100 protein-coding genes and 1 pseudogene (2 of these 101 only partly in view) are annotated in these 115,343 nt (G+C 71.4%); 31 read left to right on the plus strand and 70 right to left on the minus strand.

All coding sequences use genetic code 11. The features are described from left to right. Both AB0877_RS01875 and tmk read right to left on the minus strand, forming a co-directional pair. Positions 1-418, minus strand: the 5' portion of a protein-coding gene (locus AB0877_RS01875) for a DNA polymerase III subunit delta' (RefSeq protein ID WP_366605755.1). It extends 842 nt beyond the left edge of the window; 418 of the gene's 1,260 nt are visible here — the first part of the coding sequence; it begins with the start codon at positions 416-418; its stop codon lies beyond the left edge, outside the window. Next, positions 418-2,517 carry a dTMP kinase gene (gene tmk / locus AB0877_RS01880; RefSeq protein ID WP_366606167.1) on the minus strand — a complete coding sequence of 700 codons (2,100 nt, stop codon included), beginning with the start codon at positions 2,515-2,517 and terminating at the stop codon, positions 418-420. The genes AB0877_RS01875 and tmk overlap by 1 nt, the downstream gene beginning before the upstream one ends. Before the next feature lie 307 nt (positions 2,518-2,824). Between tmk and AB0877_RS01885 the strand changes: the two genes are divergently transcribed. Continuing rightward, on the plus strand, positions 2,825-4,030 hold the full coding sequence (locus AB0877_RS01885) for an amino acid deaminase/aldolase (protein ID WP_366605757.1): 1,206 nt from the start codon (positions 2,825-2,827) through the stop codon (positions 4,028-4,030). 53 nt (positions 4,031-4,083) lie between these two features. Here AB0877_RS01885 and AB0877_RS01890 read toward each other — a convergent pair whose 3' ends face one another. Further along, on the minus strand, positions 4,084-4,689 hold the full coding sequence (locus tag AB0877_RS01890) for a TetR family transcriptional regulator (protein ID WP_366605759.1): 606 nt from the start codon (positions 4,687-4,689) through the stop codon (positions 4,084-4,086). 226 nt (positions 4,690-4,915) lie between these two features. On the opposite strand from AB0877_RS01890, the gene AB0877_RS01895 reads away from it, so the two are divergent. Next, complete coding sequence (locus AB0877_RS01895; RefSeq protein ID WP_366605761.1) at positions 4,916-6,232, plus strand: D-arabinono-1,4-lactone oxidase; 1,317 nt, start codon at positions 4,916-4,918, stop codon at positions 6,230-6,232. Positions 6,233-6,269: 37 nt separating this feature from the next. Here AB0877_RS01895 and AB0877_RS01900 read toward each other — a convergent pair whose 3' ends face one another. The 9 genes from AB0877_RS01900 to AB0877_RS01940 all read right to left on the minus strand — a co-directional run bounded on the left by AB0877_RS01900 (position 6,270) and on the right by AB0877_RS01940 (position 16,556). Next, positions 6,270-7,370 (minus strand): SGNH/GDSL hydrolase family protein, encoded by a 1,101-nt coding sequence (locus tag AB0877_RS01900; RefSeq protein ID WP_366605762.1) that lies wholly within the window; start codon positions 7,368-7,370, stop codon positions 6,270-6,272. Then, the gene (locus tag AB0877_RS01905; RefSeq protein ID WP_366605763.1) at positions 7,367-7,666 is read right to left on the minus strand and encodes an antibiotic biosynthesis monooxygenase; all 300 of its coding nucleotides are present in this window, start codon (positions 7,664-7,666) and stop codon (positions 7,367-7,369) included. The genes AB0877_RS01900 and AB0877_RS01905 overlap by 4 nt, the downstream gene beginning before the upstream one ends. Beyond that, entirely contained in the window at positions 7,663-8,289 is a 627-nt protein-coding gene (locus AB0877_RS01910; RefSeq protein ID WP_366605765.1) for a TetR/AcrR family transcriptional regulator, read from the minus strand. The genes AB0877_RS01905 and AB0877_RS01910 overlap by 4 nt, the downstream gene beginning before the upstream one ends. A gap of 159 nt (positions 8,290-8,448) precedes the next feature. Continuing rightward, positions 8,449-11,289 carry a type I DNA topoisomerase gene (gene topA / locus AB0877_RS01915; protein WP_366605766.1) on the minus strand — a complete coding sequence of 947 codons (2,841 nt, stop codon included), beginning with the start codon at positions 11,287-11,289 and terminating at the stop codon, positions 8,449-8,451. A gap of 426 nt (positions 11,290-11,715) precedes the next feature. Next, positions 11,716-12,456: a hypothetical protein gene (locus AB0877_RS01920; RefSeq protein ID WP_366605768.1), complete on the minus strand. Its 741-nt coding sequence runs from the start codon at positions 12,454-12,456 to the stop codon at positions 11,716-11,718. After that, positions 12,447-12,986 carry a hypothetical protein gene (locus AB0877_RS01925; protein WP_366605770.1) on the minus strand — a complete coding sequence of 180 codons (540 nt, stop codon included), beginning with the start codon at positions 12,984-12,986 and terminating at the stop codon, positions 12,447-12,449. Before AB0877_RS01925 ends, AB0877_RS01920 begins: the two co-directional genes overlap by 10 nt. Positions 12,987-13,088: 102 nt before the next feature. Then, positions 13,089-15,449, minus strand: coding sequence for a sodium-translocating pyrophosphatase (locus AB0877_RS01930; protein WP_366605772.1), 2,361 nt, complete (start codon positions 15,447-15,449; stop codon positions 13,089-13,091). Positions 15,450-15,765: 316 nt separating this feature from the next. Then, on the minus strand, positions 15,766-16,203 hold the full coding sequence (locus AB0877_RS01935) for an ATP-binding protein (RefSeq protein ID WP_030334228.1): 438 nt from the start codon (positions 16,201-16,203) through the stop codon (positions 15,766-15,768). Further along, positions 16,200-16,556, minus strand: coding sequence for an STAS domain-containing protein (locus AB0877_RS01940; protein ID WP_030334225.1), 357 nt, complete (start codon positions 16,554-16,556; stop codon positions 16,200-16,202). Before AB0877_RS01940 ends, AB0877_RS01935 begins: the two co-directional genes overlap by 4 nt. Before the next feature lie 140 nt (positions 16,557-16,696). Between AB0877_RS01940 and AB0877_RS01945 the strand changes: the two genes are divergently transcribed. From AB0877_RS01945 to AB0877_RS01955, 3 genes are all read left to right on the plus strand, one after another. Beyond that, on the plus strand, positions 16,697-19,117 hold the full coding sequence (locus tag AB0877_RS01945) for a DEAD/DEAH box helicase (RefSeq protein WP_366605775.1): 2,421 nt from the start codon (positions 16,697-16,699) through the stop codon (positions 19,115-19,117). Between the two features lie 98 nt (positions 19,118-19,215). Next, the gene (locus AB0877_RS01950) at positions 19,216-19,425 is read left to right on the plus strand and encodes a hypothetical protein (RefSeq protein WP_357223754.1); all 210 of its coding nucleotides are present in this window, start codon (positions 19,216-19,218) and stop codon (positions 19,423-19,425) included. Positions 19,426-19,590: 165 nt separating this feature from the next. Further along, positions 19,591-20,169 carry a hypothetical protein gene (locus AB0877_RS01955; RefSeq protein WP_366605776.1) on the plus strand — a complete coding sequence of 193 codons (579 nt, stop codon included), beginning with the start codon at positions 19,591-19,593 and terminating at the stop codon, positions 20,167-20,169. Between the two features lie 476 nt (positions 20,170-20,645). Here the strand turns inward: AB0877_RS01955 and AB0877_RS01960 are convergent, their stop codons facing one another. The 8 genes from AB0877_RS01960 to AB0877_RS01995 form a co-directional block, all read right to left on the minus strand. Next, positions 20,646-21,065 (minus strand): Rv3654c family TadE-like protein, encoded by a 420-nt coding sequence (locus tag AB0877_RS01960; protein ID WP_366605777.1) that lies wholly within the window; start codon positions 21,063-21,065, stop codon positions 20,646-20,648. After that, on the minus strand, positions 21,059-21,454 hold the full coding sequence (locus AB0877_RS01965) for a TadE family type IV pilus minor pilin (protein WP_366606168.1): 396 nt from the start codon (positions 21,452-21,454) through the stop codon (positions 21,059-21,061). Before AB0877_RS01965 ends, AB0877_RS01960 begins: the two co-directional genes overlap by 7 nt. A 47-nt stretch (positions 21,455-21,501) precedes the next feature. After that, complete coding sequence (locus tag AB0877_RS01970) at positions 21,502-21,669, minus strand: DUF4244 domain-containing protein (protein ID WP_081883916.1); 168 nt, start codon at positions 21,667-21,669, stop codon at positions 21,502-21,504. A 23-nt stretch (positions 21,670-21,692) separates the two neighbouring features. After that, the gene (locus AB0877_RS01975) at positions 21,693-22,313 is read right to left on the minus strand and encodes a type II secretion system F family protein (RefSeq protein ID WP_366605779.1); all 621 of its coding nucleotides are present in this window, start codon (positions 22,311-22,313) and stop codon (positions 21,693-21,695) included. Then, positions 22,310-23,173 (minus strand): hypothetical protein, encoded by an 864-nt coding sequence (locus tag AB0877_RS01980; RefSeq protein WP_366605781.1) that lies wholly within the window; start codon positions 23,171-23,173, stop codon positions 22,310-22,312. The genes AB0877_RS01975 and AB0877_RS01980 overlap by 4 nt, the downstream gene beginning before the upstream one ends. A gap of 416 nt (positions 23,174-23,589) precedes the next feature. Next, entirely contained in the window at positions 23,590-24,801 is a 1,212-nt protein-coding gene (locus AB0877_RS01985) for a TadA family conjugal transfer-associated ATPase (protein ID WP_366605783.1), read from the minus strand. Continuing rightward, positions 24,798-25,901: a septum site-determining protein Ssd gene (gene ssd / locus AB0877_RS01990; protein ID WP_366605784.1), complete on the minus strand. Its 1,104-nt coding sequence runs from the start codon at positions 25,899-25,901 to the stop codon at positions 24,798-24,800. The genes AB0877_RS01985 and ssd overlap by 4 nt, the downstream gene beginning before the upstream one ends. Before the next feature lie 265 nt (positions 25,902-26,166). After that, a complete protein-coding gene (locus AB0877_RS01995) occupies positions 26,167-27,357 on the minus strand; it encodes a serine hydrolase domain-containing protein (RefSeq protein ID WP_366605786.1) in 1,191 nt (396 codons plus the stop codon). A 469-nt stretch (positions 27,358-27,826) separates the two neighbouring features. Here AB0877_RS01995 and AB0877_RS02000 point away from each other — a divergent pair, with 469 nt between their 5' ends. Then, entirely contained in the window at positions 27,827-28,630 is an 804-nt protein-coding gene (locus AB0877_RS02000; protein WP_355004872.1) for an HAD-IB family hydrolase, read from the plus strand. 18 nt (positions 28,631-28,648) lie between these two features. On the opposite strand, the gene AB0877_RS02005 is transcribed toward AB0877_RS02000, so the two are convergent. Beyond that, entirely contained in the window at positions 28,649-29,395 is a 747-nt protein-coding gene (locus AB0877_RS02005) for an oxidoreductase (RefSeq protein ID WP_366605787.1), read from the minus strand. 368 nt (positions 29,396-29,763) lie between these two features. Here AB0877_RS02005 and acs point away from each other — a divergent pair, with 368 nt between their 5' ends. From acs to AB0877_RS02025, 4 genes are all read left to right on the plus strand, one after another. After that, positions 29,764-31,728: an acetate--CoA ligase gene (gene acs / locus AB0877_RS02010; RefSeq protein ID WP_366605789.1), complete on the plus strand. Its 1,965-nt coding sequence runs from the start codon at positions 29,764-29,766 to the stop codon at positions 31,726-31,728. Between the two features lie 267 nt (positions 31,729-31,995). Continuing rightward, positions 31,996-34,791: an immune inhibitor A domain-containing protein gene (locus AB0877_RS02015; protein WP_366605791.1), complete on the plus strand. Its 2,796-nt coding sequence runs from the start codon at positions 31,996-31,998 to the stop codon at positions 34,789-34,791. Between the two features lie 335 nt (positions 34,792-35,126). Next, a complete protein-coding gene (locus AB0877_RS02020) occupies positions 35,127-37,559 on the plus strand; it encodes an immune inhibitor A domain-containing protein (protein WP_366606170.1) in 2,433 nt (810 codons plus the stop codon). Between the two features lie 199 nt (positions 37,560-37,758). After that, positions 37,759-38,691, plus strand: a complete 933-nt coding sequence (locus tag AB0877_RS02025; RefSeq protein WP_366605792.1) for an alpha/beta hydrolase — start codon at positions 37,759-37,761, stop codon at positions 38,689-38,691. A gap of 4 nt (positions 38,692-38,695) precedes the next feature. Here AB0877_RS02025 and AB0877_RS02030 read toward each other — a convergent pair whose 3' ends face one another. Then, entirely contained in the window at positions 38,696-39,061 is a 366-nt protein-coding gene (locus tag AB0877_RS02030; protein WP_030486287.1) for a hypothetical protein, read from the minus strand. Beyond that, entirely contained in the window at positions 39,058-42,018 is a 2,961-nt protein-coding gene (locus AB0877_RS02035; protein ID WP_366605794.1) for an SseB family protein, read from the minus strand. The genes AB0877_RS02030 and AB0877_RS02035 overlap by 4 nt, the downstream gene beginning before the upstream one ends. A gap of 152 nt (positions 42,019-42,170) precedes the next feature. Between AB0877_RS02035 and mycP the strand changes: the two genes are divergently transcribed. Further along, positions 42,171-43,397: a type VII secretion-associated serine protease mycosin gene (mycP, locus tag AB0877_RS02040; protein WP_366605796.1), complete on the plus strand. Its 1,227-nt coding sequence runs from the start codon at positions 42,171-42,173 to the stop codon at positions 43,395-43,397. A gap of 148 nt (positions 43,398-43,545) precedes the next feature. On the opposite strand, the gene AB0877_RS02045 is transcribed toward mycP, so the two are convergent. Beyond that, positions 43,546-43,839: a WXG100 family type VII secretion target gene (locus AB0877_RS02045; RefSeq protein ID WP_355004864.1), complete on the minus strand. Its 294-nt coding sequence runs from the start codon at positions 43,837-43,839 to the stop codon at positions 43,546-43,548. Between the two features lie 21 nt (positions 43,840-43,860). Continuing rightward, complete coding sequence (locus AB0877_RS02050) at positions 43,861-44,181, minus strand: WXG100 family type VII secretion target (RefSeq protein WP_091395516.1); 321 nt, start codon at positions 44,179-44,181, stop codon at positions 43,861-43,863. A 291-nt stretch (positions 44,182-44,472) separates the two neighbouring features. On the opposite strand from AB0877_RS02050, the gene eccE reads away from it, so the two are divergent. The 4 genes from eccE (at position 44,473) to rarD (ending at position 48,433) form a co-directional block, all read left to right on the plus strand. After that, on the plus strand, positions 44,473-46,410 hold the full coding sequence (eccE, locus tag AB0877_RS02055; protein WP_366605798.1) for a type VII secretion protein EccE: 1,938 nt from the start codon (positions 44,473-44,475) through the stop codon (positions 46,408-46,410). Between the two features lie 90 nt (positions 46,411-46,500). Continuing rightward, positions 46,501-46,887: a phage holin family protein gene (locus tag AB0877_RS02060; RefSeq protein WP_091395522.1), complete on the plus strand. Its 387-nt coding sequence runs from the start codon at positions 46,501-46,503 to the stop codon at positions 46,885-46,887. 128 nt (positions 46,888-47,015) lie between these two features. Beyond that, positions 47,016-47,507, plus strand: a complete 492-nt coding sequence (locus tag AB0877_RS02065; protein WP_366605800.1) for a GNAT family N-acetyltransferase — start codon at positions 47,016-47,018, stop codon at positions 47,505-47,507. 2 nt (positions 47,508-47,509) lie between these two features. Continuing rightward, on the plus strand, positions 47,510-48,433 hold the full coding sequence (gene rarD / locus AB0877_RS02070) for an EamA family transporter RarD (protein WP_366605802.1): 924 nt from the start codon (positions 47,510-47,512) through the stop codon (positions 48,431-48,433). A gap of 92 nt (positions 48,434-48,525) precedes the next feature. On the opposite strand, the gene AB0877_RS02075 is transcribed toward rarD, so the two are convergent. Together AB0877_RS02075 and AB0877_RS02080 are read right to left on the minus strand one after the other, a co-directional pair. Continuing rightward, positions 48,526-49,236, minus strand: a complete 711-nt coding sequence (locus tag AB0877_RS02075; RefSeq protein ID WP_366605804.1) for a zf-HC2 domain-containing protein — start codon at positions 49,234-49,236, stop codon at positions 48,526-48,528. Next, entirely contained in the window at positions 49,233-49,748 is a 516-nt protein-coding gene (locus AB0877_RS02080) for a sigma-70 family RNA polymerase sigma factor (protein ID WP_051708644.1), read from the minus strand. Before AB0877_RS02080 ends, AB0877_RS02075 begins: the two co-directional genes overlap by 4 nt. Before the next feature lie 215 nt (positions 49,749-49,963). Between AB0877_RS02080 and AB0877_RS02085 the strand changes: the two genes are divergently transcribed. Continuing rightward, a complete protein-coding gene (locus AB0877_RS02085; RefSeq protein WP_366605805.1) occupies positions 49,964-52,090 on the plus strand; it encodes a PhoX family phosphatase in 2,127 nt (708 codons plus the stop codon). Between the two features lie 91 nt (positions 52,091-52,181). Here AB0877_RS02085 and AB0877_RS02090 read toward each other — a convergent pair whose 3' ends face one another. Further along, a complete protein-coding gene (locus AB0877_RS02090; RefSeq protein WP_366605807.1) occupies positions 52,182-52,964 on the minus strand; it encodes an IclR family transcriptional regulator C-terminal domain-containing protein in 783 nt (260 codons plus the stop codon). 154 nt (positions 52,965-53,118) lie between these two features. Here AB0877_RS02090 and AB0877_RS02095 point away from each other — a divergent pair, with 154 nt between their 5' ends. Then, a complete protein-coding gene (locus tag AB0877_RS02095) occupies positions 53,119-54,348 on the plus strand; it encodes an MFS transporter (RefSeq protein WP_366605808.1) in 1,230 nt (409 codons plus the stop codon). Here the strand turns inward: AB0877_RS02095 and AB0877_RS02100 are convergent. The 25 genes and pseudogenes from AB0877_RS02100 to paaA form a co-directional block, all read right to left on the minus strand. Next, a complete protein-coding gene (locus AB0877_RS02100; RefSeq protein ID WP_366605809.1) occupies positions 54,324-55,409 on the minus strand; it encodes a polyprenyl synthetase family protein in 1,086 nt (361 codons plus the stop codon). The two genes, AB0877_RS02095 and AB0877_RS02100, sit on opposite strands and share 25 nt — an antisense overlap. Before the next feature lie 90 nt (positions 55,410-55,499). After that, a complete protein-coding gene (gene nuoN / locus AB0877_RS02105; RefSeq protein ID WP_366605811.1) occupies positions 55,500-57,053 on the minus strand; it encodes an NADH-quinone oxidoreductase subunit NuoN in 1,554 nt (517 codons plus the stop codon). After that, complete coding sequence (locus AB0877_RS02110) at positions 57,050-58,585, minus strand: NADH-quinone oxidoreductase subunit M (RefSeq protein ID WP_112585696.1); 1,536 nt, start codon at positions 58,583-58,585, stop codon at positions 57,050-57,052. The genes nuoN and AB0877_RS02110 overlap by 4 nt, the downstream gene beginning before the upstream one ends. A 64-nt stretch (positions 58,586-58,649) precedes the next feature. Next, on the minus strand, positions 58,650-60,575 hold the full coding sequence (nuoL, locus tag AB0877_RS02115) for an NADH-quinone oxidoreductase subunit L (RefSeq protein ID WP_366605813.1): 1,926 nt from the start codon (positions 60,573-60,575) through the stop codon (positions 58,650-58,652). 12 nt (positions 60,576-60,587) lie between these two features. After that, the gene (gene nuoK / locus AB0877_RS02120; protein WP_088951135.1) at positions 60,588-60,905 is read right to left on the minus strand and encodes an NADH-quinone oxidoreductase subunit NuoK; all 318 of its coding nucleotides are present in this window, start codon (positions 60,903-60,905) and stop codon (positions 60,588-60,590) included. Beyond that, positions 60,905-61,675 (minus strand): NADH-quinone oxidoreductase subunit J, encoded by a 771-nt coding sequence (locus AB0877_RS02125; protein ID WP_366605815.1) that lies wholly within the window; start codon positions 61,673-61,675, stop codon positions 60,905-60,907. Before AB0877_RS02125 ends, nuoK begins: the two co-directional genes overlap by 1 nt. After that, positions 61,672-62,313 carry an NADH-quinone oxidoreductase subunit NuoI gene (nuoI, locus tag AB0877_RS02130; protein ID WP_355004851.1) on the minus strand — a complete coding sequence of 214 codons (642 nt, stop codon included), beginning with the start codon at positions 62,311-62,313 and terminating at the stop codon, positions 61,672-61,674. Before nuoI ends, AB0877_RS02125 begins: the two co-directional genes overlap by 4 nt. 1 nt (position 62,314) lies before the next feature. Then, positions 62,315-63,667: an NADH-quinone oxidoreductase subunit NuoH gene (gene nuoH, locus AB0877_RS02135; RefSeq protein ID WP_366605817.1), complete on the minus strand. Its 1,353-nt coding sequence runs from the start codon at positions 63,665-63,667 to the stop codon at positions 62,315-62,317. After that, a complete protein-coding gene (locus tag AB0877_RS02140; RefSeq protein ID WP_366605818.1) occupies positions 63,664-66,171 on the minus strand; it encodes an NADH-quinone oxidoreductase subunit G in 2,508 nt (835 codons plus the stop codon). The genes nuoH and AB0877_RS02140 overlap by 4 nt, the downstream gene beginning before the upstream one ends. Further along, positions 66,171-67,487, minus strand: a complete 1,317-nt coding sequence (gene nuoF / locus AB0877_RS02145; protein WP_112585688.1) for an NADH-quinone oxidoreductase subunit NuoF — start codon at positions 67,485-67,487, stop codon at positions 66,171-66,173. The genes AB0877_RS02140 and nuoF overlap by 1 nt, the downstream gene beginning before the upstream one ends. After that, complete coding sequence (gene nuoE, locus AB0877_RS02150; protein ID WP_366605820.1) at positions 67,484-68,731, minus strand: NADH-quinone oxidoreductase subunit NuoE; 1,248 nt, start codon at positions 68,729-68,731, stop codon at positions 67,484-67,486. Before nuoE ends, nuoF begins: the two co-directional genes overlap by 4 nt. Positions 68,732-68,783: 52 nt before the next feature. Continuing rightward, positions 68,784-70,109: an NADH-quinone oxidoreductase subunit D gene (locus AB0877_RS02155; RefSeq protein ID WP_357196569.1), complete on the minus strand. Its 1,326-nt coding sequence runs from the start codon at positions 70,107-70,109 to the stop codon at positions 68,784-68,786. Beyond that, complete coding sequence (locus AB0877_RS02160) at positions 70,106-70,843, minus strand: NADH-quinone oxidoreductase subunit C (RefSeq protein ID WP_366605821.1); 738 nt, start codon at positions 70,841-70,843, stop codon at positions 70,106-70,108. The genes AB0877_RS02155 and AB0877_RS02160 overlap by 4 nt, the downstream gene beginning before the upstream one ends. Further along, on the minus strand, positions 70,840-71,517 hold the full coding sequence (locus tag AB0877_RS02165) for an NADH-quinone oxidoreductase subunit B family protein (RefSeq protein ID WP_124821345.1): 678 nt from the start codon (positions 71,515-71,517) through the stop codon (positions 70,840-70,842). The genes AB0877_RS02160 and AB0877_RS02165 overlap by 4 nt, the downstream gene beginning before the upstream one ends. Before the next feature lie 14 nt (positions 71,518-71,531). After that, a complete protein-coding gene (locus AB0877_RS02170; protein WP_007454588.1) occupies positions 71,532-71,897 on the minus strand; it encodes an NADH-quinone oxidoreductase subunit A in 366 nt (121 codons plus the stop codon). Positions 71,898-72,032: 135 nt separating this feature from the next. Further along, entirely contained in the window at positions 72,033-73,310 is a 1,278-nt protein-coding gene (locus AB0877_RS02175; RefSeq protein WP_366605822.1) for a geranylgeranyl reductase family protein, read from the minus strand. 139 nt (positions 73,311-73,449) lie between these two features. Next, complete coding sequence (locus AB0877_RS02180; protein ID WP_366605824.1) at positions 73,450-73,674, minus strand: hypothetical protein; 225 nt, start codon at positions 73,672-73,674, stop codon at positions 73,450-73,452. An 86-nt stretch (positions 73,675-73,760) separates the two neighbouring features. Beyond that, a complete protein-coding gene (locus tag AB0877_RS02185; protein ID WP_196920656.1) occupies positions 73,761-74,471 on the minus strand; it encodes a demethylmenaquinone methyltransferase in 711 nt (236 codons plus the stop codon). Between the two features lie 761 nt (positions 74,472-75,232). Beyond that, positions 75,233-76,312, minus strand: a pseudogene (locus tag AB0877_RS02190) (cell wall anchor protein); the annotation flags it as partial. 374 nt (positions 76,313-76,686) lie between these two features. Then, positions 76,687-77,877, minus strand: coding sequence for a cyclic dehypoxanthinyl futalosine synthase (mqnC, locus tag AB0877_RS02195; RefSeq protein WP_366605826.1), 1,191 nt, complete (start codon positions 77,875-77,877; stop codon positions 76,687-76,689). 261 nt (positions 77,878-78,138) lie between these two features. After that, positions 78,139-79,248, minus strand: a complete 1,110-nt coding sequence (gene paaE / locus AB0877_RS02200) for a 1,2-phenylacetyl-CoA epoxidase subunit PaaE (protein WP_366605827.1) — start codon at positions 79,246-79,248, stop codon at positions 78,139-78,141. Beyond that, complete coding sequence (paaD, locus tag AB0877_RS02205) at positions 79,245-79,766, minus strand: 1,2-phenylacetyl-CoA epoxidase subunit PaaD (protein WP_366605828.1); 522 nt, start codon at positions 79,764-79,766, stop codon at positions 79,245-79,247. Before paaD ends, paaE begins: the two co-directional genes overlap by 4 nt. Then, positions 79,763-80,488 carry a 1,2-phenylacetyl-CoA epoxidase subunit PaaC gene (paaC, locus tag AB0877_RS02210; protein WP_366605830.1) on the minus strand — a complete coding sequence of 242 codons (726 nt, stop codon included), beginning with the start codon at positions 80,486-80,488 and terminating at the stop codon, positions 79,763-79,765. The genes paaD and paaC overlap by 4 nt, the downstream gene beginning before the upstream one ends. 76 nt (positions 80,489-80,564) lie before the next feature. Beyond that, positions 80,565-80,849 (minus strand): 1,2-phenylacetyl-CoA epoxidase subunit PaaB, encoded by a 285-nt coding sequence (gene paaB, locus AB0877_RS02215; RefSeq protein ID WP_366606173.1) that lies wholly within the window; start codon positions 80,847-80,849, stop codon positions 80,565-80,567. Positions 80,850-80,881: 32 nt separating this feature from the next. Then, positions 80,882-81,958 (minus strand): 1,2-phenylacetyl-CoA epoxidase subunit PaaA, encoded by a 1,077-nt coding sequence (gene paaA, locus AB0877_RS02220; RefSeq protein ID WP_366605831.1) that lies wholly within the window; start codon positions 81,956-81,958, stop codon positions 80,882-80,884. 371 nt (positions 81,959-82,329) lie between these two features. On the opposite strand from paaA, the gene AB0877_RS02225 reads away from it, so the two are divergent. Together AB0877_RS02225 and AB0877_RS02230 are read left to right on the plus strand one after the other, a co-directional pair. Beyond that, positions 82,330-83,319 carry a hypothetical protein gene (locus tag AB0877_RS02225; protein ID WP_366605833.1) on the plus strand — a complete coding sequence of 330 codons (990 nt, stop codon included), beginning with the start codon at positions 82,330-82,332 and terminating at the stop codon, positions 83,317-83,319. Beyond that, a complete protein-coding gene (locus AB0877_RS02230; protein WP_366605835.1) occupies positions 83,319-84,281 on the plus strand; it encodes a hypothetical protein in 963 nt (320 codons plus the stop codon). The genes AB0877_RS02225 and AB0877_RS02230 overlap by 1 nt, the downstream gene beginning before the upstream one ends. A 93-nt stretch (positions 84,282-84,374) precedes the next feature. Here AB0877_RS02230 and AB0877_RS02235 read toward each other — a convergent pair whose 3' ends face one another. The 3 genes from AB0877_RS02235 to AB0877_RS02245 are packed head-to-tail and all read right to left on the minus strand — an operon-like array spanning position 84,375 to position 87,217. Beyond that, the gene (locus AB0877_RS02235) at positions 84,375-85,226 is read right to left on the minus strand and encodes a menaquinone biosynthesis protein (RefSeq protein WP_366605836.1); all 852 of its coding nucleotides are present in this window, start codon (positions 85,224-85,226) and stop codon (positions 84,375-84,377) included. After that, complete coding sequence (locus AB0877_RS02240) at positions 85,178-86,590, minus strand: MFS transporter (protein WP_366605838.1); 1,413 nt, start codon at positions 86,588-86,590, stop codon at positions 85,178-85,180. The genes AB0877_RS02235 and AB0877_RS02240 overlap by 49 nt, the downstream gene beginning before the upstream one ends. A 42-nt stretch (positions 86,591-86,632) precedes the next feature. Further along, positions 86,633-87,217, minus strand: a complete 585-nt coding sequence (locus tag AB0877_RS02245) for a winged helix-turn-helix domain-containing protein (protein ID WP_366605840.1) — start codon at positions 87,215-87,217, stop codon at positions 86,633-86,635. A gap of 243 nt (positions 87,218-87,460) precedes the next feature. Between AB0877_RS02245 and AB0877_RS02250 the strand changes: the two genes are divergently transcribed. Then, complete coding sequence (locus AB0877_RS02250; protein WP_366605841.1) at positions 87,461-88,708, plus strand: DUF222 domain-containing protein; 1,248 nt, start codon at positions 87,461-87,463, stop codon at positions 88,706-88,708. A gap of 783 nt (positions 88,709-89,491) precedes the next feature. Continuing rightward, on the plus strand, positions 89,492-91,912 hold the full coding sequence (locus tag AB0877_RS02255; protein WP_366605843.1) for an AAA family ATPase: 2,421 nt from the start codon (positions 89,492-89,494) through the stop codon (positions 91,910-91,912). Here the strand turns inward: AB0877_RS02255 and AB0877_RS02260 are convergent. The 4 genes from AB0877_RS02260 to AB0877_RS02275 are packed head-to-tail and all read right to left on the minus strand — an operon-like array spanning position 91,901 to position 94,184. Then, positions 91,901-92,512 (minus strand): hypothetical protein, encoded by a 612-nt coding sequence (locus AB0877_RS02260; protein WP_366605844.1) that lies wholly within the window; start codon positions 92,510-92,512, stop codon positions 91,901-91,903. The genes AB0877_RS02255 and AB0877_RS02260 overlap by 12 nt on opposite strands. Continuing rightward, on the minus strand, positions 92,512-92,856 hold the full coding sequence (locus AB0877_RS02265) for a YbaB/EbfC family nucleoid-associated protein (RefSeq protein ID WP_366605846.1): 345 nt from the start codon (positions 92,854-92,856) through the stop codon (positions 92,512-92,514). Before AB0877_RS02265 ends, AB0877_RS02260 begins: the two co-directional genes overlap by 1 nt. 9 nt (positions 92,857-92,865) lie before the next feature. Next, positions 92,866-93,792 (minus strand): WXG100 family type VII secretion target, encoded by a 927-nt coding sequence (locus AB0877_RS02270; protein ID WP_366605847.1) that lies wholly within the window; start codon positions 93,790-93,792, stop codon positions 92,866-92,868. Continuing rightward, a complete protein-coding gene (locus tag AB0877_RS02275; protein ID WP_366605849.1) occupies positions 93,789-94,184 on the minus strand; it encodes a type VII secretion target in 396 nt (131 codons plus the stop codon). Before AB0877_RS02275 ends, AB0877_RS02270 begins: the two co-directional genes overlap by 4 nt. Positions 94,185-94,319: 135 nt before the next feature. Here AB0877_RS02275 and AB0877_RS02280 point away from each other — a divergent pair, with 135 nt between their 5' ends. The 5 genes from AB0877_RS02280 to AB0877_RS02300 all read left to right on the plus strand — a co-directional run bounded on the left by AB0877_RS02280 (position 94,320) and on the right by AB0877_RS02300 (position 97,816). After that, the gene (locus AB0877_RS02280; protein ID WP_366605851.1) at positions 94,320-94,964 is read left to right on the plus strand and encodes a transporter; all 645 of its coding nucleotides are present in this window, start codon (positions 94,320-94,322) and stop codon (positions 94,962-94,964) included. Next, on the plus strand, positions 94,961-95,272 hold the full coding sequence (locus AB0877_RS02285; protein WP_366605853.1) for a transcriptional regulator: 312 nt from the start codon (positions 94,961-94,963) through the stop codon (positions 95,270-95,272). The genes AB0877_RS02280 and AB0877_RS02285 overlap by 4 nt, the downstream gene beginning before the upstream one ends. Beyond that, positions 95,269-96,210: an ABC transporter ATP-binding protein gene (locus tag AB0877_RS02290; RefSeq protein WP_366605855.1), complete on the plus strand. Its 942-nt coding sequence runs from the start codon at positions 95,269-95,271 to the stop codon at positions 96,208-96,210. The genes AB0877_RS02285 and AB0877_RS02290 overlap by 4 nt, the downstream gene beginning before the upstream one ends. A gap of 10 nt (positions 96,211-96,220) precedes the next feature. After that, on the plus strand, positions 96,221-96,958 hold the full coding sequence (locus AB0877_RS02295) for an ABC transporter permease (protein ID WP_366605856.1): 738 nt from the start codon (positions 96,221-96,223) through the stop codon (positions 96,956-96,958). Positions 96,959-97,051: 93 nt separating this feature from the next. Further along, positions 97,052-97,816, plus strand: a complete 765-nt coding sequence (locus tag AB0877_RS02300; RefSeq protein ID WP_357196629.1) for a VOC family protein — start codon at positions 97,052-97,054, stop codon at positions 97,814-97,816. A gap of 16 nt (positions 97,817-97,832) precedes the next feature. Here AB0877_RS02300 and AB0877_RS02305 read toward each other — a convergent pair whose 3' ends face one another. The 4 genes from AB0877_RS02305 to AB0877_RS02320 form a co-directional block, all read right to left on the minus strand. Then, positions 97,833-98,636, minus strand: coding sequence for an ABC transporter ATP-binding protein (locus AB0877_RS02305; RefSeq protein ID WP_366605858.1), 804 nt, complete (start codon positions 98,634-98,636; stop codon positions 97,833-97,835). Next, positions 98,633-99,661 carry an iron ABC transporter permease gene (locus AB0877_RS02310; protein ID WP_366605860.1) on the minus strand — a complete coding sequence of 343 codons (1,029 nt, stop codon included), beginning with the start codon at positions 99,659-99,661 and terminating at the stop codon, positions 98,633-98,635. Before AB0877_RS02310 ends, AB0877_RS02305 begins: the two co-directional genes overlap by 4 nt. A gap of 154 nt (positions 99,662-99,815) precedes the next feature. Next, complete coding sequence (locus AB0877_RS02315) at positions 99,816-100,745, minus strand: ABC transporter substrate-binding protein (protein WP_366605862.1); 930 nt, start codon at positions 100,743-100,745, stop codon at positions 99,816-99,818. Between the two features lie 354 nt (positions 100,746-101,099). Beyond that, complete coding sequence (locus tag AB0877_RS02320) at positions 101,100-102,977, minus strand: M14 family metallopeptidase (RefSeq protein ID WP_366605864.1); 1,878 nt, start codon at positions 102,975-102,977, stop codon at positions 101,100-101,102. 210 nt (positions 102,978-103,187) lie between these two features. Between AB0877_RS02320 and AB0877_RS02325 the strand changes: the two genes are divergently transcribed. Further along, positions 103,188-104,525: a C39 family peptidase gene (locus tag AB0877_RS02325; RefSeq protein WP_366605866.1), complete on the plus strand. Its 1,338-nt coding sequence runs from the start codon at positions 103,188-103,190 to the stop codon at positions 104,523-104,525. Between the two features lie 104 nt (positions 104,526-104,629). Here the strand turns inward: AB0877_RS02325 and AB0877_RS02330 are convergent, their stop codons facing one another. The 3 genes from AB0877_RS02330 to mqnE form a co-directional block, all read right to left on the minus strand. After that, complete coding sequence (locus AB0877_RS02330) at positions 104,630-104,905, minus strand: DUF4229 domain-containing protein (protein WP_366606175.1); 276 nt, start codon at positions 104,903-104,905, stop codon at positions 104,630-104,632. A 73-nt stretch (positions 104,906-104,978) separates the two neighbouring features. Continuing rightward, positions 104,979-105,416 (minus strand): hypothetical protein, encoded by a 438-nt coding sequence (locus AB0877_RS02335; protein WP_366605867.1) that lies wholly within the window; start codon positions 105,414-105,416, stop codon positions 104,979-104,981. A 23-nt stretch (positions 105,417-105,439) separates the two neighbouring features. After that, complete coding sequence (mqnE, locus tag AB0877_RS02340; RefSeq protein ID WP_366605868.1) at positions 105,440-106,609, minus strand: aminofutalosine synthase MqnE; 1,170 nt, start codon at positions 106,607-106,609, stop codon at positions 105,440-105,442. Between the two features lie 239 nt (positions 106,610-106,848). On the opposite strand from mqnE, the gene AB0877_RS02345 reads away from it, so the two are divergent. The 4 genes from AB0877_RS02345 (at position 106,849) to AB0877_RS02360 (ending at position 113,021) form a co-directional block, all read left to right on the plus strand. Next, positions 106,849-108,414, plus strand: a complete 1,566-nt coding sequence (locus AB0877_RS02345; protein ID WP_366605869.1) for an NlpC/P60 family protein — start codon at positions 106,849-106,851, stop codon at positions 108,412-108,414. A 114-nt stretch (positions 108,415-108,528) separates the two neighbouring features. Then, the gene (locus AB0877_RS02350) at positions 108,529-110,091 is read left to right on the plus strand and encodes a hypothetical protein (protein ID WP_366605871.1); all 1,563 of its coding nucleotides are present in this window, start codon (positions 108,529-108,531) and stop codon (positions 110,089-110,091) included. A 329-nt stretch (positions 110,092-110,420) separates the two neighbouring features. Next, a complete protein-coding gene (locus AB0877_RS02355) occupies positions 110,421-112,298 on the plus strand; it encodes a DEAD/DEAH box helicase (RefSeq protein WP_366606177.1) in 1,878 nt (625 codons plus the stop codon). Positions 112,299-112,400: 102 nt separating this feature from the next. Further along, a complete protein-coding gene (locus AB0877_RS02360) occupies positions 112,401-113,021 on the plus strand; it encodes a putative glycolipid-binding domain-containing protein (protein WP_366606179.1) in 621 nt (206 codons plus the stop codon). A gap of 93 nt (positions 113,022-113,114) precedes the next feature. Here the strand turns inward: AB0877_RS02360 and AB0877_RS02365 are convergent, their stop codons facing one another. The 3 genes in view from AB0877_RS02365 to AB0877_RS02375 are tightly spaced (at most 50 nt apart) and all read right to left on the minus strand, a layout consistent with a single transcriptional unit that may run on beyond the window. Further along, positions 113,115-114,206: a PLP-dependent cysteine synthase family protein gene (locus tag AB0877_RS02365; RefSeq protein WP_366605872.1), complete on the minus strand. Its 1,092-nt coding sequence runs from the start codon at positions 114,204-114,206 to the stop codon at positions 113,115-113,117. Positions 114,207-114,238: 32 nt separating this feature from the next. Continuing rightward, positions 114,239-115,069 carry an SDR family oxidoreductase gene (locus tag AB0877_RS02370; RefSeq protein ID WP_366605874.1) on the minus strand — a complete coding sequence of 277 codons (831 nt, stop codon included), beginning with the start codon at positions 115,067-115,069 and terminating at the stop codon, positions 114,239-114,241. 50 nt (positions 115,070-115,119) lie between these two features. Continuing rightward, positions 115,120-115,343, minus strand: partial view of an Lrp/AsnC family transcriptional regulator gene (locus tag AB0877_RS02375; RefSeq protein ID WP_091395696.1) — the 3' portion only. The gene runs 235 nt beyond the window's last position; the window shows 224 of its 459 coding nt (coding positions 236-459); the start codon falls outside the window, past its right edge; the stop codon is at positions 115,120-115,122.

Below are 115,343 nucleotides of genomic sequence, written 5' to 3' on the forward strand. Positions count from 1 at the left end.
CGGACGGGGTGCTGGCCGCGCGGAGTACCAGGGCGCGCATCTCGCCGACGCCGATGGAGAGCCCTTCCGGCACCACCATCCGTACGTCGGCGTTGGTGGCACCCATCGTGGTGTGGCAGCCGGGGCACTCACCGCAGCCGGTGCCGTGCACGCACTGGAGTGCGGCGGCGAACGCGCGGGCGGCGACCGAGCGGCCGGATCCGGGAGGCCCGGTGAAGATCCACGCGTGGGTCATCCCGGCGGACGGGTCCACGCCGGTCACCGCTTCGTCGGCCGTGGACCCGCCACCGCCGGCCGGGCCGGCGGTGACCAACGCGGCTGCGCCGGCACGCAGGACGGCGGCGGCGGCCGCGGCGGCGCGCCGCAGCTCGACCACCGCCTCGTCCTGACCGACCAGGTCGGCGAAGACGTCGGGCATCAGGTCTTGTGCTCCATCGTCACCAGCTCCGCGTCGGATAACTCAGGTTGCACCGAGGTGTCCGGGCCCTGCGCGGGCCGAGGGTGCACGATGCCACCCGGCTTGCCGAGCAACTCCTCGACCCGCCGGACCACCAGCTGGGTGATCTCGTCGGCCGGCCGGGACGCGTCGAGCACCAGGTAGCGCTTCGGGTCGGCGGCGGCGAGGTCGAGGAACGCGTACCGGACGCGCTCGTGGAAGGCGATCGACTCGGCCTCCAGCCGGTCGGTGCCGGTGTTGCGCGAGGCCACCCGGGACAGGCCGGTGCGCGGTTCGACGTCCAGCAGCACCACCAGGTCGGGCTTGAGCCCACCGGTGGCCCAGGAGGAGAGCCAGGAGACCTCGTCGACGGGCAGGGTCCGGCCGGCGCCCTGGTACGCCAGGGACGAGTCGACGTACCGGTCACTGATCACCACGCCGCCCCGAACCAGCGCGGGCCGGACGACGGTGGCCACGTGGTGCGCCCGGTCGGCGGCGTAGAGCAGCGCCTCGGCCCGGGGCGAGGGCGCGTCGTCGCCGGAGGTGTCCAGCACCAGCGACCGGATTCGCCGGCCGACGCCGGTGGCCCCCGGCTCGCGGGTGACCACGACCTCCCGGCCGTGCCCGCGCAGCCGCTCGGAGAGCGCGGTGAGCTGGGTGGATTTTCCCGCGCCCTCGCCGCCCTCGAAGACCACGAAGAGCCCGGCGGAGACGAACGGCTCGGCGGGCATCAGCGGGCGACCCCGGATGGAGCCCCACAGGTCGGCGAGGACCGGGACGCCCTTCTTGTCGTCCATCTGGCCGAACGCGCTGATGCCGGCGAAGATGCCGGCGGCACCGGCGGCGAGCAGCAGCAGTCGGGTGGAGGAGACGGAGATGCCGAGGTCGGCGATTTCCAGCTTGCGCGAGCCACCGACGCCGACCAACACGCTGCTCAGCCCGATGGCGAGGATCAGCACCAGTCGGGTGCCGATCTGCACCACGGCGAAGACCCGGCCCCGCACCTCGTCGGCCACCTCCCCGCCCAGCAGCGTGGTGCCGGCCAGGAAGGCCATCCCGGCACCGGCGCCGACCAGCACCGCGCCGACGATCGCCATGGACAGGTGGATGGCGAAGGCGAGGGTCATCACCGCGGCGCTGGCCAGCACGATGCTCATGCCGAACCAGCGACGCCGGGACATTTCCTTGACGACCATCGGGCCGAGCCCGATGCCGAGCGCCAGGCCGACGAAGATCGCGCCGAAGAGCAGCGAGAACGCGGCATCACCGGCACCCAGTGAGTTGGCGAAGAACTTGGCGGTGCCGACCACGATGCCACCGCCGGCGAACGCGCCGAAGATGCCCAGCACCAGGCCGCGGACGAGCGGGGTCTTGCCGATGTACTTCCAGCCCTCGGAGAACTGCCGGAACATGCTCTGCTCGGAGCGTTCGGCCTCACCCCGTTGCGCCTCGCTGATCTCCTTGATCCCGAATGCCACCACCAGTGCGGTGGCGAGCCGGGAGAAGGCGTTGAACCAGAGGGCGAGCTGGGCCGGCTCGGCCCACGAGGGCAGGTCGCCGCCGACGGCACCACGGACGCCACGGTCGAGCACGGCGAGGCCGATGGCGGCGGCGACGGGGGTGAGGCCGTAGGTGGTGATCAGGGTGAGCTGGTTGGCCGCCTCCAGCCGGGCCCGCGGGATGAGGTTCGGGACCGCGGCCTCCTTGGCCGGGATCCAGAGCAGGGTGAGCGACTCGATCAGGAAGGTGGCGATCAGCGCCCAGCCGACCACCAGGCCGCCCGCGGCCCCGCTGAGGGCGTAGAGCGGAATGGACGCGAAGAGCACGAAGCGCAGCAGGTCGCAGATGACCATCGTCCAGCGGCGGTCGAACCGGTCGGCGAAGACGCCGGCCACCGGGCCGAGCACCAGCGCGGGCAGCAGCCGGATCGCGGTGACCCCGCCGAACGCGGCGCCCTGGGCGGTGCTGCCCTGCACCTGCGAGGCGGCGAAGAGGGCGGTGGCCAGCAGGCCGAGCCAGTCACCGAAGGAGGCTGCGCCGAGCACGATCCAGAGCCGGCGGAACGGCCGGATGCGCAACACGGACCGGATGGCGGCGTAACCGGACGGGTCTGCCTGACCACCGCTGGACGGGTTGGCGCCGTTGCCCGACTTGTCGCTCGAACGCGACACGCCGGGCGACTCGCCGCTGTTCTGGCTTTCGATGGCCGTACCTCCACGTGCCGGCCCATCGCTGGGCACCTCCGGTGCAACACTCTAGACCCGGTGGGGGCCACCCCCCGGGCGACATTCTCCTGCTCGCTGAGCCTAGGCCGCTGGAGGTACCGACCGCAGCCCGGACGTACGCGAGGGTATTTCGCATTCTCCGTCAGACAGTTAGCGTGCACACGTGGCCATCGAAAGCGACAAACTTCGCGAGCGCCTGGATCGGGCGACTGCCCACCTCGACCCCCCGTACGCGGTGGTCGACCTCACCGCCTTCGACGCCAATGCGGCCGCTCTGGCCGACCGAGCCGCCGGAAAACCGGTCCGGCTCGCCAGCAAGTCGGTCCGCAGTCGGGAGTTGATCAGCCGAGCCCTCGCCCGGCCCGGCTGGCAGGGCGTGATGGCCTTCACGGTGCCCGAGGCGATCTGGTTGGTCCGCGCCGGCGTCAGCGACGACGTGCTGGTCGCGTACCCGAGCGCCGACCGGGCCGCCCTCGCCGAGCTGTGCGCCGACCAGACACTCGCCGCCGCGATCACCCTGATGATCGACAGCGCCGGCCAACTCGACCTCGTCGACGCCGTCACGGGCCCGGGGCAGCGCGCCGAGCTACGGCTCTGCCTGGATCTGGACGCCTCCTGGCGACCGGTGCGCGGGGTGCACGTCGGCGTCCGTCGCTCACCGGTGCACAGCGCTCGGGCGGCCGGCGCGCTCGCCGCCGCCGTCGCCGGTCGGCCCGGCTTCCGGCTGGTCGGGCTCATGTCGTACGAGGCGCAGATCGCCGGCCTGGGTGACGCGCCGCCGGGTAAGACGCTGCTGGCGGGCGCGATCAGGCTGGCCCAGCGCGGGTCGTACCGGGAGTTGCTGGCCCGCCGTGGTGCGGCGGTCGCTGCGGTACGCGAGCACGCCGACCTGGAGTTCGTCAACGGCGGCGGCACCGGCAGCATGGCCGCGACCAGCGCCGATCCCGCGGTAACCGAGATCACCGCGGGATCGGGCCTGTACGGGCCGACGCTCTTCGACGCCTACCGCGCCTGGCGGCCCACCCCGGCGGCGTTCTTCGCCTGCGCGGTGGTCCGCCGACCGACACCGGAGTTGGCGACGGTGCTCGGCGGTGGCTGGATCGCCTCCGGCCCGGCCGCCGACAGTCGACTGCCCCGGCCGTGGCTACCGGCCGGGCTGAAGCTGGTCGGCACCGAGGGCGCCGGCGAGGTGCAGACCCCGCTGTCCGGAGCGGCGGCGGCCGGGCTGCGCGTCGGCGACCGGGTGTGGTTCCGGCACGCCAAGGCGGGTGAGCTGTGCGAACGGGTCAACGAGCTGCACCTGATCGAGGGCGACAGGCTCGTGGCGACCGTCCCCACCTACCGGGGTGAGGGGCAGGCTTTCCTCTGAGACCGGACAGCCGCCCCCACCACCGCCGGCCGGGGCCGGCGCCCCACGCCGACTCAGGCGTGTTGGGGCGCCTCGGCCTGCTGGCCGACCACGGGCCGACCGTTCTCCGGGCCGTCGACCTGGCGGTGCAGGTACTCCCGGATCAACGCCTTCGCCTCCAGCAGCACCCGCTCGTCACCGTCGGACTTCCGACGGAACGCGAGCTTGATCAGCGCGTCCGCCGCCTCGACGGCGATCTCCAGCACGAAGCGCAGCTTGGGCACGTCGGTGAGCCCGAAACGCTCGGTGAGCACCCGGGCCAACTGGTCGGCGATCACGCCGTTGTTGTCCCGCTGCTCGTCGAGCAGGTGCAGGTCGACCACGTCGCCGAAGTGCAGGGTACGGAAGCCGGGGACGGTGCGGTGCATCGTGATGTACTCGTCGATGCCCGCGTCGACGCCGTCCCACCAGTGGGTCATCTCGTCGGAGGCGAACCGCTCGTCGAGGCGCTGGAGGTAGGACTCCATGGTCCGCAGGGTCAACGCCTGCACGATGGCTCGCTTGTCCGGGAAGAACTGGTAGACCGACCCGATCGCCACCTCGGCCCGCTCGGCCAGCAGGGTGGTGGTCAGCCCCTCGTACCCCACCTCGTCGACGAGTTCGGCGCAGGCATCCAACATGCGCTGTACCCGCGCGACACTTCGACCTTGCACCGGTACGCGGCGCAGCGGCCCGGTCGTGGCGGCTGGTGTGGACACTCTGCGCCACCCCCCTTCGACGGATGAACATATCTCCACGTCACGAGTCCGTGACTACCGGTACAACGAGCGGATCGCAATTGCGGTATTTACCAGCTAGAACGTTCCTGATATGAAGTCAGTTCATATTCATGAATGAGGAGCGCGCATGGTCCGCACCGCACCCCTCGGGGCTGGATGGTCCAACTGGGCCGGGAACCAGCGTGGCAGCGCCAGCGCGATCCTGCGCCCCGGCTCGCCGAGCGAGGTCGCAGAAGCCGTCAGATCCACCGCCGACGACGGCGGTCGGATCCGGGTGACGGGCAGCGGCCACTCGTTCACCGCCGTCGCGCTCGCCGACGACCGTCGGATGGACCTGTCCGACCTGGACACCACCGTCAGCGTGGACGTCGCACACCGACTGGTCACCGTGCCGGCGGGCATGACCCTGCACGCGCTCAACGGCCTGCTCGCCCGGCACGGCCTCGCCCTGCCCAACCTCGGCGACATCGACGCGCAGACCGTCGCCGGGGCGATCTCCACCGGCACCCACGGCACCGGGGCCGGCTACGGGTGCCTCTCCACCTTCGTCGAGGCGATCACCCTGGTCACCGGCACCGGCGAGGTGCTGCGCTGCTCCGCCGACGAGCACCCCGACGTCCTCGCCGCCGCTGGGGTGTCGCTCGGCGCGCTCGGCGTCCTGGTCGAGGTGACCCTGCGTTGCGTGGACGCCTTCGTCCTGCGCGCCCACGAACGACCGGCCGAACTCGCCGACGTGCTCGGCGAACTACCCGAGCTGATCGGCCGGCACGACCACGTCGAGTTCTACTGGTTCCCGTACACGTCCCGCGTCCAGGTCAAGGCCAACGACCGGGTACCCGCCAACGACCGGCCGCTGTCCCGCTGGCGCGGCTGGGTGGACGACGACTTCCTGTCCAACCGGGTCTTCGCCGGCGCCTGCCGACTCGGCCGAGCCGTGCCCGCGCTGGCCCCGGGGATCAGCGCGGTGTCCGCCCGCGCCCTCACCGAACGGCAGTACACCGGACGCTCCGACCGGGTCTTCTGCACACCGCGCCGGGTCCGCTTCGTGGAGATGGAGTACGGCCTGCCCCGGGAGGCGTTGCCCGAGGCGCTCGCCGCGCTCCAGCGGATCGTGGACGGCCTGCCGTTCAAGGTGCTCTTCCCGGTGGAGGTGCGATTCACCGCCGCCGACGACATCTGGCTCTCGCACGGCTACGGCCGGGACAACGCCTACATCGCCGTGCACCAGTACGTCGGCATGCCGTACGAGCCGTACTTCCGGGCCTTCGAGCAGGTGACCGCCGGGCTGGGCGGCCGCCCGCACTGGGGCAAGCTGCACTACCGCGACGCCGCCTCGCTGGCCACCGCGTACCCCCGCTTCGCGGACTTCCAGGCCGTCCGCGACCGGCTCGACCCCCACCGCGTCTTCACCAACCCCCACCTGAAGCACGTCCTCGGGGTCTGACGGCTCACCTCGGTACGCGCCGTCGCGGTGACCAGCCTTAGAGCGCCAGGTCGTCCAGGTTCACCGCGTCGGCCATCGCCTGCGCGCCCCGGTCGTTCAGGTGCATGCCGTCGCCGCTGTCCAGCGCGGGGTGGATATGGTCGGGGGCGTGCGGATCCGCGACGGCGCTCGCCACATCGAAGACGGCGTCGAAGGCGTCCGTCGTACGGATCCAGTCGTTCACCTCGCGTCGGGTGGCGAGGCCAGCCGGCGTGCTGATCTCCGGGCCGGCACCCGCGAAGGGGCCGATGGTGGCGACGACGATCCGCAGGCCGGCGCCGTGGGCGCGGTCGGCCAGCGCCCGGAAGCCCCCGACGAGAGCGTCGGCGGTGACGGCCGGCTCGCCCAACATGACCGGGAGACCGAGGTCGTTGATACCGAAGTGGACCAGGACGTGGGTCAGGGCGGGGATGGAGAGGACGTCACTGTCGAAGCGCGCCAGCGCGTGTTCACCGACACCGTCACGCAGGAGCCGGTTGCCGGCGATGCCCTGGTTGACCACCCACCCGCGCTTCAGACGCCGGTTGAGGACGTCGACCGAGCGACGATTCGCGCTCGTCGTGGTCCCGACGCCTTCGAACCAGGAGTCGCCGAAGGCCACGGCGACAGCGGTGTCCCGGGGGGCGAGCACGTCCACGCCCGCGAGGTGGTACCGGGCCTCGACCTGCTCGGCCCCCACCAGATCGGGAGAGGTGACGTGATTCCCGTCGACTATCCGGGCGACCTCGGCCGGCTTGTGCGAATGGGTGGCCAGACCGGTCCGCTCCGGAAGGTAGAGGCTCAGCACCAGATCCGTGCCGGCCGCGACGGGGATGCCCACCGGGTCGGTGACCGCCTCCTCGCCCGCCGGGATGACGTGGCGCTCCGCGCCGTCGACGGTGAGAGCCACCCACTGGCCGTCGACGGCGACCGTGGCAGCTCCGATGGTCAACGGGGTGCGGCCGTAGCGGTTCGTCAGCCGTACCCGGAATGCCTCCCCGCCGCCGGCCAGGTGCAGCACCTGACGGACGGTCTGATCGGCGAAGCCACGGGGTTCGCTGAACTGGAGCTGCTCGTACGGGCTGAGCAACCCGGTACGGAAGCCGGCGGTCCAGATCACGGCTGGTCCAGGTCGGTGGTCGTGCCCTCCTCCATGCTGATCACTGATTCGATCAGCGAGAAGAACGTCTGGATGCCGGGCAGGTTGGCGCCCCGGCTGCGGGATTCGGCGTAGTCCTCGGACGAGGCCCAGAAGACGACGTCCAGCCACTCGTCGGCCGTCAGCCGGATCAGTCGCGCACCGAGGAAGCCACCACGGTCGGCCTGGAAGTCCCGCAGCATCGCCGGCCGCGCGGCCAGCAGGGCGTCCGCGTGCTCGTCGGGAACGCGGAAACGGGTGATCTCGACGGTGGTCATCGTGCCTCGATCCGTTCGGGTTGGGAGCCGTTGACGCCCAGCATCAGCCTGAGTTGGGTCAGGAGAACATCGCGGAAGTCCGCCGGTGCCGGCGTGGAATGGTGCTGGACGCGAGAGATGATCAGACCGGCCAGCGCCGAGAGCAGCAGGTCCGTCACCGCCTCGGCGTCGTGGGCCAGCGTGAACGCACCCCGGGCAGCGCCTTCCCGGACAGCGGCCAGGAAGGGTGCCCGGTACCGCTCCTGCACGTTGGCGCTGTAGTCGCGCAGCTCGTCGTCGCGCATCGCGGAGCGCCAGAACTCGACCAGAACCTGTCGGGTCTGCTCCGAGTTGTGCAGGCTCCGGTCGACCAACGCGACAAGTCGTCGCCACGGATCGTCCTCGGCGGTGGAGACGGCGCGCAGGGCCTCCACCTCCCGGTCGGTGAACACCTGCATCGCTTCGATGATCATGTCTTCGCGGGAGCCGAAGTAGGTCTGGAGGGTGCTGATGGCCACCCCACCGGCAGCCGACACGTCCGTGAAGCGGGTGTTCTCGTAGCCGCGGGTGGCCAGGACGCCGGCAACGGCGTCGAGAACGGCATCCCGCTTCTCTCCGCCCGCACGCCTCTTCCTTGTCGGCATGGCCATACGGTACGACGGTACCGGCGAAACCGCGAAGGCCCCGGCCGCTCGCGTGACCCGAAACACCACAAAATAGATCTTGGACAGTTTCCGTCGGAAACTGTCCAAGATCTGGAGCGTCGGAACGGTGCCACCCGACGGGTCGGACGGCGCGGCGGGCTACTCCGTGCTGGTGGCGGCCTTGCGCGGGGCGGCCTTCTTCGCCGGAGCCTTCTTCGCCGCCGTCGCCTTGGCAGTGGTGGTCTTCTTCGCGGCCGTGGACTTGCTGGCGGCAGCCGTCTTCTTGGTGGCCGTCGCCTTCTTCGCCGGGGCCTTCTTCGCCGCCGCCTTCTTCCGCGGCGCCGGACCCTTCGCCCGCTTCTCGGCCAGCATCTCGGACGCTTCCTCGATGGTCAGCGCCTCCGGCGTCTGGCCGCGCCGCAGCGACGCGTTGAACTCCCCGTCGGTCACGTACGGACCGAACCGACCGTCCTTGATCACCAACGGCTTCTCGGTCGCCGGGTCCACGCCCATCTCGCGCAGCGGCGGTGCCGCGGCTCGCCGTCCACGGGTCTTCGGGGCGGCCAGCAGAGCCAGCGCCTCGTCCAGACCGACGGTGAACATCTGGTCCTCTGACTCCAGCGAACGGAACTCCTCGCCCCGCTTGACGTACGGGCCGTAGCGACCGTTGTTCGCGAAGATCTCGACGCCGTCCGGCGCGACACCGATCAGCCGGGGAAGGCTGAGCAGCTTGAGCGCCTCCTCCAGGGTCAGCGACTCCGGGGTCTGCGTACGCAGCAGCGACGACTTCCGCTCGCCGCTGGACACGTACGGGCCGAACCGGCCGGACTTGAGCACGATCGGCTCGCCGGTGCCGGGGTCGTCGCCGAGCTTGCGCTCGCCGCTGCCGCCGAGGAACAGCTCGTGCACCTTCTCCGGGGTCAGCTCGTCCGGGGCCAGGCCCTCGGGGATCGGCGCCCGGTCACCCTGGGCACCGGCCTCCTCGCCCTCGCCCGAAGCAGCGGCCGGTGCCGGCTGCTCGCCGCCGGGCAGCTCCCGTTGCAGGTACGGCCCGTAGCGGCCGACCCGCACGACGACCTCGCGGCCGTCGTCGTCGGTGAAGAGCGGGATGGAGTTGACGCTGCGGGCGTCGATGTCGTTGAGGTTCTCGGTGACCAGCTTCTTGAGCCCGCCGGAACGAGCGATGTCCTGGTCGCCGGCACCGTTGGAGCTGCCGAAGTAGAACGCGGTGAGGAAGTCGACCGCGGCGTGGTCACCGCCGGCGATCTCGTCCAGCTCGTTCTCCATGGTGGCGGTGAAGTCGTAGTCGATCAGGCGGGGGTAGTGCCGCTCCATCAGCCCGATCACCGCGAAGGCCAGGAAGGTCGGGATCATCGCCTGGCCGCGCTTGGTGACGTACCCCCGGTCCTGGATCGTCTGCATGATCGACGCGTAGGTCGACGGACGGCCGATGCCCAGCTCTTCCAGGGCCTTGACCAGCGACGCTTCGGTGTAGCGCGACGGCGGCTGGGTGTGGTGACCCTGCGCGGCCAGCTCGTCGGCGGTCAGCGGCTGGTCCTTGACCAGGGTGGGCAGCCGGCGCTCGGCGTCCTCGGCCTCGGCGTTCTCGTCGTCGCTCGACTCGACGTAGGCGCGCAGGAAGCCCGGGTCGGTGATGGTCTTGCCGGTCGCGCCGAAGTCCGCTTCCTCCTGCGACGTGGAGACCGCCCGGATGCGCACCGACACGCTGGAGCCGACCGCGTCGGTCATCTGCGAGGCGATGGTGCGCCGCCAGATCAGCTCGTAGAGCTTGAACTCCTCGGCGGACAGCTCCTTGGCCACCTCACCCGGGGTACGGAAGTTGTCCCCCGCCGGGCGGATCGCCTCGTGCGCCTCCTGCGCGTTCTTCACCTTGCCGGTGTAGCGGCGCGGCTCCGGCGGAACGCTGCGCTCGCCGTACAGCTCGACGATCTGTCGGCGGGCCGCCGAGATGGCGGTCTCCGACAGGTTGACCGAGTCGGTACGCATATAGGTGATGTAGCCGTTCTCGTACAGGCGCTGCGCGGTGCGCATCGTCTGCTGCGAGGACAGGCGCAGCTTGCGGGCCGCCTCCTGCTGGAGGGTCGAGGTGATGAACGGCGCGTACGGGCGACGGCGGTAGGGCTTCTCCTCGACCCGGGTGACGGTGAACGGCCGCCCCTCCAGTCGGGCCGCGAGACCCCGGGCGCCACTCTCGTCGAGGTGCACGACGCCGGCGCCGGCCCGGACCCGACCGGTGGTCGGCTCGAAGTCCTTACCGGTGGCGATCCGGTCGCCGTTCAACGCGATCAGCGTGGCGTTGAAGTTCCGCGGGCCCTCGCCGGCGTTCGCCACCGCGAGGGTGGCCAGGATGTCCCAGTACTCGGCGGTGCGGAAGGCCATCCGCTGGCGCTCCCGCTCGACCACGATGCGGGTCGCCACGGACTGCACCCGGCCGGCCGAGAGCCGCGGCATGACCTTCTTCCACAGCACGGGGGAGACCTCGTAGCCGTACAGGCGGTCGAGGATCCGGCGCGCCTCCTGGGCGTCCACCAGATCGCGGTCGATCTCCCGAGGGTTGGCCACCGCCGCCTGGATCGCCGGCTTGGTGATCTCGTGGAAGACCATCCGCTTGACCGGGACCTTGGGCTTGAGCGTCTCGACCAGGTGCCAGGCGATGGCCTCGCCCTCACGGTCCTCATCCGTCGCCAGGAGGATCTCGTCGACTTCCTTCGCCAGCTTCACCAGCTTGCTGATCTGCTGCTTACGGTCGGCGGAGACGACGTAGAGCGCCTGGAAGCCGTTGTCGACGTCCACCCCGAGCCGGGCCCAGGGCTCCTTCTTGTGCTTGGCCGGCACGTCGGCGGCGTTGCGTGGCAGGTCGCGGACGTGACCGAAGCTGGCCTCCACGACGTACCCCGGGCCGAGGTAGCCCGAGATCGTCTTGGCCTTCGCCGGTGACTCGACGATGACCAGACGGGTGGTTCCAGCGTTGCTCGGCACGTCTCTCCCCGACCTCACTCCTGCTCGTGGCCTGCCGGCGCCCGGACAGCGACCGCTTTCGACCCCGCCGTCGCACCGGCGGTCCGGATGTCCAACGTAACGCGCCGCCCGCGTTTCGGGTTTCGCGGGCCGCAAACCGCTTCGACGCGGCTGTCGACGCCACTCCGCCGCGCTCGGCACTGCCGGACGGCGCCACCGTACACCGTGGGTAGGGCTCGAAGCGGGTCACTGTGACGATGGTGGGCCCACGACCCACCCGTTTTCCGCCTGGATCGACCCGCCGTCTGTCCGGCACCAGACACCCGGCCACACCGTCCCAAGCCGCCGCCCAATCGCGTCGATCATGGACTTATGGTGGGCGTTTTAGCCACGGACGAGCAATACGTCCACCAGCACAACTCCATGATCGACGCGATGAGGGGTGGGTCAGGTCGGCCAGGCTTCGAGTGGCGTTGCGGGCGGCGGCCCGCCGACCAGCTCGGCGAGCCGCGCCAATCGGCGGCGGCCGGTGATCCGGTACGCCGGGCCGCCCTCACCCGGGCCGAGCAACGTTCCGGCCAGCCCCGCCGAGGCGAGCGCCACGCCGATCGGCTCCCAACACTCCTGGTCGTCGACGCCCAGACGCAACAGGAAGCAGTCCGGAGGCTCCGGCGTCCCGGCGGCGGCGAGCCACAGCCGCAACCGCCGACCGGTCAGGTGGAACGCGGCCGGCGGGCGCTTCGTCGTACCCTGCAGCCAGGCGGCCGCCAGCGGCTTCAAGACCCGGGTGTACGACGTACGGACGGCGTGTCCCGCGCCCTCGGTCGGCTCCCAGCTCGCCGCCAACCCCCGCGCCGCCAGCTCGGCGACGAGCACGTGCACCCGCCAGGCGGCGTCCACCTGCACCGAGAGCCGGGCGGTCCCGCCCATCCGGACCACCTCGGCCGGCCCGGCCAGCAGCCCGGCCAGGTCGGCGACGGTCGGTTCGGCCGCGTCCGCGCCGAAGAAGACAAGTTGCCGGTCCGCGTCGTCGCTCTGGGGCGGGCCGTTGCGAACGTCGGGCGACGAGCGGTCCTGCGGCGCGCCGCCACGGCGTCGCCCGGGAGTGGGCGTGTCGGACTCGGGCGCGGGAAACAGCGCCGGGGGCGGCTGCGCCTTCCCGGTGTCACCGAGCCCGCTCAGCGACACTCCGGCACCTCGTCGAATGCCTGTTTCAACTCCTCGGAGTTGAGCTTGCTGGTGTCCAGCGCGCCGGCGTCGTACTCCTTGTTGAGGGTCTCCACCGCGGCCCGCACGCCGTCGTAGAACGCCGTCGCCTCGCCGGTGCCCAGGCCGTCGATGGTGTCCCGGGCACGGCCGTACGCGTCCCGCATCTTCCCCAGGGAGGTGCGGAAACCCGCGGAGATGGCCTCGCCGTTCTCCGCCTCCGGGATGCCCGCCTTCTCCACCTTGCGGCGCGCGGCCTCGCTGGCCTGCTCCGCCCCGTCGAAGAGCCGCACCAGGTTCTCCTTGGCCTGCGCCGGCGTGGTCTGCGCGGTCATCTGCTCGTCCGTGCTGCTGGTCAGCTTGTTGATCTCGGAGCGCCACGGGGTGAGGGCGCCGCAGACCGAGGCCGCCCAGGCCCGTGGGCTGGGACCCCCGCCGCAGCCGGCCAGAACGACGATCGTGGCCAGGACCACCGTGAGCTTTCCGGCGGCAGACGCCCGGCACGTACGCATGCGTTGCAGCGTACGGCCTTTGGCCAGGTGTGGCACCGGGCCGGACGGCCGGGGTCCCCGGTCGACAAGCCACGTCGACCGGGGACCCGGGCCGTTACTGGATCAGGCGTTGACCGTCTCCGGGCGGTGGTCGGTGCTGCCCGCGCCGGTGTTGCCGTCGGCGTCCGAGTCGGACATCGCGATGCCCTTGCGCTTGCTGAACACCACCGACGCCACGATGATCAGCGTCGCGACCAGGGCGATGCCGATCCGCAGGCCGACGTTGCGGTCGTCGCCGACGCTCCAGGCCACCACGGCGGGCGCGATCAGCAGCGAGACCAGGTTCATCACCTTGATCAGCGGGTTGATCGCCGGGCCGGCGGTGTCCTTGAACGGGTCACCGACGGTGTCGCCGATGACCGTGGCGGCGTGCGACTCGGAGCCCTTGCCGCCGTACGCGCCGTCCTCGACCAGCTTCTTGGCGTTGTCCCAGGCCCCACCGGAGTTGGACAGGAACACCGCCATCAGGGTGCCGGCACCGATCGCACCGGCCAGGTACGCCGCGAGCGCGCCGGGCCCGAGGCCGAAGCCGACAGCGATCGGCGCCAGGATGGCCAGCAGACCGGGGGTCATCAGCTCGCGCTGCGCGTCCCGGGTGCAGATGTCGACGACCTTGCCGTACTCCGGGCGCTGGGTGCCGTCCATGATGCCGGGCAGCTCACGGAACTGCCGGCGGACCTCCATCACCACGGCGCCGGCCGAGCGGGACACCGCGTTGATGGCCAGCCCGGAGAAGAGGAAGACCACCGCCGCGCCGATGATCAGGCCGACCAGGTTGCGCGGGTTCGCCACGTTCAGCGCGTTGAGGATCTCGTTGCCGACGTCGCCCACGCCCGCCGTCGCGTACGCGCTGCTGAGCGTGTCGGTGTACGAGCCGAACAGCGCGGTCGCCGCGAGCACCGCCGTGGCGATCGCGATGCCCTTGGTGATCGCCTTGGTGGTGTTGCCGACCGCGTCCAGCTCGGTCAGCGTGCGCGCGCCGTGCTCGTCGATGTCGCCGGACATCTCGGCGACGCCCTGGGCGTTGTCGGAGATCGGGCCGAAGGTGTCCATCGCGACGATCACGCCGACGGTGGTGAGCAGCCCGGTGCCGGCCAGCGCCACCGCGAACAGCGACAGCGTGATGGAGCTGCCGCCGAGCAGGAACGCGCCGAAGACGCCCGCGCCGATCAGCACCGCCGAGTAGACCGCCGATTCCAGACCGATGCTGATGCCGGCGAGGATGACGGTGGCGGCACCGGTCTGCGAGCTCTTGCCGATGTCCTGTACCGGCCGCTTGTTGGTCTCGGTGAAGTAGCCGGTCAGCGCCTGGATCGCGGCGGCCAGCACGATGCCGATCACGACCGCGCCGATGGCCACCAGTCGCGGGTTGCCGCTGGCGTCGGTGAGACCGCTGTCGAACTCGCCGAAGGTCGCCGGCAGGTACGCGTAGGCGGCGATCGCCACCAGCACCGCGGAGAGTACAGCCGACAGGTAGAAGGCCCGGTTGATCGCGGTCAGGCCGTTGCGGTCGGACGCGCGCAGGCGGGTGATGAAGACGCCGACGATCGCGATCAGCACGCCGATGGTGGAGATGATCAGCGGGAAGACCAGGCCCTGCTCGCCGAAGGCGGCGCGACCGAGGATCAGCGCGGCGACCAGCGTGACCGCGTACGACTCGAACAGGTCGGCGGCCATACCGGCGCAGTCACCGACGTTGTCGCCCACGTTGTCGGCGATGGTGGCGGCGTTGCGCGGGTCATCCTCGGGGATGCCCTGCTCGACCTTGCCGACCAGGTCGGCGCCGACGTCGGCGGCCTTGGTGAAGATGCCGCCACCGACCCGCATGAACATCGCGAGCAGGGCGGCGCCGAAGCCGAAGCCCTCCAGCACCGTGGGCGCGTCACCCCGGTAGACGAGGACGACCAGCGCCGCACCGAAGAGGCCGAGGCCGACGGTGAGGAAGCCGACGACACCGCCGGTCCGGAAGGCGATCTTCATGGCCGCCTCGCGGCCACCGACCCGCTCCCGTGCGGCGGCGGCCACCCGCAGGTTGGCGCGGGTGGCCAGCCACATGCCGGCACCGCCGATGAACGCGCTGAACAGGGCGCCCACCACGAAGAAGAGCGAGCGGCCGATCTTCACGGCCAGCTCACTGCCGTCGGTGTCGTGCACCGGAAGAAGGAAGAGCAGCACGACGGCGACGACGACGAAGATCGCCAGGGTGCGGAACTGTCGGAGCAGGTAGGCCGAAGCGCCCTCCTGGACCGCCCCCGAGATCTCCTGCATTTTTTCGGTGCCCCTACCAGCGGCCAGCACCGTTTTCGTCAGGGCGGCAGCGAAACCAAGTGCCACCAGCGCGACGACCGCGGCGATGACGACGTAGGTGACATTGCTTCCGGTAAGGGAAAGCCCGCCGCCGTCGGCGGCCAAGGTCTCGGACATCTGTGTCCTCCTGTTACCGAACAATCGCGCCGGTGAGTGGAGACGCACTGACCGACGCCTGGATGCGGACTCGCAAGCGCGCGCCAACCCACCAGCGGACCAGCGATGAACACCCATACCCGCTGGCTGCGGGATAGGTCACTTGCTGACAACCCGGGTACTGTAGCCCTCCACAGTGTTGGAGGTCACACCCAGGTGGCACCGTGTCGCGATGATCTTCGTCGCTGTGTTATGAAACTAAATCTGATATAGGGCCCCATCCATGCAAAGAAGGCCGCATCCCCAGCAGGGGACGCGGCCTACACGGCGGAACCGGTCAGCGGCCGACCGGCCACACCATCCGCACCTCGGTGCCGATGCCCTCGTCGACCGGGCGCACCTGGAGGTCCTCGACGAAACCGGCGAGCAGCGCGAAGCCGACGCCGGTGGTGAGCGCCTCGTCGGTCAGCGACTCGTTGGCCAGCTCGTCCGGCGGCAGCGCGGTCAGACCGATACCCGCCTCGATGGGCGCCCGGTCCACCACCCGCACGGCGTACGAGCCACCGTCGGACATCTCGACCAGCACCGGGTCGGCCAGGCCGTACTGCCGGTGCAGGGCCACCGCGCGGGTGCACGCCTCACCGATGGCCAGGCGCACCTCGTCCAGCAGGTCCTCCCGCACCCCGGCCCGCCGGGCGACGGCGACGCCGACCAGGCGGGCGGTGCGCACGTGCACCGGAGCGGGCGAGAAGGAGAGCTTGACTGTCGCCATCACGCGCCGGCGCCCGCCGAGTCGGCGCTGACCGCCGCGTCGACCGTCGGGTGCAGCGGAAACACCTGGTCCAGCGCGGTGATCCGGAAGATCTTGAGCAGTGGCTCCTTGTCGCAGACCAGCGCGAACGAACCGCCGGCCGAGCGAAGCCGCTTGAGCGCGCCGACCAGCACCCCCAGCCCGGTCGAGTCGAGGAAGTCCACCCGACCGAGGTCCACCACCACGTGACGGGCGCCACCGTCGATCAGTTCGAGGAGTCGCTCACGGAGCCGGGGCGCGGTGTAGACGTCCACCTCACCACCGACCTCGAGCACCGTGTGCTCGCCCACGGTGCGGGTCGCCAGTGACAGCTCCATCGGTCCTCCTCGCCAGAGCCGTAAACTCTCGTGGGCATCTAACCACTACCGCCGGGGCGGCCTGCGGACGCCAGCGGAGGCTTCCCCTTACCCCGGTGTCCGACTTTTCATCTCCGAACACCAGTGCGAGAGTGCAGGGCGTGACCTCCGACGACTTCAGCTCCGCGCGCGGCACGCCGCGCCACGACCTGGAGTCGTCGTCCGCGGCCACCGTATCCGCTGGTCCCGGCACCGGGCCAGCGCCCGCCGACCTGCTGCGCCGGCTACGCGCCCGAGGCGCCGCCGACCCGGTCACCCACGTCGAGCGGGTACCGGCCCGCGCCGGGGTGCCCGCGCCGTGGCCGTCGTGGGCACCGGCGGAGTTGCGCGCGGCGTTCACCCGACGCGGCGTGGTCGCGCCGTGGCAGCACCAGGCCGAGGCGGCCAACCTGGCGTACGAGGGCCAGCACGTGGTCGTCGCCACCGGCACCGCGTCCGGCAAGTCACTGGCGTACCAACTGCCCGCCCTGGCCACCCTGCTGGCCGACCCCCGGGCCACGGTGCTCTACCTGGCGCCGACCAAGGCCCTCGCCGCGGACCAGTTGCGCGCCGTCTCCGCGCTGGAGCTGGAAGGGGTACGCCCCGCCTGCTACGACGGGGACACTCCGCGCACCGAGCGGGAGTGGATCCGGCGGCACTCCCGGTTCGTGCTGACCAACCCGGACATGCTGCACCACGGCATCCTGCCCGGGCACGCCCAGTGGTCCGGCTTCCTGCGCCGACTCGCCTACGTGGTGATCGACGAGTGCCACACGTACCGGGGGGTGTTCGGCTCGCACGTCGCGCACGTGCTGCGTCGGCTGCGGCGGCAGTGCGCCCGGTTCGGAGCCACCCCGGTGTTCGTGCTCGCCTCGGCGACGTCCGGTGACCCGGCCACCGCCGCCGGGCGGCTGACCGGGCTGCCGGTGACGGCGGTCACCGAGGACGCCTCCCCCCGTGGTGGGGTGACCTTCGCGCTCTGGGAACCGCCGCTGCTGCCACCCGACTCGTCGGCCTCCACGCCGGTGCCGCCACAGGCGACGGGCGAACACGACGAGCTCCACCAGGTCCGCCGGTCGGCGCTGCGCGAGACCGCGGACCTGCTCGCCGACACGGTCGCCGAGGGGGTACGCACCCTCGCCTTCGTCCGCTCCCGCAAGGGCGCCGAGGTGGTGGCCACCAACGCGCGCCGAGCGCTGGACGACGCGGTTCCGGGGCTCGGCGACCGGGTGGCCGCCTACCGGGGCGGCTACCTGCGGGAGGAGCGGCGCGAGCTGGAACGGGCGCTGTTGCACGGCGACCTGCTCGGCCTGGCCTCCACCAACGCACTGGAGCTGGGCGTGGACCTGGTCGGGCTCGACGCGGTGCTGATCTGCGGCTATCCGGGCACCCGGGCGTCGCTGTGGCAGCAGGCGGGCCGCGCCGGGCGTTCCGGGCAGGAGGCCCTCGCCGTGCTGGTGGCCCGGGACGATCCCCTCGACACCTACCTGGTGCACCACCCGGAGGCGATCTTCGGCGCGCCGGTCGAGGCGACGGTGCTCGACCCGGCCAACCCGTACGTGCTGGCACCGCAGCTGGCCTGCGCCGCGGTGGAGGCACCGCTCACACCTGCCGATCTGGCGCTCTTCGGCGAGGGGGCGAAGGAGGCGGTCGACGAGCTGGTCGCGGCGGGGGCGCTACGGCAGCGGCCCACCGGTTGGTACTGGCGGCACCGGGAGCGGCCAGAGGTGGACCTGCGCGGCGAGGGCGGTGCCCCGGTCGCCGTGGTGGAGTCGTCGACGGGCCGGCTGCTCGGCACTGTCGACGGCGGCTCGTCGCACTTCCTGCTGCACTCCGGCGCGGTCTATCTGCATCAGGGCGTCTCGTACGTGGTCGACCAGCTGGACCTGGCCGACGGTTGCGCGCTGGTACGCGCCGAGGAACCGGACTGGTCCACCCACGCCCGCGACGTCACCGACCTGTCGGTGGTGTCGGTGCGCTCCTACGTGGACGCCGGCCCGGTGGGCATGTTCCTGGGCGAGGTGGATGTGACCAGTCAGGTGGTGTCGTACCAGCGGCGGCGGATCGCCACCGGCGAGGTGATCGACACCCGACCACTCGACCTGCCCACCCGGGAGCTTCGCACGGTGGCGGTCTGGTTCACCCTGTCGCCGCAGTCGTTGGCCCTCGCCGGGGTCCAGCCGGCCGACGTGCCGGGTGCGCTGCACGCCGCCGAACACGCCGCGATCGGCCTGCTGCCGCTGATGGCCACCTGCGACCGGTGGGACATCGGCGGGCTTTCCACCGCCCTGCACCCCGACACCGAAGCGCCGACCGTCTTCGTCTACGACGGGCATCCGGGTGGGGCCGGGTTCGCCGAGCGGGCATACGGGACGGCGGCGGCGTGGCTGCGGGCCACCCGGGACGCCATCGCGGAGTGCGGCTGTGAGGCCGGTTGCCCGTCCTGCGTGCAGTCACCGAAATGCGGCAACGGCAACAACCCCCTGTCCAAGCCGGACGCGATCCGGGTGCTCGACGTGGTGTTGGCGAACCTGCCGGACTGAGCGGCTTGCATGAATCGGCACGGCACGGGGCACAATGGTGTGGGAGCGCTTCCATCGATGCCCATGTTGCCGACCGCCCCCGTGCCCGAGGAGAAGCCGTGGCCGACACCATCGCCGAAACCGTCGACCTGCTCTACACCATTGACCAGGACAATCTCACCCTCGACCAGCAGATCGCGCTGGGGTCGGCACTGGCCGCCCTGGCTCAGGCGGAACGGCTGGAACAGATCAACGAGCGGCTGCGCGGCATCCACCAGGTGCTGAACACCTGGGCGCTACGGGCCGCGAACTCCGTCGACAGTCGCTGAGGTCCTCCGGAGTGGTCCTGCCCGGGCACCAGTGACCACTTTCGTGCTGGGTAGTCGTCCGGCGACCTCGACGGCTACCCAGCAGCTACTGATCATGGGCGGCAGGGGCGCGGCGGTCGTCGGGCTGTGCGAGACTCCGGCGCACCAATCCCCGGAGGAGTACACATGCAGCTCGACAACGTGCAGGGCCAGCACCAGTTCCACATCCGCCAACGACTGCGCATGATGGTCAACCAGTACGAGGTCCGGGCGGTCGCCCCCGATGGCACCGAGGGTGAGCTGCTGGCGTTCGCGCAGCAGAAGCGGCTCGCCTTCAAGGAGCAGGTGACCATCTACACGGATGACTCCAAGCAGCAGCCTCTGCTCGGCTTCAAGGCCCGCCAGCGCATCGACCTCGGTGCCACGTACGACGTCACTGACGCGGCCGGCAACCCGATCGGCCTGTTCCGCAAGGACTTCGCCCAGTCGCTGCTGCGCTCCACCTGGCACGTCGAGCAGGCCGGTCTGCCGCAGGTGACGGGCCAGGAGCGGAGCATGCCGGTGGCACTGCTGCGTCGATTCGTCGACTCGCTGTCCTGGCTTCCGTACCACTTCGACTTCACCGCAGGCGGTCAGTCGGTCTTCACCGTGGTCAAGAAGTGGGGCCTGCGCGACAAGTACGTCGTCGAGGTGCAGCACCCGCAGATCGACCGTCGCCTGGTCATCGCGATGGCCGTCGCCCTCGACGCGCTCCAGGCCCGCTGACACAGCCGGCCTGGGCCACCGCGGGGCGCGGCGACCCCGCACGGTCGCCGTCGCGGCCACCCAATCCTCGGCTGCCGGCCGGGACCTGGACCTCAACCAGTCCCGGCCGGCGGGCCGCAGGCGCCCTGACTCGCTGGCGGTAGACCGTTGGACGGCAGCACTCTTGGGCGAAAGGCCCTTGAACCGCGCCGCCGGGCAGCAGGGCGTTGGTGACCCGGCCCCTGCCCCCGGATGTAGTCCGCTCCCCCTTTGGAGCTGATGTCGTGAACGCATCACGCCTGGCGTCGTAAACGATTCAGCTCCGTAGCGCCCACCGATCCCAGGAGTGCCCCGGGGCCTGTTCCACGGAGGCGGTCGAGCCGAGGCGGAGTCCGGGCCGGCGATCCGACAAAGCCACCGGCATGCCCTCCTCTCGCTGTGTCCGGCACTGCGGCAATGGTGAGCAGAGACGCCGCCGTGCGGCTGAGTCACAGGGCTCAACCACGTACCGGGCCGGCGCGGGCGCTCGCCGTAGCCACCCGGGTCAGGCCGGGTAGTGGTGTGAACGCCACCTCGACCGTCACCAGCACGTCCATCCCGTCGAGGTGACAGCCGACCAGCCGGCCCTCGTTGCGCCCGGCGAGGTCGGATGCCGTCGCGCAGGCCGCGGCGTCGCCGTCCAGCGCCCGCGCCGCCCCGGCCAGCGCGCCGAGGTCGGCTGCAACCGCCGCCCGCTGGCTCGCCATTCCAGCGGCGACGATGGCGGCGCCGAACGTACCGAACACCATGAAGACGAGCCCTATCGCCAGCAGCAGGACCGTCGCTCCACCTCGCTGCCGGTCCGGCCGTCCAGCGACGTACTCCCCGGAGGCCGGTGGGTGACCGGCACGGGGTGATGGATCTCTGCGCACTACCAACTCCCCTCCTGCGCGCCCGGTTCGACGGCGGCGACCGCGGTGGCGACCACGGTGATCCGCGGTAGTCGGCCGCCCAGCGTCCGCACGGGTGCCCGTACCGTCGCCCGCACCCGGTCGCCGTCGACGGACACTGAGACCGTCGCGCCCGGCGGTGCCGCGCTGTCACCGTCCGCGCCGCCGTCCGCGCCCCGGGCGGCGGCGAGCGCTGCCTCCCGGGCCGCGTGCAGGCAACCCGCCTGCGCGCTGACGGCGTTGACAGCGGTCAGGCCGGCCAGCAGGAGCAGGAGCAGCGCCGGCAGGCCGGCCGCCAGTTCGGCGGTGAAGGACCCCCGGTCCCCGCCGACGGGCCGCGGGAGGACGCGAAGTGTCCGCCCGCCGCGTGTCGCCAGCCCGGGAACGCTCGAACCTGGATCGCGGCCAGCCTGCCGGCGCTCGATCACTTCAGTGCCCGGTCGATGACGGCGGTCAGTGCCGACTGGACGTTGCCGGAGGTCAGCACCTTCAGCAGGATCCCGGCGAAGGCGACCGCGGCGAGGGTGCCCACGGCGTACTCGGCCGTGTTCATTCCGGCATCGCCGCGCAGGCGGGCGATGAGTTTGCGCATGACTGTTTCCCTTCTCGATGGGGTCAGAGCACGTCGCCGAGAACGGCGACGATCACCGGCACGAGGCCGGCGAGAATGAATGCCGGCAGGAAGCAGAGCCCCAGCGGCAGGACGATGAGCACACCCGCCCGACGGGCCGATGCCTCGGCGGCGGTGGCCCGGTCGGCGCGCAGGTCGTCGGCGAGCCGGGTCAGTGCGCCGGCCAGGGCTGCGCCACTGTTTGCCGAGCGCAACGCCGCAGCGGTCAGGCGCTCCGCGCCGGGCACTGCGTCCAGCGCGGACCACGCCTCCGCCGGGCCGCCACCGAGCAGCAGCGTGCGGCCGACCCGGGCCAACCGGCCGGCGAGCGGCCCGTCCAGTGCCTCGGCGACGGCCAGTACCGAGCGATCCACCGGAGCGCCTGCCCGCATCGCCGCGGCCAGCAGGTCCGCGGCGAGCGGCAGGTCGGCGGCCTCCTGCTGCCGCCGCCGACGCACGGCGGGCGACTCGATCCGCCGCAACAGGACATCGAGCAGGAACGCGGCCGGGAGAGCGCCGAGCAACCCGAGCCAGCCTTCGACGACGACGGCCACGGCGATCCCCGCCAGCACCGCCGCGAGCCGGATCACGTCCGGTCGCCGCCCGGCTGGGCCCCGGGCGGTCACCCTGCCCGCCCCGGCGCCGCGCCCAGCCGTTCCGCCCAGAGGAGACCCACGACCTGAAGGGCGACCGCGACAATCGCGCTGGCGCCGCCGACAGTGCTGTGCAGGAGCACCGCCAGGGGGTCGACGCCGATCCCGTACCCCAACCCGATCCCCCCAACCGGCAGGGCCGCCAGTAGCCAGGCCGTGGCCCGGGCACCCGCCGCCTGGGCCGCCGCTGCGGCCAGACCCCGGTCGGTGGCCCGAGCATCCGCCTCGATCCGCTCCAGAAGCTCCGCCAGCGGCGCACCGGTCCGGTCGGCCAACCGCACCGCCGCCGAGGTCAGCTGACGTAGGCGGCTCCCCCCGTCACCCCCGGCGGCCGTCACGTCGAGCGCGGGTGGGATGGGCAGCCCGGCCCGCAGGTCCGCCGCGAGGCCGCAGAGCTGGTCCAGCCCAACTCGCCTGTCCCGCTCGGCGCTCCGGTTCACTCGCCAACGCAGCGCGGCGCGCACGGCCAGCGTGCCGTACCCGGCCATCGCGACCGCGGCCACCGGACCGCCAACCACGGCACCCACACCGCCGCCGAGCAGACCGACCACCGGCAGCACGCGGGTCGTCGAACGCGAGATGCGCACCGACGGAGGCGTGCTCGACCGTCTTCCGGTCGCGCCGACGCTCCCGTGGGCGCGGCACTCGACGATCGCGCACCCGTCGGACGCCGCCCCGGCGGACGCGCTGCCTCGACAGGCGGTGTCCAGGTCGCCGTCCCCGTCTGCGGTCGCCGGGCCGGAGACGTCGTGCCGACCGGCCGTGTCGACGCCGCTGGCACCGATCGTGATCGTGGCCGGCGACCCGTCCGGCTGTCGCTCGGCATCAAGCATCGTGCAGGCCACTGCCGGGCGGGCGGTGCTGGTAGGGCGTCGGGGATCCCGCCGGGCCGGTGGGCGCGTCGGCCCCTCCGGGCGTGTGAACCCGTCTGCCGCTCCCGGCCACCTCGGGCTGCGGGTGACGTCCCGGTCGGGCCAACCGAGTGCCGTCCGTCTCTCGCTGGCACCCGACTCGCCCGCGATGCCGACCGGACCCCCGGTTGGGGCAGGTCCGGGGCCGTCGACCGGCCCGTCCGGCGTGTGACCGAGTTCCCTGATCCACTGCACCAGGGCGTCATCGGGATCAACATGGCCGGACATGCGCTCCGGTGCCAGTACGCGACGGCGACGGGACCGAATGCTCCGCACGGGCCACGCCACCAGGGCAGCGGCGATCAGGAGCAGCGCCGCAACCAGCATCGTCTCGGCGGTCATGCCGGACCCGCCGAGCCGGGCCATGGTTCGCTGAGGATGGGTGGCACCGCCACCCCGCGCTCCCGCAGCAGAGCCCCGAGGGCACGGGCGGCGAGCCCGAGCCCGCTGCCGCGCACCCAGGCGGGCACCACCGTCACCAAGCGGTCGGGCCCCTCGGGCAGCAGCAGGCAGACCGACTCCAGGACGCGACCCCGGTCGCTGCGTCGCACCTGGAACAGCACCTGCAACGCGGCGGCCACCTGGGCGTGCAGCGCCAGGCGAGGCAGCCCACCCAACATGCCGAGGGCCTCCAACCGGGCCGGCACGTCCGACGGTGTGTTGGCGTGCAAGGTGCCCGCGCCTCCGTCATGGCCGGTGTTGAGCGCGGCCAGCAGGTCGACCACCTCACCGCCGCGGCACTCACCGACCACCAGCCGGTCCGGGCGCATCCGCAACGCCTGCCGGACCAGATCCGCCAGGCTGACCACGCCCGTACCCTCCACATTGGCGGTACGCGCCTGGAGCCCCACCACGTGCGGATGGCCCGGACGCAGCTCGGCGGCGTCCTCCACCAGCACGATCCGTTCGGTGGTCGGCACCATGCCCAGCAGGGTGTTGAGCAGGGTCGTCTTGCCCGACCCGGTGCCCCCGGTCACCAGGTACGCCAGCCGAGCCGCCACGACGGCGGCGAGCAGAGGTGCCAGCGGTCGCGGCACGGTCCCCTGGTGCACCAGCTCGTCGAGCGTGAACGGCCGGTGTCGGAAGGTCCGCAGCGAGAGGTAGGGACCTTCGGTCGCCACCGGCGGCAGCACGGCATGCAGTCGGGTGCCGTCGGGAAGCCGCGCGTCCGCGTACGGCGAGCCGTCGTCGAGCCGCCGCCCCGCGCTGGCGATCAGCCGCTGCGCCAATCGACGGACGTCCTCCACCGAGCCCATCGGGACGGCGACCTGGTGCAGCCCCGACCCGCGGTCGACCCAGACCCGGACGCCGTTGACGAGGACGTCGGTGACCTCCGGGTCGGCGAGCAGCGGCGCCAACGGCCCGGCGCCGACGAGGTCGTCTCGCACGCGGTCGGCGATCCGCAGCATGGCGGTGTCGCCGAGCACTGCGGCGGCGGGTTCGGCCCGTACCGCGGAGACGATGGCAGCCGCGGTGACCGGGGTGGTGGCGGCGGCGATCCGCTGCCGTACCCGGGCGGCGAGGGTGCCGTCCTCCGGCCCGGCGGTCATGCCGCACCCGTAGCCGGCGCGCCGGTGAGGTCGGTGACGATCCGTTGGCAGAGCACGGCCAGTGGGCCCTTGCCTCCGGCGGCCGGAGCCTCGCCCCGTTCCAGCCGACGGCAGAGTTCCGGCTCGGGCCGCAACGTGCCGGCCAAGGGGAGGCCCAGCGCACGTGCCACCTCGGACGCTCGCAACCGCCCGGGTGCGGGCCCGCGCACCACCACCGAGAGCGCGGCGCAGTGCGGGGCGGCCGCAGCCACCACCCGAGTGGCCGCCGCGGTGGCCCGCAACTCGGCCGGCACGACGACGAACGCCTGGTCGGCGGCTTGCAGCGCCACCACAGCCGCATCGTCCAGCTGTCGGGGCAGGTCGATCACCACGAAGTCCCGCCCACGCCGGGCCGCGTCCACTGTCGCCGCCATCGCCGACGCCGGCAGCGGCAGCATCTCGCCGCGGTCCCAGGAGAGCACCACGAGGTCACCCCGGCTGGGCAGGGCCTGCACCAGCGCCGGGGCGTCCACCCGTCCGTCGGCGCTGGTGAGCGACGGCCAGCGCAGGCCTTCCAACTGCTCCCAACCGAGCACGAGGTCGAGGCCACCACCGAGTGGGTCGGCGTCGACCAGAAGGGTGCGTAACCGGGCCCGAGCGGCGGTAACCGCCAGACCACCGGCGAACACACTCGCGCCCGCACCGCCCCGACCACCGAGGACCGCGACGACACGGGCGCCGACGCCGGCCGGACGATCCGGATGATGTTCGGCGAACCGATCCACCAACCACGGCTCCGCAGCCGGCAGCGTGGCGACGTGCTCGGCCCCGATCAGCTCGGCGATCTGCCAGCCGGGGTCGAGCTGGCCAGCCCGGCCGAGCAGCACCAGCCGGGGGCGCTGCGGCAACCGGGCGCGCAGACAGGCCTGCGCCTGGTCGGCGCCGAGCAGCACCAGGGGCGCGGGAAGCCACCGGGTGCGGGCTGCCGCCGGGTCGCGGACGAGTTCCACCTCCGTGCCGCCGACAGCGGCGAGCCGGAGCACATCGTCGAGCAGGTCGTCGTCGCCGGTGACGACCAGCGGGAGCCGGCGGATCGGCGGAACCGTGGTACGGGGTGGCATCGCGGCCTCCAGCGGTCGGGCTCTGGTATGCCGCCGACCCTGCTCGGAATCCGCCGCACGAGCCGTCCCGATGTCGTCACCTGTGGACAACCTGGTGGCCTGTGGAAAACCCCCGCCGAGACAGTTGATCTGCTATCGGCGCGGGCATCGCCGCAGCTACGGCCGTTGCGGGAAAACAGCGGGGCCGCTCCCGAAAGGAGCGGCCCCGCCGGGATTGCCGCGCGGCCTCAGGCGGCTGCCGCCCACCGGGCAACGAACGCTGCGGTCAGTCGTCGATCGCCTGGTAGACGGTGGTCCAGAAGTCGTGCCACATCGGCAGCCGCTGGTCGCCCGCGTGTGCCCGCTGCATGAACACGATCGCCGCCAGGTCCTCGGCGGCGTCGTTGTACCAGGCCGTGCCGTAGAAGCCGGGCCATCCGTAGCTGCCGACCGAGGGCCCGAGGTGCGTGCGGCGGGTCCGGACCGACATTCCGAAACCCCAGCCGATCGCGTCGAAGTAGCCGGGCCAGAACCCGGAGAGGGCCTTCTGGGTCGCGGTCAGGTGGTCGCTCGTCATCAGCGTCACCGCGGGCCGCGACAGCACCCGTTCGTCGCCGTGGGCACCGCCGGAGAGCAGCGCCGAGGCGAAGGCGAGGTAGTCCTGGGCGGTCGAGACGAGCCCGCCACCACCGGACTCGAACATCCGCGGTCGACTGAACCGCCCGTCGGGACCGTCCTCGACCACCGGCTCACCGGTGGCGGCGTTGTCCTGCTCGTACGCCGTGGCGAACCGGCCGATGCTCTCCCCAGCCACGTTGAAGCCGGTGTCGACCATCCCCAGTGGCTTGCAGACCCGCTCACGGATCGCATCCCCGAAGGACATGCCGGTGGCTCGGGCGATGAGCACGCCGGTCACGTTGGCGGCGGTGTCGTACATCCAGCGCTCGCCCGGCTGGTGGACGAGCGGAAGGTCACCGAGCTGCCGGATCCACGCGTCCGGCGACGAGTATTCGAGTGCGTCCAACGCGTCGGCGATCGGCACCGTGCCCGGCTCGGCGGGGACCATGCCGGTGCCAAGGGTGCCGTCCAGGACGTCCCGCAGCGTTATCGGGCGTTCCGCCGGGACGGTGTCGTGCAGCGGGCCGTGGGGACCGGCGAGCACTCGCATGTCCGCCAACTCGGGGAGAAGATCGTCGACCGGGTCGTCGAGGCGGAGGGTGCAGTCCTCGACGAGGGTCATCGCACACGCGGCGACGATCGGCTTCGACATCGAGCCCAGGCGGCAAATGGTGTCGGCCGCCATCGGTGTCTGCGACCCGGGGCCCTCGAACGCGAGCTGACCCGTCGCCTCGATGCGCACCGCACCGTGCCGGGCGAGGACGACCACCATGCCCGGCACGAAGCCGGACTCGACGTGGTGCTCAAGAAACCCCCGCACCCGGGCCAGCCGTTTCGACGAGAAGCCACCAGCCGCCACGCGTTCCTCCTCAGCTCGTCCCGCTGGGAAATTACACGCCAGGCGACGGTCGCACGGCCCGCGACGACCTGTGGTGGAGGCCCGACCGAGCAGCAGCACCCCCGCTTCCGGGGCACGAGCGAGCCTGCTGGTGTCGGGTGGCGCGCTCCCATGGAAAGGGACGACCCCCGTCGGGGGGAGACGGGGGTCGTCGGAGGTTCGGCTCCGGGGGGGTCGAGCCGAACCACTCAGCGGTCACGGGGGGTGCAACCGCTGAGGGTCTGCCTGTTTCGGGGATGTGAAAGCTCGTCGTACGGACAAGTTTGCCTGAGCGGGCCCGTCACGTCGAGTGGTGCTGCCTCCACTCACTGCGAAATTCTCCTCGCAGAGTGTGAGCGTGATCACGTGGAGCGGAGAGCCCGCAGGTCTGAGGGGTGGCATGACCCCGGGCACCCGCCGACGATAGACCATCCGGCTAGACTTTCGCGCCGTGGGCCGAAGTGCCGCTTTCTTCGATCTGGACAAGACCGTCATCGCCAAGTCGAGCGCCCTGGCGTTCGGTCGGCCGTTCTACCGGGATGGGCTGATCACCCGGCGTGACGTGGTCAAGTCGGCGTACGCGCAGCTGATGTTCCGGCTGGGCGGCACCGACGAGCAGACCATGGCCCGAACACGGGACTACCTGGCTGCGCTCTGCAAGGGCTGGCAGGTGGAGCAGGTCCGCCAGATCGTCGCGGAGACGCTGCACGAGCTGATCAACCCCTACGTGTACGCCGAGGCCGCCGCCCTGATCGTCGAGCACCAGGCGGCCGGGCGGGACGTGGTGCTGGTGTCGGCGTCCGGCGAGGAGATGGTCCGGCCGATCGGTGAGCTGCTCGGCGTGACCGACGTGATCGCGACCCGGATGACGGTGGAGGACGGCCGGTACAGCGGCGAGGTCGAGTTCTACGCTGCGGGCCCGAGCAAGGTCGAGGCGGTCACCGAGTTGGCCGCCGCCCGGGACTACGACCTGGCTGATTCGTACGCCTATTCCGACTCGTACAGTGATCGCCCGTTGTTGGAGTGCGTGGGCCACCCGAGTGTGGTCAACCCGGACCGGCAGCTGCGCAAGCTGGCTTCGGAGAACGCGTGGCCGGTGCTGGAGTTCCGCCACCCGATCCCGCTGGGCCGGCGGTTGCGGGAACGGCCCGCCGTCCCGGTGGCCGCGGCGGCTCTGGGGGTGGGGGTGGGTGTGGCCATCGGCATCGCCTGGTACGGCCGCCACCGCCGAACCCGAGCCGCCACCACCGCCTGACACCACCCGTCCAACTGCTCAGGCGGCGGCGAGGATCTCGTCTCCGATGGCGGTGAGCTGGTCGGCGGCGACCTCGACGGCGGCCAGGTAGTGCCGTAGCCAGGAGCGCAGCCCGTCCGGGGTGCCGGTGGCGAAGGCACCGGCCGCGCCGACGTACTCGGGCTCGCGCTCGTGGTGCCCGACGTCGACGGCGAGCAGGCCACGCGGGTCGAGGCCACTGGCGAGCAGCACCAGCCGGGCCGCCCCCCGGGCCACCACGCCGGACGGCCCGGCGAACGGGCGCAGGTTCAACAACTCCCCGTGTACGACGGCGGCGAGCACCAACGGGGAGACCTTCGTGCCGCCGGCGACGAGGCCGGCCAGCCCGTCCAGTCGGGTGGCGACCACGGGGTCGGCGACCGGGCGGCCCAGTTCGGCCTCCGGCACCAGATCCCGTGCGGCGAGCACGTGCAGCTTCGCGAGCGCCTGGCGGGGCGCCTTCGGCCACAGCTCGCTCAGGCCCGGCAGCGCTCCGGCGACCCGCAGCGCCCCCTGGAGCACCGGTTCGGTGACGGTGCCGGCCCGAACCGCCTCACGCTCGTGCCCGGCCCCCTCAAGGGCCGCGCTGGCGACGGCGGAGCGCAGGCTGACCTCGGCGGCGACCTGTCCGCCGTGCCGGCGCAGCGCCCGGTGCCCGAGCGCCTGGTCGAACCGCGCGCGGGCCTCCTCGACGGCGGCGGCGATGTCGGCGAGCGCGAGCAACGGGGCGAGCGGGTCGGTGGTCACCCCGCCACGCTAACGACCCGGCCCGGCACGGCGGGCCGCACCCGCCCGCACCGCGACGCGGACCACCCGCCCGGCGCGGTCGCATCGCCGAACCACCGCGGCAGTTCCCACACGAGTTCGCTGAAGTCGGGGTGTCCGCCTGGCCGGGACACCGCGATTTCCATGAAACCGTGTTGATCAAGGCATCCGGCACGGAAACCGCTTTGATCAAGGCGGTCCCGCACGGCGGGGACGGGTGGGACGGGCCGCCGGGCGCGCGCCGGGGGCCGCTCGGCGCGAGGCGGTGGGCAGCCGTGGCCGGTCGCAGGCCCCGCGACTACCCTCGTGCCATCGAGACCCAGGTCACCCCGAGGATGAGGAGTCACGGCATGAGCGAGGCATTGGCCAATCTGCTGAACGAGACGCGCCAGTTCCCCCCGCCGGCCGAACTCGCCGCGCACGCCAACGTCACCGTCGACGCGTACGCCGAGGCCGAGGCCGACCGGCTGGCCTTCTGGGCGAAGCAGGCCGATCGGCTGGCCTGGTCGAAGAAGTGGGATGAGGTGCTCGACTGGTCGAACCCGCCGTTCGCGAAGTGGTTCGTGGGTGGGCAGCTCAACGTCGCGTACAACTGCCTGGATCGGCACGTCGAGGCGGGCCGGGGCGACAAGGTCGCGATCCACTGGGAGGGCGAGCCGGGCGACACCCGCACCATCACGTACGCGGACCTGCACGAGCTGACCTGCCGGGCGGCGAACGCGCTCACCGACCTGGGGGTGACCGCCGGCGACCGGGTGGCGATCTACCTGCCGATGATCCCTGAGGCGGCGGTGGCGATGTTGGCCTGCGCCCGGATCGGCGCCGCGCACAGTGTGGTCTTCGGCGGCTTCTCCGCCGACTCGTTGAGCAACCGGATCCAGGACGCCAGCGCCAAGGTGGTGATCACCGCGGACGGTGGTTACCGGCGGGGCAAGCCGTCGGCGTTGAAGCCGACCGTGGACGAGGCGGTGGCGAACTCCCCGTCGGTGGAGCACGTGCTCGTGGTCCGCCGCACCGGCGAGGACGTGGCGTGGTCGGAGAAGGACCACTGGTGGCACGAGACGGTGGAGACCGCCTCGGCCGAGCACACCGCGCAGCCGTTCGACGCCGAGCACCCGCTGTTCATCCTCTACACCAGCGGCACCACCGCCCGCCCGAAGGGCATCCTGCACACCACCGGTGGCTACCTCACCCAGGCGTCGTACACCACGCACGCGGTGTTCGACCTGAAGCCGGAGACGGACGTCTACTGGTGCACGGCCGACATCGGCTGGGTCACCGGGCACTCCTACATCGTGTACGGCCCGCTCTCCAACGGCGCCACCCAGGTGATGTACGAGGGCACCCCGGACACGCCGCACAAGGGCCGGTTCTGGGAGATCATCGACAAGTACGGGGTGAGCATCCTCTACACCGCTCCCACCCTGATCCGGACGATGATGAAGTGGGGCGACGACCTCCCGGCGGGCTACGACCTGTCGTCGCTGCGCCTGTTGGGCAGCGTCGGCGAGCCGATCAACCCGGAGGCCTGGATGTGGTACAGGCAGCACATCGGCCGGGGTGAGCTGCCGGTGGTGGACACCTGGTGGCAGACCGAGACGGGCGCCATCATGATCTCGCCGTTGCCGGGGGTGACCGCGGCCAAGCCGGGCTCGGCGATGACGCCGCTGCCCGGCATCGTGGCCGACGTGGTGGACGACCAGGGCCAGTCGGTGCCGAACGGCGGTGGCGGCTACCTGGTGCTGCGCGAGCCGTGGCCGTCGATGCTGCGCACCATCTGGGGTGACGACGACCGGTTCATCGACACGTACTGGTCGCGTTTCCAGGGCATGTACTTCGCCGGCGACGGCGCGAAGAAGGACGACGACGGGCACATCTGGCTGCTCGGCCGGGTGGACGACGTGATGTTGGTGTCCGGGCACAACATCTCGACGACCGAGGTGGAGTCGGCGCTGGTGTCGCACCCGTCGGTGGCCGAGGCGGCGGTCGTCGGCGCGACCGACCCGACCACCGGTCAGGCGATCGTCGCGTTCGCCATTCCGCGGGGCAGCACGGAGATCGCCGGCGAGGCGGGTGAGCAGCTCATCGCCGACCTGCGCAACCACGTGGCGAAGACGCTCGGGCCGATCGCCAAGCCGCGGCAGATCATGCTGGTGCCGGAGTTGCCGAAGACCCGCTCCGGCAAGATCATGCGACGGTTGCTGCGGGACGTGGCGGAGAACCGCTCCCTGGGCGACGTGACCACGTTGCAGGACTCCTCGGTGATGGACCTGATCTCCTCGGGGATGAGCGGTACGAAGTCCGACGAGGACTGACGGTAGGCGTACTCATTGGAGGGTGGCGGTCCGTGCGGGCCGCCACCCTCTGTCATGTCTTACGGGTGCGGCTCACGCCGCTCTGCCGGTGTCACATCGGTCGGTCGGGGGAGTCGGGGAAAGCTGAACGGGCACAGGCGTCGGCCACCACTGTCCTTTCGGCCGGTTGTGCTTTAGGTTCACGCAGGTTGGAAGAGTTCGACAGTCATCGCTTCGATGGTCGGCCACCCCAACGTTCTCCCTCCCATGCCCGAGAAACGGAGCGGCATGAACCACAAACCGCAGTCCAGGGCGCGGCGACGTCTACTCGTCGCGCTGCCCGTCCTCGCCCTCGCGGCCACGTCACTGACCGTGAGTGGCAGTGCGGCGGCTCAGCCGTCGTCCGGCACCCCCCAGGCGGTGATCGGCGCGGACGAGCACTACATCAACTACGCCGAGCCCGAGGTGCAGCCGGACACCCCCGGCCGTGAGGTGAAGGGCAAGGGTGGCATCTACACCCCTGCCGCAGAGTCCGCGCGCGCGTTCGACCGCAAGCACGCCCGGGGCAACCCGGTGACCGCACGGCAACTGGCCAAGGACGAGGCCAAGTCGCTGAAGACGGGTCAGAATCCCCGCAAGTTCAAGAAGGCCCCGACCACCCAGACGGCGAAGCTGCTGACGCTGCTGGTGGAGTTCAACGACAAGGCCAACGACGACTTCACGGACGTCATGGTCCCCAAGACGGTGTTCGAGGACCGCACCTGCGTCCCCGGCACCGTGCAGAACGGCCCGAAGCACAACAAGATCCCGGACCCGGCGCGCCTTGCCCACGAGGACAACAACTCGATGTGGGTGCCGGACTTCTCGCCGCAGCACTACAACAAGATGCTCTACAGCAAGAAGGGCATCACCGAGCGGGTCCGCACGGACCTGAAGGGCCCGGACGGCAAGAAGGGCATCGACCTGTCCGGTCGCACCATGCACAACATGTACCTGGAGATGTCCAAGAACGCGTACACGGTGGACGGGCAGGCCAGCCCGTGGATCACCGTGCCGCACTCGGAGGGCTGGTACGCGGCCAACCGCTGCTTCCAGGACGAGACCGGCGCCTGGGTTCCCGGCCGTGAGCAGTCGATGAACGGCCACCCGGACAACCCGGCCGGCGCGGGCCGCCTGGCGACCGACGCGATCGACGCGCTCGTCGCGAAGGACCCGAACTTCCCGTGGGCCGACTACGACATCGAGGACCAGGCCGACCGCGACGGTGACGGCAACGTCTTCGAGCCCGACGGCGTGATCGACCACCTGGTGCTGGTGCACGCCGGCCAGGGCAAGTCCCGTGGCGGCGGCGACCAGGGCGTGTACGCGGTGTGGGCGCACTCCTCCACGGTCGCCGGTGGCTACACCATCCCGGGGACCAACCTGAAGGCGTCGAACTACATCGTGCAGCCGGAGGACGCCGGCGTCGGTGTCTTCGCCCACGAGTTCGGCCACGACCTGGGTCTGCCGGACCTCTACGACACGTCCGGCAACGCCGACTCCGACGTGGACTTCTGGGACCTGATGGCCTCGGGCTCGCACTCCGGTGAGATCTTCCAGGCGCTGCCGACGCACATGGGCATCTGGGACAAGTGGGTGCTCGGTTGGGCCGACCCGCTGACCATCCGACCCGGGTCGAACCCGCGCGAGGTGAAGCTCGGCCAGACGTCGCGCACCCCGATCGACTCCGAGGACGGCATCAAGGTCGACCTGCCGGACAAGGTGACGACGCTGGCGACCCCGCACAGCGGCACGAAGATGTGGCACAGCAACAACGACCAGGAGTGGGCCGACGTCAAGCTGAGCCGCTCGGTCGACGTGCCGGCAGCCGCCGACTCGAAGTTCTGGATGTGGAACAACTACATCATCGAGGAGGACTGGGACTACGGCTTCGTCGAGCTCTCCACCGACGGCGGTACGACCTGGACCGAGCAGAAGGTGTACGACGAGGGCGGCACGGTGGTCACCACGCCGGACGGCTACCCGGACCCGAACGGCCGCATGAACGACTTCGGCGGCAAGAAGTACGGCCTCACCGGCAGCACCGACGGCTGGCGGCACGACTACGTCGACCTGTCGGCGTACGCCGGGACGACGGTTCAGGTGCGGCTGCGGCTGGCCACCGACGAGGCGTTCGAGGAGCGCAACTGGTTCGTCGACGACTTCTCGGTCACCGGCGGCGGCGCCACCACCTGGAGTGACGACGTCGAGGGCGGCGACAACGGCTGGACGGCCACCGGCGGCACCTTCGTCGACACCACCGGCGCGGGCTGGAAGGTCTCCAGCGGCACCGAGGTGCACGCCCAGTACTACCTGGCGGAGTGGCGGAACTTCGACGGCTTCGACAAGGGCCTGCAGTACGCCTACGACACCATCTACTCGCACGAGGCGTGGAAGGTCGACCGGATCTCCTACAACGCTCCGGGCATGCTGGTCTGGTACCGGGACACCGCGCTCGGCGACGTCAACCACGTCACCGGGCAGATGACCGCGCTGCCCAGCTACGGCGCGAAGGGCGGCCTGCTCATCGTCGACTCGCACTTCGACCCGCTGCGCCGTACCGGTGAGGCGGCGGTGAAGGACCCGTCGGTGACCGACAACCTGCCGAGCCGCCCGCAGTCGTCGAACGCGGCGTTCACGCTGAACCGGACGTACCCGTTCACCGAGTGCCTGGAGGCGGCCGACGAGCCGTACAGCGCGTACTGCACGAAGTTCAAGGGGCTGCCGCCGGTGAAGGCGTTCACCGACGCCAAGGGCTGGTACCCGGGCATCGAGATGCGCGACGGTGCCGCCTACGCCCGTGACAACGACGCGTCGGTGGTCCTGCCGTCGCGCGGCAACGCGCCGTACACCACCCGGGTCACCAACCCGGACGGCAGCCCTGCGCCGGAGTTCTACGGCGTGACCCTGGGCGGCGGCGCGATCGTGCTGGGCACCGGCAACCCCGGCGACGCGGGCGTGAACTACGGCGTCTCGCTGACGATCAAGAAGGCTGCCGGGGACAACTCGTCGGCCCAGATCTACGTGACGCCGGCGAAGAAGTAACTGTTTCACTGCTCGACAACTGACGGTGGGGCCGGTGGCGGAGACGCTGCCGGCCCCACTGCCGTTTGCGGACGATCAGATTGATCGAGAAATGTCGTTGTATACGGTCACGCCCGTACCCGTACTGCTCAGCGGGGCTGATGAACCGGCGGGGTGTGACGGTGAAAAGCATTCCCAACAAAATCTTGCAACAAATCGACGCGTTCGTCTTCCCACCTGTCCCGCCAGTAACTATGTTCACCAATGGTCCCACTAGTGGGATCGATCTCCCACCGGCCCGTACCCCCGTTGGGCCGGTTCCCTCACACCGGAGGTACCACGTGCGCAAAGTCGCAGTGGGTCTGCTCGGGCTCTCACTGACGGCGACAGGCCTGGCGTTCGGCCCGTCCGCCTCGGCCGCCCCGCAGCCCAAACTGCCGGCAGCAGCTCCGGCCGCTGCCGAACCACAGGCGCTGAAGGATGAACTCCCCGACAAGCTCGAGGACAAGCGCCGCGAGCTGCGTGAGCAGGGTCTCGCCGACGTGCTGAGCGGGCGCAGCAAGCCGATCGAGCGCAACGGCAGCACTGTCGTCAAGGTCGGCCAGGTCGGCAAGACCGCCACCAACAGCAAGGCACGGTCGGCTGCCGGCGCGCAGGCGACGAAGGACCAGTACGTCGAGCTGAAGCGTGAGCGGACCGACAAGATCTTCGTGATCCTGGCCGAGTTCGGTGACGAGCGGCACCCGTCCTACCCGGACAAGGACATGAACCCGGACGTCGCCGGCCCGGCGACGTTCGAAGGGCCGCTGCACAACAAGATCCCCGAGCCCAACCGGGCCGTGGACAACTCCACCATCTGGCAGCCGGACTTCAGCCCGGACCACTTCCGCCAGCTCTACTTCGGCACCAACCCGGGCGACGAGTCGCTCAAGCAGTACTACGAGGCGCAGTCCTCGGGTCGCTACACCGTCGAGGGTGAGGTGACCGACTGGGTCAAGGTCAAGTACAACGAGGCCCGCTACGGTCGCTCCGACGACCCGAAGGCCGACGACGACCCGACCGGCGACCCCGCCGTCTGCGCCGACAACGTCTGCCCGAACACCTGGAACCTGATCGCCGACGCCGCCAACCAGTGGGTCGCCGACCAGAAGGCCAAGGGCCGTACGGACGCGCAGATCGCCACCGAGATGAAGTCCTTCGACCAGTGGGACCGCTTCGACTACGACGGTGACGGCGACTTCAACGAGTCGGACGGCTACATCGACCACTTCCAGATCGTCCACTCCGGCGGCGACCAGGCCGACGGTGACCCGCAGCAGGGTGAGGACGCCATCTGGAGCCACCGTTGGTCGGCGTTCAACAGCTCGCCCGTGGGCCCGCCGAACTTCCCGATCGGCGGCACCCAGATCGGCAACACCGGCGTCTGGATCCGCGACTACACGATCCAGCCGGAAAACGGCGGTCGTAGCGTCTTCTACCACGAGTACGGCCACGACCTGGGCCTGCCGGACGACTACGGCCCCGCCGACAACAACAACGAGCACTGGACCCTGATGGCCCAGAGCCGGCTCGGCGCCAAGAACGACGTCGGCATCGGCGACCGGGGCGGCGACCTCGGTGCGTGGAACAAGCTCCAGCTCGGCTGGCTCGACTACGAGGTGGTCGTGGCGGGGCAGAAGCGCTCGCTGGAGCTCGGCCCGCAGGAGTACAACTCCGAGAAGGCACAGGCCGCCGTGGTGGTGCTGCCCCAGCGGGAGTACACCTTCAACTACGGCGCACCGTTCGAGGGCTCGAAGCAGTACTTCTCCGGCAACGAGGACGACCTCGACAGCAAGATGACGAGGACGTTCGACCTGACCGGCAAGTCCACGGCGGCGCTGTCGCTCAAGGGCAAGTACAGCATCGAGGAAACCTACGACTACCTCTACTTCGAGGCGTCGACGGACGGCGGTCAGACCTGGGCCGACCTGGACGGAACGGTCAACGGCCAGCCGATCGGCGTCGACGGCGCCGGCCGCCCGGCTCTCGACGGCAGCAGCAACGGCGCGTGGGCCGACATCAACATCCCGCTCACCTCGGTCGCCGGCAAGGTGGCGCAGGTCCGCCTGCACTACGTCACCGACGGTGGGGTCTCCGAGGGCGGCTTCTTCGGTGACGCGATCACCGTGACCGCCGACGGCCAGACCGTGTTCAGCGACGGCGCCGAGACCGACGCCGGTTGGACGCTCTCCACGTTCGAGGTGGTCGGGGCGACCTACACCCGGCTGTTCGACAACTTCTACATCGCCGGCAACCGGTCGTACGTCTCGTACGACAAGTACCTGAAGACGGGCCCGTACTTCTTCGGCTACGCGAACACCCGCCCGGACTGGGTGGACCACTACGCGTACCAGGAGGGCCTGCTCATCTCGTACTGGAACACCCGGTTCTCCGACAACAACACCGCGCCGGCGTCGGCGTCCAACCCGGGTGGTCACCCCGGTGAGGGCCGCAACCTCTACATCGACGCGCACCCGCGCCCGATCTACAACCTGACGGGGGCTCCGTGGCGGGCCCGCATCCAGGTGTACGACGCCCCGTTCAGCCTGAACAAGGCGGACTCGTTCACCCTGCACCTCAACAGCCAGCCGCAGTACATCCGTGGCCAGGCTGCTGAGCCGCTGTTCGACGACACCAAGAAGTACTTCTACGAGGAGCTGCCGAACCACGGCGTCAAGCTCCCCGCGACCGGTGTCAAGATCAAGGTTCTGGAGCAGGACGGCACCTCCATGAAGATCCGGATCAGCTGACCACTGATCCCGCACCAACAAGCGACGCCCGGGCAGGTCATCTGCCCGGGCGTCGCCCTTTGTGACACCCGTCCGGATGGCCACGACCGGGTTGGTCGAGCCGACTCCCCCGGTCGCGGTCCGGGACAACCCGGGGCTTTCCCCTGTTCAACGCGACCACCAGGGTCGCCCGCGGCAACCGGGTCCTAGGCTGTCTGCCATGACCGACCAGCGCGGCGGGGCCGTCGACGAGTCCTGTGTCCTCACCGAGGGGCCGTGGACGCACCGTTTCGTCGGCGCCAACGGCAGCCGGTTCCACGTGGTCGAGGGCGGCACCGGGCCGATGGTGCTCTTCCTGCACGGCTTCCCGGAGCACTGGTGGGCCTGGCACCAGATGCTGCCGGCGATCGCCGACGCCGGCTTCCGGGCGGTCGCCGTCGACCTGCGTGGCTACGGGGCGAGCGACAAACCACCCCGGGGGTACGACGGCTACACCCTCGCCGCCGACATCGCCGGACTGATCCGCGCGCTCGGTGAACGATCCGCGACGGTCGTCGGCAGCGGCCTCGGTGGCATGGTGGCCTGGACGGTGGCCTCGTTCCACCCGTCCCTGGTCCGCCGGCTCGTCGTGCTGGGGGCACCGCACCCGCTGCGACTGCGGGCCGCCATCTTCGCCGACCCGCGCGGGCAGTTCACCGCGTCCACCCCGGCGTTGAAGTTCCAGCTACCTCGCTACGAGCACGTCCTGACCCGTGACGGCGCCGCAGCCGTCGGCGAGATCATGCGCCGCTGGGGCGGCCCACAGTGGGTGGCCGGGCCGGACTTCGAGGCGTACGCCCAGCGGTGCCAGGAGGCGATGTGCATCCCGCAGGCCGCGTTCTGCGCGCTGGAGGGTTACCGATGGGCGTTCCGCTCGCTGCTGCGCCTGCACGGCTACCGGTTCGTCCGCCTGATGCAGAAGCCGCTGTCCACCCCGACCCTGCAACTGCACGGCGCCCTGGACACCGCCTCCCTACCCCGCACCGCGCTGGGCTCCGGTCGGTACGTCGTCGCCCCGTACGAGTGGCGGTTGCTCGACGGGGTGGGGCACTTCCCGCACCTGGAGGCGCCGGAGTTGGTGCTCGGCGAAATCCTGCGATGGGCCAAGACCTGACCGGTCAGACCCGCTGCTCCCGCAGGTCGGTGACCTCGGCGGCCGGTGCCCAACCCTGGTAGACGCCGAAGTCGAAGACCTCCAGGCGCATCGCCTCGGCCACCGGCCAGCGACCACCCGTGTACTCCACCCGCAGCCAGGCGTCGTGCTCGCCGAGCACGATGAACGGCTGCCCCTGCCAGGTGCAGGTGGTCCGCACGTACGCCAGATCCTCGATCTCGCTCGCCGGCAGCACCCGGACGTAGCGGCCCGCGCGGACCTCCTCGAAGCCCTCGCCCGGCTCGGGCTGGTACAGGCGGATGTCGTCACCGTCCGGGCTGGCCTGGTATTCCCGGCCCTGCCAACGGGCCACGTAACCGTCGCGCATCACGCCTCCCCGACCCGTCGCCAGGTGACCGAGTCGGTGTCCAGTTCGGCGACCACCCGCTCGCTGCCGTCCGCGCCGATGCGCCAGAGTTGGGCACCGTGCGGAAGACGTGCGCTGTCCACCTTGAACTCCGCCACCACGTCGCTGCTCTCACCCGGGGCGAAGCCGTTGCCCCGGAACGGCGGACGTTCGATGACCCAGCCCTCCATGGCCCGCATCGCCGGCTCGTTCTGACCGCCGTACGGAATGCGGTAGAGGCTCGGCCGGTGCGCCGGCCAGCGCAGCACGTAGATCTCCTCGGCGTCCTGGGCGAACGGCGAGCCGGGGTAGCTCAGGCCCAGCGCCTCGTGCAGCTGAGCCGGTGTGGTCAGGTGGGACAGCTCGCCGGCCCGGTGCACGAAGCCGGACACCCGGTCGTACCCACGATCCAGGTAGTACGCGAGCTGGCTGGGGGCGACCGCCTTCTGCATGACCGTCGGCCGGGTCGGGTCGACCGCCGCGGGAGCGTACCGGGGACGGGCGGCGGGCTCGGCCACGGCCGGCGCTTCCACCTGGTCCACTTCCAGGTCGTCCCCGAGCCCCACCTCGGCGGCCCAGTTGGCCAACGCGACGATCTGCTCACCGGGCAACTTGGCGCCCACCGGTGTGCCCGGGTTGACGGCGAACGACCAGTCCTCGTCGGGCCAGCGCCGGATCAGTTGGGCGAACTTCACCCGGACCGTGTCGACGTCCCCCTCGACATGGTCGGCGAGGCGCTCCGACGACGTGTAGACCACCACGTACGTCTCGCCGTCGAGCTGCGCGGTACGCCAGACGAAGCCGGGGTCCCCGGGGCGGCTTCCCCGCACCGAGTCCGGTGCCGCCGGCAGCAGCACCCGAGCCAGCAGCAAGGTGGACAGGAAGGTGTCGGTGCTGCCCGAGCCGGCGGCGCTGAGCAGGTCCTCCTCGACCGTGTTCGCCGGCTCGAACTCGACCGGTGGCGGCTCGTCGGCACGCGGCAGGGGGCTGTCGTCCGCCGTCGTGCTCTCGCCGCCGGTCGGGCTTCCCAACGAGCCCCCGCTGTCGGAGCGATCGTCGCCGAGCGGGGCGTCGGCCCCCGGACCGCCCAGGTCACCGCCGACAGCGCCGGACTCCGCCGGAATCACGGGCTGCGGGGCGGACGGGTCCGGGGCGGGCTGATCGGGGCTGAAGGACGGGGGTGCGAAAGGGTCGGGGCTGGGGGACGACGGGTCGAACGGCGGCGCGGCGGCCTCAGCGGGGCCGGGGGACGCCGTGAACAGCCCCGGATCGGAGGGTGCCGGGCTGAACGGTGGTGGCGCGGCGGTCTCTGTGGGGCTGGGCGACGACGGGCCGAACAGGCCCGGACCGGGGGGCGTCGAGCCGAACAGGCCCGGACCGGGGGGCGTCGGGCCGAACGGTGGCGGGGCGGCCTGGGCAGGGCTGGGCCGCCGGGGCGCGTCGACCGGCGCGCTGCTCTCGACCGGGTCGGTGAGGTCGCGGGACTCGATGATGGTGCCCTCGATGACGATGGGCGTGAAGCCCCGGCGTGGCGCCGGCGGCCCGGAGACCGGTTCCGCGGCGGACACCGGCAGATCCTCCGCCGGCTCGAACCGGCCCGGTCGGTCCTGGGGTATCGCCTGCGTCTTTTCCGCCTGCTCGAACCGACCCGGCCGGTCCTGGGGAATCGCCTGCGTCTCCTCCGCCGCCGGCCGCCCGGGCGCACCGGTCGGGCGAGGCTCACCGGTCACCCGGAACGCGCGGGTGGGCTCCTCAGCCAGCGGGTTGTGCCGGCGCGGCGGCAGCGGCTGGGTGATCTCCTCGCCGGACGGCGGCGGGCCCATGCCGCGGGACGCGCCGAGACCGCCCTCCGGCCGTCGTACCGGCTGGGTGGCGGCCGGGTCCGCCGCCATCGGGAAGGCCCGCGTCGCGGTCTCGCCAGCGGGCGCGTCTGCGGGGCGACGGCGGGGGAAGGGCTGGCTGCCTCGACCGAACCGGGTCGGCGGGGCCGCCCGGTCACCGGGACGGCCGCCGCTCTGGGCCGGGTCACGGGCCGGAGCGGGGTCGAAGAAGGAGCGCCGAGGCGCGGCCTGAGGGGCGCCGTTGCCGTTACCCGGGGCGGGGCCGTCGATGTCGCCCGGCCGGGTCGCTGCCGGCCAGCCCACGCCCGGCCCAGCCTGGTCGGCGGTGGGGCCGGCGGTCGCCAACGGGGTGAACCGGGACGGCCGGGCGCTGCGGGGCAGCGCTCCGACGCCTGGGGTGGGCCGCGGCGGTTCGGTCGGGTGCCGCTGACCGGCGGCGGGCAGGTCCTCCGCGCCGGGTCGGCGCGGAGGCTCTGCCGAGGCGGGTGGCCGGGGCGCGGGACCCGGCACGGGTGGGGCACCCACCCGAGGGCCCGGGCTCCGCGCCGGCCTATGAGGTGCGAGCGGAGCGGTCTCGGGCGCGGACGGGGCCGCCCCCGTCAGCGGAGGCGATCCGGCGGCTGGGGCGGCGTCCCGCGGTGGCACGCCGGGCCGGGTGCGGGCCAACGTCTCGGCCCGCTCCAGGCGGGCGCGGGCACCCATGGCACGGCCGGGCAGCCGCACGTCACCTCGGGACAGTTGCGACACGAACCAGGCCGGCAGGTAACCCTCGACCGGCAGACCCGGGTTGACGGCGAGCCACCACTCGTGGTTCGGCCAGCTGGCCGCGAGGTCGGCGAAGGGGATGCGTCGATTGCTGCCGGCATGGTCGCCGAGGCAGGCCCGCAGTGCGGCGGCGGAGGTGAAGGCCAGGACGTGGGTCCGGCCGCCGGTGGTCCAGGTGCCCCATCCCGCAGGTGGCTGGCCGGGCTGCGTCGGCGCGGAGACCGGCAGCAGCACATCGGTGCGGGACAGGAGCCGGAAGTAGAGCTCCTGGTCGTTCGCGCGCAGCGCGTCGCGCATCGCCACCTCGGCCTCCGTGGCCGGTTCCCATGCGGTCACGGCCACCTCCCCTTCCGAGAACAGGCCACAGGTATCGCGTACAACCTACAAGGTGGTACCAAGATCACAATGGCTGGCCGGCGGCGGTCCGCCCGGGCCCGGAGGAGGCGATAACATCCCGTTTCGGAGCCGCCACGATACGGAGGGTGTCGATGTCCGGATCGATCACGCGCCCGGTCCTCGCAGGTCTGGCCGCCAGCCTGTTGACCGTACCGGCCCTTCCGACCGTCGCCGCCACCGCCGGGCTCGGAGCGTCGGCACCGGCCTGCGCGACGCCGCTCGCCCCCGTCCGGCCGGTCGCCGCCAGGCCCTGGCCACAGCAACGGTACGACCCGGCACGGCTCGCGCCGCTGGCCACCGGCGACGGGGTGACGGTCGCGGTGGTCGACTCCGGGGTGGACCGGGTGCACCCGCAACTGGCCGGGCGGGTGCTGGCCGGCACCGACCTGCTCGACCCCGGCGGGGACGGCGGCCGGGACTGCGCCGGGCACGGCACCGGTGTGGCGAGCATCATCGCCGCGGCACCCCGCCCCGACGTCGCCTTCCGCGGCCTGGCGCCGGGTGCCCGAATCCTGCCGGTGCGGGTGAGCGAACAGCAGGTCGTGCAGGGCCGGGAGTCGGGGCGTACGGTCAGCGCCGACGAGTTCGCCAGGGCCATCCGGTGGGCCGTCGACCAGGACGCCGACGTGGTGAACCTGTCCGTCGTGCTGTACGCGGACGACCCGGAGGTCCGGGCGGCGGTGCGGTACGCGGTCGAGCGGGACGTGGTGCTGGTGGCCGCCGCCGGCAACCTGCACGACGGTGGGGACCCCCGACCGTTCCCGGCCGGCTATGACGGGGTGCTCGGCGTCGGCGCGATCGGGGCGGACGGCGGGCGGGCGTCGTTCTCGCAGACCGGCTCGTACGTCGACCTCGTCGCTCCGGGCAGCGAGGTGCTGACCGCCGCACCCGGCGCCGGCCACCATCGGGTCGAGGGGACCAGTTACGCGGTGCCCTTCGTGGCCGCCACCGCCGCGTTGCTGCGGGAGTATCGGCCGGAGCTGACCGCCGCCCAGGTGGCGGAGCGGATCATCGCCACCGCCGATCCAGCTCCGGGCGCGGGCCGGGGCGGTGGGTACGGCGCCGGGGTGTTGAACCCGTACCGGGCGGTCACCGAGACCAGCGGCGGCCGTGCGGCCGGCGCGCCACCGGTCGCCGCGCTCGCCGACGACCGGGCCGACCCGGCGCAGCTCGCCCACCAGGCCCGTCGAGTCGCCGCGCGGGACCGAGCCCTGCTGGTCGGGGCGGTGGCCGGCATCACGGCGGTCACCGTGGCGCTGCTCGCCCTGGTGGCACCCCGGGGCGCCCGTCGACGCTGGCGAGCGGCCGGCCCGGCCTGAGCCCGCCCGCACACGGCCCGAGCCAGCCCGCACAGGGGCTGAGCCCGCCCGCACAGGGCCTGGGTCCGCCCGCACACAACCGTCGTCGCCGACCGGCTGCGGGCGGGGCGCTGGCCCGGACATGGTCAGCGCTCCCAGCCCACATCGCTCACTGGAACAGCCCGGTGTTCTTCTTTTCGGTGTCCAGGTAGTCGGTGGCGGAGTCGTTCACCGCCAACCTGATGTCACGCAGCATCCCCTGCAGGTCCTGCGAGGCCGAACGCCACCGCGCCTGCCGCTGCTCGTAGGCCTGCTGCGCGTCGCCCGTCCAGCTCGCCACCAGCGGGGCGGCGTCGCGTTCGAGTTGCCCGAGCTGCGCGTCGAGGGTGTTCAACGCCTTCTGGATGTCAGCGCCGGCCTGCTGCAGCGCGGCGAAGTTGACGACCAGCACACCATGGTCCATCGGATTCCCTCCCCAACGGGATCAGAGCGGCAGTTGGATGCCGCCGCGGTTGGTGCCGGCCACCCGGCTGGCCACCTCGTCGTCGGACGCGTGGTACTGCCGACCGGCGGTGCGGATCGCACCGGCGGTCTCGCGCAGCGCGCGGTGCAGCGCCGCCTGGTCCTGTGACCACTGCTGCTTGACCTGCTCGAACGACCGGCCACCAGCGCCGCGCCAAGCCTGCTGCAACACCTCCAGCTCGGCCAGCAGGCCGGTCAGCATGGACTGCAACGACTGGTCCACCTGCTCGAACTTCGCGGCAGTCTGTTGCATGACCGCTGCTTCTGCCTTGGTTTGGGACATCCGGACGTCACCTCGTCTCTCGGATCGCACCTGGCCGTCGACGCGCCCACCCGGGGCGACGCGTCGTCGCTTGGCCCGGTCTTTCGAGCACTGAGACACGGGTCAGCGAAGGACTTCGTGGCTGACGGTAGCGACCTCGTAGCGGTTCTGCTACCCCACCGGCTTCCCCTGTGGACAACCGAGGCGGCCATCGGTCGCTTACGATGTGCCGCAGCCACGTCGCGGCGCGTGACGGGTCGCCGAAGGGCGGCCGGCCGTCCGACCCCGGTCCCCACTGGTCGAGGAGGCACGGTGCCGGCGATCACCACCGGAGGGCCGCACCCGCCGACCCCTCCCGGGTCCGAGGCGGGCCCCTCCCCACGGGTGGGCGGGCCGGGCCGATCCACCGACAGCGGCCCGCTGCCGGTCGATCAGCGCACCCCCCGTCGCCGATCGCGGGCGGCCCACTGGGTCGCACTCGGCCGTCGCGCGGCTGCCGGAGCGCGAGCCGGCCAACTGGTCACCGCACAGGTCGCGGCGGCCCTGGTGCTCGTCACCCTCGGTCGACCCGCGCCGATCGTCGCGGCAGCCCTACTGGTGGCCGCGCTGCTGGTGGCCGCCGCCTGGGTGCCGGTGCGGGGCCGGTGGCTGTTCGAGTGGCTGGGCACCGCCGTCGGGCACCTCACCCACCGGCGGGCGTTGACCGGGCCGGCCGACGCGGCCGCACTGCTCGACCTGGTCGCCCCGGGCACCGTGATCCGCTCGACCGAGTTGACCGGCGGACTGGCGGCCGTCCTGGAGGACAGCACCGGCATGGTCGCGCTCCTGGAGCTCGGCGACCCCGGCGACCTGCTGGGCGACGTGTCCCAGGCGATCCCCGCCCCGGCCACGTTGCTCCCCCCGACCGGGCCGGACCAGCCCCCGCTGCTGGTCCAACTGCTGCTCGCCGGTGCGCCGGCACCGGTGCCGAGTGCCGGTGGCACGGTCGGCACGTCGTACCGGCAGCTCACCGACGGGCGGCTCGCCGGGCGTGAGCGGGCGGTGGTGGCGGTCCGGGTGCTGCGGGTGAACGGTTGGTCGGAGGAGGACCTGCGCCGGGTACTCGCCGGCACGGTCCGCCGGATCGTCCGCCGGCTCGGACCGTTGGCCGCGCGACCGCTCGGGGTGCCGGCGGCGCTACGCGTACTCGGCGAGCTGGCCCACCACGACGGCGAACCGGTCCGGGAGTTGTGGCCGGCGATCCGCTCCGGCAGTCTCGTCCAGGCCACCTTCCGTCTGCTCCACCGGCCGGACGCGGGCGCTGCGGCTGGACGCCGGCTGGTGCCCCGCCTGCTGGCGCTGCCGGCGACGGCCACGACCGTGTCGATCTGCTCGGGTCCCTCGCCGACGATCTCGTCGTCGTCGGTTGGCGGAGTGCCGACCGAGCTGACCGTACGCCTGGCCGCCGGGACGGCGACCGAGTTGGCGGCGGCCGGGGAGGCGCTGGTCCGCCTGGTGACCGACCTGGGCGGAAAGCTGCGGCGACTCGACGGCGCGCACCTGGGCGGGCTGGCCGCCACGCTGCCGTTGGCGCTGACGGCACCCGGAGCGCAGCCCAGCCCACCGGTGCCCGGCCCGACCGTGGACGACTGGGAGCTGTCCCTGGGCGACGCGGGAATGATGGTCGGCACCAACCGGCACGGCCGGGCCGTCACCGTGCGACTGTTCCGGCCGGAGGGCACCCGCGTACTGCTGGTCGGCGGGGTACGGGCAGCCCAGCTGGTGGCGCTGCGCGCCCTGGCGCTCGGCGCCCTGGTGGTGGTGCAGACCGCCCGGCCACGGGCCTGGGAGCCGTTCGTCCGTGGGGTTGGCGCACCGGGCGGCACGATCCCGTTGCTCCCTCCCGGTCGGGCGGTCGCCGACGGGGTGGGCACCGCGCTGCGGCCGTTGCTGCTGATCGTCGACGCCGGGCCGGTGGCGGCCGAGGCCGTGCCGGGTCCGCCGTGGCGGGCCACCCTGGTGGTACGCGACGAGCTGACCGCGGCCGATGTGGACGCGTTGAGCCGCGCCGACCTGGCGCTGCTCCAGCCGCTGACCGCCGCGGAGGCCACCCTGGCCGGAGCCGCGCTCGGGCTGGGCGGCTCGGCCGAGTGGCTGACCCGGATCCGGGAGGACATGGTGGCGGTGGTCAACCGTCGGGCGCTGCGCTGGGCACTGCTCTCCGCCACCCCGATCGAGGCGCAACTGATCGGCCCGCCGACGCGCGGCTGAACTGACCGGCCCGCCGACGCGCGGCTGATTCCAGCGGACCCGCCAGCCGGCGGGTTACGTCGCCGCGGTGTCCGTGGCACGATCCCCGCCATGGGTTTTCTGAAAGGTCTGCTGATTCGGCTGGCCAGCACAGCTCTGGCTTTCTGGCTGGCCACGCTCCTCATCCCGGGCATCTCCCTGGATTCGAACTCGGCCACCGAGACGGTGACCACGCTGCTCCTGGTGGCGGTGATCTTCGGTGTGGTCAACGCTGTTCTCCAACCGATCATCAAGACCGTCGGTTGTGGCTTCTACCTGCTGACCCTGGGTCTCATCGCCCTGGTGGTGAACGGGCTGCTCTTCCTGCTCACCAGCTGGATCGCCGACCAGGCCGGGTTGCCGTTCTCGGTTGACGGTTTCTGGCCGGCGGCAGTGCTCGGCGCTCTCTTCGTGAGCATCGTGACCTGGATCCTCGGCGCCGTCCTCGACCGGGACTGACCGCTGACCAGTCAGCACCGACCCGGTCCGTCCGGGGCTCCGACCTCGGCCGGGGCCCCGGCGGGCCGATGACCAGAGTTCGGGAATGTGGCGGCCCGACCGCCCACCTCGGCGGTTAGCCTCGCGGCATGTTCTCGCTGACCTATTCCGACGGCCACCTGCTCAGCACCGATCCGGCGCGGATCGACCTGGACCTGGTGCACCACTGGTTGTCCACCGACGCGTACTGGGCGCTCGGACGGGACCGGGAGACCACCGAGCGGGCGTTCGCCGGCTCGCTGCCGTTCGGCATCTACCGGCCGGAGGACGGCCGCCAGGTCGCCGTGGCCCGGGTCGTCACCGACGGCGCCACCTTCGCCTGGCTCTGCGACGTGTACGTCGACCGCGCCGCCCGGGGTCGCGGGCTGGGCGGACGGCTGGCCGGCGCGGTCCGCGACCACCTGGATGAGCTGGGCGTACGCCGGATCCTGCTCTGCACCAACGACGCCCACCAGGTGTACGAGAGGGTGGGCTTCACCCCGCTGGACGCGCCGCAGCGGTGGATGCAGCTCGACCGGCGAGCCCCGGTGACCCCACTCACCGGAAAGGAACAAAGCAGCAGTACGCCCCTTACGGTGTAGGCGTGACGCCACTCCGCCTGGGATACCTGTACGGCCTCGGCGCGTACCTGCTCTGGGGTTTCTTTCCGCTCTACCTGAAGCTGCTGCGACCCGCCGGCCCGCTGGAGATCCTGGCCCACCGGATCGTCTGGTCGGTGGTCTTCGTGGCTCTGCTGTTGGGCGCGCTGCGCAACATCGGCTTCCTGCGGGCGTTGCTGCGCCGCCGGTGGGCGGTGGCGGGGATCGTCGCCGCCGCCGCGCTGATAGCTGTCAACTGGGGCACCTACATCTACGGGGTCAACTCGGACCGGGTGGTGGAGACTGCGCTCGGCTACTTCATCAACCCGCTGGTCGTGGTGCTGCTCGGGGTGACGGTGCTGCGGGAGCGGCTACGCCCGGCGCAGTGGGTGGCACTCGGCATCGGCGCGTCGGCGGTCGCGGTGCTCACCGTGGACTACGGCCGGCTGCCCTGGCTGGCGTTGACCCTGGCGTTCAGCTTCGCCGGCTACGGCCTGGTGAAGAAGCGGCTCGGCCTGCCGGCGGCGGAGGGGCTGTTCGTCGAGTCGGCGGTGCTGGCGTTGCCGGCGCTGGGCTACCTGGGCTGGCTGACGGCGAAGGCCGATGTGACCTTCGGGCATGTCTCGGCCGGGCACACCGCGCTGCTGGTGCTGGCCGGCGCGGCCACGGCGATTCCGCTGCTGCTGTTCGCCGGGGCGGCCAACCGACTGCCGCTGAGCAGCCTGGGCATGGTCCAGTACCTGGCGCCGATCCTTCAGCTCGGCTGCGGGGTGCTGATCTTCCACGAGCCGATGCCCCCGGCCCGGCTGGCGGGCTTCGCGCTGGTCTGGCTGGCCCTGATCGTCTTCACCGCCGACGCCGTCCGAACCTCCCGCCGCACCCGGCCCCGCCAACCCACCCCTCCCCCCACACCCGTCCCCACCCCCTGACCGCCCCCGCGATCTTGCACTTTGTGTCGCCGGTATGCCCCTGCATGCCCCTTGTGAAAGAACAGAAAGTGCAAGATCGCGTGAGAGAGGGGTTACGGGACGGCGTAGGTGAGGAGGGGGGTGCCGTCGGCCTTCTGAAGCTCCACGCTGGCCAGCTCGGCGTCGGTGAACCTCGTGTTGCCGGTGAAGCTGAGGTCGTCACCGGGGGCGGCGAGCCAGGAGCCGATCTGCTCGGTGGCGCCGTTCGGCCCGCGCGCCACCAGCCGGAACGGGTACGCCTTGCCGTAACTCGTCCGCGCGTCGTACCCGCACCGCATGGTCACCCGGGTGCCCCACTTGGTGCCGACCAGCCCGATGTCGGCGTGCACCGGCCCGGCGGTGGCCACCGGCCGCATGGCGACCATCGACACCTGTGGGCCAGGGGTGCCCTGCGCCGTCGGCGGCGGGGTCACCGATCGGGGCAGCACCGCCGCCGTCCCGACACCCACGACCAGGGCCAGCCCGGCGGCGGCCAGGGTGGTCAGCGCGTACCGTCGCCGGTCCGCGGCGCGTTCCCGACGACGAAGCGCGCGGGCCTCGTCGAGCAGCGCGGGCACCCGGGGCGGGGCCGGCGGCGGCAGGATCTGCTCCAACCCCGCCGGGTCGAGGCGCCCGAGCAACCCGGGCAGGACGGCGATCTCGGCGACCGCCTCCCGACACGAGGCGCAGCCGCCGAGGTGCCGCTCGTAGGCGGCCCGTTCGGCGGGGGCCAGGGCACCCAGCACGTACGCGCCGTCGTCGTACGCGAACTCGCACCGGGTCATCCCGTCACCCCCATCTCGGCCAGGACCAACCGTAGAGACCGCAGCGCGTAGTGGGTGCGGGACTTCACGGTCCCCGGCGGTACGCCCAGGCGGGACGCCGCCTCGGCCACCGACCGCCCCTGGTAGAAGCACTCGACCAGCACCTCCCGGTGGGTCGGGCTGAGCCGGTTCAGGGCCTCGGCGACGGTCCACGCCTCCACCGCCCGTTCGGCCTCGTCGATCACCTCGGGTGGTTCGGGCAGATCGTCGGTGAACACCTCGCCGACCCGGGTGGATCGCCGCCGCCAGGCGTCGATGGCCAGGTTGCGGGCGGTGGTGAACAGCCAGGACCGCACCGATCCGCGTCTCGGGTCGAGGGACTCCGGATGTCGCCAGGCCCGCAGCAGCGTCTCCTGCACCAGGTCCTCGGCCCGCTGCCGGTCCCCGTTGACCAGCCGCAGGGCATGGGCGTACAGCGCCTCCGCGTGCTCGTCGTGCAGCGCGCGGAGCAGTTGGGCGTCGTGGTCGCTGATGGCGGTCTCCTCGCTTCCGGCGCGCGTCCGGCGGTGCGTTCGCTCGGGAATACGTGCGGTCACGCCGAACGGTTCAGCCCGAGGTCAGACGGTTGCCGCCCGGAGAGGTGTTCATGCCCGGTTCACATTGCGGCTGACGGGCGCTCACCACGTCCTCCTAGCGTCCGGCTGGTACGCCGCCTGTCGTGCCACCGACTCCTCTGGAGGCCTCCCCCATGAGCGACCGCCCCCGGCTGCTCCCCCTGTTGAACGGCACCCGCCATGGCACCCGTGATGCCATGACCTGCCTGTACCGGTGCGGAAACGCGTGTGACCACCCGGTCCCGAACACCTCCGACAACGCGTACTTCGGTGACGTGGTGAACGCCGAGGTGTCGCGGCGTGGCGTGGTCCGGGCCGGCGCGGTCGGCGCGCTGGTGCTCGGTTTCGGCGGCACGGCGGCCGGCGCGCTCGCCGGGGCGGCCCCGGCGATGGCGGCCCCGACCGCCCCGGACGTTCCGGAGAACTTCGGATTCGGTCGTCCCAGCACCGGGATCGGCAGCGGCGCGCTGACCTTCAAGCCGATCCCTCCGAACAAGTTGGACACCCTGGTCGTGCCGAACGGCTACGACCACGCCGTGGTGATCAAGTGGGGTGACCCGGTGCTGCCGGGCGCGCCGGAGTTCGACCTGCACCACCAGAGCGCCGCGGCACAGTCCAAGCAGTTCGGCTACAACAACGACTTCGTGGGCGTGCTGCCGCTGGACAAGCAGGGCAAGCGGGCACTGCTCGTGGTCAACCACGAGTACACCAACGAGGACCTGATGTTCCCGGGCTTCCCCGGCCTGGACGGGCTCTCCGTGGAGCAGTTGAAGACCGCCATGGCCGCGCACGGCATGTCGGTGGTGGAGCTTGAGCGGGTGGCGGGCACCGGGCAGTGGAAGCCGGTCGGCAAGGGCCCGCGGCCGTACAACCGGCGGGTCACCGCCCTGAGCACCAAGTTCGACCTGACCGGCCCGGCCGCCGGCTCGGCCTGGCTGAAGACCGCCGCCGACCCCAGGGGCCGTACGGTCGTCGGCACGCTGAACAACTGCGCCGGTGGCGTGACCCCGTGGGGCACCGTGCTCTCCGGCGAGGAGAACTTCAACCAGTACTTCGTGGGCGCCGACGCCGTCCCGGCCGAGCTGAAGCCGAAGCTGGACCGCTACGGCATCAGCACCGCCAGCCGCTACCCCAGCGGCAGCCGCAAGTGGGAGCGTGCGGACGAGCGCTTCGACCTGGCGAAGCACCCCAACGAGGCACACCGGTTCGGCTGGGTCGTCGAGATCGACCCGTTCGACCCGGAGAGCCGCCCGCGCAAGCACACCGCGATGGGCCGGTTCAAGCACGAGGGCGCCAACGTGATCGTCGCGAAGGACGGTCACGTGGTCGCGTACATGGGCGACGACGAGCGGTTCGACTACCTCTACAAGTTCGTCTCGGACAAGAAGTTCATGAAGGGCAACTCCTGGGCGGCCCGCAAGCAAAACCTGACCCTGCTGGAGGCCGGCACGCTCTACGTGGCGAAGCTCGACCAGACCAGCGCCGCCGAGATCGACGGTACGGGCAAGCTCCCCACCGACGGCGCGTTCAACGGTCGGGGCCGCTGGATCAGGCTGGTCAGCGGCAACCGGTCGTTCGTCGACGGGATGACCGCGGCGGACGTGCTCACCTTCACCCGGCTCGCCGGTGACAAGGTCGGCGCGACCAAGATGGACCGCCCCGAGGACGTCGAGCCGAGCCTGCTCACCGGCAAGGTGTACGTGGCGCTGACCAACAACACCAACCGGGGCGTCGGCAGCAACCCGAAGCCGGACGAGGCCAACCCGCGCAACGCCAACAAGCACGGGCAGATCCTGGAGCTGGTCGAGGACCGCAACGACAACACCTCGGAGACCTTCGCCTGGTCGTTGCCGATCGTGTGCGGCGACCCGACCGACCCGTCGACCTTCTTCGCCGGGTACGACAAGGCCAAGGTCTCCCCGATCTCCTGCCCGGACAATGTCGCCTTCGACGCCACCGGCAACCTCTGGATCTCCACCGACGGCAACGCGCTGGGCAGCAACGACGGCCTGTTCGCCACCGCCGTGGAGGGTCCGGAGCGGGGTCACCTCAAGCAGTTCCTGACGGTGCCGCTCGGCGCGGAGACCTGCGGCCCGTTCATCACCGGCGACAACCGTTCGGTCTTCGTCGCCGTGCAGCACCCGGGCGAGATCACCGGAGCGTCGGTGGAGAACCCGGCCTCGAACTGGCCGGACGGTGACTACGCCAAGCCGGGCGTGGTGGTCACCTGGCGTCTCGACGGCGGCCCGGTGGGCAGCTGACGGCGTAATCGCCGCTGACGTTGCTCCGGCGGTCCCGCGTTGGACCGCCCCGAGAGGCCCTCTCCCAGCCCGGGAGAGGGCCTCTCGTCGGTCAGTTGTCGCCGGCGATGCCGTCGGCCACGCTGCGGGCCACGGTGAGCAGTTTGGCGCGTACCACCCGGGCGGAGGTCATCATCTCGCTGGCGGGCAGCGCGCAGGCCAGCACGACCCGACGTTCCATGTCCTTGTCCGGTGCGACGAGCACCGCGGCGCAGGCCACCCCCTGGCGGAACTGCCCCATCTCCAGTTGCATGCCGCGCCGGTCGCCGGCGGCCAGGTCCGCCTCGAAACTCTCGGTGGTGGTGAGCGTGGCGGTGGTGAACGGGCGCATGCCGTACTCGCGCAGATAGCGGTAGCGCTGGTCGGTCGTGAGGGTGGCGAGCAGCGACTTGCCGAGCGCTGTCGCGTGCGCGCCCTCGTCGAAGCCGGGCACCAGATCCTCCAGGTAGGGCGAGCGGTGCCCCTCGGCGACAGCGGTGAGGGCCACCTGACCGCCGACGAACCGACCGAGGTAGTGGCTGTAGCCGGTGTCCAGGGCGGCCCGGCGCAGTGTCTCACCGACCGCCGGCGGACCCCGGAACGCCGTCACCAGCTCCCGGTACCGGTCGGCCACCTCCAACCCCACGATGTACGTGCCGTCCTCGCGACGGATCACGTAGCCCTCGTAGGCGAGGGTGCGAACCAGGTGGTAGGTGGTGGCCACGGTCAACTCGCAGCGTCTGGCGATCTGCTTGACGGTCAGGCCCTTCGGGGCACGACCGACCGACTCCAGCACCCGTAGCGCTCGGGACACGCTGCGAATCAGGTCCGAAGGTTCTGCCAAGGGGTCGCGCACAACCACCTCCGCCGCCGTGGACTTACACCATATGAAAAACAGGCCCGGTGCGAAATGCCTGTTCGGGTCGAGGATGCCAGATCACCATCCACAGGTTGTTGCCCGCCGGTCACGAGGAGTGCGGTGAGCGGGGCTCGCGTAGGTTTGCCGAACGATGACCGACACCTCCGAAACCCCTGATCCGGCCGTTGCCCAACCCCGTCCGGTCCGGGCCAGCGCCGGCGCAGTCGTCACCACGGTGGCCTGCGTACTCCCCGTCTTCCTGCTCGGCGGTCTCGCCGTGCAGATGGGCACGGACCTCGGCTTCTCACCGGCCGGCCTGGGCCTGGCCGTCTCCGTCTACTTCGGGGTCAGCGCGCTGGCCTCGGTGCCCTCCGGGCGGCTGGTCGAACGGTACGGACCGGCAGTCGTCGCCCGCTGCGGCATCGTGCTGGCCGCCGGATCGATGCTGGCCGTGGCCGCCTTCGCCAGGTCGTACCCGGTGCTGGTCGGTCTGCTGGCGCTCAGCGCCGCCGCGAACGCGCTCGGCCAACTGGCCAGCAACGCGGCGCTGGCCCAGCACGTGCCCGCCCGACGGCAGGGGCTGTCGTTCGGTGTCAAGCAGGCCGCCATCCCGGTCTCCACCCTCCTGGCCGGCGCGGCGGTGCCCACCATCGCGCTCACCGCCGGCTGGCGCTGGGCGTTCGTGGCCGCCGCCGTGGTCGCGCTGACGACGCTGGCCGCCGTACCCCGACAGTTGCCCGGCCCGGCCAAGCGGGCCGGCGCCACGCGCGCCGGGAGGGCGACGGCGGCGCTGGTGGTGATCGGCGCGGCGGCGACGTTGGCGTCGGGCGCGGCCAACGCGCTCGGCACCTTCCTGGTGGACTCCTCGGCGGCCCGAGGTCTGTCGCCGGGCCTCGCCGGTCTCACCCTGACCCTGGGTAGCGCGGTCTGCGTGGCGGCCCGGGTGGGCGCGGGCTGGTTGGCCGACCGCCGCGAGACCGGCCACGTCGCCCTCATCGCCGCGATGCTGCTCGTCGGCGCGGTCGGGCTGGGCCTGCTCGCGTTGACCGGCTCGGTGCCGCTGGTGGTCGGTGTGGTGCTCGGCTTCGGCCTGGGCTGGGCCTGGCCCGGCCTGATGAACTTCGCGGTGGTCCGACTCCACCCGCAGTCACCGGCCGCCGCCACCTCGATCACACAGACCGGGGTGTACGCGGGCGGCTGCCTCGGCCCGCTGAGCCTCGGCCCCCTCGCCGCCCACCTCGGTTACCCGGCGATGTGGACCGTCGCGGCCATCGCGATGCTGCTCGCCGCCGCCCTCATGCTCGTCGGCAGCCGACTGTTGACCCGCGCCGCCGCCGCTGCGGGCCGAGGTGTGGATCAGCTGGTGCGGTCGGCGATGTAGTCGCAGAGCGACTCCAGCGCGCTGCGGGACGGGCCGTGCGGCAGCGGGGCGAGCTGCGCGCGGGCGTCCTCGGCGTAGCTGCGGACGGTCTCGCGGGCCCGCTTGAGCGCCGGGCTCTCCCGGAGCAGCCCCAACGCCTCGGCGTGCAGCGCGTCGTCGGTCAACGGGCCGGTCGCCAGGATCTCCCGCAGCCGCACCGACGACGCGTCCGAGTCGTCCGCCTCGCGGGCGTAGAGCACCGGCAGCGTCGGAACACCCTCGCGCAGGTCCGTGCCGGGGGTCTTGCCCGACTGCACCGACTCGGAGGCGATGTCCAGCAGGTCGTCGGAGAGCTGGAAGGCGACGCCGATCGTCTCGCCGTACCCGGCGAGGGCCTCGACGTGCTCCGGGGCGGCCCCACCGAACATGCCGCCGAACCGGGCGGACGTGGCGATCAACGAGCCGGTCTTCTCGGCGATGACGTGCAGGTAGTGGGCCACCGGGTCGTCGTCGGCGCGCGGCCCGACCGTCTCCGCGATCTGACCGTGCACCAGCCGGGCGAAGGTGCGCGCCTGCAACCGGACCGCCTCGGGGCCGAGGTCGGCGGCGATGTCCGCCGCGCGGGCGAAGAGGTAGTCGCCGACCAGGATGGCGACCGAGTTGGTCCACCGGGAGTTCGCGCTCGGCGCGCCCCGACGAACGGCCGCCTCGTCCATCACGTCGTCGTGGTAGAGGGTGGCGAGGTGAGTGAGCTCCATCACCACGGCGGCCGGGACCACCTGCGCGCCGGTCGGATCACCGAACTGGGCGCCGAGCGCCACCAGCAACGGCCGGAACCGCTTCCCGCCGGCCTCGACGAGGTGCCGGGCGGCCTCGGTGACGAACGGGTCGGCACTGGCCACGCTGGCCCGCAACTCGACCTCGACCGTGTCCAGCAGACCCAGCACGGACGCCTCGACACGGGGATCGGCGAGGCTCAGGCCGAGCGCGCCGAACTGACTCATGCTCGCCCGACCCCGCCGACCGCCGGAGCCGGAGGCACCTGAACGCTCGCCCGCCGGATTCACCACGCTATCAACCATGCCACACCCGTACGACCTGCTCCGGCCCGGGGATACGCACCGGGGGCCGGCACGTGAACACGCGCCGACCCCCGGTGATCGATCCTTCGGTCATCTAACGAATTCGGCGGCTCCGGCGGCCAGATCGAGCAGCGGCGCCGGGGCGACACCCAACACCAGCGTCGCCAACACACCGATCATCAGCGCGGCGGCGGTGAGCCCACCGGGCACCGTGACGGTCGGGGTCGAATCGCCCGGCTCGGAGAGCCACATCATCACCACGACCCGCAGGTACGGGAACGCGAGGATCATGCTGGTCAGCACACCGGCGATCACCAGCCAGGCCTGGCCACCCTCCAGCGCCGGCCCGAAGATGGCGAACTTGCTGGTGAAGCCGCTGGTCAGCGGGATACCGGCGAAGGCCAGCAGGATGAACGTGAACAGCGCGGCGAAGAACGGCGACCGGCGGCCCAGCCCGGCCCAGCGGGACAGGTGGGTGGCCTCGCCGTCGTCGTCGCGTACCAGCGTCACCACGGCGAACGCGGCCAGCACCGAGAAGCCGTACGCGACCAGGTAGAACATCGTGCCGGCCAGCCCGTCGCGGCTCGGCGCCAACACGCCGACCAGCAGGTAGCCGGCGTTGGCGATCGAGGAGTACGCGAGCAGCCGCTTGATGTCGGTCTGGGTGACCGCGAGCACCGCGCCCACCAGCATGGTCAGCACCGCCACCGCGCCGAGGACCGGGGTGAAGTCCCAGTTGGCGTCGGCGAACGCGACCTGGAAGACGCGCAGCAGGGCACCGAACGCGGCGACCTTGGTGCAGGCCGCCATGAACCCGGTGACCGGGGTCGGAGCGCCCTGGTAGACGTCCGGGGTCCAGACGTGGAACGGGGCCGCCGCGGCCTTGAAGAGCAGACCGATGGCGAGCAGCGCCATGCCGGCGAAGAGCAGCACCGGGCTGGCCGGCGACTCGCCCACCGCCGCGTGGATGGTGGCGAAGTCGACGCCGGCCGTCCGGCCCGGGATGCCGGCGGTGAAGCCGTAGATAAGGGCCACGCCGAACAGGAAGAACGCCGAGGCGTACGCGCCGAGCAGGAAGTACTTCATGGCCGCCTCCTGGCTCAGCAGACGCCGGCGACGGGCCAGCGCGCAGAGCAGGTAGAGCGGCAGGGAGAAGACCTCGAGGGCGATGAACATGGTCAGCAGGTCGTTCGCCGCCACGAAGATCAGCATGCCGCCGATGGCGAACGTGGTCAGCGGGTAGACCTCGGTGAGGCCGTTGCGTCCCTCGGCCTGCCGCCGGTCGTCGGCCGACTCGGCGGTAACCGCGGCCTGGGCGACGAACGCGCCGCCCCGCTCGACCGAGCGGTCGCCGATCAGCAGCAGCGCCATGGCGGCCAGCACCAGGATCGCGCCCTGGAGGAAGAGCGTCGGCCCGTCGATCGCGAGCGCCTGACCCGCTGTGATGATCCGCTCGTCGGCGCTGAGGACCACCATGGTCAGCGCCGCGAGCACGGCGAGCAGCGCCAGCGTCAACTGCACCACGTGCCGCCAGCGTCGAGGCACCAGCGCCTCGACCAGCACGCCGAGCAACGCGGTGCCCAGCATGATCAGGATCGGAGAGATCGCCGCGTAGTCGATCGACGGCAGCTTCAACTCGGTCACTTTGCCGCCTCCTGGACGGTGCCGCCCACGGACGGCGCCGGGTCGGTTCTGCCGATGTCGTCCATTGTTGCCTGGACGGCGGGGTTGATCACGTCAGTGACCGGCTTGGGGAAGAAGCCGAGCAGCACGATCAGCGCGATCAGCGGGGCGACCACGACCTTCTCGCGCAGGTTGAGGTCCCGGCGCATGCCGTCGACCTCGGTCAGCGCCGGGTTGAGGGTGCCCTGGGTGGTGCGCTGCACCATCCACAGCACGTACGCGGCGGCCAGGATGATGCCGAGTGTGGCGATGACCGCGACCGGCTTGTTCACCGTGAACGTGCCGATCAGCACCAGGAACTCGGAGATGAACGGCGCCGTGCCGGGCAGCGCCAACGAGGCGAGACCGGCGAAGAAGAGCACCCCGGCGAGCACCGGGACGAGCTTGCCGGCGCCACCGAAGTCGCTGATCAGCGCCGAACCGCGCCGGGAGATCAGCATGCCCACCACCAGGAAGAGCAGGCCGGTGGCCAAGCCGTGGTTGAGCATGTAGAGCACCGCGCCGGTGCCGGCCTGGGTGGTGAAGGCGAAGATGCCCACACCGATGAAGCCGAAGTGCGCGATCGAGGTGTACGACACCAGCCGCTTGAGGTCGTTCTGGCCGACCGCCAGCAGCGCGGCGTAGACGATGCCGATCACGCCCAGGGCCAGCGCCCACGGCGCGAACCACTTCGACGCCTCCGGAAACAGCGGCAGGCAGTAGCGCAGGATGCCGAAGGTGCCGACCTTGTCCAGTACGCCGACGAGCAGCGCCGCCGCCCCCGCCGGGGCGGCGCCACCGGCGTCGGGCAACCAGGTGTGGAACGGGAAGAACGGTGCCTTGATGGCGAACGCGAGGAAGAAGCCGAGGAACAGCCACCGCTCGGTGCCGGTGCTGATGTCGACCTGCGAGAGCGCCTGCCAGTCGAAGGTCTTCCCGCCGACCACCCACAGGCCGATCACGGCGGCCAGCATGAACAGACCGCCGACGAGCGAGTAGAGGAAGAACTTCACCGCCGCGTACTGCCGCTGGTGGCCGCCGTAGCTGCCGATGAGGAAGTACATCGGCACCAGCATGACCTCGAAGAACACGTAGAACAGGAAGACGTCGGCGGCTGCGAAGACGCCGATCATCGTGCACTCGAGGACCAGCAGCAGAGCGAAGTAGACGGGCACCGACCGCTTCGACGACTCCGCGTCGTGCCAGGACGCCAGGATCACCAGCGGCACCAGCACCGCGATCAGCATCAGCATCACCAGCGCGATGCCGTCGGCGGCGAAGGTGAAGCTGACCCCCCAGTTCGGGATCCAGGAGTACGACTCGCGGAACTGGAACCGGTCACCGCCGGCGTTGAAGCTGACCCACATCACCACCGAGAGCACCAGCACGAGCAGCGACCAGGCGAACGCCACCTGCTTGGCCAGCTCCGGGCGGTGGCGCGGCAGGAAGGCCACCACCAGGGCGCCCACCAGCGGCGCCACGGTGAGCACCGAGAGGAACGGGAAGTTGGACATTATGCGGCCTTACCTCCGTCGTCACTGCGTGGTCCGCCGGCGGGGGCGGCCGGAAAGAGGTCGATCACGCCAACCACCCCGCCTGCACCGCCAGGAACGCCGCCATCACCAGCAGCGCACCGGCCAGGATCGAGGTGGCGTACGAGCGGACAAAGCCGGTCTGCATCCGACGGAGGCGACCCGAGCCCCCGCCGACCGCGGCGGCGAGCCCGTTGACGAGACCGTCGATGCCCCGGTTGTCGAGGTACACGAGCGCCCGGGTGAGGAAGATGCCCGGCTTCTCGAAGACCGCCTCGTTGACCGTGTCGGTGTAGAGGTTGCGCCGGGCGGCGGTGACCAGCACCCCGGCCGGTTGCGGCGCGGTGGCGGTGCCGGCGCGGAACAGGAACCAGGCGAGCCCGGCACCGAGCACGGTCACCAGCAGCGACAGGATGGTGATCACGGTGTGCGAGAGGACCGCTGCGTGCTCGGAGTGCTCGCCGCCCAGTCCGGCGGTCTCCGTCAGCCAGTCCGGAACGGACGTGGCGAGCAGGAAGCCCGCGCCGACCGACCCGACCGCGAGCAGGATCAGCGGGATGGTCATCAGCTTCGGCGACTCGTGCGGGTGCTCGATGTCCTCGGTCCACCGCTGCGGCCCGTGGAACGTGAGGACGAACAGCCGCGTCATGTAGAACGCGGTGAGCCCGGCGCCGAGCAGTGCCGCACCGCCGAAGAGCCAGGCGGTCCAGTCCTCCCGCTCGAAGGCGGCCACGATGATCGGCTCCTTGGAGAAGAAGCCGGAGAAGGGGAACATGCCGATGATGGCCAGCCAACCCATCATGAAGGTCAACCAGGTGATCTTCATGTACTTGGACAGCCCACCGAAGCGGCGGATGTCGACCTGGTCCTTCATCCCGTGCATGACCGAGCCCGCGCCCAGGAACATGTTGGCCTTGAAGAAGCCGTGCGCCAGCAGGTGCACGATGGCCAGCGCGTACGCCGCGCCACCGAGGCCGACACCGAGGAACATGTAGCCGATCTGGCTCACCGTCGACCAGGCGAGCACCCGCTTGATGTCGTCCTTGGCCGCACCGATGATGCAGCCGATCAGCAGGGTGAGCGCGCCGACGCTGACCACCACGAGTTGCAGCGTCGAGTTGGCCGAGAAGATCGGGTTGGACCGGGCGATCAGGTAGACGCCCGCGGTGACCATGGTGGCGGCGTGGATGAGCGCCGACACGGGGGTCGGACCCTCCATCGCGTCCGGCAACCACGCCTGGAGCGGGAACTGACCGGACTTGCCGGCCGCGCCGAGCAGCAGCAACAGGCCGAGGACCAGCACCGTGGCGCCGGTCAGCGAGCCGACGCCGTTGAACACCTCGTCGTACTGGGTGGTGCCCAGGGTCGCGAACATGATGAAGATGCCGATGGCCAGGCCGGCGTCGCCGACCCGGTTCATCAGGAACGCCTTCTTGCCGGCGGTGGCCGCGCTCGGCCGCTCGGTCCAGAAGGAGATCAGCAGGTACGACGCCAGACCGACGCCCTCCCAGCCGAAGTACAGCATCACGTAGTTGTTGCCGAGCACCAGCAGCAGCATCGCCGCGACGAACAGGTTGAAGTACGCGAAGAACCGACGACGGCCCGCGTCGTGCGACATGTACTCCACCGCGTACAGGTGGATCAGGAAACCCACCCCGGTGATCAGCAGTACGAAGACCGCGGCCAGCGGGTCGAACAGCAGGCCGAAGTCGACGCGCAGATCACCGACGGCGATGAAGTCCCAGAGGCTCAGCTCGACGGACTTGTTCTCCAGGCCACGCAGCTGGAAGAAGAAGCTCAGGCCGAGCACGAACGCGGCGCCGATGGCGGCGACGCCCAACCAGTGCCCCCAGCGGTCGGCCCGGCGGCCGAGCAGCAGCAGGATGGCCGCGCTGAGCAGCGGGATCGCCACCAGCAGCCAGACGCCCCCAAGCAGCCCCGTGGCCTGGGCGTATTCCACAGTCTCTTCCACCGGTGGACCCCTCTAGTACTTGAGCAGGTTGGCGTCGTCGACACTCGCCGAGCGTCGCGTCCGGAAGATGGACATGATGATCGCGAGCCCGACCACGACCTCGGCCGCCGCCACCACCATCACGAAGAACGCCATGATCTGGCCGTTGAGGTCACCGTTGATCCGGCTGAAGGTGACCAGCGTCAGGTTGGCCGCGTTGAGCATCAGCTCCACGCACATGAACAGCACGATCGCGTTGCGCCGGATCAGCACCCCGGCCGCGCCGATGGTGAACAGCACCGCGGCGAGCACGAGGTAGTAGGTCGGCTCGACCGAGAAGAACGTTCCCATTACTTGTCCGTCCCCTTCAGCGAGGTCTCCTCGGCGGTCAGCTCGCGCTGCGGAAGGATCGCCGGGGTGCTGCGGTCGGTCAGGCGGCCGTCGGGCAGCCGGGCCGGGGTGGCCACCGAGGAGGAGGTCGCGAAGACGCCGGGGCCCGGCTTCGGGCCGGGGTAGTTGCCCGGGGCGAAGCGTGCCTTCATGGTGGACACCTGGTCGACCTTGTCCTGCTTCCGCCGCTCGACGTGGGCCAGCACCATGGCACCGACCGCCGCGGTGATCAGCAGCGCCGAAGTCAGCTCGAACGCGAAGACGTACTTGGTGAACAGCAGCCGGGCGATGCCCTGCACGTTCCCCTCGGCGTTGACCTGGTCCAGACCAGCCGTGTTGGTCCGGTCCAGCGCCTGGTAGAGGCCGGTGCCGACCAGACCGGCGAAGCCCAGGCCGAGCACGATCGCGGCGACGCGCTGGCCGCGCAGCGTCTCGATCAGCGAGTCCGTGGAGTCCCTGCCGACCAGCATCAGCACGAAGAGGAACAGCATCATGATCGCGCCGGTGTAGACGATGATCTGCACCATGCCGATGAACGGGCCGGCCTGGAGCACGTAGAACACGCCCAGGCAGAGCATTGTCAGCACCAGCCACAGCGCCGAGTGCACGGCGTTGCGCGCGGCCACCATCCCGATCCCGCCGACCAGCGCGAGCGGGGCGAGGATCCAGAAGGTGACGGCCTCACCGGTGGAGACCGAACCCGCCGCGGCGAGCACCGTAGACGTGGTCATGCTCCCTCTCCCTTGCCGGCCGCCACGCGCTGGGCGGCCTGCTCGGCGCCCGGGAACGTCACGCCGGGGTGCTCCTCGACCTGGTAGCGGCCGGGGCCCATCGGGGACGTCTCCGCACCGGCGGAGGTGCCCGGGTTGTCCAGCGCGCCGACGTAGTAGTCCTTCTCGCTGTCACCCAGCCGCATCGGGTGCGGAGGCTGCTCCATGCCCTCCAGCAACGGCGCGAGCAACTGCTCCTTGGTGAAGATCAGGTCCTGCCGGTTGTCCCGGGCCAACTCGTACTCGTTGCTCATGGTGAGCGACCGGGTCGGGCAGGCCTCGATGCACAGCCCGCAGAAGATGCAGCGGGCGTAGTTGATCTGGTAGATGCTGGCGTACCGCTCACCCGGCGAGAAGCGCTCCTCGTCGGTGTTGTCCCCACCCTCGACGTAGATCGCGTCCGCCGGGCAGGCCCAGGCGCACAGCTCGCAGCCGATGCACTTCTCCAGGCCGTCCGGGTGCCGGTTGAGGATGTGCCGCCCGTGGTAGCGCGGCGCCGACACCGGCGGCTTGAACGGGTAGTCGGTCGTGACGACCTTCCTGAACATGTGCGAGAAGGTGACACCGAATCCCTTGAACGTTCCGGTGATCGCGCCCACGTCACACCTCCCTGGAGTCCGAGCCGGCAACGATGTTGGCCGGCTCCCGCTCGGCGACCACGCGCGTGATGCGCGGGCTCGGTGGTACCTGAAGATCCATCGGTGGCAGCGGGAAGCTCCCGTGCGGCCGGTTGTCGACCTGTTCCTGCGTCGTCGGCGTCGGCGTCGGTCGCCGGCTGGGCCAGAAGATCGTGGCGATCAGCAGAATTCCGGCGGGGATGCCGACGGCGATCACCTTGCCGCGGGTGTCCCAGTCCTCGATGGAGCGCAGGCCCGACAGGACCAGGATCCAGGCCAGGTTGATCGGCAGCAGCACCTTCCAGCCGAGCCGCATGAACTGGTCGTACCGCAGCCGGGGCAGCGTGCCACGCAGCCACACGAAGACGAAGACCAGGGCGATCACCTTGCCGAAGAACCAGAGCATCGGCCACCAACCGGAGTTGGCGCCCTCCCAGATGGTGATCGGCCAGGGTGCCCGCCAACCGCCCAGGAACAGCGTGGTGGTGACAGCGGACATGGTCACCATCGCGACGTACTCGCTGAGCATGAAGAGCGCGAACTTCAGCGAGCTGTATTCCGTCATGAAGCCGGCGACCAGCTCGGACTCGGCCTCGGGCAGGTCGAACGGCGCCCGGTTGGTCTCACCCACGGTGGCGATGAAGAAGATGATGAAGCTCGGCAGCAGCAGGATCGCGTACCAGCCCGGGGCCGGGATGGTCTGACCGAAGACGGTCAGCTGGGTGCCATCGCCCTGAGCGGCGACGATCCCGCTGGTGCTCATCGTGCCGGCGGTCATGAAGACCGCCACGATGCTGAGCCCCATGGCGACCTCGTACGAGATCATCTGGGCGCTCGACCGGAGACCACCCAGCAGCGGGTACGTCGAGCCCGAGGCCCAGCCGCCCAGCACGATGCCGTAGACGCCCATCGAGGAGCAGGCGAGCAGCAGCAGCACCGCCACCGGCACATCGGTGACCTGCAACGGCGTGTGGTGACCGAAGATGCTCACCATCGGGCCGAACGGCACCACCGACAGGGCGGTGACCGCGCAGATCACCGAGATGGTCGGGGCGAAGAAGTAGACGACCTTGTCGGCCGCCTTCGGCAGGATGTCCTCCTTGAAGGCCATCTTCAGGCCGTCGGCGAGGGTCTGCAGCAGGCCGAACGGGCCGACCTGGTTGGGGCCGGGCCGCACCTGCATGTAACCGACCACGCGCCGTTCGAACCAGACGCCGAGCAGGGTGGCCAGCAGACCGAAGGCGAACGCGAAGACAATCTTGCCGAGGACCAGCCACCACGGATCCTTGCCGAAGTCGGCCAGCGTCGGATCCTGGGCCAGGTAGATCGGGCTCACTGGTTACCCCCGGAGTTGAGGAGCGGACCCGGGAGACCGGTCTCGTCGGCCGCCACCCGTCCGGCCGGGATGGCCGTACTCGGTGCGGGGACGGAGATCCGGACGACCGCGCCGGACGTCGCCCCGAGGCTGCGCCGCACGGTCGAGCCGGGTGAGTTGGTCGGCAGCCAGACCACGCCGTCCGGCATCTCGGTGAGTTCCGCCGGCAGGGTCAGCGCCCCCCGGTCGGTGCCGACCGTGACCGCGTCACCGTCGACCACACCGAGCGCCTCGGCGGTGCCCTTACCCAGCCGGACCACCGGCGGGCGGGCGGTCCCGGCGAGGTTCTCGTCGCCCTCGGTCAGGGTGCCGAGGTCCACCAGCTGGTGCCAGGTGGCCAGCACGGCCTCCCCGGCGTTCGGCTGCGGCACCCGGCCCGGTGCGACCGACGGCGCGGCCGGCCGGGACATCCGCGTCGCCGGCAGCGTGCCCAGCTCACGACGCACGCTCAGCACGTCGGCCGTGCCGAGGCGTACGTCGAGCAGCGCGGCCAGCGCGTCGAGCACCCGGCCGTCGGTCATCGCGGCGGTGTTCAGCACCGCCTCGAACGGGCGCAGCCGGCCCTCCCAGTCCAGGAAGCTTCCGGCCTTCTCGGCCACCGGGGCGACCGGCAGCACCACGTTCGCCCGCCGGGTCACCGCGCTGGCCCGCAGCTCGAGGCTGACCAGGAACGGCACCGCGTCCAGGGCGGACTCGGCCAGTCGCGGGTCGGCCAGGTCGGCCGGGTCGACACCGCCGACGACAAGCGCGCCGAGCTGCCCGTTGGCGGCCGCGGCCAGGATGCCGTCGGTGTCCCGACCGGCCTGGCTCGGAATCACCCCGGCCGGGATGTCCCACGCCTCACCCAGCTCGGCCCGGGCGGCCGGCTCGGTGACCAGGCGGCCACCGGGCAGCAGGTTGGGCAGGCAGCCCGCGTCGACAGCGCCGCGGTCACCAGCGCGCCGCGGCACCCAGGCCAGCTTCGCGCCGGTACGCCGGGCCACGTCGGCCGCGGCGGACAGTCCACCCGGCACGCTGGCCAGCCGCTCGCCGACGATCAGGATCGCGCCCGGCGCGCTCAGCGCCTCGCTGACCGTGGCGTGCTCGGCGAGCACGCTGGCCTCCTCGCCCGGCACCACCCGGGCCAGCTTGGCACCGAGCTTCTCCAGCCCGCGGGTGGCGAAGGGCGCCAGCGCGTACACGGTCAGGGTCTTCTTCAGGTACGCCTTGCGCAGGCGCAGGAAGAGGATCGGGCACTCCTCCTCGGGCTCCAGGCCCACCAGCACCACCGCCGGCGCGTTCTCCACGTCGGTGTAGGTGACGTCGGTGACCCCGGCGACCGAGCTGGCCAGGAAGTCGGCCTCCTCGCGGGAGACCGGGCGGGCCCGGAAGTCGATGTCGTTGGTGTTCAGCGCGACCCGGGCGAACTTGGCGTACGCGTACGCGTCCTCGACGGTCAGCCGGCCGCCGGTGAGCACCGCGGTGCCCTGCCCGCTCTCCCGGGCGATGTGCAGTCCTTCGGCGGCGACGGTGAGCGCCTCACTCCAGGACGCCTCCCGCAGCTCACCGGTGCGCTCGTCGCGGACCAGCGGAGTGGTCAGCCGGTCGGCGGCCCGGGTGTACTGGAAGCCCCAGCGGCCCTTGTCGCAGTTCCACTCCTCGTTCACCGCCGGCTCGTCACCGGCCAGCCGGCGCAGCACCTTGCCACGCCGCCAGTCGGTGCGCTGCCCACAGCCGGCCGAGCAGTGCTCGCAGACGCTCGGGCTGGAGACCAGGTCGAACGGGCGGGCGCGGAAACGGTACTGGGCACCGGTCAGCGCACCGACCGGGCAGATCTGCACCGTGTTGCCGGAGAAGTAGGAGTTGAACGGGACGTCCCCGGCGTCGCCCTCTTCGCCGTACGCGTCGTCCCGGTAGATGTTGATCTCCTCGGCGGACGACCGGCCCATCAGATCGATGAACTTGTCGCCGGCGATCTCCTCGGAGAACCGGGTGCACCGCTGGCAGAGCACGCACCGCTCGCGGTCCAGCAGCACCTGGCTGCTGATCGCCATCGGCTTCTCGTACTCCCGCTTGTGCTCGTGGAAGCGCGAGTCGGTGCGGCCGGTGGACATCGCCTGGTTCTGGAGCGGGCACTCGCCGCCCTTGTCACACATCGGGCAGTCCAGCGGGTGGTTGAGCAGCAGCAGCTCCATCACCCCCTCCTGCGCCTTCTTGGCGACCGGGGAGGTGATCTGGGTCCGCACGACCATGCCGTCGGCGACGGTCTGGGTGCAGGAGGCGACCGGCTTGCGCTGGCCCTCCACCTCGACCAGACACTGCCGGCACGCACCGGCCGGGGCCAGCAGCGGGTGGTCGCAGAACCGGGGGATCTCGGTGCCCATCTGCTCGGCGACCCGGATCAGCAGCGTCCCCTTGGGGGCGGTGACCTCGACGCCGTCGATGGTGAGGGTGACGGTTTCGGTCTGCTTGGCTACGTCGGTCATCAGTGCGCCCCTACCAGGGTCTTCTCCGACAGCTTGGGTGCGGTCCGACCCTCGATGTAGTCGAGGTAGTCCTGCTTGAAGTACTGCAGCGAGGAGGTCACCGAGCTGGTCGCGCCGTCACCCAGACCGCAGAACGAGCGGCCGAGGATGTTGTCGCAGGTGTCCAGCAGGGTGTCCAGGTCTTCGTGGGTGCCCTGACCGGCGAGGATCCGCCGATAGACCCGGACCATCCAGTAGTTGCCCTCCCGGCACGGGGTGCACTTGCCGCACGACTCGTGGTGGTAGAACTCCAGCCACCGGTACGTCGCGTAGACCGGGCAGTCCTGGTCGGAGAAGATCTGGGTGGCCGTGGTGCCGAGGATCGAGCCGGCCGCCGCCACCCCCTCGAAGTCCAGTGGCACATCCAGGTGCTCGGCGGCCAGCAGCGGGGTCGACGAGCCACCCGGGGTCCAGAACCGCAGGTTGTGGCCGGGCTGCATCCCGCCGGCCAACTCCAGCAGCTCGCGCAGCGTGACACCCATCGAGCACTCGTACTGGCCCGGGTTGGCGACCCGGCCGGAGAGCGAGTAGATCATCGGCCCGGAGGACTTCTCGGTGCCCATGCTCTTCCACCAGTCGGCCCCACCGAGCACGATCGGCGGCACGCTGGCGATGGTGCCGACGTTGTTCACCACCGTCGGGCTCGCGTACAGGCCGTGGGTGGCCGGGAACGGCGGGCGCAGCCGGGGCTGACCCCGGAAACCCTCCAGCGAGTCCAGCAGCGCCGTCTCCTCGCCGCAGATGTACGCCCCGGCGCCGGAGTGCACCACCAGCTCCAGGTCGTAGCCACTGCGCAGGATGTTCCGGCCCAGGTAACCCTTGTCGTACGCCTCCTGGACCGCGTTGCGCAGCCGGCGCGCGGCGTGCACCGCCTCGCCCCGGATGTAGATGTAGGCGCGGGCGGCCCGGATCGCGTACGAGGCGATGATGACGCCCTCGACCAGCGCGTGCGGGTCGTGGGTCATCAGCGGCAGGTCCTTGCAGGTGCCCGGCTCGCCCTCGTCGGCGTTGACCACCAGGTAGTGCGGCTTGCCGTCGCCCTGCGGGATGAAGCCCCACTTCAGGCCGGTCGGGAAGCCGGCACCGCCCCGGCCCCGCAGCCCGGAGTCCTTGATCAGCTGGATCAGGTCGTCCGGGTGGGCCTTGAGTGCCTTGCGCAGCGCGGCGTAGCCGTCCAACTGCTCGTACGTGCCGATGCGCCAGGCGTCCGGCGACAGCCAGCGCTTGGTCAGCACCGGCGTCAGCTTGGCCAGCGTCTCCGGGCGGGGAGTGGTCACTTCTGGGCCCCCGTTTCGTTCGCGTCGGAGGAGGTCGCGCCGTCGGCGTCCGTCCCAGCCTTCGCTTCGGTGAGGTTGCGCTCCTGCGCCCCGGCCTCGTCGCCGGCGGGCTTGCCGTCGCTGGCCGGCGCGTTGGCCGCCACTCCGGCGGCCTCGGCCGACCGCGCGTCGCCAGCCTCGGGCGCGGTGCCGGTGCCGTCCGTCGGGACCTTCGTGCCGGGGGCGTCCGGCACTGCCGTGTTCGCGTCCGGCTGCCGGGTCTCGGCGGTACGCACCTGCGGCGACGTGTCGTCCGGTGCCTTGACGTCACGCGTGGTGCTGCCGCTGGCCGCTGCCGACGTCGCCGCCGGCTCGGTCGCGTCTGCGGACTTCGCCGGTTCCGTAGCCGCAGCCGGCTCGGTGGCGTCTGCCGACTTCGTCGGCTCGGTGGCCACTACCGCCCCGGTCGGGGCGGACGCCCCGTCGCCGCCCTTGACCGGCGCAGCGCTGGCCTCGACGGGCGCCGGCTTGGCGGCCTCCGCCTTCGCCTTCGCCTCGGCGGCGGCCTTGTCGGCCTCGGCCTTGCTGCGGATCGGGGTGTTCGGGTCGAAGCCCGGCACCGAGACGCCGTGCTGCTGGGCCAGCCGCAGGCCGCGCAGGGTGGGCTCGCCCGGCCCGCCGTCGGCGACCGCACCCTCGCGCTCGTCGGCGAAACCGGCGAGCTGCACCGCCATCTCCTTGAGGGTGCAGAGCCGGGCGCCCCGGGTCGGCATCGGTCGACCGCCGGCCCGCAACTCGTCCACCACGCCGACAGCCGTGGAGGCGTCCACACCGTCGAAGAAGTCGTAGTTGACGGTCATCACCGGGCCGTAGTCGCACGCCGCCAGGCACTCGGCGTGCTCCAGCGTGATCGTGCCGTCCGCGGTGGTCTCGTCGTGCCCGACGCCCAGGTGCTCGGCGAGGGTGTCGTAGACCTCCTGGCCACCGAGCACGTTGCACATCGTGTTGGTGCAGACGCTGACCAGGAAGTCACCGGTCGGCTTGCGCTTGTACATCGTGTAGAAGGTGGCCACCGCGCCGACCTGGGCCTTGTTCAGCCCCAGCACCTCGGCGCAGAACGCGACCCCGGCCGGGGAGACGTACCCCTCTTCGGCCTGCACCAGGTGCAGCAGCGGCAGCAACGCCGAGCGGGACCGGTCCGACGGGTAACGGGCGATGATCTCGCGCGCCCGCTCCCGGGTCTCGTCAGTGAAAGTCGTCGTCATCAGAGCCGCCTTCCGTTCGCGACTGCGGGGCTCGCAAGCTCACTCCTCGCGCTCACCTGTCACACCCGCCCATGACCGGGTCCAACGAGGCGCCGCCGGCGATCACGTCGGCGATCAGACCACCCTCGGCCATCGCCGGGAGGGCCTGGAGGTTGACGAAGCTGGGCTCCCGGTAGTGCACCCGGTAGGGCCGGGTGCCGCCGTCGGAGACCGCGTGCACGCCCAGCTCGCCGCGGGGCGCCTCGATGGCGACGTACACCTGGCCGGGCGGGACCCGGAAGCCCTCGGTCACCAGCTTGAAGTGGTGGATCAGCGACTCCATCGACTGACCCATGATCTTCGCGACGTGCTCCAGCGAGTTGCCCATGCCGTCCACGCCGATGGCGAGCTGCGCCGGCCAGGCGATCTTGCGGTCGGCGACCATCACCGGGCCGGGACGGAGCCGGTCCAGCGCCTGCTCGACCAGCTTCATCGACTCCCGGATCTCGGCGAGCCGGACCTGGTAGCGACCCCACACGTCACCGTCGGGGTGGGTCGGCACGTCGAACTCGTACGTCTCGTAGCCGCAGTACGGCATGGTCTTGCGCAGGTCCCAGGCGAGGCCGGCGGAGCGCAGCACCGGGCCGGTGATGCCGAGCGCCACGCAGCCGGTGACGTCCAGCACCGCGACGCCCTTCGTCCGCTCGGTCCAGATCGGCTGGCCGGAGAGGAGGTCCTCGTACTCCTTGAGCTTCTTCGGCATCATCTTGAGGAACTCGCGGATCTTGACGATCGCCTCGTCCGGCACGTCCTGCGCCACACCGCCCGGCCGCACGTACGCGTGGTTCATCCGCAGACCGGTGATGGTCTCGAAGATGTCGAGGATGTACTCCCGCTCGCGGAAGCCGTACAACATGATCGAGATCGCGCCCAGCTCCATGCCGGTGGTGGCCAGCCAGACCAGGTGCGACGAGATCCGGTTGAGCTCCATCATCAGCACGCGGATCGTGGTGGCCCGCTCGGTGATGTCGTCGGTGATGCCAAGCAGCTTCTCGACCGCGAGGGCGTACGCCGTCTCGTTGAAGATCGGGGCGAGGTAGTCCATCCGGGTCACGAACGTCGAACCCTGGACCCAGTTGCGGTATTCGAGGTTCTTCTCGATGCCGGTGTGCAGGTAGCCGATGACCGAGCGGGCCTCGCGGACCGTCTCGCCCTCCAGCTCCAGGATCAGTCGCAGCACCCCGTGCGTGGACGGGTGCTGCGGACCCATGTTGACGACGATCCGCTCGTCGTTGATCGGGTCGGTGCCCGAGACGATGGTGTCCCAGTCCCCACCGGTGACGGTGAAGACCCGACCCTCGTCGGTCTCGCGCTCGCTGGCGTAGTTCGACGTCGTCACTGGTACGACCTCCGCTCGCTCGGCGGCTGGATCTCCGCGCCCTTGTACTCGACGGGCACGCCGCCGAGCGGGTAGTCCTTACGCTGCGGGTGGCCCTCCCAGTCGTCCGGCATGAGGATCCGGGTGAGGTTGGGGTGGCCGTCGAAGACGATGCCGAACATGTCGTACGCCTCGCGCTCCTGCCAGTCCGCCGTCGGGTAGACGGCGGTCACGCTGGGCAGGTGCGGGGCCTCGGCGGAGACCGCGGCCTCCAGCCGGACCTGCCGCCGGTACGTCATCGAGGTGAGCAGGTAGACCACGTGCAGCCGACGCTCGTCGGCGCCCAGGTAGTCCACGCCGGACACCGAGGAGCACAGCTCGAAGCGCAGCGCCAGGTCGTCCCGCATCGCCTGGCACACCTCGGCGATCCGCTCCGGGCGGACGTGCAGGGTCAGCTCACCCCGGTCGACGACCACCTTCTCGATGGCGTCGTTGAAGGCGGGGTACGCCTCCTCCAGCGCGTCGCGGACCTCGTCGAAGTAGCCCCCGTACGGCCGGGACGCCTCTTCGATGGGCTGGCGCTGGCGGACCAGGCCGCCGTAGCCGGACACGTCGCCGGTGCCCTGGTTGCCGAACATGCCGCGCCCCGCCGGGCTGGCCGGCGGGTACTCCGCCGGGGCGGTGGTGCTGGCGCCGACCGGGGTGACCGGCACCGGCACCCCGCCGTCATTTGGCTTGTCGGTGGGTGACGTCATTTCGGGCCTGCCTGCGGGTGGAGGTGGTTCTGAGCGTTCATCCAGTTCTCGATGCGCAGCTGCTCCTCGCGGCCCTCGCGGACCGCCCGGGTCCACTCGGCGCGCCGGGCCTTGTCGCTGCGGTACGAGGAGGGCATCGAGCCGTACGGGACGATCGGAACGTCGCCGCGCTCCTGGCGGGCCGCCAGCATCTTGCGGCCGTTCGGGCCCAGCGGCTCATACATGATCTTCTCGCGGAGCTTGAGGATCGCGTCGATGAGCATCTCCGGCCGGGGCGGGCAGCCGGGCAGGTACATGTCGACCGGCACCACGTGGTCGACGCCCTGCACGATCGCGTAGTTGTTGAACATGCCGCCGCTGCTGGCGCAGACGCCCATCGACAGGACCCAGCGCGGCTCGGCCATCTGGTCGTAGATCTGGCGCAGCACCGGGGCCATCTTCTGACTCACCCGGCCGGCCACGATCATCAGGTCGGCCTGCCGGGGCGACGCCCGGAAGACCTCCATGCCCCAGCGGCCCATGTCGTAGTGCGGACCACCGGCGGCCATCATCTCGATGGCGCAGCAGGCCAGGCCGAAGGTGGCGCCCCACACGGACGACTTCCGGGACCAGTTGACCAGCTTCTCCACCGAGGTGAGCAGGACGCCGGCGGGAAGCTTCTCCTCGATGCCCATCTGACGTTCCTTCCTCAGTCCCAGTCCAGGCCGCCGCGCCGCCACACGTAGGCGTACGCAACGAAGACCGCGACGATGAACAGGACCATCTCCACGAAGCCGAAGATCGGCAGAGCGTCGAACGAGACCGCCCAGGGGTAGAGGAAGATGATCTCGATGTCGAAGACGATGAAGAGCATCGCCGTCAGGTAGAACTTGATCGGGAACCGCCCGCCGCCGACCGGCTGCGGGCTGGGCTCGATGCCGCACTCGTAAGCCTCGAGTTTGGCCTTGTTGTAGCGACGGGGACCGGCGAAGCGGGCGGCGCCGACGGAAAACAGCGAGAACGCCGCGGCGAGGGCGAACAGCCCGATGATCGGTGCGTAAGGCGAGAGCGACATCGTTTTCTCCTGCTCGTCCTTCCCTGCCCTCGGTGCTTGACGAAAATCACACTATTCACGTCCCTCGCCGTGGCAGTCGGCGGGGGTCGATCTTTGTCGGCATCGGCGCTGTGACCAGCGCCGATGCCGTCCTACTCAGACAGCTGGGGCGGCCTTCGTCATCGCGTTGATGACCCGATCCATCGCGTCCCCGCCGCGCGGGTCGGTCAGGTTGGCCAAAAGCTTGAGTACGAAACGCATCAGCGTCGGGTGCGGCATGCCGTGTTTGGTGGCGATCCGCATGATCTCGGGGCGGCCGATCAGTTTCACGAAGATGCCGCCCAACCGGTAGTAGCCGCCGAGCCGGGCCTTCAACTCGTTCGGGTACGCCAGCAGCGCACGCTCGCGTTCCGGGCCGGCGGGCCGGGCGAGCGCCTGGACCACGACCTCGGCGGCCAGCTCGCCGGACTCCATCGCGTACGCGATGCCCTCCCCGTTGAACGGGTTGACCATGCCGCCCGAGTCGCCGACCAGCAGCACTCCGCGGGTGTAGTGGGGCACCCGGTTGAAGCCCATCGGCAGCGCGGCACCGAGGATCGGGCCGTCGGCGTTGGTCTCGTCGGTCATCCCCCAGTCCTCGGGGGTGTTGGCGAGCCAGTCGGTGAGCAGCCGGCGGTAGTTGGTCTTGCCGAACGCCGAGGACGAGTTGAGCACGCCGAGCCCGACGTTGACCCGCCCGTCACCGAGGCCGAAGATCCAGCCGTACCCGGGCAGCAGGTTGTCGCCGCTGTCCTTGCTGCGCAGCTCCAGCCAGGACTCCAGGTAGTTGTCCTCGTGCTTGGCCGGCGAGCGGTAGTAGCGGCGGACGGCGACCCCGATCGGCCGGTCCTCCCGCTTGGCCAGCCCGAGCGCCAGCGGGAACCGGCCGGAGACGCCGTCCGCCGCGACGACCAGCGGGGCGTGGAAGGTGGTGGGCTCCTTGCCCGGCCCGACCTCCGCCCCGACGCCGGTGACGCGGCCGTCGCCGTCGAGCACCGGGCCCAGCACGTTGACGCTGGTCCGAAGTTTCGCGCCGGCAGCCACCGCCCGCTGGGCGAGCAGGTCGTCGAAGTCCAGGCGCGTGCGCACCAGACCGTAGTTGGGGAAGCTGGCCAGCTCCGGCCAGTCCAGTTCGAGGCGTACCCCACCGCCGATGACCCGCAGGCCGCGGTTGTGCAGCCAGCCCGCCTCGGGTGAAGTGTCCACACCCATCCGGATGAGCTGGCGCACCGCGCGCGGGGTCAACCCGTCGCCGCAGACCTTCTCCCGGGGGAACTCGGTCTTCTCCAACAGCAGCACCCGTACGCCGTGCCGGGCCAGGTGGTACGCAGTCGCTGATCCACCGGGACCGGCGCCCACGACAATGACGTCGGCGTCATGCTCCACCGCGGTCATCCGCGCCTCCTCCCGCACGCTCGTGAAATGCTTCACAAGCCAGACGGGACGAGTGTATGACCGGCGTCATACCAGCGCAGGATCAGGGGTACCTAACTCGCCGATGTGACAGCTCTCGACCGTCCACAGCAGTCAGGTGTCAGGCCGTGCTGGAGGCGTCCAGGCCCGCATCGACCCGAATTGTCTCCGGCAGATGCTCGCGGAGCGCCCCACCCGCCGCTCGGTCCAGCGCCGCCAACACCTCGGCGACCACCTGCCGGACCTCCACCGGGTCGGCACCGGCCAACTCGCGCAACTGGGAGATGAGTTCGGCCGCGTCGTCATCGGTCGCGGCCACCGGGTCCGCCGGGTCTGCTCCGGTCATGCGATCGAGCGTACCGGGCAAAGTGGACCAAGTCCGATATTCACGGAACCTGAATAATGTCCGTGCCGGCTGGTGCGCTCCGCCCGCTACTCGCGGATCCCCCGGTGCAGGGCCACCACGCCACCGGTCAGGTTGCGCCACGCCACGCGCCCCCACCCGGCCGCGGCGACCCGGCCGGCCAGCGCGGACTGCGCCGGCCAGGCCCGGACCGACTCGGCGAGATAGACGTACGCCTCGGGGTTGCTCGACACCGTGCGGGCCACCGCCGGCAGGGACCGCATCAGGTACGACAGGTAGACCGTCCGGAAGACCGGGTTGACCGGGGTGCTGAACTCGCAGACCACCAGCCGGCCGCCCGGCCGGGTCACCCGGGCCAGCTCACGCAGCGCCGCGTCGGTGTCGTTGACGTTGCGCAACGCGAAGGAGATGGTCACCGCGTCGAAGCTGGCGTCGGCGAACGGCAGCCGCAGCGCGTCTCCCGCCAGCAGCGGCACCTCGGGCCGGGCCCGCTTGCCGGTGTGCAACATGCCCAGTGACAGGTCGACCCCGACCGCGTACGCCCCGGACTGGGCCAGCTCCCGCGTCGAGACGCCGGTGCCCGCGCCCACGTCCAGCACCCGCTCGCCCGGTCGCAGCCCGAGCGCCGCCCGGGTGGCCCGCCGCCAGGAGCGATCCTGGCCCAGCGAGATCACCGTGTTGGTCAGGTCGTAACGCTCGGCCACGCCGTCGAACATCGCGGCGACCTCGTGCGGCTGCTTGTCCAGACTGGCGCGCTGGCCCTGCGGGGTACGGCTCACCCCCTCACTCTGCCAGCCGCCCGCCAACCGACGTCCGCTGGGTGGGCGGCCGGCAGCCCGTACGCGTGCGGGCGGGGTGGTCGCCCACCCCGCCCGCACGTCGTACCCGCGTCCGTGACACCTCGGTCAGAACGCCCGGCGCCATCGCACCCGTCGCGGTCGCGCCGCTGGTCAGGACACCGGTGTCAGTCGGTCGACTTCTCGTCCGTCGGCGAGACCAGGACCACCTTGCGGCGACGGGTGAGCACCAGCAGCGCCCCACCCACCAGCAGGATGATCACGCCGATGCCGCCGATCAGGCCGACCTGCACACCGGTCACCGGCAGGCCGCCACCGCCCGAGCCACCACCGGTGGAACCATCACCGGCGCCCGGCGAGACGGTCGTGCCCGGCGTCGTCGTACCGCCGGGGACCGGCGTCGGAGTGGCCGTCGCGGTCGGAGTGACCGTCGGCGTCTCCGTTGCGGTCGGGGTTGGGGTCGGGGTAACGGTCGGCGTCTTCGTCGGCTGCGGCGTCTCGGTCGGGGTGACCGTCGGCGTCGGCGTCGGCGTCTCCGTTGGCGTTGGCGTTGGCGTGACCGTCGGCGTCGGCGTCTCCGTTGGCGTCGGGGTCGGCCTCGGCGTCTCGGTCGGAGTGACCGTCGGAGTCGGCGTCGGCGTCTCCGTTGGCGTGACCGTCGGCGTCGGAGTCGGCGTCTCCGTCGGCGTGACCGTCGGAGTCGGCGTCGGAGTCGGCGTCTCCGTCGGGGTCGGCGTCTCCGTCGGAGTGACCGTCGGCGTCGGGGTCGGCGTCCCCGTCGGCGTGACCGTCGGGGTCCCCGTTGGCGTCGGGGTCGGGGTGGCCGTCGGCGTCGGGTCGACGGTCTGGTCGACGAAGACGTCGAAGATCGCCTGGTTGTCGCCCTCGTCGATCTCGGTGAAGGCCTTCCGCTGGGCGGTGCTGGCCCGTCGTGGCTGCTCCTCGGGCTTGCCCGCTGCCGCGTCGAGGCCGTGCGCCACCAGCTCGCCGACCCGCAGCACGGGCTCGGTGACGTCCTTGCCGACGGTCACCTTGATGTCCGCGGTGTAGTAGTCACCGGGGCGGATCACCGCGCCGTCGTCCTGGCAGAGCGCCTGAGCGACGCCGAACGTCTGCCTGGTGCACGTGTCGGGCAGGGTGTCGAAGGTGACGCCCGCCGGCAGGGTCAGCACGTAGGCGAGACCGGTGGCCTTGCGGCTGCCGTCGTTGTAGACCGCCCAGTCGACCGGCACCGTCTCGCCCGGCCGCACCGGCCGAAGGTCGGGGTCGTCGCCGTTGACGCCGTTCAGCACGACGTTGGCGTTGACGTCCTGCACCCAACTGGTCAGGTCGTACCCGGGCTCGGTGACGGTGATGTCGTGCTCGACCTTGTTGTCTTCCTTGTTGGGGTCCTCGGTGGCCGAGCGGATGGTGACCACCAGGGTGCCGGCAGCGCCCTTGCCACCGGTGGAGAAGACCGGGATTCCGAAGTCCTCGCTGGTGCCGGCGGGCAGGTCGCCGAGGCGGCAGGTGAACTTCTTGCCGTTCACCCGGCAGCCGTCGGGCACCACGACCCGGACCTTGTTCGTCTTCAGCTTGCTGGTGTCCACCGTGTAACTGACACCCTTGGCGTCTTCCTCGCTGCGGGTGTTGTCGACGGAGAACTTGAACGGCTTGCTCTTGGCCTCCGTGACGCCCTTGGCCAGGTTGTAGCTGAGCGGCACCAGGGCCAGATCGGCCTGCTCGGCCGCCAGCACTGGGGCGGCCACGGCGGCGATGCCGCCGGCCGCGAGCAGCGCCACGACACTGGCGCGCACCAGCGTCGAGCGGTGGAACGCTGTCATCAGTCCCCCGGGGGTAGGGAAGAAAGAATGGTTGCGGAACGAGCGGACGCTATCGGAGGCCGATCTTCCACGCCAGCAGGCGGAGGGGTTTTCATCCGTCCGGCCCGAGCTGCGCAGACAGTACGGGCGGAATGGTCACCCATCCCGCCCGTACTGCCGTGCGTTATATGAACGACCCGCAGCGGGCCGATGGAGGACAGCCTCTTCCGTCGACCGTGGCGACGAATATGAGCCGGGACGCTAGCCGCCGACGATCACCTCCACCAGCCCCGCACCGGAGAGGCTGACGCTGCGGCGGCGGGGACCACCCGTACCGCCGGGGTGATCCGGCGGGAGCATGAGCGTCGATCAGCCGAACGGCCGGGGGTCGACCGTCAGCTGACGTCCACCAGCGGCAGGGATCGGCCCGCGCCGCCGCCGGGCAGCGCGATCGAGGAGAAGTGCGAGACCACCCGCTCGTCGGTCGGGTCGTCAGCCGGCGTGTGGTGCACGGCGAGCCGGTTGTAGAGGGTGTCGCGCTGCGCGGGGATCCGGTCCGCCGAGCGGACCATGCCGATCAGCTCGTGCAGGTTGGAGCGGTGCCGGGCACCGGCGGAGGAGATGACGTTCTCCTCCAGCATGATCGACCCGAGGTCGTCCACGCCCATGTGCAGCGAAAGCTGGCCGACGTCCTTGCCGGTGGTCAACCAGGACGCCTGCAGGTGCGGCACGGTCTCGAAGAAGAGCCGGGCCACCGCGACCAGCCGCAGGTATTCCAGGGTGGTCGCCTGGGTGCGGCCCTTCAGGTGGTTGTTCTCCGGCTGGTACGTCCACGGGATGAACGACCGGAAACCGCCGGTGCGGTCCTGCACGTCGCGGATCATCCGCAGGTGCTCGATCCGCTCGGCGTGCGTCTCGCCGGTGCCCATCATCATGGTGGCGGTCGACTCGATGCCCTGCCGGTGGGCCAGCTCCATGACCTCCAGCCAGCGCTCGCCCGACTCCTTGAGGGGGGCGATCGCCTTGCGGGGCCGCTCGGGCAGCATCTCCGCGCCGGCGCCGGCGATCGAGTCCAGGCCGGCGGTCTTGATCCGGGCGATGGCCTCGTCCAGGCTCACCCCGGACACCTTGGCCATGTGCAGGATCTCGCTCGGGCCGATCGAATGGATGACCAGCTGCGGGTAGGCCTGCTTGACCGAGGAGAACAGCTCCTCGTAGTACTCCACGCCGTAGTCCGGGTGGTGCCCGCCCTGGAGCATCACCTGGGTGGCGCCCAGCTCGACCGCCTCGCCGCAGCGGCGCAGGATCTCCTCGGTCGGGTGGGTCCAGCCCTCGGAGTGCTTGGGCGCCCGGTAGAACGCGCAGAACTTGCACGCCGTCACGCAGACGTTCGTGTAGTTGATGTTGCGGTCGATCAGGTAGGTGACGACGTTGTCCGGGTAGCGCCGCCGGCGCACCGCGTCCGCCGCCTCGCCCAACGCGTGGAAGGGCGCCTCGGTGTAGAGCAGCAGCGCCTCCTCGGGCGTGATCCGCCCGCCGTCCGCGCCGCGCTGCAGGATGTCGTCGATCTCCCGGCTCACCGTCACACCCCGAGCCTACGCCGGTGACGCGCCCCTTCCCTGAGGGGTGCTCAGGCTGTGATTCGCTCCGCAGACGGCTGGACCCCACCGACGCCAGCACCGAGCGGGTCGCCGCCACACCCTCACCGCGATCTTGCACTTACTGTCGCGACACACCGGGGCATTCCGTGCACATCGACAACCGAAAATGCAAGATCGGCGCGGATGAGGGGCGGGGTGGGGTGGGGTGGGTGGGGTGGGGTGGGGTGGGGTGGGGTGGGGGGTGGTCTAGGCGTCGTAGTCGACGGTGAGCTTGTCAGTGGTCGGGCTGGACTGGCAGGTGAGCACGTAGCCGGCGGCCAGCTCGTCGGGCTCCAGCGCGTAGTTGCGGGCCATCGTGACCGCGCCGTCGACGACCTTCGCCTTGCAGGTCGAGCAGACGCCACCCTTGCAGGCGTACGGCAGCTCACCCCGCACCTTCAGCGCGGCGTCCAGCACCCGCTCCTCGCGACCCATGGTGAAGCTCGACGACCGGCCGTCCAGCACGATCGTCACCTCGGCACCGCCGCCGGCCTGGTCGACCGCTCGGCGCACCGGCTCCGGTGGCGTGTCGACGTGGAACAGCTCGGTGTGCACCGCCGACTCGGGCAGCCCTCGACCGGTCAGCACGTCCCGGACGTCGACCACCATGCCGTACGGGCCGCAGAGGAACCACTCCTCGATCAGGTCGCCCGGCACGATGGTGCCCAGCAACCGGCCCAGCCGCTCGGCGTCGATCCGACCGGAGAGCAGCGGCGACTCGCCCTGCTCCCGGGAGAGGACGTGCACCAGGTGCAGCCGGGTGGGATAGCGGTCCTTCAGGTCGGCCAGTTCCTCGGCGAACATCACGGTGTTCGCCGTGCGGTTGCCGTACACCAGGGTGAAGGTGCTGGCCGGCTCGACGGCCAGGGCGGTCGCGACCAGCCCGAGCACCGGGGTGATGCCGGAGCCGGCGACGACCGCGCCGTAGTGCCGCGCCCGGTCCGGCGCGAACGCCGTGGTGAAGGTACCCAGCGGCGGCAGCACCTCCACGGTGTCGCCACCGCGCAGCGCCCCGCACGCGAACGCCGAGAAGGCGCCGCCGGGGACCTCCCGCACCCCGATCCGCAACCGGCCGTGCCGGGCGAGATCGTCGGGGGTGGAGCAGATCGAGTACGACCGGCGCACGTCCGCGCCGTCCTCCGCGACTCGCCGCACGGTGAGGTGCTGGCCGGCGCGGAACGCGAAGGTTTCCCGCAGTTCCTCGGGTACGGCGAAGGTCACCGCCACGGAGTCGTCGGTGAGCCGGTCGACGGCGGCGACGGACAACGGGTGGAAGACCGGCCGGCGGCGAACCGGGCGGGTGATGGTGACAGTCACAGCGCCTTCAGGTGGTCGAAGGGTTCGGAGCAGGAACGGCACCGCCACAACGCCTTGCACGCTGTGGAACCGAACCGGCTGACCTGCTCGGTCTCCGGTGAACCGCACTGCGGGCAGCGGACCGCGAGCGTCAGCGGCACGACACCGGCGGCGGGCACCGGGGCCGGCGGGGCGATCCCGGCGGCGGCGAGCTTGGCCCGCCCAGCCTCGGAGATCCAGTCGGTGCTCCACGGTGGGCTGTAGACGGTCTGGACCTGCGCGTCCGGGTGGCCGGCGGCGGCGAGCGCGCGGCGGATGTCGGCCCGGATCACGTCCATCGCCGGGCAGCCGGTGTAGGTCGGGGTGATGGTGACGGTCACCCGGCCACTGGTCGGATCCTCCTCGACCGCCCGCAGGATGCCCAGCTCGTCGATGGTGATGACCCGGATCTCCGGGTCCACGACGCTGGCGGCGGCCTCCCGTGCGCTCCCCCTGCCGGCGCGGTCGGCGACTGCCGGGCTCGCGCTCGGCGCGCTCACCACTGCGCTCCGGGGTGGGCGCGGTGCAGCACCTGCATCTCGGCGAGCAGGTAGGCCAGGTGCTCGGTGTGCACACCGGCCCGCCCACCGGCCGGGGCCCAGGAACTGTCCGGCCGGGTGAGCGTCGCCTCGGCCAGCACCGGGCCGACGACCTCGTCGAACGAGGGCCGCAGGGTGGCCGGATCGACCGGGGCCGCCGGGTCCGCGGCGAACAGCTCGTGGGTGTACGGCCACACCTGGTCGACGGCGGCCTGCATCCGACGATGCGACTCCTCGGTGCCGTCACCGAGCCGTTTCACCCACAGCGCGCCGTGGTCCAGGTGGTACGCCGACTCCTTGCGCGCCTTCGCGCCGATCGCGGCCAACCGCTCGTCCGCGCAGCCGGCCAGCGCCCCGTACAACGGCAGTTGGTACGCCGCCAGGAAGAACAGCTTCGCCATCGTCACCGCGAAGTCGTCGTTGGGCAGCTCGACCAGGAGCGCGTTGCGGAACTCGCGGTCGTCGCGCAGGTACGCCAGGGCGTCCTCGTCTCGGCCGGCGCCCTCCAGCTCACCCGCGTACGACAGCAGCAACCGCGCCGCCCCGAGCTGGTCGAGGGCGATGTTCGCCAGCGCGATGTCCTCTTCCATCTCCGGCGCGCGGGTGGTCCACTCGGCCAGCCGCTGAGCCGCGATCAACGCGTCGTCGCCGAGCGAGATAGTGAAGTCGAAGGGCCCGTTCACGCCGTCACCTCGCTTCGCTCGACGGCGGCGCGAAGCGCCCCGCTGCTGAGCTGGCTGGTTCGCTCGCTCCGCTCGCTCACAGGTGCGCCACCCCGTCCGGCACCTCGTAGAAGGTGGGGTGGCGGTAGACCTTGTCGGCGGCCGGGTCGAAGAAGGCGTCCTTCTCGTCCGGGCTGGACGCGGTGATCGCACCGGCCGGCACCACCCAGATCGACACGCCCTCCTGGCGGCGGGTGTAGAGGTCACGGGCGTTGCGCAGGGCGAGCTCGGCGTCGGGCGCGTGCAGGCTGCCGACGTGCGTGTGCGACAGCCCACGCCGGGCCCGCACGAAGACCTCCCACAGAGGCGAATGACCCGTCATGCCGGCTTGTTCGGCTTGCTCGCTACGCTCGCTCACGCGGCCACCGTCTCCTTCTGTCCCGCCCGCTTCGCGGCGTACGCCGCGGCGGCCTCGCGTACCCAGGTGCCGTCGGCGTGCGCGGCCCGGCGGTGGGCCATCCGCTCCCGGTTGCACGGCCCGTCGCCCGAGATCACCTGCATCAGCTCGTCATAGTCCGGCTGGGTGTAGTCGTACGCCTGCCGCTCGTCGTTCCAGCGCAGGTCCGCGTCGGGGATGCGCAGCCCGAGGATCTCGGCCTGCTGGACGCACATGTCGACGAAGCGTTGGCGCAGGTCGTCGTTCGAGAAGCGCTTGATCTTCCAGGCCATCGACTGGGCGGAGTGCGTCGAGTCGCCGTCGGGCGGGCCGAACATGGCCAGCGACGGGTACCACCAACGGTCCACCGCGTCCTGGGCCATCGCCTGCTGCGCCGGGGTGCCGTGCGCCAGGGTGTGCAGGATCTCGTAGCCCTGCCGCTGGTGGAACGACTCCTCCTTGCAGACCCGGATCATCGCGCGGGCGTACGGGCCGTAGGAGCAGCGGCAGAGCGGGACCTGGTTGACGATCGCCGCGCCGTCCACCAACCACCCGATGGCCCCGACGTCGGCCCAGCTCAGGGTGGGGTAGTTGAAGATCGAACTGTACTTCTGGCGGCCGTCGAGCAGCAGTTGGACCAGCTCGTCGCGGCTGATGCCGAGGGTTTCGGCGGCGGCGTAGAGGTAGAGGCCGTGGCCCGCCTCGTCCTGCACCTTGGCCAGCAGGATCGCCTTGCGCTTGAGCGACGGCGCCCGGCTGATCCAGTTGCCCTCCGGCTGCATGCCGATGATCTCGGAGTGGGCGTGCTGGGCGATCTGTCGGATCAGCGTCCGCCGGTACGCGTCGGGCATCCAGTCGCGGGGCTCGATCTTCTGCTCGGCGTCGACGACCTCCGCGAAGTACGCCGCCAGGTCCTCGTCCGGCGCGGGTCCGCCGCGCCGCCCGCGCGCCGCCGCTGCGCGCAGCTCGGCCTCGGCGGCCTCGACCTCGCCCAGCAGGCCGCCGGGCGCCTCGTCGGTGGCGCCGTCCGGGGCGGAGAAGTCGTTGCCATACATGAGGCTAAGTGTTACAGCTTGCGCCTCGTTGCACCAGGGGGTGTAACAGGAATCCGCCCATCCCATCTGTGAGCGGATGACTGCTTTGCGCCACCTGGGGACCGTGACGGCACCGTGACCTAGGCCACGAAACAAAGGTGAATCACTGCAAAAACCTCATACCGGCCTCATATCCCGCCTTTATCCCAGGTTGCCTAGTGTCGAACCCTGGCGGTCCGCCGGTACGGACGTAGACTTCTGCCGGACAACCAATCGGCTGCCGACATCGACATCTCCACAGAGGCCACCTCCCCCGGCCTCGGCGATCGCACCCGATTCGTCCCGACGACAAGCCGGTCCCCCCGGCCCTGACACCTGGAGTTCACCCACTCATGCGATCTCGCGTGACCCTGGTGCTCGCCATCACGGCGGTCGTGCTCGGCGGCGTCCTACTGGTCCCCACCGCGTACGCCCGGCTCGCCAGCGACGACAGCGGCGGCGGAGGCGGAGGCGGCACGTCGAGCGTCGCCGCGCCCGCGCCCACCCCACCACCGCCGCCCACCCTGGCCGCCGGCCCGGTGTCGGTGAGCTTCAAGGGTGAGTTCTTCTCGTGGGCCCTGCTGGACCGGAAGACGGGCAAGATCTCCGGGTCGCCGAACATGACCGCGACCAGCTCCACCGAGTCGATGATCAAGGCGTGGATCGTCTCCGACTACCTGCGACAGCTCGGCGACAAGGAGCCGCCCGCATCGTTGAAGGAGGCGGCTCGACTCGCCATCGTCGACAGCAACGACGGAGCGGCCAACAAGGTCCACGCCGCTGCGGGTGGCTCCTACAAGCCCTCGTCGAGCAGCGTCCCCGACGCGGTGATCCAGCGGGCGATCAAGATCTGCGGGCTGACCGACACCAAGCGCGGCAACGTCAAGCCGTACACCGGCTACTGGAGTTTCACCCGGATGTCCCCCCGCGACGCGGCTCGTGTCGGCGACTGCATCGCCGACGGTAAGGCCGCCGGCCCGAAGTGGACCAAGTGGGTGTTGGACCAGATGAGCAAGGTGAAGGGCACCACCGCGGCCAAGGACCAGAGGCCCTCGTCCGGTGGTGGCCGCTGGGGAATCATCGACGGTCTGCCCAAGTCGATCACCGCTCAGGGCCCGGTCAGCATGAAGAACGGCTGGACCCCCATCTACGGCGACGGCGACTGGCACGTCAACTGCCTCGCCGTCACCAGCAAGTGGAGCCTCGCGGTGATGCTGCGCTACCCGATCAGGACCGGTCTGGACTACGGCGCGAAGGTCTGCGCCAGTGTGGCCACCCAACTGGTCACCCCGCAGCCGGGTGCCGCGCTCAAGGTGCCGCAGCAGCCGGTCGGAAAGCTCTGATGGCCGGCAACCGTCGAGTCGACCGCCGCAACGGCGGCGAGGCCTCCCCGGTTCGGCTGATCGCCGTCGCGGTCATCCTCATCGGGCTGGTCCTGGTGTCGCTGCGACTGCTGCCCGGGTCGCCGTTCGAGTCGTCCGCCGCAGCCAAGTGGGGCGACGCGGGCTCCGGCACCAGCGACCGCCCCACCGGATCCGGCACCGACCGCAGCGCCCGCCAACCGTCCTCGCCGTCGCCGAAGCCCAGCCCGTCGCTGGAGCCGCTGCCGTTCGTTGCCAAGGACCTCGACCTGAACATCGAGGGCTGGTACTCCTGGAGCGTCCTCGACCGCCGAACCGGAAAGATCATCGGTTCGAAGAACATGGGCGAGACCAGCACGACCGCCTCGATGATCAAGGCCTGGATCGTCGCCGACTACCTGCGTCGCGCAGCCGACGCCGGCCAGACCCCGAGCGACGCGAAGCTCGCCGACGCGACGCGAATCATCCGGGACAGCGACAACACCCGGGCCGAACAGTTCTACAACCAGGTCGACCGGGAAGCGTCGATCAAGCGGCTCATCTCCATGTGCAAACTGACCGACAGCAGCGTCGCCCCCGACGGCGGCTGGAGCCGGACGGCACTTTCTCCCCGGGACACCGCCCGGATGGGCAACTGCATCGCCACCGGCACGGCCGCCGGGCCGAAGTGGACCAAGTGGCTGCTCAACGAGATGAAACTGGTTCGTGGAGCCGGCGACTTCGGGATCCGCAAGGCCTTCCCGGCCTCCGAGCAGAAGAAGATCGCCATCAAGAACGGGTGGATCGACCGGACCAAGGAGCAGGAGATGCACATCAACTGCCTGGCCATCGGTGACACCTGGACGATGGGCGTGATGGTCCAGTACCCGATCAACATGGGCTACGACTACGGCATGAAGAACTGCGAAAAGATCACCGAGGCGCTGCTCCGCCCCGGCACCTGAGCCGGTCAGGCTGACGCCGGCCGCGCCCCGCCCCGGGCCTTCTGACCCGGGGCCTGGTCTCGCAGCTTGGCGCTCTGCCCGGCCTGGCCGCGATCAGCCGGCGAAGAACTCCGGGCCGCCGTCCGGCAGCGCCGGGGCCTCGCCGATGGCGGCGGCCCGACGGGCCCACTCGCGCAGCCCGGCGACCTGCCGCTCGCCGAGGGAGAAGTCGAGGGTCCGGAAGTACGTGGCCAGCGTCGCCGCGTCGAACGTCTCCCAGCGGGCCGCCGACTCGGCGACCTGGTCCAGCTCGGCCAGGCAGAGATCCCGCGAACGCAGGAATGCCTCGTGCACCTCCTTCACCAGGCCCGGGTGGGCGGCGGCGAAGTCGCGGCGGACCGCCCACACGGCGAAGACCATCGGCAGCCCGGTCCATTCCCGCCACGCCTGCCCGAGGTCGGTGACGGTGAGGCCCTTCTGCGGTGCCTCGTAGTACGCCCGCAGCGCCACGTCCCCGATCAGCACGGCGGCGTCGGCCTCCAGCAGCATCTGGGTCAGGTCCGGCGGGCAGCGGAAGTACTCGGGCCGCACGTTGTACTGCTCGGCGAGCAGCAGTTGGGCCGTCATCACGCCGGTACGCGAGGTCGAACCGAGCGCCACCCGGGCACCGTCCAGCTCGGCGAGCGGTCGGGTGGAGACCATGTTGACCGAGAGCACCGGCCCGTCGCTGCCCACCGCCAGGTCCGGCAGGAGCAGCAGTTCGTCGGCGTGCTTCAGATACTCCAAGAGCGTGATCGGGCCGATGTCGAGGTCGCCGGCGACCAGCGCCGCGCTCAACCGGTCCGGCGAGTCCTTCTGCAGGTCGACGTCGAGCAGGGCACCGGAGCGCATCAGACCCCAGTAGATCGGCAGGCAGTTCAGGAACTGGATGTGCCCGACCCGCGGGCGTGCGATGCGCTCAGCCATGGCCCGACCGTATCCCCGGCGGCCGGCTCCGGCTCGGCGGGCCGGCCCGGAGTGGCCAAGCCCGCACTTGACGACCGTCGTGCCGCCCCGGTCACGAACGGCACGAAGACCAGCACCACCAGCAGCCCGACCACACCGGCTCCGGCGATCAGCGGCCGAGGCGGAACGACCGCGAGCAGCGCCCCGCCGATCAGAAACCCTGCCATCGAGCCGCCCTGCACCGCCGCGCCGTAACTGGCGTACGCCCGGGCGCGCACCGCCTCCGGCACCCGCCGAGCGGTGAGCAGGTTGGCGAAGACGTTCTCGCCACCGTTGGCCGCACCACCCACCAGCCAGAGCGGCACCAGCACACCTGCCGCCGGCACCGTCGCCGCCAGGAACACCATCAGGCTGCACACGGCCAGAGTCGCCAGCACCCCCCGTACCAACGCGCCGTCGTCGTCGAGCCGCCGGGCAAGTCGTACGGCGAGCCAGGTCCCCGGCAGCATGCCGGCCATCCATGCGGCGCTGACCAGGCCGTACGTGGTCGCCGAGCCACCCAGGGTCTCCCGGATGAAGAAGACCTCGATCACGTTGATGCCGCCGATCGCCGCGATCACCACGGCAGTGCTCACCACCATGACGAGCATCAACGGATCGCGGCGCAGCCGCCAGCCGCCCTCCGTACCCCCCGGGGTTGCCACGCCGCCCGAAACGGCCGGGCTGCTGACGGCGGCAGCCCGGCTGGGTGCGGCGCTGCTGGGTGCGGCCGTGCTGGCCGCGGCGCTGCCGGGCGCGGCGGCGGGTCGTCGGCCGCCGCGTCGGGTCCGCAGGAGTAGGCCCGCGACCACGAGCGCCAGGTAGGTCGCCGCATCGAGAAGCAGCGGTACGCGAGTGCCGAACTGCCCCACCAACAGGCCGGCCAGCACCGGGCCGCCGAGCGCACCGAGCGAAACGGCGGTCTGGCTGATCGCGCTGGCGCGTGGCAGGTCAGCCGGGCGGACCATCGCCGGCAGCAGCGCGGCGAGACAGGGTTGGGTGACCGCGAGCCCGCAGGCCAGCAGGGCGACGAGCCCCACCACCAGGACCGGTTGCTCGACGACGGCGAGGAGGGCGCAGATCGCGGCCTGCCCGAACCCGATCGTCACCAGCAGGGTACGGCTGTCCGTCCGGTCGGCGAGTCTGCCCGCGAGCGGGGCGAGGACCACCAGGGGCAGGGTGGCGGCCAGCAGCAGCCCCGACACGGCCAGCCCACCGGCGCCGGCACCCTGAAGTGCCAACGCCAGCGCGGTCGCGGCAAGGAAGTCGCCGCAGATCGTGGTGCCCCGAGCGGCGGCGGCGAGCCAGACGTCCGGCCAGCGCGACTCGTCAGTTGTGAAGGACATACTTCGAAAATAGTCCTTCACAACTGATCCATGCAAGCCCGGCTATGCCAGCGGCACCGTCCGGTACTGCACCGCGACCGTGCGCGCGCCCGGCGGTGCGCCACCCTGCCGCCGCCGCGGGTGATACGGCCGAAGCAGCGCCATCACCGCCTCGTTCAACTCGGTCAACTCCTCGGCGGTGAGCAGCACCAGCGTGTCGGTGAAGAGAGCCGTCTCGTACCACTCGGCCGGCTCGTCCCCGGCACGCCGCAACCAGTCCCGAGTCCGCTCCATGGCCCGGACCGCATGCGCCTCCACCAGCGCCTGCTCGGCCGCACGCGCCTCAGGCCCGGCATCGCGACCCGCCTCGACCAGCACACTCACGCTCGGCACACGCCACAAACGCTCGCGCGCGTCCCCCCGGCTCGGCGCCTGCTCAACCAGGCCGAACTTCGCCAGCGCCCGCAGGTGGTAACTGGTAGCGCTCGGCGACAGCCCAACGATCTCGGCACACTCGGTGGCAGTCCCACCACTCTCGCGACTGTTCAGGTACTCCATGATCGCGATCCGGGCCGGATGCGCCATCGCCCGCATCACCTGGGGGTCACTGATCGTCATCCGGCGCGAATCGGAGCGGGCCTCGGTCATACACCCATGATCCCGGCCGCCTCCCCAACCCGCCATCACCCCCGCGTCCCGTCGGCCACGCCTGCACCTTCGGCGGCCATCAGCCGGATTCGACGGCGGGCGCGGCTCGACGGAGTGGCCTGCATGGCGAGCGTGGCCTGGCGGCGCGGCCAGCCCAGCGGCGCGGCCAGCCCACGATGCCCACTTCCACTTATTGGTCGATACGACTCCGAAAATGTCGTACACCAGTTCTATTCTGGTTCCATGTTGGAGGCGTTGGCGCAGGTGAGCGGGGCAGTTGACGACTGTGCCGAAACCGCGCTCTGGGCGCTCTCCGATGACGAGTTGCTTGCTTCACTCGATGCGACCCAGGTGTTGGGGCAGCGGTTGGCCGCCGTCCAGTTGGGCCTGGTCCGCGAGTTGGATGGCCGCGGGGTGGCGGTCGCTCAGGGCGCCTCGTCCACAGCCGGGTGGCTCCGGGAGCGGCTGCGGCTCTCAGGGCGCAGCGCCCGCCAACTGGTCCAGCTCGCCGCCACCATCGACGCCGCTCCGCCAGCGGTACGCGCCGCGCTGCTCAGCGGCGCCATGACGGTTGAGCAGGGTCGGGTGGTGGCCGAGACGATCGCCGCCCTCCCGGTCGAAGCAGGCCCCGAGGCGGCGGACAAGGCCACCCAACTACTGGTCGCCTGGGCCGACCGTTTCGATCCGACCAGCCTGAGCCGGCTCGGTGAGCGCGTCCTCGCGCACGTCGCCCCGGAGTTGGCCGACCAGGCTGAGTTGAAGGCTCTGGAGCGGGCCACCGAGCGAGCAGAGGCCCGCCGGCACGTCACGCTCTCCGAACAACGAAACGGCGAGGTACGCCTCAGCGGCAACCTCGACACCGAAACCGCGAGCCTGCTGCGCGAGGCGATCGATCCGCTCTGCGCGCCGTCCGGTGAGCACGATGACCGCAGTCCTGGTCAGCGCCGCGCCGATGCGTTGGGCGAGATCTGCCGACTGGCTCTACGCACCGGTCAGCTGCCCGACAACGGCGGTGACCGGCCTCAACTGGTGGTGACCGTTCCGCTGGAGGAACTACTCAACGGCGTACGCGCCGGGACACTGGAGACCGGCACACACCTCACCCCCGGTGCGGTCCGCCGCCTGGCCTGCGATGCCGGTGTGCTGCCAGTCGTGCTGAACGGCAACAGTCAGGTCCTGGACATCGGCCGCCAGCGCCGACTCTTCACCGGCCCGTTGCGGCGCGCGCTGGTCCTGAGGGACGGCGGTTGCGCCTTTCCTGGTTGTGATCGCCCGCCGAGATGGTGCGACGGCCACCACATCCGACACTGGGCCGACGGTGGCGAGACGGCGCTGGGCAACGCGGTGCTGCTGTGCGGCTACCACCACCGGCTCATCCACCGCGGTGACTGGACGGTCCGACTCGCGGACGGTCGACCTGAATTCATCCCGCCCAGCTGGCTAGACCCACTGCGTTCCCCACGTCGCAACCTTTACCATCTGCGCTGCTGATGCGGCCAACAACGCCCACTCCGCTCACGACTGCGCCTGGCCACCTCGACCGGCGACCGCCAAGGCGCGCCCTGCCACCGCGGTCGGCAACCGCGACCGACGGACAGCCAGGCCTCGCCACTGCCACCGGCCACCCCGACCGGCAACCCGACTGACAGCCGCACCCTGCCACCACTACCGGCCACCCCGAGCGGCAACCGCGACGGACAGCCGCACCTTGCCACCGCCACCGCCGCCGCCACCGGCCACCCCGAGCGGCAACCCCGACCGGCAACCGCGACGGACAGCCGCACCTTGCCACCACTACCGGCCACCGCCACCGGCAACCCCGACTCATAGCCGCACCTTGCCACCGCCACCGCCACCGCCCGCGCCTGCGGCCGCGGCCGCGACCGCGACAACCCTGCGGTTCCCTGCCGTCACGAGCCGCGTCTCCCCCGCTGATCGCGACTCGACTTGCTGGAGACCGGGGCATCGCACCGGGGCCGGGCACCGCGGCCCCCTGAAGGCCGAGTCGAGTCGATCTCTGAAGTCGCGGCGCTCGCGGCATGAGGAGGCGGAGCGGGCGTGATCTCCCAGCGACAGCCGGCCGGGCGACACGCCGTCTCGGACGGGTGGTCGCGTCGGTAATTCGATGGCTGCGGCGGGGTGGGAGGCGTAGGGTTGCAGGCCGCTTGACGGCCGAGGTGAGCTGCACCGGAACGGACGTCTTCGCGCCGGGCGGCCGGCCATCCGCCCCCGGACACGCGAGCGCGCAGCAGATGTGAACGATGGGACGTCAGCATGCCCGCACTTCATCTCGACACCGACGCCGACACCAACACTGAGGCCGACGCCGACACCAACACTGAGCTCGACGCCGACACCAACACTGAGGCCGACACCAACCCCGACACCGACACCGACACCGACCTCGACGCGGACCTGGCCGCCGAACGCGCCCACCTCAGCACCTCGCGGGCGGCACTGGCTCGGATGCGGGAGCGGGCCGAGTCTCTCTTCGCCACCGGTGACCAGGTGGCTGGCGACGCGTACGCGGCCGAGACGCTCGGCCGCACCCTGGCCCGCCGGGTCGCCGAACTGGCCGACGACCCGACCACTCCGCTCTTCTTCGGCCGCCTCGACTTCGCCGGCGCCCCTGACAACAGCACCGCCGATGCCCCTGACAACAGCGCCACGAACAACAGCGCCACGACCAACAGCGCCACCGACAACCGGACCGCCGGAGGCAGCACCACCACGGACAGCAGGACCACGAACAACCGAACCGTCGAGGGCAGCAGCACCACGAACAACCGGACCGTCGAGGGCAGCACCACAGGCAACACGGCCACAGGCAACACACCCACCGACAACCGGACCACCGCCGGCAGGTCCGGCAGCGAGCCGACCGCGCCTGACGCCAGCGGTGATCATCACGGGCGGCGGTATCACGTGGGGCGGCGGCATGTCACCGATGAGCGCGGTGAACCGTTGGTGCTGGACTGGCGGGCACCGGTCTCCCGGTCGTTCTACCGGGCCAGTGTGCGGGATCCGCAGGGGGTGGCGGTTCGGCGACGGTTCGGGTTCAGCAATGGTGTGCTGACCAGTTTCGAGGATGAGCGGCTGGATCGGGGTGAGGAGCTCGGTACGAGCAGTCGGATCCTGACCGCCGAGATTGAGCGTCCACGTGTCGGGCCGATGCGGGACATCGTCGCCACGATCCAGCCGGAGCAGGACGAGCTGGTTCGGGCTGATCTCGCCGACTCGATCTGTGTGCAGGGCGCGCCGGGTACGGGAAAGACGGCTGTGGGTCTGCACCGGGCCGCGTACCTGCTCTACCTGCATCGGGAGCGGTTGCGGCGGGCGGGTGTGTTGATCGTCGGGCCGAACCGGGCGTTCCTGTCGTACATCGCGGCGGTGCTGCCGGCACTCGGTGAGGTCGAGGTGGAGCAGGCCACGGTGGAGGAGTTGATCTCCCGGGTGGCGGTTCGGGCGGTCGAGGCACCGGCGGTGGCCGCGCTCAAACACGACGTACGGATGGCGAGCGTGCTGCGACGTGCCGTGCAGGCGCGGATCGGCACTCCGACCGAGTCGATCACCGTGTCGGACGGCTCGTTCCGCTGGCGGATCGGGGTGGAGCCGCTGCACCGGATCGTCGAGGAGACCCGCCGGGAGGGGCTGCCGTACGGCACGGGTCGGGAACGTGTCCAGGCGCGGGTGGTGAGTCTGCTGCAACGGCAGGCCGAGGCGCGGCGTGCGGAGTCGCCCAGCGACGCCTGGCTGCGCCGGATGAGCCGCTGCCGCCCGGTGCTCGACTTCCTGGACGCGGTCTGGCCGTCGCTCACCCCGGAGGGGCTGGTGCACAGCCTGTTCTCCGATCCGGACCGGCTCGCCGCCGCCGCGGACGGCCTGCTCAGCGACGCTGAGCAGGCGCAGTTGACCTGGGTGAAGCCGGCCCGCACGCCGAAGGCGACCCGTTGGACCGCCGCCGACGCGGTGCTGATCGACGAGGCGACCGGGCTGCTGGAACGGCTCCCCGGGTTCGGGCACGTGGTGGTGGACGAGGCGCAGGACCTCTCCCCCATGCAGTGTCGGGCCATCGCTCGGCGCAGTGAGCACGGCTCGGTCACGCTCCTCGGTGACCTCGCCCAGGGCACCGCGCCGTGGGCGGCGACGGATTGGCGGGAGTCCCTCGCCCATCTGGGCAAGCCGGACGCGGTGGTGGTCCCGTTGACCGTCGGTTTCCGGGTGCCCGCCGCAGTCGTCGCGTTCGCGAACCTGCTGCTCCCGGCGCTCGCGGTGGACGTACCGCCGGCTGAGTCGCTGCGCCACGACGGCGGCCTGGACGTGCGTACGGTGACCGACCTGACCTCGGCGACGGTGGCCGAGGTGCGCGCGGCGCTCGCGCACGACGGATCGGTCGGGGTGATCGCCGCGGACGACGAGGTCGACGGCCTGCGCGCGGCGCTGGCCGAGGCCGGTGTCGAGACCGCGACCGCCGACGACGTGGCGGCCGCAGAGCGCGTCACAGTGGTGCCGGCGACGCTGGTCAAGGGCCTGGAGTACGACCACGTCGTGGTGGTCGAGCCGGCCGCGATCGTCGCGGCCGAGCCGCGTGGGCTGCACCGGTTGTACGTGGTGCTCACCCGGGCGGTGTCCCGGCTGGCGGTGCTGCACGTCGCGCCGCTGCCCGCCCCGCTGGTCGAGGGCTCAGCCGGCTGACAGGGCTGCCGCGACCTCGCGCAGCGGGCGGCTGGAGTCGGCCAGCGGCACGTGGAACGACAGCCACGACCCGTCGGCGAAGTCGAGACGCAGCCGCTTCCAGTTCAACCGGTACCTGCCGACCCGGGCGGCGACGGTCGTGCGTGGGACGGACCCGAGCAGTTCGATGTCGGTCTGCGCCTGTTCGTCCGCTGCGGAGCTGGAGAGCAGGCCGACGGGTGCTGTCGCGCCGAGCAGCAGCCGCTGGTCGGTGACCCCCAGCACGAGGGTCCGGAGGCCGCTGCCCTTCGCCGCCTCGGTCAGGGCGTGGTGCAGCACTGATGCTTGAGAGTCTGGCTCGCCTCGACCTCCGACACCGAAGAAGAGCCAGTCGACGGCGTTGTCCGCCCGACCGAAGGTGATGTTCGGTGAGAGGACGTTGAGCAGGACACCCAGGAAGCCCGGCCCACCCGTGGCGGGTGGGGCCGACGGCTGCGAGGGAGGCGCGGGCGTCAGCCCGCCGCCCGCTCGCACCTGGGCCACCGCGCGCACCTGCTCCCCGGCCGCCAGCAGTCGGGTGACCCCCTCGACGTAGCGTGCCTGACTCCCGTCGATCGTCATCAGCGTCCCTCGTGGTCGGCGGACCGGCGCGGGCCGGCGCCCGGGTCGCCGATGACCTCCCCGACCAACTCGCGGACGCGGGCCGCGGCGGCCTCCTGTGCCCGGTTGGCGGCCGCGGTGAACTCCTCGGCCAGGCTGTAGGAGTCCAGTCGCATGGCCCGGGCGTTCAGCTCCGAAGAGAGGATCTTGCCGTCGGCCGCGGCGGTGACCCGCACCAGACCGGAGTCACTCACACCCTCGGCGCTGGTCTGCTCCAGCTCCGCCATCCGGTCGGCGAGTTGCCGCTGCCATCCGTCGAGGTTGCGAGCCAGCGCCTCGATGCGGTCCAGGGCGGGGAAGGTCATGGCTGCCTCTCAGTTCACGATGGAGTCGAAGACATTCTGCACACCCGCTGTGTACGGGCCCAGGTCCTCGCTGTACGTGCCGTCCACCAGGTAGTTGCGGTCCTTCTGCCCGTCGGAGATGTCGTGCAGGCCCACGCCGGTGTCCAGCAGGGCGCCGCCGAACCCGGGGATGTTGACCGGCGAGACCTGGTTGATGACGAACTTGCCCGGGAAGAGGGTCTTGAACTTTTCCACCTGGAAGGCCCGCCCCTCGGCCGTCCAGCCGCCCTTGCTGAGCAGCTTGTACTGCTTCTTTCGCTTCTTGATCTCCATGACGGTGTCCGCGTACTCGCGGAGCTGCCCGGCGACCTTGCCCAGCCGGGCGGCGAGGCGGGTGAGCACCTCGGCGAACCGTGCGACGATCTTGACCATCCGACCCACCGTGGTGGCCAGCCGGGCCAGCACCCGGACCACCGTGGCGGCCAACGAGACGCCGGCGCTCAGCGCCGCGGCCACCGCCGCGATGATCACCTCGGTGAGGAACCAGAGCAGGAACTCGAGGATCAGCTCGACCAGCAGATTGAACGCGTCCACCGCCGCGTTCGCCGCCTCGACCAGCACGTCCTTGGTGCCGTCGAGCCCCTGGGCCAACTTCTCGATCGCCGCTTCCACCGACTCCATCGAGGCGTGGAAGCTGTCGGCGGCGTCGCCCGTCCAGGCGCCACGCAACCGGGCCCGGTCGGCGATCTGGTCACCGGCGATCTCCCGTACCGCCGCCCCGGTGTCCAGGCAGAGCTGCGCGGCCCGCATCAGGTCGTCGGGTTCCCCGGCGACCAGCTCCAGCAGCTGCTCGAAGGGCCAGAGCACCGCGTTGGACAGCGGCTTGAAGGGGTCGGGCGTGCCCGAGACGATCTGCTCGAAGTAGGTCTTGTTGCGCTGCAACGCCTCGGTGCTCATGCCGGCACCGGACCGGTCGGAGCGCCGGTGCCACCCGACCAGGGGCCGGGCGCGATGAGGTCGGGAGCGGGCGGTCGGCCAGGCACGAAGAGGTCGGTGTTGGCCACGTCGGTGCCGGTGTAGGCGGCGGCGGTGTCGTCGAGCCCCTCGGCGATGTCGGCCATCATCTCGGCCCCGTCGGCCAGCCCTTGAAGGCACGCCTCGAACTGCTCGGCGTACGCCGCCGCGAGGTTGAAGGACGCCGGCATCACCCCGAAGGCGTGCCGCGGCACGTGCCCGTCGCCGAAGGCGCGGTGCAGTTCGCGGAAACGGGCCGCCCGATCCCTGGACCCGGCGGCGAACGCCGTCAGAGCCTCCGGCTGGACCTCCAGCTCATTGCTCGGGCTTGACACGGACCCTCCCCTGTGGCCTGTTCGACGGATCAGTCGTCACGACTGAACCACCATAGGCAATGCTCGCCGGGATCGGGGGTCCCGTCGGTGATGACGGGGTCACCCCGCTCGACTTTGTGTCTTAAAGTAGTTTGCGTGGACCTCGACGATGACTCACCACCCTCTGACGCCGCGGCGGCGCTCCGGCTGATCCAGGACCAGCGGTCCGCGACGGCACGCCAGCTCGACCCCGACGCCCGCCTGCTCTACTGGCCGTGGGGTGTCGCCTGGCTGGTCGGCTTCGGGCTGTTCTTCCTGCGGTTCCCCCCGAGTGACCGGGCGCTGGTCGCACTACCGAGCTGGCTGCCGCTGACCGTCCTCTTCGTACTGCTCGCGAGTGCCGGAGCGACCCAGGCGGTGGTCAGCGTGCGGGCCTACGGCCAGGTGAGCGGCGACTCCGCCCGGCGGGGCAAGTGGTACGGGTACGCCTGGGCCCTCGGAACGGTGAGCGTCTACGCGGGGCTGGGCCGGATCTCCGAGCACCTGCCACACGACCTGGCGGCGCTGCTCTGGTCGGCGACCGCCGTCGGGCTGACCGGTGCGCTGCACATGGCCGGCGGGGCGATCTGGCTGGACCAGGACCTGTTCCGGCTGGGCGTCTGGATCAGCGTGATCAACCTGGTCGGGGCGTTCGCCGGGCCGGGCTGGCACCCGCTCGTCGTGGCGTTGGCCGGCGGCGGCGGAATACTGGTGGCCGGCGCGCTCGCCCGGCGACGACAGCGACAGCGACAGCAGCCGTGACCGAGCTGGATCCGGTCATCCACGCGCAGGCCCGGCTGCGGGTCGTCGCCAGCCTCTCCGCTCTCAACGTCGGCGACAAGATCGCGTTCCCCCGCCTACAGGAGCTGCTCGCGATGACCGCCGGCAACCTATCGGTGCACCTGCGCAAACTCGAGGACGCCGGCTACGTGGAGATCAGCAAGACCCATCGTGGACGCACCCCGGCGACCCTGGTCGGGCTCAGCCGACGAGGTCGGCTGGCGTTCGAGGAGTACACCGAAGCGATCCGCGCCCTGCTCGACCCCACCCCGTCGAAGGAGCAGCCATGACCCTCGCCCGCGCCGACCAGGCCAGCCGCCGGTACGGCGACGTCCTCGCACTCGACCGTGTCGACCTGGAAGTCCGAGCCGGTGAGCTGGTCGGCCTGCTCGGGCCGAACGGCGCCGGCAAGAGCACCCTGATGAACCTGTTCGTCGGCCTACGTCGCCCCAGCTCGGGGCGGGTCGAGCTGTTCGGCGGCGACCCCCGCGACCCGGCGAGCCGACGACAGGTCGGGGTCACCCCCCAGGAGACCGGCCTTCCGGGCACGCTGCGTGTCGGCGAGGTCGTCGACTTCGTCTCCGCGCACTACCCGGACCCGGTGCCCCGCGGCGAACTGCTCGACCAGTTCGGCCTGGGCGACCTCACCCGGAGGCAGACCGGTGGGCTCTCCGGGGGGCAGCGCCGTCGACTGGCGGTGGCGTTGGCGTTCGTCGGCCGACCCCGGTTGGTGCTCCTCGACGAGCCGACCACCGGCCTGGACGTGGCCGCCCGGCACACCCTGTGGGAGGCGATCCGCGCGTTCCACTCCGACGGCGGCACCGTGCTGCTGAGCAGCCACTACCTGGAGGAGGTGGAGGCGCTGGCCCACCGGGTGGTGGTGATCGGGCAGGGCCGGGTGCTCGCCGACGACACGGTGGGCGCGGTGCGCGGCATCGTCGGCGTACGCCGGGTCAGCCTCGTCGCCGACCACCTGCCCGACCTGCCGGGGGTGGTGCGCACCGAACGGGTCGACGGTCGCCTGCACCTGCTCACCACCGACGCCGACGAACTGGTTCGAGCGCTGGTCACGGCCGGAACTGCCTTCACCGACCTGGAGGTACGACCGACCTCGCTGGAGGAGGCGTTCCTCGCCATCACCAGCGGGGACGGGTCCACCCCGGAGCAGACCACCGCCGCTGACCGACCCGCCACCGCCGTTCCCGGCGGCCGACCCACCACCGTCTGAGGAGGCCGCCGTGCAACTGGCCCTGGTCCACGCCCGATACCAACTCCTGGAGATCATCCGGATTCCGGTGGCGATCGTCGGGAGCGCCTTCTTCCCGGCCGCCGCCATGATCTTCTTTGTGGTGCCGTTCGCCGGGGACGACTCGGTCGGCGCCACCCTCGCCACCGCGTCGATGGTCACCTTCTCGGTGATGAGCGCCAACATCTTCCAGTACGGCGTCGGCGTCGCCGAGGACCGCGACCAGCCGTGGAACCCGTACACCCGGACCCTGCCGGCTGGACCGGCGCCCCGGTTCGCGGGCCGGGTGCTGGCCGGCCTGGCACTGACGTACCTCTCGCTGATCCCGGTCGTGGTGATCGGTGCGACGCTGACCGCAGCCGAGGTCACCCCGATGGCATTCCTGCTGGCCATGGGCACCGTGGCCGTCATCTCGGTGCCGTTCACGCTGATGGGCCTGGCCATCGGCTACTCGCTGCCGAGCAAGGCGGCGATCGTCGTCGCGCAGATCGTCTTCCTGCCGCTGGCGTTCGGCGGCGGACTGCTCTCCGCGCCGGGCGACGCGCCCGGGTTCATCGAGACGATCGCCCCGTTCCTGCCCACCCGGGGCGCGGCGGAGCTGATGTGGGCGGCGGTCAGCGACTACCGCGCCCAACCGCTGGCGCTGATCATGCTCGGTGTCTGGGTGGTGCTGCTCGCCGCGCTCGCCGGCTGGGCGTACCGACGGGACGAGGGTCGCCGGTTCAGCTGACGATTCGTCCGTTTCCACCCCGGGCCGCGGCGGGACGGTGCCAGGATTCCGGCAGGGGGCCGCATGGGCCGCCGGGTCGAGAGGGGTCGTGACGTGAGCACCGTCCCGCCGGGTACGCCCTGCTGGGCCGACCTGGCCACCCCGGACCTGACCGACGCGCGGCGTTTCTACCCGGAGCTGTTCGGTTGGACCGGCCGGGTCACGCCGGAACCCGAGGCGGGCGGTTACACGGTCTTCCTGCTCGACGGCAAGCCGGTGGCCGGCGCCGGCCCGCCCGCGATTCCGGACCAGATCCCGATCTGGTCGACCTACCTCGCCACCGACGACGCCGAGCTGGTCGCCGGCCGGGTCGAACGGGCCGGCGGGCAGGTTGTCGTACCACCGTTCGAGGTCTTCGACAGGGGCTGGATGGCGGTCTTCGCCGACCCGGCCGGTGCCACGTTCAGCGTCTGGCAGCCACTGACCATGGCCGGTGCCGAGGTGTTCAACGTGCCGGGCGCGATGAGCTGGAACGAACTGGTCACCCCCGATCCCGAGGGCGCGAAGGTCTTCTACGAGCTGGTGTTCGGCTGGCAGCCCGACGACCAGGCGGTGGGCGCGATGACGTACACCGGGTGGCGGCTCGGAACGCAGATCGTCGCCGGGATGATGCCGCCGCTGGCCGACGACTTCCCGGCCGACCTGCCCGCGTACTGGACGGTGTACTTCGCGGTGGCCGACGCGGATGCCGCCGCGGCCCGCGCCGCCGAGCTGGGCGGAACGATCCTGGTCCCGCCCCGCGACATCCCGGCGGGCCGCTTCGCCGCCCTCCGCGACCCCCAGGGCGCCCTCTTCTCCGTCATCGACCTGGGCCCCTGACCCAGCGTCCGCGTGCTCAGGGGCGGGCGGGGCGGACGGGGACGACCAGCGGGCCGTGGGCGCCGGGGACCACCCGGACGCTGGCCCGGTAGTGGGTGGCCAGCAGCTCCTCGGTCAGCACCTCGGTCGGACTTCCGGCGGCCACCACCTGACCGGCGGCGAGCATCACCATCCGGTCGGCGTACTCCCCGGCCAGGGAGAGGTCGTGCATCGTGGCCAGGACGGTCAGGCCGTGCTCCCGGCGCAGCTGGTCGACGACTTCGAGCACGTCCTGCTGGTGGCCGATGTCGAGCGCGCTGGTCGGCTCGTCGAGCAGCAGCAACGTCGCGCCCTGGGCGAGCGCGCGGGCCAGGAACACCCGCTGCCGTTCGCCGCCGGAGAGGGTGGCCAGTTCGCGACGGTGGAAGCCGGCGAGGTCCAACCGCCTGAGCACCTCGTGCACGGCGTCGACGTCGGCTGTCGACTCGCGGCCCAGGGCCGGGATGTACGGGGTGCGGCCGAGCAGCACGTAGTCCAGCACCGACATGCCGGGCGGCACCACCGGGGACTGCGCCACCGTGGCCACTATCCGGGCGCGGTCCCGACGGCGCAGCGCGGCGCTCGGCGTACCGAAGAGAGTGATCGCCTTCGGCGCGGCCAGCAGGCCGCCGACGGCGCGCAACAGGGTGGACTTGCCGGCGCCGTTCGGGCCGATCACGGTGACCCACTCGCCGACGGCGACGGTGAGGTCGACGCCGGTCAGGATCGGCGTGCCACCGAGGGCGACGTGCAGCCCGCGCACCTCGACGGCCGGTGTGTCGGCGGCGGATTCGCGGCTCACGTGAGCGCCCGTCGGGCGGTCCGCAGCACGAGGACGAAGAACGGGCCGCCCAGCAGGGCGGTCACCACTCCGATGGGCAGCTCGGACGGCGCGGCGGCGGTGCGGGCCACCACGTCGGTCAGCGCCAGGAACGCGCCGCCGAACAGCAGTGACATCGGCAGGATCACCCGGTAGCTGGACCCGGCGAGCAGCCGGACGGTGTGCGGCACGATGATGCCGACGAAGCCGATCAGGCCGGTCGCGGAGACCGCCGCGGCGGTGCCCAGCGAGGCGGCGGCGATCAACAGGTATCGGGTGCGCTGCGGGTGCAGGCCCAGACTCCTCGCCTCGTCGTCGCCGACCGCGAGGACGTCCAGCTCGCGGCGGTGCAGCAGCACCACCACGGTGGTCAGCGCGGCGTACGGCAGCACCAGCAGCACGTCGTGCCAACCGGCGGTGGCGAGCCGGCCGAGCAACCAGGAGTACACCGGCTGGATGCTGTCGGCGTTGCGTTGCAGGAGGTACGTCTGCCCGGCGGAGAGGAACGCGGAGACCGCCACCCCGGCCAGGATCAGCATGGCCGGCGACCCGCGTCGTCCACCGGCCGCGCCGAGCACGTAGGTCATCGTGACGGCGAGCAGTGAACCGGCGAACGCGGCCAGCGGAATGGTCATCGGCAACCCGGAGAGCGTGCCCTGCCGGCCGGCACCGCCGAGGGCGATCGCCGCGGTGACCGCGAGGCCGGCGCCGGCGGCCACACCGAGCAGGTACGGGTCGGCCAGCGGGTTGCGGAACACGCCCTGGTAGCAACCACCGGCGAGGGCGAGCAGACCGCCGACGAGCAGGCCCAGCACCACCCGGGGCAGGCGCAGCTCGGTGACGATGGCGATCTCACGTTCGGTCAGCCCGCTGTCGAGGTGCACCCCGGGAAACAGGTTGAGCAGCTCGGCGGCGACGCTGCCCGGGGGCAGGCTCACCGGGCCGAGTGACACCCCGACGACGAGCGCGACGAGCACCGCTACCAGGCCCGCGACCAGCCACCGCATGCGCAGCCCGGCGGGCCGGGCCCCGGACGGCAGCCCGGCGGGCCGGGCCGAAGAACGTGGCTCGGCCCGCGGGGATGACGGCGGCGGCTCGGTCGACCGACCGGTTGGTGCCGGATCGGACACCTGGCGCGACCCGGTCACCGACGGACGACGGTCACGCGGGCACCTTGGCGACCGCGTCGATGATGACCCGGAGCAGGTCCACGACCCGTGGGCCCCAGCGGGAGGCGATGTCGTCGTCGAGGGCGACGACCTGGTTGTTCTTCACTGCGGTGAGGCCCGCCCAGCCACTGCGCGCCTTGACCGTGTCGGCGCTCTGTTGGCAGCACTTGGCGTCGGCCAGGAAGACGAAGTCCGGGTCGGCCTTGACGATGATCTCCTGGGACAGCTGCGGGTAGCCGAAGTTCTTACCGTCCGCGTCGGCCGGGTCGGCGATGTTGGTCAGGCCGGCCTGGCTGTAGAGCGAGCCGATGAAGGTCTTGCTGGTGGCGCTGTAGAGCTCCGGGCCCAGCTCGTGGAAGTACGTGAGCTTCTCGGTGCGCTGCGGCAGGTCCTTGACCAGCTTGGCGATGTCGTCCTTCATCCGGGTGGTGACGTCGGTGGCCTGGTCGGCGTGACCGGTCAGCGTGCCCAGTTCGGTGATCTGCCGGTACGAGTCGTCGAGCGAGACCGCCGCCGGGGTCTGGTACACCGGAATCTTCAGCTTGCCGAGCTGCTCGACGATCTTGTTGCGGTCGTCGGAGAGCACCACCAGGTCGGGGTTCTTGCCGGCGATCGCCTCGGCGTTCGGCTGGAAGGCGGAGAGGTCGGTCTTGGGCGCGTCGGCCGGGTAGTTCGACTGGTCGTCGACGGCGGTCACCTGCGGGCCGGCACCGATCGCGAAGAGCATCTCGGTGGCGGTGGGCGACAACACGACGATCTTTTCGGGGCGCTTGTCGAGGGTGAGCGCGCCGACCGTGACCGGGTAGGCGGCGGCAGCGGTGCCGGCGCTCGGCTTGTCGTCGGCCTTCTCGGCGCACGCGCCGAGGGCGAGCGCGGCGACCGCGAGGGTCGCCGCGAAGATCCGAGGGGTAGGTCTGTTCATGGGGGCCTCCTGTCGGTCGAGGAGTGTGGTGCTTCGCCGACAGGGACTTTCGTGCGCCCGCCCACGAGGCGCCCTTCCTCGAGAGCGCGTTTCGCGACCGATCCGTAGGCGACCTGGCTCGTCCCCACCTGCCGGTGGGGCATCACAGTTGCGGGACAGCGCCGGGATGAGCACCGGCTTCGCTGCGGACTGGTCGCTAAGACGGTAGCGCACCGCCAGGACGTGCCGGATCGATCAAGGGCCGATCGGCGTGGCTCGATCGCGCAGCCCCGTCGCACGAGGGGTTTGTCCCGGATCTGGAGGCGCAGGAGCGGGTGGTGGGGCCCCGCCGGGGCGGGACGGGGCCCCACCCGATCAGGAGGACGTGATGGTGACGTTGTCCACAGCCGCCTCCACCAGGCTTGCTCCGGACGCGTCCGCCGCCTCGACCAGGATGCGCACCGACTGGCCGGCGTACGGGGTCAGGTTGAGGTTGGCCACGGCCCAGCTCCCGTTACGGTTACTGGCCGCGCCGGCCTGGGTGAGCAGCGCTGTGGTGCCGCCGTTGTGCACCACGCTCACCCGCAGGTAGTCCGCCGACGAGGCGTTCGAGCCATGCGCCAGGTACCAGGCGAGGGAGAGGGTCAGCGTGCCGGACGACGGCAGGGTCACCGCCGGCGACCGGGCACTGGTCACTCCGCCGTCCACGTCGTAGTCACCGGCCGCCGAGCCGGCGAGCCGGCCGGTGACCAGGTCGTTGGACCCGGCGTACGGGGTGAGTTGCTTGGCCCCGGAGGACGTGGTCGCCTGGGCGGCGCCCCGCTCGAACGCGCCGAGGGTGGCGGTGTCGGTGCCGGACGGGTTGATGGTCCAGCCGGTGGCGGTCTCGAAGGTGTCCGACCAGACGGTGGTGCCGCCACCGCCGCCGCAGTACTGCGCCTGCTTGCCGATGGCCCGGTACGGGCAGTCGGCGTACTCGCTGAGGATCAGCACCGCCTCCCGGTTGCGCGAGGTCTGCGCCGGGATCACCTCGTCGGGCGGGTAGAAGCCGCCGCCGCTGGCCGAGCCCGGGTACATCTCGAAGGTGTAAGCCCAGATGTTGTGGGTCGCCCACATCCAGTCGAGGCTGTCTCCGTCGGTGATGTAGAGGTCGCTGGACTGTTCCGGGGTGTAGCCGTTGGTGGCCGCCATCTGCTGGCCGATGGTGGCGAAGGTGTTGTACTGATCGGCGTTCATCCCGGTCGCGGTGTTCGCCGTCGTGTAGCCGTACGGCCAGAGCACCAACTGCGAGTACGTGTGGAAGTCGATGTTGGCCTTGATCTGCTGCACACCGCCGACGACCCGGCCGTTGACGAAGTTGCGCAGCGCCTGCGTCTCGGGCGCGGAGAACGCCGAGGGCCCACGGTAGGTCTCCGACGAGGTGCTGCCGGACGAGCCGCCGCAGCATCCCCAGTTGTAGGACCAGTTGCGGTTCAGGTCGGTGCCGACGTTGGACGAACCGCTGTTGGGTTGCCGGTTCTTGCGCCAGGACCGGTACGACCCGGTGGCGATGTCGTACTCGCTGCCGTCCGGGTTGACGGTCGGCACGATCCAGAGCTCCCGACCGTTGACGATGTTGGTGATCCGGGAGTCGCTGCCGTAGCTGTCGGTGAAGAGGTTGAGCAGGTAGATCGCCATCTCGACGGTCAGGTGCTCACGGGCGTGCTGCTGGGAGTTGAACAGGATCTCCGGCTCGTTCTCGTCGGTGCCGACGTTGTCGGAGATCTTCACGGCCATCAGGTCGCGGCCCTCGTACGACGAACCGATGCTGATCTTGCGGGCGATCGCCGGGTGGTCGGCGACGACCTGGTTCACGACGGCGGTCAGTTCCGCGTAGTCGTGGTAGTTCGAGTCGGCCGGCGGGAAGGCCAGCGCGCCGAAGTCGCCGGCGCCGCGCTCGGCGTTGGGTGGCGGGGCGAGCGGTTCCAGCCGGAAGCCGAGCTTGCCGATCGCGGCGGCCTCGGCCGCGGTGGCCGAGATGTGCAGCACGCCGTGTTCGGAGTAGTCGATGGCGGCTCCGGTGCGAGCCACCGCGTTGCGGTCGGCGAGGGTCCGGGGCCCGAGCACCCGGTAGCCGGCGGCGGCCTGCTCAGCGGTGCGGTCCGGTGCCGGTCGGGCGGCGACCGGGCCGGCGGCGACGGTGACGATGCCCAGCCCGGTGACGACAGCGAGCACCAGGGCACGGCGGAGGGGGATGGGCGTGCGGAGGGCCATGGACTACCTCCTCGATGGGCGGGAGATCCCGCTCGGTGAAGGACACTTCACCACCTGTCACATGGTCATATCAACATTGATCGTTGCGTTGGCCATCCCAGGCGGATCATCATGGCGGCAATGATTTTCCACCTATCAACATCTGGCGAAACTTCCCTCCAAGCGGAAAACTGACCAGCGACGATGCCCCCTCGACACCGCGGAGCACCCATGGCCAGACCCCGCCTGAGCGCGGCCGCCCTCGCCGGCGTCACCACGCTCACCCTGCTCACCAGCGCCACGCCCGCGCTGGCGGCGCACCCGCCCGCCCCCGCCCACGACGAGCAGATCACCTACCAGGACTGGTCCGGGCCCGCCGACTGGCACCGGGGCAGCCGGGCCGGCACCCGCGTCGTGCCCGGTGCCCGAGCGGGCGTCACCCTGGCCCGCCCGGCCGGCACCACCGAGTATGCCGACCCGCACACCGGCACCACCCGCACCTGGGAGTACGGCACCTGGACCTCACCGGTGACCCGGATCGGGTTCGACGCCACCGAACTGATCGCCTCCTGGAACGCGGAGACCCCCGCCGGCACCTGGATCCAGGTGGAGATGCAGGGCAGCTACACCAGCGGCGACCAGACCCCGTGGTACGTCCTGGGTCGCTGGGCGTCCGGCGACACCGACATCCGGCGGACCAGCGTCAACCGACAGGGCGACCCCTGGTCGACGATCTGGACCGACACCTTCAGCATCGACGACGCCACCGCCGGGGTGCTGCTGCGGTCGTACCAGCTCAAGCTGACCCTCTACCGCGCGCCCGGGCAGAGCGCCGCCCCGGTGGTCCGGATGCTCGGCGCGATGAGTTCCACGGTGCCGGACCGGTTCACGGTGCCGCCGAGCGCCGGACACATCGCCTGGGGTCGGGAACTGCCGGTGCCGCGCTACTCGCAGAACGTGCACTCCGGGCACTACCCCGAGTACGACGGCGGCGGCGAGGCATGGTGCTCGCCCACCTCGACGGAGATGGTCGTCGAGTACTGGGGTCGCCGGCCGTCGACAGCCGACACCTCCTGGGTCGACCCGACCTACCCCGATCCGACCGTCAACCACGCCGCCCGGATGACCTACGACTACGCGTACGACGGCGCGGGCAACTGGCCGTTCAACACCGCGTACGCGGCCAGCTTCCCCGGGCTGGAGGGCCGGGTGACCCGGCTGCACTCGCTGGACGAGCTGGAGCGCTTCATCGCCGCCGGCATCCCCGTCGTGACCAGTCAGTCATTCCTCGCCAGTGAGCTGGACGGGGCGAACTACGGCACGTCCGGGCACCTCTTCGTGGTGGTCGGCTTCACCGCCGACGGCGACGTGATCGTCAACGATCCGGCCTCGTCCAGCAACGATGTCGTGCGCAACGTCTACAAGCGCGCGCAGTTCGAGCAGATCTGGCTGCGTACCAAGCGCGTCAACGCCAGCGGCGGCGTCTCCGGCGGCTCCGGTGGCATCGCGTACCTGATCAAGCCGATCTCGAAGCCCTGGCCCAAGGCCCCCGGCTCCACCACCTGGTAACCCAACCCCCAACCCCATCCGGTAGGCCGATCCCGGCCCGCCTCGTCGGTTGATCATGAAGTTATTGTCCGGCTGATCGGCGTGTCGCGGCAATAACTTCATGATCAACGCGAGGGCTGGTCGGGGGTGGGGGGTTCGTCCTCGCCGGCCAGGGCGGAGCGGAGGCGTTCCTTCTCGGTGCGGCGGCGCTCGGTCGCCTCGGCGATCTCTCCGGCCATCTCGTCCCGCCAACCACGCAGCAGGAAGAAGGAGAGCGCGGCGGAGAACACCAGCGCCAGCATCAGCTTCAGGAACACGTTCATGTCGACCAGCCAGAGGCCCGCCAGCACTGCGACGAACAGCCCGATCCGGCCCAGCGTGTACTTGAGCGCGGCACTCACCTGCACCACTCCGTTCTCTCCGTCGCCCGCCACTGCCGGCGGAAGGGTCGAGCCGCCCGACGGGCGGTCGCGGTCAGCCGGTCCGGCGGGCCAGCCAGCGGACACCCGGGAACCAGAGGGCCGCGTACGCCACCGTGAACGCCCCCGCCGCCAACGCCCCGGAGAGCAGCGGCGGCAACCCCGCACCCAGACCGGCGATCAGCAGCCCGGCGAACACCCCGACGGCAGCGGCGACCACCGCCGCCACCACCCGGGCCGCGCCGAACTCCCAGGCCCGGAAGTCGTCCCAGAACAGCCAGGCCGGCAGGATCACCGCCAGCCAACCGTTCGTGTGCCCGAAGTCGCCGGCGCCGATCGAGGCGAACGCCCAGTCGAACAACACCAACGCGAGCACGCCGATGACCAGGCCGGCCAGGCACACCCCGAGCAGATCGCCCAGGGTACGGATGCGGCCCTCGGCGTCCCGGCGGGGAAACCCGCTCGGCGGCTCAGGTCCTCGTTGCTCGGTCATCGACTGCGAGGGTACGTGGTGACTCAGGCCCAGACCTGCTGCGGCTCGGCGCGCCGCTGCGCCAGCGACGGGGCCTTGTCGTACTCCCGGACCACGTTGTAGCGGGTGTCCCGCTCGACGGGCTGGAAGCCGGCGTCCCAGATCAGGTGCAGCAGGTCGTCCCGGTGCATCGTGTTCGGGGTGCCGTACGAGTCGGCGTCGTGAGTGATCTTGTATTCGACGACGGAGCCGTCCAGGTCGTCCACGCCGAAGTTCAGCGAGAGCTGGGCCACCGACAGCCCGTGCATCACCCAGAAGTTCTTCAGGTGCGGCACGTTGTCGAAGAGCAGCCGGGAGACGGCGAACGTCTTCAGCGACTCGGCCGGCGAGGCCATCGTGGTGCGCGCCTGGATCCGGTTGCGGATCTTGCCGTCCGCCGAGTCGACGAAGTCGTGCTGGTAGCGCAACGGGATGAAGACCGCGAAGCCGCCGGTCTCGTCCTGCAACTCACGCAGCCGCAGCACGTGGTCGACGCGGTGCCGAGGCTCCTCGATGTGGCCGTACAGCATCGTCGCCGGGGTCTTCATGCCCTTGCTGTGCGCCAGGGCGTGGATGCGCGACCAGTCCTCCCAGTGGCAGGCGTGGTCGACGATGTGCTGCCGGACCTCCCAGTCGAAGATCTCCGCGCCGCCACCGGTCAGCGACTCCAGACCGGCGTCCATCAGCTCGTCGAGGATCTCGTCGGCACTCAGGCCGCTGATCTTCTCGAACCACTGCACCTCGGTCGCCGTGAAGCACTTGAGCTTGACGTTCGGCAGCGCCGCCTTCAGCTCACGCAGCACCTTCGGGTAGTAACGCCAGGGCAGCGTCGGGTGCAGGCCGTTGACGATGTGCAACTCGGTGAGCTGCTCGTCCTCCATCTCCTTGGCCTTGCGGACCGCCTCGTCGACGCGCATCGTGTACGCGTCCTTCTCGCCCGGCTTGCGCTGGAACGAGCAGTACGCACAGGACGCCGAGCAGACGTTCGTCAGGTTGAGGTGCCGGTTGACGTTGAACATCACCCGCTCGCCGTTCAGCTCGGTGCGCTTGTGGTGCGCCAGCCGCCCCAGCCAGGTCAGGTCGTCGCTCTCGTAGAGGGCGACCCCGTCCTCCCGGGTCAGCCGCTCACCGGCGTACACCTTCGCTTCGAGCTCACGCTTGAGTCCGGCGTCCATGGCACGTCCCTTCCACCTGCGGTCCGGATCGAGCGTACGTCGCGACACCGACGGGTCCGGCGGCACGGTCGCCGGCAGCGACCCACCTCACCAGACTCTCAGCCTCCCGTAACCCGACAACGCATCGACATGAGTGGCGCGGTGCGGTAGTAACAAGGTGGGGCGGAACACACACACTGGTACCGTCCCGGCGGTCGCGCCCACCGAGCGCGGCGACGAGTGGTTGGACGGGGAGCGGCATGGTCTACAGCGGGCGCGGGCGACGGCAGCGACGACGGAGCCCGGTGATCTCGCCGGTCCTGCGTCCGAAGCTCTGGGCCGCCCTGCTCGGCGCGATCGCCGCAGCCGTGCTGGCCACCCCCGCGTACGCGGAGCCCGGCGTGCCGGCCACGGTGCCGGACACGGGTTCGCGCCCGGCCGTCACCGGCTCGCTCCAACTGCCGGGCAGCGCTCCGGTCGCCGGCGTGCCCGCCCCTCCGGTGGTCAACATCGGCAACGGTCCGCTGGCCACCGCGATCTCCGCCGGTGAGGTCCAGGTCGGCGCGCTAGGCGAGGAGTTGCTGGTGAGTCGGCAGCAACGCGTCGACGCGCAGGCGCAGCTCGACGCGGCCGGCAAGGCGCTGGCGACCGCGCAGGACGCCCTGCTCCGCGCCCAGCAGTCGGCCGACACCGCCGCCGCCGAGGCCGTCAAGGCCGCCGCCGCGCTGCCGCCGGGCGACTTCGCCAAGGACATCCGCGGGCTCAGCCGCCTCCAGGCGATCACCCGCGGCGAGAAGGTCGACGGCGGCACCACCGGCGTGGCCGGGGAGCTGTCCCGGGCCCGCGCGGGCGAGCAGGCCGCGTACCAGAAGCACAGCCAGGCCAAGGATCTGCTGACCGCCGCCGAGGCGAAGTTCACCGCCGGTGAGACGGCGCTGCGCACCGCCGAGGCGAGCCTGCTCAAGCTCCGCCGGGACAACGCCGCCGCGCTGATCGAGATCGAACGTCAGCAGGAAGCCGCCGAGCAGCAGATCGGCGCCGGCTACGTCTCGAACCAGAGCATCAGCGGCATGGCCGCGCACCCCCGGGCACTGGCCGCGGTCCGGTACGCGCTCGCCCAGCTCGGTGACCCGTACAAGTGGTCCGAGGAGGGGCCGAACGAGTTCGACTGCTCGGGCCTGATGTGGGCGGCGTACCGGTCCCCCGGCGCCGACTACTTCGACCTGCCACGGGTCTCCCGCGACCAGTACGCCGCCACCCGGGGCCGCACCGTCCCGCAGAGCGCGCTGCTCCCCGGCGACCTGCTCTTCTTCGCCTCGGGCAGCAGCTGGACGACGATCCACCACGTCGGCATGTACATCGGCAACGGAAAGATGGTGCAGGCACCCACCACTGGTGACGTCGTCAAGATCTCGGTCGTCCGCTGGTCCCGGCTGTACGCGGCCACCCGGGTGATCGGCGCGGTGCCGGCACCGGTCGTGACCAACCCGACTCCGCCCGTCTCGACCCCGAAGCCGACGCCCACCCCGTCGCCGACGAAGACCACCAAGCCGACGCCGACCCCGTCGCCCACGAAGACCACCACCCCGAAGCCCACCGAGAGCGCGACGCCCACGCCGACGCCGACGCTGACGACCACCCCGACGCCCACCCCGACCCTCAGCACCACGCCGAAGCCGTCGAACACCCCGAGCAACACTCCGACGACGCTGCCCTCGGCACCGACCAACGCGCCGACCAGCGCGTCTCCGACGACCACACCGAAGGCCAGCACGAGCGCGACGGGCAGTAGCAGCGCGACGGGCACCCCGAGCGCCACGGGCTGATCCGCCACGACCGGCTCCGGCTGTCCGCCCGGGAAGATCTGTGGCACGGTGACAACCAGGCACATCCGACTCGACGTCACGGGTCCGGGTGCGAGCATGGCGCGGAGGGCGGAAATGGCCGAGCAGAGAGATCCGGCGGAGACTGTCGACCCCGTGGTCGACCAGGCCGGCCCACCGGGGCCGGTTGCCGCCGACCCGGCCGGCCCACCGAGGCTCGACCCCGTGGTCGACCAGGCCGGCGGGTCGGACACTGCCGAGCCGGCGGCTACCAGCGACGCCGCTCCGGCCGCCACCAGCTCCACAGACAGCGCCACCAGCTCGACGGACACCGGCTCCGCCGACAGCGACGACGCCCCCGCGGTCAGCGGCACGGCTGACGGTGGCACGGCTGACGGTGGCACGGCGGCGGTCGTCGTTGACGACTCGACCGACGCCGATGACGACGCGTCGGCCGGCGATGAGCGCCAGAGCCCGGCGGCGGCACCGGTACGCGCACGTGCCAGCGTCGTGACCGCCGGTGCCCTCCGCAGTGACCTGCCGGCCAGCGCTCCGGTCGCCGCGACCACCTACCGTGCGACCGGCTCGGCCAGCCCAGCCGACGTGTCGTTGCCGGGCCAGCGAAGCGACTCCTCCGCGCCGGCCCGGGCCAGCGCCACGGTCCCCAGCAGCAGTCGGGGCACTGCCAGCGCCCTGGGCACCCCGGACCGTCGCGAGAGCGCGCCCGCCGTCTATCGAGCCGCGCCGGTTGGTGCCGAGCCGGCCCAGCCTCCGACCCCGTCGACTCCGGAACCGGAGCCGGACCCCACACCACCCGGCCCCGGGCCGACCCAGCCGTCGCCACCGGAACCGGAGCCCGCGCCGGCCCCGGGTCCGTACCCGCCCGGTCCGGCACCGACGCCGGGTCCCCGACCGACGCCGCCACCCGGTCCGGTTCCCCCTCTTCCGGGCCCGCCGTCCCCGCCGCCCTCGCCGATGCCGCCCATCCCCGGTCCGCCGACGCCGCCCGTCCCGAGCCCGCCGCTGCCGCCACCCGGTCCGCCGGTGCCGGCACCACCGGCCCCGCCCGGCCCGATGCCGGCGCCCCCGTTTCCGCCGCCGCCCGCGATGACCGACACGCCCGGCGTACGGGCCGGCGCCTCGGTCTCCGCACCACCGGCCGGGTGGTCGTCCCCCGCCGGGGCGACCCGACCGACGTCCGGTGCCGAATGGGCCGGCACAGCCGTCTCCGCGCCACCGGTGGTGCCCGCACCAGCACTGCCGAGCTGGCCACCGTCCACGGCCGGGGCACCTTCGTCGACCGCGAACGCCGGAAGCTCGCGTGTGACAGCGCCGCCGAGCGGCCCGCCGGCCGGGTCCACCGGGCGGGACGCTGCCGGCGCCCGTGGTGGGCGGCGCGACAACCGCACCGATCTGGCCGGCACCGTCTACGGCAACGGCGAGGGCGCTGGCTTCGCCACTGTCGCGATACCCGCCAACGCGGTGGAGACCTCCGGCTCGCTGACCGGGCACATCCTGGCTCAGGGGTGGTCCGACACGCCGACCGAGCGGTCCACCAACGCCCGGGTGATGATCGTCCTGGCCGCCGCTCTGGGGCTGCTGGTGGCGATCAGTGTCATGGTCGTCCTGCTGGCCGGCGACGCCCTGGACGGTCTGGTGGGCAGCGTGCTCAACGGGTGAGCCAGCGAGCGCCGGCGATGGTGAGTCCGCCCACTACGGTCGGTCAACCGGCTGGCGGCTTCGCCAGACCGCCGTACACTGGCTGAGATCACTGACCCGGCGCGCGTGGTGTGCGCCCCTGGGCGATCTTGCGGGCGATCCGGCGGCACAGCCGCGGCAGGCCATCGCGAAGATGCGCCCCGCTCGAAAGGTTTTTGTTGACCACCTCTGCTGACCACAGCACCGTTACGTCCGTTTTCAACTCAGTCCCGGCGGCCGACGCCGCCCGGGAGCAGCTCGACGTCGCCCCGAGCGAGGCCGGCACCCCTGCGGTCGAGACCGCCGAGCCGATGAGCTTCGCCACTCTCGGCCTTCCGGAGCAGTTGGTCCGCGCGCTGGGCCAGCAGGGCATCACCAGCCCGTTCGAGATCCAGCGGGCCACCGTTCCGGACGCGCTCGCCGGCCGCGACGTGCTCGGCCGCGGGCAGACCGGTTCGGGCAAGACGCTCGCCTTCGGTCTGCCGATGATCGCCCGGCTGGCCAACCGCAACCGGGCCCGGCCGATGCGTCCGCGCGCCCTGGTCCTGGTGCCCACCCGCGAGCTGGCCATGCAGGTCAACGACGCCCTGGTGCCGTTGGGCAAGTCCGTCGGCATCTTCCTCAAGACCGCCGTCGGCGGCGTTCCGTACGACCGTCAGATCGACGCGCTGCGCCGCGGCGTGGAGATCATCGTGGCCACCCCGGGCCGGCTCGGCGACCTCATCGAGCGGGGCATCTGCCAGCTCGACGACGTCGAGGTGACGGTGCTCGACGAGGCCGACCAGATGGCTGACATGGGCTTCCTGCCCGAGGTGACCGACCTGCTGGCGAAGACGCCCGCGAACGGTCAGCGGCTGCTCTTCTCGGCCACCCTGGACGGTGACGTCGACGCGCTGGTCAAGCGGTTCATGACCGACCCGGTCACCCACTCCACGGCGCCCTCCACCGCTTCGGTGTCCACCATGGACCACCACATGCTGTTGATCCCGCCGCACGAGAAGTTCCCGGTGGCGGCCTCGATCGCCGCCCGGGACGGCCGGACCATGGTCTTCGCCCGCACCCAGCTCGGGGTGGACCGGCTGGTCGAGCAGCTCGCGGCCGTCGGCGTACGCGCCGGTGGGCTGCACGGCGGCAAGACCCAGCGGATGCGCACCAAGACGCTCGCCGAGTTCCGTGAGGGCCGGATGAACGTGCTGGTCGCCACGGACGTGGCGGCGCGAGGCATCCACGTCGACGGGGTCACCCTGGTGCTGCACGTCGACCCGCCGAAGGACCCCAAGGACTACCTGCACCGCGCGGGGCGTACCGCCCGGGCCGGCGAGTCGGGCGCGGTCGCCACGCTGGTTCTGCCCAAGCAGCGCCGTACCACCCTGGCGATGATGGAGAAGGCCGGCGTCGCGCCGGCCGAGACCCGGGTCCGGGTCGGGGACGCGGCGCTGGCCGAGCTGGTCGGTGCCCGCGAGCCCAGTGGCGTGCCGGTTCGCGTCGAGGCGGAGCCCCGGGGCTACGGCGACCGCTCCGGCGGTCCGCGCCGGTTCGGTGACCGCCCGCAGGGCGAGCGGCGCTACGGCGACCGGCCCACCGGCGAGCGGCGCTACGGCGACCGACCGCAGGGCGACCGGAGCTACGGAGGTCGGCCTACCGGCGAGCGCCGCTACAGCGACCGACCGCAGGGCGACCGGAGCTACGGCGACCGGCCCACCGGCGAGCGCCGCTACAGCGACCGACCGCAGGGCGACCGGGGTTACGGCGGTCGGCCGCAGGGCGACCGGGGTTACGGCGGTCGGCCGCAGGGCGACCGCAGCTACAGCGACCGGCCCACCGGCGAGCGCCGCTACAGCGACCGACCGCAGGGCGACCGGAGCTACGGCGACCGGCAGCACGGCGACCGGCCGCAGGGCGAGCGGCGTTACGCCGATCGGGACAGCCGGGGCTACGGCGACCGGCCGCAGGGCGAGCGTCGGTTCAGCGACCGGCCGCAGTTCGGTGACCGCGACGGTCGGGGCGACCGACCGACCGGCGAGCGGCGCTTCGGCGACCGGCCGCAGGGTGACCGGCGCTTCGGCGACCGGGACGCTCGGGGCGGTTTCCGCTCGGAGAGCCGGGTCCGGGACGACCGGCCCCGCGATGACCGCCCGCGTGACGACCGGCGCGGTTTCGGCGGGCGACCGGCAGCTCGTACCCACTGATTGATCTACCGAACGCCGTCGTGAAGCCCCGGCTTCGCGGCGGCGTTCGCGCATGTCCTGCCGATACCGAGCGGGTCGCGTAACGTCCGGCTCATGCCGACCATGCCGAAGTCGATCTTCTGGTCCCGGACGGACACCGCCGGCAGCGAGCAGGTTCTGCTCGACGACGGCCATGGGTTGACGGCCCGGGGCACCCTGCTCGCCGTGGACCCCATCCCGTGGACCGCCCGCTACCAGCTGACCACCACGCCGGACTGGGCCACCACCCGTGTCGAGGTCGAGGCAGAGGGTCTCGGCTGGCTGCGTCGGGTGACCCTCGAGCGGGCCACCGGCCGCTGGCGGGTGACCACCGCCGAGCAGGGCGACCTGGACGCCGCACTGGTCGCGGCCGGTCATCCCCGAGCCGGTCTGCCGGGTACGGACGACCCGGACCGGCTGGCCGACGCGCTCGACGTCGACCTGAGCGGTTCGCCGCTGTTCAACACCCTGCCGGTCCATCGGCTTCGGATGGCGGCGGAGCCGGCCGATGTGGCGCACCGGATCACAGTCGCCTGGGTGCTGCTGCCCGGCCTCGAGGTGGTGCCGGCCGAGCAGATCTACACCGGGCGCGGGCCCGGTCGGGTGCGCTTCGCCAGCGGCACCTTCACCGCCGACATCGATCTGGACGACAGCGGCTACGTGGTGCGCTACCCCGGGCTGGCCGAACGGATCGACCCACGCTGATCCGAATCCTGGCGGGCCAGAGGGCCTGGCCGCTCGGCCCTGGGTGGGTCAGCCCCCGCTGACGGCCCAGGAGGGCAGGCTGCGCCGACCGCGTCAGGCGGGCCAGCTCCCGCTGGTCAGGAAGCGGTCGATGGTGGCCAGGTGCGGAGCCAGGTCGAGGCCCTGGGCGGCCACCCAGTCGTCGGCGTAGTACGTGTCGGCGTACCGGTCGCCCGGGTCGCAGATCAGGGTGACCACCGAGCCGGTCCGACGCTCGGCGAGCATCGCGGCGATCAGTCCGAAGGCGCCCCACAGGTTGGTGCCGGTTGACCCGCCCACCCGGCGGCCGAGCAGCGCCGAGCCGGCCCGCATGGCGGCCAGGGACGCCGCGTCCGGCACCTGGACCATCCGGTCCACCACCGAGGGCAGGAACGACGCCTCCACGGTGGGCCGGCCGATCCCCTCGATGCGGGAGCCCTTCCCGGTGCGTACGGACCAGTCGGCGGCCAGCCAGGCCGGGTAGAACGCCGAGTTCTCCGGGTCAACGACGCAGAGCTTGGTGGCGAGCCGGCGGTACCGGGCGTATCGGCCGATGGTCGCGCTGGTGCCCCCGGTGCCGGCGCCCACCACCACCCAGGCGGGGATCGGGTGCCGCTCCAACTCCAACTGCGCGTAGATCGACTCGGCGATGTTGTTGTTGCCCCGCCAGTCCGTCGCCCGCTCGGCGTAGGTGAACTGGTCCATGAAATGTCCGCCGGAGTCCTCGGCGAGCCACCGGGCCTCGACCACCACGCTCGCCGGGTCGTCGACCAGGTGACACCGGCCGCCCTGGAACTCGATCTGCGTGATCTTCTCGGGCGAGGTGGAGGCGGGCATCACCGCGATGAACGGCAGGCCCAGCATCCGGGCGAAGTACGCCTCGGAGACCGCCGTCGAGCCCGACGACGCCTCGACGATCGTGGTGCGCGGCCCGATCCAACCGTTGCAGAGGCCGTAGAGGAACAGTGAACGGGCCAGCCGGTGCTTCAGCGAGCCGGTGGGGTGTGACGACTCGTCCTTGAGGTAGAGGTCGATCCCCCACTCCCTGGGCAGCGGGAACGGCAGCAGGTGGGTGTCGGCGGACCGGTTGGCGTCTGCCTCGACGGCGGCGATCGCCTCGGTCACCCAGGTTCGGCTGGATTCGTCGCACCGGTCGAGATGAGTCACGTTCGGAAACCTAGCAAGCGGGCCAGCGGTGGTCAGCGCGGGTCCGGCGGCGTTGACCTGCGGCGTTGCCGGCGCTGACCGGCGCGGCCGGCGGCCCGGACGATCGGGGTGAGCGCGACGGCCAGCCTGGGCAGCGCGTCCAGCAGGCGCACCTGCGCTCCCCGCCAGCGGGGCAGGCTGACCACCGGACGTGGCCGGCGGGCCAGCCGGACGGCCCGCGCCGCCACCTGCTGCGCGGTCAGCATCGACCCGGTGAACGAGGCGACCGCCCCCGGGTCGTCCAGCCGGTCGTGCAGCATCGGGGTCCAGATGCCGTCCGGGCAGAGGCAGGAGACGTGCACCCGCCGGTACCCGGCCATCCGCAGGTCGGACAGGGTGCCGAGGCTGAAGGCCAGCAGGGCGTGCTTGCTGGCCGCGTACACCGTCTCGCCGGGCGCGGCGACCAGCCCGGCCAGCGAGACGACATTGAGCACGTGGCCGTGGCCCTGGGCGCGCATCACGGCCAGCGCGGCGAGGGTGCCGTTCATGGCCCCGTGGGTGTTCACGTCGAGCAGCCGACGGCGGGTCGCGGCGTCGTGCTCCCACGACGCACCGGTGACCAGAATGCCGGCGTTGTTGACCCAGAGGGCGAGGTCACCCCGGCCTGTCGCGTTCGCGGCGACGGCGGCGCAGGCGGCCTCGTCCCGGACGTCCAGGGCGGCCGACCAGCCGCCGAGCGGCGCGGCGGCGGCCCGCACCGCCACCGGGTCAAGGTCGGTGAGCAGCACCGACCAACCGTCGGTGTGCAGCGCGGTGGCGATGGCACGGCCCAGGCCGCCGGCAGCGCCGGTCACCACGGCCACGGGACGCGCTGGCTCGGTCACCGGCGCACGCTACCGCCGGCCGCCCGGACGACACCAGGGGTACACGGCGGTCAGGCCGCGGGCGGGCCGACCGGCTGGGGGCGGTTCTCCCACTTGGTGGAGAGCGCGATGGCGGTACGGGTGGAGGCCACCCCCGGCGTCCGGTTCAACCGCACGATCAACTGCTCCAGCTCGGCGATCGTACCGACCCGCGCCTTGAGCAGGAACGACTCCACGCCGGCCATGAAGTAGCAGGACTCGATCTCGGGCAGCACCCGCAGCGACTCCAGCATGT

The organism is Micromonospora sp. NPDC047644, from assembly GCF_040704315.1.
Classification (GTDB): Bacteria; Actinomycetota; Actinomycetes; order Mycobacteriales; family Micromonosporaceae; genus Micromonospora.

Excerpts from the sequence above, each read along its gene's own strand:
- AB0877_RS01940 (WP_030334225.1), bottom strand. The coding sequence starts at position 16,556 with ATGGAGCTGTCACTGGCGACCCGCACCGTGGGCGAGCACACGGTGCTC.
- AB0877_RS01890 (WP_366605759.1), bottom strand. The coding sequence starts at position 4,689 with ATGTTGGATGCCTGCGCCGAACTCGTCGACGAGGTGGGGTACGAGGGG.
- AB0877_RS02045 (WP_355004864.1), bottom strand. The coding sequence starts at position 43,839 with ATGGACCATGGTGTGCTGGTCGTCAACTTCGCCGCGCTGCAGCAGGCC.
- AB0877_RS02255 (WP_366605843.1), top strand. The coding sequence starts at position 89,492 with ATGCCCGCACTTCATCTCGACACCGACGCCGACACCAACACTGAGGCC.
- nuoK (WP_088951135.1), bottom strand. The coding sequence starts at position 60,905 with ATGGGAACGTTCTTCTCGGTCGAGCCGACCTACTACCTCGTGCTCGCC.
- AB0877_RS02265 (WP_366605846.1), bottom strand. The coding sequence starts at position 92,856 with ATGACCTTCCCCGCCCTGGACCGCATCGAGGCGCTGGCTCGCAACCTC.
- AB0877_RS02290 (WP_366605855.1), top strand. The coding sequence starts at position 95,269 with ATGACCCTCGCCCGCGCCGACCAGGCCAGCCGCCGGTACGGCGACGTC.
- acs (WP_366605789.1), top strand. The coding sequence starts at position 29,764 with ATGAGCGAGGCATTGGCCAATCTGCTGAACGAGACGCGCCAGTTCCCC.
- AB0877_RS02245 (WP_366605840.1), bottom strand. The coding sequence starts at position 87,217 with ATGACCGAGGCCCGCTCCGATTCGCGCCGGATGACGATCAGTGACCCC.
- AB0877_RS02270 (WP_366605847.1), bottom strand. The coding sequence starts at position 93,792 with ATGAGCACCGAGGCGTTGCAGCGCAACAAGACCTACTTCGAGCAGATC.
- AB0877_RS02225 (WP_366605833.1), top strand. The coding sequence starts at position 82,330 with ATGCGATCTCGCGTGACCCTGGTGCTCGCCATCACGGCGGTCGTGCTC.
- AB0877_RS02175 (WP_366605822.1), bottom strand. The coding sequence starts at position 73,310 with ATGACCGCGGTGGAGCATGACGCCGACGTCATTGTCGTGGGCGCCGGT.
- AB0877_RS02230 (WP_366605835.1), top strand. The coding sequence starts at position 83,319 with ATGGCCGGCAACCGTCGAGTCGACCGCCGCAACGGCGGCGAGGCCTCC.
- AB0877_RS02240 (WP_366605838.1), bottom strand. The coding sequence starts at position 86,590 with ATGTCCTTCACAACTGACGAGTCGCGCTGGCCGGACGTCTGGCTCGCC.
- AB0877_RS02100 (WP_366605809.1), bottom strand. The coding sequence starts at position 55,409 with ATGGTTGATAGCGTGGTGAATCCGGCGGGCGAGCGTTCAGGTGCCTCC.
- AB0877_RS02180 (WP_366605824.1), bottom strand. The coding sequence starts at position 73,674 with ATGACCGGAGCAGACCCGGCGGACCCGGTGGCCGCGACCGATGACGAC.
- AB0877_RS02170 (WP_007454588.1), bottom strand. The coding sequence starts at position 71,897 with ATGTCGCTCTCGCCTTACGCACCGATCATCGGGCTGTTCGCCCTCGCC.
- AB0877_RS02085 (WP_366605805.1), top strand. The coding sequence starts at position 49,964 with ATGAGCGACCGCCCCCGGCTGCTCCCCCTGTTGAACGGCACCCGCCAT.
- AB0877_RS01970 (WP_081883916.1), bottom strand. The coding sequence starts at position 21,669 with ATGCGCAAACTCATCGCCCGCCTGCGCGGCGATGCCGGAATGAACACG.
- AB0877_RS02060 (WP_091395522.1), top strand. The coding sequence starts at position 46,501 with ATGGGTTTTCTGAAAGGTCTGCTGATTCGGCTGGCCAGCACAGCTCTG.
- AB0877_RS01910 (WP_366605765.1), bottom strand. The coding sequence starts at position 8,289 with ATGCCGACAAGGAAGAGGCGTGCGGGCGGAGAGAAGCGGGATGCCGTT.
- AB0877_RS02110 (WP_112585696.1), bottom strand. The coding sequence starts at position 58,585 with ATGTCCAACTTCCCGTTCCTCTCGGTGCTCACCGTGGCGCCGCTGGTG.
- AB0877_RS02250 (WP_366605841.1), top strand. The coding sequence starts at position 87,461 with ATGTTGGAGGCGTTGGCGCAGGTGAGCGGGGCAGTTGACGACTGTGCC.
- paaB (WP_366606173.1), bottom strand. The coding sequence starts at position 80,849 with ATGACGGGTCATTCGCCTCTGTGGGAGGTCTTCGTGCGGGCCCGGCGT.
- AB0877_RS01930 (WP_366605772.1), bottom strand. The coding sequence starts at position 15,449 with ATGTCCGAGACCTTGGCCGCCGACGGCGGCGGGCTTTCCCTTACCGGA.
- AB0877_RS02260 (WP_366605844.1), bottom strand. The coding sequence starts at position 92,512 with ATGACGATCGACGGGAGTCAGGCACGCTACGTCGAGGGGGTCACCCGA.
- AB0877_RS02065 (WP_366605800.1), top strand. The coding sequence starts at position 47,016 with ATGTTCTCGCTGACCTATTCCGACGGCCACCTGCTCAGCACCGATCCG.
- AB0877_RS02355 (WP_366606177.1), top strand. The coding sequence starts at position 110,421 with ATGAGCTTCGCCACTCTCGGCCTTCCGGAGCAGTTGGTCCGCGCGCTG.
- AB0877_RS02345 (WP_366605869.1), top strand. The coding sequence starts at position 106,849 with ATGGTCTACAGCGGGCGCGGGCGACGGCAGCGACGACGGAGCCCGGTG.
- AB0877_RS02360 (WP_366606179.1), top strand. The coding sequence starts at position 112,401 with ATGCCGAAGTCGATCTTCTGGTCCCGGACGGACACCGCCGGCAGCGAG.
- AB0877_RS02095 (WP_366605808.1), top strand. The coding sequence starts at position 53,119 with ATGACCGACACCTCCGAAACCCCTGATCCGGCCGTTGCCCAACCCCGT.
- mycP (WP_366605796.1), top strand. The coding sequence starts at position 42,171 with ATGTCCGGATCGATCACGCGCCCGGTCCTCGCAGGTCTGGCCGCCAGC.
- paaA (WP_366605831.1), bottom strand. The coding sequence starts at position 81,958 with ATGTATGGCAACGACTTCTCCGCCCCGGACGGCGCCACCGACGAGGCG.
- AB0877_RS02315 (WP_366605862.1), bottom strand. The coding sequence starts at position 100,745 with ATGAACAGACCTACCCCTCGGATCTTCGCGGCGACCCTCGCGGTCGCC.
- AB0877_RS02310 (WP_366605860.1), bottom strand. The coding sequence starts at position 99,661 with ATGCGGTGGCTGGTCGCGGGCCTGGTAGCGGTGCTCGTCGCGCTCGTC.
- AB0877_RS01905 (WP_366605763.1), bottom strand. The coding sequence starts at position 7,666 with ATGACCACCGTCGAGATCACCCGTTTCCGCGTTCCCGACGAGCACGCG.
- AB0877_RS01985 (WP_366605783.1), bottom strand. The coding sequence starts at position 24,801 with ATGACCGCCGGGCCGGAGGACGGCACCCTCGCCGCCCGGGTACGGCAG.
- AB0877_RS02165 (WP_124821345.1), bottom strand. The coding sequence starts at position 71,517 with ATGGGCATCGAGGAGAAGCTTCCCGCCGGCGTCCTGCTCACCTCGGTG.
- nuoE (WP_366605820.1), bottom strand. The coding sequence starts at position 68,731 with ATGACGACGACTTTCACTGACGAGACCCGGGAGCGGGCGCGCGAGATC.
- AB0877_RS02235 (WP_366605836.1), bottom strand. The coding sequence starts at position 85,226 with ATGGCTGAGCGCATCGCACGCCCGCGGGTCGGGCACATCCAGTTCCTG.
- AB0877_RS02050 (WP_091395516.1), bottom strand. The coding sequence starts at position 44,181 with ATGTCCCAAACCAAGGCAGAAGCAGCGGTCATGCAACAGACTGCCGCG.
- AB0877_RS02335 (WP_366605867.1), bottom strand. The coding sequence starts at position 105,416 with ATGACCGAGCAACGAGGACCTGAGCCGCCGAGCGGGTTTCCCCGCCGG.
- AB0877_RS02140 (WP_366605818.1), bottom strand. The coding sequence starts at position 66,171 with ATGACCGACGTAGCCAAGCAGACCGAAACCGTCACCCTCACCATCGAC.
- AB0877_RS02125 (WP_366605815.1), bottom strand. The coding sequence starts at position 61,675 with ATGACCACGTCTACGGTGCTCGCCGCGGCGGGTTCGGTCTCCACCGGT.
- AB0877_RS01925 (WP_366605770.1), bottom strand. The coding sequence starts at position 12,986 with ATGCGTACGTGCCGGGCGTCTGCCGCCGGAAAGCTCACGGTGGTCCTG.
- mqnE (WP_366605868.1), bottom strand. The coding sequence starts at position 106,609 with ATGGACGCCGGACTCAAGCGTGAGCTCGAAGCGAAGGTGTACGCCGGT.
- AB0877_RS01895 (WP_366605761.1), top strand. The coding sequence starts at position 4,916 with ATGGTCCGCACCGCACCCCTCGGGGCTGGATGGTCCAACTGGGCCGGG.
- AB0877_RS02075 (WP_366605804.1), bottom strand. The coding sequence starts at position 49,236 with ATGACCCGGTGCGAGTTCGCGTACGACGACGGCGCGTACGTGCTGGGT.
- AB0877_RS02350 (WP_366605871.1), top strand. The coding sequence starts at position 108,529 with ATGGCCGAGCAGAGAGATCCGGCGGAGACTGTCGACCCCGTGGTCGAC.
- AB0877_RS02160 (WP_366605821.1), bottom strand. The coding sequence starts at position 70,843 with ATGACGTCACCCACCGACAAGCCAAATGACGGCGGGGTGCCGGTGCCG.
- AB0877_RS02320 (WP_366605864.1), bottom strand. The coding sequence starts at position 102,977 with ATGGCCCTCCGCACGCCCATCCCCCTCCGCCGTGCCCTGGTGCTCGCT.
- ssd (WP_366605784.1), bottom strand. The coding sequence starts at position 25,901 with ATGCCACCCCGTACCACGGTTCCGCCGATCCGCCGGCTCCCGCTGGTC.
- AB0877_RS01980 (WP_366605781.1), bottom strand. The coding sequence starts at position 23,173 with ATGCTTGATGCCGAGCGACAGCCGGACGGGTCGCCGGCCACGATCACG.
- AB0877_RS02015 (WP_366605791.1), top strand. The coding sequence starts at position 31,996 with ATGAACCACAAACCGCAGTCCAGGGCGCGGCGACGTCTACTCGTCGCG.
- AB0877_RS01955 (WP_366605776.1), top strand. The coding sequence starts at position 19,591 with ATGCAGCTCGACAACGTGCAGGGCCAGCACCAGTTCCACATCCGCCAA.
- AB0877_RS02325 (WP_366605866.1), top strand. The coding sequence starts at position 103,188 with ATGGCCAGACCCCGCCTGAGCGCGGCCGCCCTCGCCGGCGTCACCACG.
- AB0877_RS02025 (WP_366605792.1), top strand. The coding sequence starts at position 37,759 with ATGACCGACCAGCGCGGCGGGGCCGTCGACGAGTCCTGTGTCCTCACC.